This is a genomic window from Pseudomonas cremoris, assembly GCF_014230465.1.
The window spans coordinates 170,407-283,243 of sequence record NZ_JAAXCY010000004.1; the positions used below are offsets into that span (position 1 = coordinate 170,407).

Annotated in this window: 109 protein-coding genes and 2 pseudogenes (2 of these 111 running past the window's edge); 68 read left to right on the plus strand and 43 right to left on the minus strand. The window is 59.4% G+C overall.

Annotated elements, in window-relative coordinates; genetic code table 11:
• Positions 1-469, plus strand: partial view of an iron-sulfur cluster carrier protein ApbC gene (gene apbC, locus HF257_RS10680; protein ID WP_185707574.1) — the end only. Its footprint begins 626 nt before the window's first position; 469 of the gene's 1,095 nt are visible here — the last part of the coding sequence; its start codon lies off the left edge, out of view; the stop codon is at positions 467-469.
• Positions 470-911: 442 nt separating this feature from the next.
• On the opposite strand, the gene fdxA is transcribed toward apbC, so the two are convergent.
• From fdxA to HF257_RS10695, 3 genes are all read right to left on the minus strand, one after another.
• Positions 912-1,235, minus strand: coding sequence for a ferredoxin FdxA (fdxA, locus tag HF257_RS10685; protein WP_185707572.1), 324 nt, complete (start codon positions 1,233-1,235; stop codon positions 912-914).
• A gap of 142 nt (positions 1,236-1,377) precedes the next feature.
• Positions 1,378-3,969 carry a DNA mismatch repair protein MutS gene (mutS, locus tag HF257_RS10690; protein WP_185707570.1) on the minus strand — a complete coding sequence of 864 codons (2,592 nt, stop codon included), beginning with the start codon at positions 3,967-3,969 and terminating at the stop codon, positions 1,378-1,380.
• A gap of 213 nt (positions 3,970-4,182) precedes the next feature.
• Entirely contained in the window at positions 4,183-5,349 is a 1,167-nt protein-coding gene (locus HF257_RS10695) for an MFS transporter (RefSeq protein WP_185707568.1), read from the minus strand.
• Between the two features lie 94 nt (positions 5,350-5,443).
• On the opposite strand from HF257_RS10695, the gene HF257_RS10700 reads away from it, so the two are divergent.
• The 22 genes and pseudogenes from HF257_RS10700 (at position 5,444) to recX (ending at position 21,366) form a co-directional block, all read left to right on the plus strand.
• Complete coding sequence (locus HF257_RS10700) at positions 5,444-6,337, plus strand: LysR substrate-binding domain-containing protein (protein WP_185707566.1); 894 nt, start codon at positions 5,444-5,446, stop codon at positions 6,335-6,337.
• Positions 6,338-6,482: 145 nt separating this feature from the next.
• Positions 6,483-7,217, plus strand: coding sequence for a LexA family transcriptional regulator (locus HF257_RS10705; RefSeq protein WP_185707564.1), 735 nt, complete (start codon positions 6,483-6,485; stop codon positions 7,215-7,217).
• Between the two features lie 594 nt (positions 7,218-7,811).
• Positions 7,812-8,141, plus strand: a complete 330-nt coding sequence (locus HF257_RS10710; protein ID WP_135287710.1) for a phage holin family protein — start codon at positions 7,812-7,814, stop codon at positions 8,139-8,141.
• A 21-nt stretch (positions 8,142-8,162) separates the two neighbouring features.
• Positions 8,163-8,678, plus strand: coding sequence for a hypothetical protein (locus HF257_RS10715; RefSeq protein WP_185707562.1), 516 nt, complete (start codon positions 8,163-8,165; stop codon positions 8,676-8,678).
• Positions 8,679-8,681: 3 nt separating this feature from the next.
• Positions 8,682-9,293 carry a phage baseplate assembly protein V gene (locus HF257_RS10720; protein ID WP_185707560.1) on the plus strand — a complete coding sequence of 204 codons (612 nt, stop codon included), beginning with the start codon at positions 8,682-8,684 and terminating at the stop codon, positions 9,291-9,293.
• 9 nt (positions 9,294-9,302) lie between these two features.
• On the plus strand, positions 9,303-9,635 hold the full coding sequence (locus HF257_RS10725; RefSeq protein WP_185707558.1) for a phage baseplate protein: 333 nt from the start codon (positions 9,303-9,305) through the stop codon (positions 9,633-9,635).
• Positions 9,632-10,627: a baseplate J/gp47 family protein gene (locus tag HF257_RS10730; protein WP_185707556.1), complete on the plus strand. Its 996-nt coding sequence runs from the start codon at positions 9,632-9,634 to the stop codon at positions 10,625-10,627. The genes HF257_RS10725 and HF257_RS10730 overlap by 4 nt, the downstream gene beginning before the upstream one ends.
• Positions 10,624-11,253 (plus strand): phage tail protein I, encoded by a 630-nt coding sequence (locus tag HF257_RS10735; RefSeq protein ID WP_185707554.1) that lies wholly within the window; start codon positions 10,624-10,626, stop codon positions 11,251-11,253. The genes HF257_RS10730 and HF257_RS10735 overlap by 4 nt, the downstream gene beginning before the upstream one ends.
• Positions 11,254-12,711, plus strand: a complete 1,458-nt coding sequence (locus tag HF257_RS10740; protein ID WP_185707552.1) for a phage tail-collar fiber domain-containing protein — start codon at positions 11,254-11,256, stop codon at positions 12,709-12,711.
• 2 nt (positions 12,712-12,713) lie between these two features.
• Positions 12,714-13,142 (plus strand): phage tail assembly chaperone, encoded by a 429-nt coding sequence (locus HF257_RS10745; protein WP_185707550.1) that lies wholly within the window; start codon positions 12,714-12,716, stop codon positions 13,140-13,142.
• Positions 13,143-13,201: 59 nt separating this feature from the next.
• Entirely contained in the window at positions 13,202-13,393 is a 192-nt protein-coding gene (locus HF257_RS10750) for a hypothetical protein (protein WP_185707548.1), read from the plus strand.
• A gap of 2 nt (positions 13,394-13,395) precedes the next feature.
• Positions 13,396-14,562, plus strand: a complete 1,167-nt coding sequence (locus HF257_RS10755) for a phage tail sheath protein (RefSeq protein ID WP_185707546.1) — start codon at positions 13,396-13,398, stop codon at positions 14,560-14,562.
• On the plus strand, positions 14,562-15,068 hold the full coding sequence (locus HF257_RS10760; RefSeq protein ID WP_185707544.1) for a phage major tail tube protein: 507 nt from the start codon (positions 14,562-14,564) through the stop codon (positions 15,066-15,068). The genes HF257_RS10755 and HF257_RS10760 overlap by 1 nt, the downstream gene beginning before the upstream one ends.
• A 55-nt stretch (positions 15,069-15,123) precedes the next feature.
• Positions 15,124-15,696, plus strand: a complete 573-nt coding sequence (locus HF257_RS10765) for a phage tail assembly protein (RefSeq protein WP_185707542.1) — start codon at positions 15,124-15,126, stop codon at positions 15,694-15,696.
• 128 nt (positions 15,697-15,824) lie between these two features.
• Complete coding sequence (locus HF257_RS10770; RefSeq protein ID WP_185707540.1) at positions 15,825-16,970, plus strand: glycine zipper domain-containing protein; 1,146 nt, start codon at positions 15,825-15,827, stop codon at positions 16,968-16,970.
• Positions 16,970-17,353, plus strand: coding sequence for a phage tail protein (locus HF257_RS10775; protein ID WP_185707538.1), 384 nt, complete (start codon positions 16,970-16,972; stop codon positions 17,351-17,353). Before HF257_RS10770 ends, HF257_RS10775 begins: the two co-directional genes overlap by 1 nt.
• The gene (locus HF257_RS10780) at positions 17,346-17,558 is read left to right on the plus strand and encodes a tail protein X (protein ID WP_185707536.1); all 213 of its coding nucleotides are present in this window, start codon (positions 17,346-17,348) and stop codon (positions 17,556-17,558) included. Before HF257_RS10775 ends, HF257_RS10780 begins: the two co-directional genes overlap by 8 nt.
• Positions 17,559-17,567: 9 nt before the next feature.
• Positions 17,568-18,578 carry a contractile injection system protein, VgrG/Pvc8 family gene (locus tag HF257_RS10785; protein WP_185707534.1) on the plus strand — a complete coding sequence of 337 codons (1,011 nt, stop codon included), beginning with the start codon at positions 17,568-17,570 and terminating at the stop codon, positions 18,576-18,578.
• A 54-nt stretch (positions 18,579-18,632) separates the two neighbouring features.
• Positions 18,633-19,165, plus strand: a pseudogene (locus HF257_RS10790) (glycoside hydrolase family 19 protein).
• Between the two features lie 82 nt (positions 19,166-19,247).
• Complete coding sequence (locus HF257_RS10795; protein WP_185707532.1) at positions 19,248-19,748, plus strand: CinA family protein; 501 nt, start codon at positions 19,248-19,250, stop codon at positions 19,746-19,748.
• 83 nt (positions 19,749-19,831) lie between these two features.
• Entirely contained in the window at positions 19,832-20,890 is a 1,059-nt protein-coding gene (gene recA, locus HF257_RS10800; RefSeq protein ID WP_003189042.1) for a recombinase RecA, read from the plus strand.
• Between the two features lie 8 nt (positions 20,891-20,898).
• Positions 20,899-21,366: a recombination regulator RecX gene (gene recX / locus HF257_RS10805; protein ID WP_185707530.1), complete on the plus strand. Its 468-nt coding sequence runs from the start codon at positions 20,899-20,901 to the stop codon at positions 21,364-21,366.
• 210 nt (positions 21,367-21,576) lie between these two features.
• Here recX and HF257_RS10810 read toward each other — a convergent pair whose 3' ends face one another.
• A complete protein-coding gene (locus tag HF257_RS10810; protein WP_185707528.1) occupies positions 21,577-22,689 on the minus strand; it encodes a TIGR00730 family Rossman fold protein in 1,113 nt (370 codons plus the stop codon).
• A 289-nt stretch (positions 22,690-22,978) separates the two neighbouring features.
• The gene (locus HF257_RS10815; RefSeq protein WP_185707526.1) at positions 22,979-23,419 is read right to left on the minus strand and encodes a PA3611 family quorum-sensing-regulated virulence factor; all 441 of its coding nucleotides are present in this window, start codon (positions 23,417-23,419) and stop codon (positions 22,979-22,981) included.
• 178 nt (positions 23,420-23,597) lie between these two features.
• On the opposite strand from HF257_RS10815, the gene HF257_RS10820 reads away from it, so the two are divergent.
• The 3 genes from HF257_RS10820 to HF257_RS10830 all read left to right on the plus strand — a co-directional run bounded on the left by HF257_RS10820 (position 23,598) and on the right by HF257_RS10830 (position 25,658).
• Positions 23,598-24,317, plus strand: a complete 720-nt coding sequence (locus HF257_RS10820) for a tRNA-uridine aminocarboxypropyltransferase (protein WP_185707524.1) — start codon at positions 23,598-23,600, stop codon at positions 24,315-24,317.
• A gap of 252 nt (positions 24,318-24,569) precedes the next feature.
• Complete coding sequence (gene erdR / locus HF257_RS10825; RefSeq protein WP_003189050.1) at positions 24,570-25,220, plus strand: response regulator transcription factor ErdR; 651 nt, start codon at positions 24,570-24,572, stop codon at positions 25,218-25,220.
• 75 nt (positions 25,221-25,295) lie between these two features.
• Complete coding sequence (locus HF257_RS10830) at positions 25,296-25,658, plus strand: diacylglycerol kinase (protein ID WP_110624367.1); 363 nt, start codon at positions 25,296-25,298, stop codon at positions 25,656-25,658.
• A gap of 3 nt (positions 25,659-25,661) precedes the next feature.
• Here the strand turns inward: HF257_RS10830 and HF257_RS10835 are convergent, their stop codons facing one another.
• Complete coding sequence (locus tag HF257_RS10835; RefSeq protein WP_010212678.1) at positions 25,662-26,588, minus strand: LysR family transcriptional regulator; 927 nt, start codon at positions 26,586-26,588, stop codon at positions 25,662-25,664.
• A 125-nt stretch (positions 26,589-26,713) separates the two neighbouring features.
• Here HF257_RS10835 and fpr point away from each other — a divergent pair, with 125 nt between their 5' ends.
• Complete coding sequence (fpr, locus tag HF257_RS10840) at positions 26,714-27,493, plus strand: ferredoxin-NADP reductase (protein WP_124526086.1); 780 nt, start codon at positions 26,714-26,716, stop codon at positions 27,491-27,493.
• A gap of 181 nt (positions 27,494-27,674) precedes the next feature.
• On the opposite strand, the gene tsaA is transcribed toward fpr, so the two are convergent.
• From tsaA to rimO, 5 genes are all read right to left on the minus strand, one after another.
• A complete protein-coding gene (gene tsaA / locus HF257_RS10845; protein ID WP_185707522.1) occupies positions 27,675-28,370 on the minus strand; it encodes a tRNA (N6-threonylcarbamoyladenosine(37)-N6)-methyltransferase TrmO in 696 nt (231 codons plus the stop codon).
• Between the two features lie 3 nt (positions 28,371-28,373).
• Positions 28,374-28,835 carry a YehS family protein gene (locus HF257_RS10850; RefSeq protein ID WP_185707520.1) on the minus strand — a complete coding sequence of 154 codons (462 nt, stop codon included), beginning with the start codon at positions 28,833-28,835 and terminating at the stop codon, positions 28,374-28,376.
• Between the two features lie 68 nt (positions 28,836-28,903).
• Positions 28,904-29,614: an rRNA pseudouridine synthase gene (locus tag HF257_RS10855; RefSeq protein WP_185707518.1), complete on the minus strand. Its 711-nt coding sequence runs from the start codon at positions 29,612-29,614 to the stop codon at positions 28,904-28,906.
• 71 nt (positions 29,615-29,685) lie between these two features.
• Positions 29,686-30,159, minus strand: a complete 474-nt coding sequence (locus HF257_RS10860) for a GNAT family N-acetyltransferase (RefSeq protein WP_185707516.1) — start codon at positions 30,157-30,159, stop codon at positions 29,686-29,688.
• Positions 30,160-30,262: 103 nt separating this feature from the next.
• Positions 30,263-31,588, minus strand: coding sequence for a 30S ribosomal protein S12 methylthiotransferase RimO (rimO, locus tag HF257_RS10865; RefSeq protein ID WP_038449095.1), 1,326 nt, complete (start codon positions 31,586-31,588; stop codon positions 30,263-30,265).
• 134 nt (positions 31,589-31,722) lie between these two features.
• Between rimO and HF257_RS10870 the strand changes: the two genes are divergently transcribed.
• Both HF257_RS10870 and HF257_RS10875 read left to right on the plus strand, forming a co-directional pair.
• Positions 31,723-32,790 carry a hypothetical protein gene (locus HF257_RS10870; RefSeq protein ID WP_185707514.1) on the plus strand — a complete coding sequence of 356 codons (1,068 nt, stop codon included), beginning with the start codon at positions 31,723-31,725 and terminating at the stop codon, positions 32,788-32,790.
• A 26-nt stretch (positions 32,791-32,816) separates the two neighbouring features.
• Positions 32,817-33,131, plus strand: a pseudogene (locus HF257_RS10875) (recombinase family protein); the annotation flags it as partial.
• A gap of 86 nt (positions 33,132-33,217) precedes the next feature.
• On the opposite strand, the gene HF257_RS10880 reads toward HF257_RS10875, so the two are convergent.
• The 4 genes from HF257_RS10880 to HF257_RS10895 form a co-directional block, all read right to left on the minus strand.
• A complete protein-coding gene (locus tag HF257_RS10880) occupies positions 33,218-34,270 on the minus strand; it encodes a hypothetical protein (protein WP_185707512.1) in 1,053 nt (350 codons plus the stop codon).
• 106 nt (positions 34,271-34,376) lie between these two features.
• Complete coding sequence (locus HF257_RS10885) at positions 34,377-34,814, minus strand: hypothetical protein (protein WP_185707510.1); 438 nt, start codon at positions 34,812-34,814, stop codon at positions 34,377-34,379.
• Positions 34,807-35,706: an endonuclease/exonuclease/phosphatase family protein gene (locus HF257_RS10890; RefSeq protein ID WP_185707508.1), complete on the minus strand. Its 900-nt coding sequence runs from the start codon at positions 35,704-35,706 to the stop codon at positions 34,807-34,809. Before HF257_RS10890 ends, HF257_RS10885 begins: the two co-directional genes overlap by 8 nt.
• Before the next feature lie 596 nt (positions 35,707-36,302).
• Positions 36,303-37,094, minus strand: a complete 792-nt coding sequence (locus HF257_RS10895; RefSeq protein ID WP_185707506.1) for a DUF3800 domain-containing protein — start codon at positions 37,092-37,094, stop codon at positions 36,303-36,305.
• A gap of 587 nt (positions 37,095-37,681) precedes the next feature.
• On the opposite strand from HF257_RS10895, the gene HF257_RS10900 reads away from it, so the two are divergent.
• From HF257_RS10900 to HF257_RS10910, 3 genes are all read left to right on the plus strand, one after another.
• Entirely contained in the window at positions 37,682-39,583 is a 1,902-nt protein-coding gene (locus HF257_RS10900) for a potassium transporter Kup (protein ID WP_185707504.1), read from the plus strand.
• A 126-nt stretch (positions 39,584-39,709) separates the two neighbouring features.
• Positions 39,710-40,816 (plus strand): NADH:flavin oxidoreductase/NADH oxidase, encoded by a 1,107-nt coding sequence (locus tag HF257_RS10905; RefSeq protein WP_185707502.1) that lies wholly within the window; start codon positions 39,710-39,712, stop codon positions 40,814-40,816.
• A 271-nt stretch (positions 40,817-41,087) separates the two neighbouring features.
• Positions 41,088-41,273: a hypothetical protein gene (locus HF257_RS10910; RefSeq protein ID WP_185707500.1), complete on the plus strand. Its 186-nt coding sequence runs from the start codon at positions 41,088-41,090 to the stop codon at positions 41,271-41,273.
• Positions 41,274-41,322: 49 nt separating this feature from the next.
• Here the strand turns inward: HF257_RS10910 and HF257_RS10915 are convergent, their stop codons facing one another.
• From HF257_RS10915 to HF257_RS10955, 9 genes are all read right to left on the minus strand, one after another.
• Positions 41,323-42,948 carry a glucan biosynthesis protein D gene (locus HF257_RS10915; protein ID WP_185707498.1) on the minus strand — a complete coding sequence of 542 codons (1,626 nt, stop codon included), beginning with the start codon at positions 42,946-42,948 and terminating at the stop codon, positions 41,323-41,325.
• 337 nt (positions 42,949-43,285) lie between these two features.
• Complete coding sequence (locus HF257_RS10920; protein WP_185707496.1) at positions 43,286-45,148, minus strand: NAD(P)/FAD-dependent oxidoreductase; 1,863 nt, start codon at positions 45,146-45,148, stop codon at positions 43,286-43,288.
• Positions 45,149-45,223: 75 nt separating this feature from the next.
• The gene (locus HF257_RS10925; RefSeq protein ID WP_185707494.1) at positions 45,224-46,648 is read right to left on the minus strand and encodes a gamma-aminobutyraldehyde dehydrogenase; all 1,425 of its coding nucleotides are present in this window, start codon (positions 46,646-46,648) and stop codon (positions 45,224-45,226) included.
• Between the two features lie 82 nt (positions 46,649-46,730).
• Positions 46,731-47,540: an ABC transporter permease gene (locus HF257_RS10930; protein WP_185707492.1), complete on the minus strand. Its 810-nt coding sequence runs from the start codon at positions 47,538-47,540 to the stop codon at positions 46,731-46,733.
• On the minus strand, positions 47,530-48,459 hold the full coding sequence (locus HF257_RS10935; protein ID WP_185707490.1) for an ABC transporter permease: 930 nt from the start codon (positions 48,457-48,459) through the stop codon (positions 47,530-47,532). Before HF257_RS10935 ends, HF257_RS10930 begins: the two co-directional genes overlap by 11 nt.
• A gap of 1 nt (position 48,460) precedes the next feature.
• A complete protein-coding gene (locus HF257_RS10940; RefSeq protein WP_185707488.1) occupies positions 48,461-49,495 on the minus strand; it encodes an ABC transporter ATP-binding protein in 1,035 nt (344 codons plus the stop codon).
• A gap of 206 nt (positions 49,496-49,701) precedes the next feature.
• A complete protein-coding gene (gene ydcS / locus HF257_RS10945; protein ID WP_185707486.1) occupies positions 49,702-50,853 on the minus strand; it encodes a putative ABC transporter substrate-binding protein YdcS in 1,152 nt (383 codons plus the stop codon).
• Positions 50,854-50,925: 72 nt separating this feature from the next.
• The gene (locus HF257_RS10950; RefSeq protein ID WP_185707484.1) at positions 50,926-52,383 is read right to left on the minus strand and encodes a gamma-aminobutyraldehyde dehydrogenase; all 1,458 of its coding nucleotides are present in this window, start codon (positions 52,381-52,383) and stop codon (positions 50,926-50,928) included.
• A 132-nt stretch (positions 52,384-52,515) separates the two neighbouring features.
• A complete protein-coding gene (locus tag HF257_RS10955; RefSeq protein WP_003209548.1) occupies positions 52,516-53,427 on the minus strand; it encodes a LysR family transcriptional regulator in 912 nt (303 codons plus the stop codon).
• Positions 53,428-53,595: 168 nt separating this feature from the next.
• Between HF257_RS10955 and HF257_RS10960 the strand changes: the two genes are divergently transcribed.
• The 16 genes from HF257_RS10960 to HF257_RS11035 all read left to right on the plus strand — a co-directional run bounded on the left by HF257_RS10960 (position 53,596) and on the right by HF257_RS11035 (position 70,704).
• Complete coding sequence (locus HF257_RS10960) at positions 53,596-54,306, plus strand: tellurite resistance TerB family protein (RefSeq protein WP_185707482.1); 711 nt, start codon at positions 53,596-53,598, stop codon at positions 54,304-54,306.
• Between the two features lie 335 nt (positions 54,307-54,641).
• Positions 54,642-56,264: a methyl-accepting chemotaxis protein gene (locus HF257_RS10965; protein WP_185707480.1), complete on the plus strand. Its 1,623-nt coding sequence runs from the start codon at positions 54,642-54,644 to the stop codon at positions 56,262-56,264.
• A complete protein-coding gene (locus tag HF257_RS10970) occupies positions 56,264-56,776 on the plus strand; it encodes a chemotaxis protein CheW (RefSeq protein ID WP_185707478.1) in 513 nt (170 codons plus the stop codon). Before HF257_RS10965 ends, HF257_RS10970 begins: the two co-directional genes overlap by 1 nt.
• Positions 56,773-58,032 carry a CheR family methyltransferase gene (locus HF257_RS10975; RefSeq protein WP_185707476.1) on the plus strand — a complete coding sequence of 420 codons (1,260 nt, stop codon included), beginning with the start codon at positions 56,773-56,775 and terminating at the stop codon, positions 58,030-58,032. Before HF257_RS10970 ends, HF257_RS10975 begins: the two co-directional genes overlap by 4 nt.
• Positions 58,029-58,730, plus strand: a complete 702-nt coding sequence (locus HF257_RS10980; protein WP_185707474.1) for a chemotaxis protein CheW — start codon at positions 58,029-58,031, stop codon at positions 58,728-58,730. The genes HF257_RS10975 and HF257_RS10980 overlap by 4 nt, the downstream gene beginning before the upstream one ends.
• Positions 58,727-61,018, plus strand: a complete 2,292-nt coding sequence (locus HF257_RS10985; protein ID WP_185707472.1) for a hybrid sensor histidine kinase/response regulator — start codon at positions 58,727-58,729, stop codon at positions 61,016-61,018. The genes HF257_RS10980 and HF257_RS10985 overlap by 4 nt, the downstream gene beginning before the upstream one ends.
• Positions 61,015-62,025: a chemotaxis response regulator protein-glutamate methylesterase gene (gene cheB, locus HF257_RS10990; protein ID WP_185707470.1), complete on the plus strand. Its 1,011-nt coding sequence runs from the start codon at positions 61,015-61,017 to the stop codon at positions 62,023-62,025. Before HF257_RS10985 ends, cheB begins: the two co-directional genes overlap by 4 nt.
• Before the next feature lie 51 nt (positions 62,026-62,076).
• Entirely contained in the window at positions 62,077-63,078 is a 1,002-nt protein-coding gene (locus HF257_RS10995; RefSeq protein ID WP_185707468.1) for a response regulator, read from the plus strand.
• Between the two features lie 235 nt (positions 63,079-63,313).
• Positions 63,314-64,409 (plus strand): peptide chain release factor 2 gene (gene prfB, locus HF257_RS11000; RefSeq protein WP_095943132.1). Its coding sequence is split into 2 segments (ribosomal slippage): positions 63,314-63,385 and positions 63,387-64,409, totalling 1,095 coding nucleotides; the frame shifts between segments, so codons are not numbered across the junction.
• Between the two features lie 70 nt (positions 64,410-64,479).
• Positions 64,480-65,982 carry a lysine--tRNA ligase gene (gene lysS, locus HF257_RS11005; protein WP_124526062.1) on the plus strand — a complete coding sequence of 501 codons (1,503 nt, stop codon included), beginning with the start codon at positions 64,480-64,482 and terminating at the stop codon, positions 65,980-65,982.
• A gap of 106 nt (positions 65,983-66,088) precedes the next feature.
• Positions 66,089-66,805 carry a TetR/AcrR family transcriptional regulator gene (locus tag HF257_RS11010; protein ID WP_185707466.1) on the plus strand — a complete coding sequence of 239 codons (717 nt, stop codon included), beginning with the start codon at positions 66,089-66,091 and terminating at the stop codon, positions 66,803-66,805.
• 147 nt (positions 66,806-66,952) lie between these two features.
• Positions 66,953-67,501 (plus strand): hypothetical protein, encoded by a 549-nt coding sequence (locus HF257_RS11015; protein ID WP_185707464.1) that lies wholly within the window; start codon positions 66,953-66,955, stop codon positions 67,499-67,501.
• A gap of 21 nt (positions 67,502-67,522) precedes the next feature.
• Positions 67,523-68,800, plus strand: coding sequence for a flavohemoglobin expression-modulating QEGLA motif protein (locus HF257_RS11020; protein ID WP_185707462.1), 1,278 nt, complete (start codon positions 67,523-67,525; stop codon positions 68,798-68,800).
• A gap of 156 nt (positions 68,801-68,956) precedes the next feature.
• Entirely contained in the window at positions 68,957-69,862 is a 906-nt protein-coding gene (locus tag HF257_RS11025) for an alpha/beta hydrolase (protein ID WP_185707459.1), read from the plus strand.
• The gene (locus HF257_RS11030; RefSeq protein ID WP_048720026.1) at positions 69,859-70,185 is read left to right on the plus strand and encodes a hypothetical protein; all 327 of its coding nucleotides are present in this window, start codon (positions 69,859-69,861) and stop codon (positions 70,183-70,185) included. The genes HF257_RS11025 and HF257_RS11030 overlap by 4 nt, the downstream gene beginning before the upstream one ends.
• 183 nt (positions 70,186-70,368) lie before the next feature.
• A complete protein-coding gene (locus tag HF257_RS11035) occupies positions 70,369-70,704 on the plus strand; it encodes a FlxA-like family protein (protein ID WP_185707457.1) in 336 nt (111 codons plus the stop codon).
• A gap of 58 nt (positions 70,705-70,762) precedes the next feature.
• Here HF257_RS11035 and HF257_RS11040 read toward each other — a convergent pair whose 3' ends face one another.
• The 3 genes from HF257_RS11040 to HF257_RS11050 form a co-directional block, all read right to left on the minus strand.
• Complete coding sequence (locus HF257_RS11040; RefSeq protein ID WP_185707455.1) at positions 70,763-71,548, minus strand: OmpA family protein; 786 nt, start codon at positions 71,546-71,548, stop codon at positions 70,763-70,765.
• 55 nt (positions 71,549-71,603) lie between these two features.
• Positions 71,604-72,014 (minus strand): DUF4398 domain-containing protein, encoded by a 411-nt coding sequence (locus HF257_RS11045; RefSeq protein ID WP_185707453.1) that lies wholly within the window; start codon positions 72,012-72,014, stop codon positions 71,604-71,606.
• 289 nt (positions 72,015-72,303) lie between these two features.
• On the minus strand, positions 72,304-72,648 hold the full coding sequence (locus tag HF257_RS11050) for a pilin assembly protein (RefSeq protein ID WP_185707451.1): 345 nt from the start codon (positions 72,646-72,648) through the stop codon (positions 72,304-72,306).
• A 184-nt stretch (positions 72,649-72,832) separates the two neighbouring features.
• Here HF257_RS11050 and ppc point away from each other — a divergent pair, with 184 nt between their 5' ends.
• The 6 genes from ppc to HF257_RS11080 all read left to right on the plus strand — a co-directional run bounded on the left by ppc (position 72,833) and on the right by HF257_RS11080 (position 79,347).
• Entirely contained in the window at positions 72,833-75,460 is a 2,628-nt protein-coding gene (gene ppc / locus HF257_RS11055) for a phosphoenolpyruvate carboxylase (RefSeq protein WP_185707449.1), read from the plus strand.
• A gap of 296 nt (positions 75,461-75,756) precedes the next feature.
• Positions 75,757-76,404, plus strand: coding sequence for an adenylate kinase (gene adk / locus HF257_RS11060; protein ID WP_185707447.1), 648 nt, complete (start codon positions 75,757-75,759; stop codon positions 76,402-76,404).
• A gap of 90 nt (positions 76,405-76,494) precedes the next feature.
• The gene (tsaB, locus tag HF257_RS11065; RefSeq protein WP_185712078.1) at positions 76,495-77,181 is read left to right on the plus strand and encodes a tRNA (adenosine(37)-N6)-threonylcarbamoyltransferase complex dimerization subunit type 1 TsaB; all 687 of its coding nucleotides are present in this window, start codon (positions 76,495-76,497) and stop codon (positions 77,179-77,181) included.
• Between the two features lie 160 nt (positions 77,182-77,341).
• On the plus strand, positions 77,342-77,632 hold the full coding sequence (locus HF257_RS11070) for a hypothetical protein (protein ID WP_185707443.1): 291 nt from the start codon (positions 77,342-77,344) through the stop codon (positions 77,630-77,632).
• Entirely contained in the window at positions 77,632-78,492 is an 861-nt protein-coding gene (locus tag HF257_RS11075) for a DUF72 domain-containing protein (RefSeq protein WP_185707441.1), read from the plus strand. Before HF257_RS11070 ends, HF257_RS11075 begins: the two co-directional genes overlap by 1 nt.
• 27 nt (positions 78,493-78,519) lie before the next feature.
• Positions 78,520-79,347 (plus strand): isocitrate lyase/PEP mutase family protein, encoded by an 828-nt coding sequence (locus HF257_RS11080; RefSeq protein ID WP_185707439.1) that lies wholly within the window; start codon positions 78,520-78,522, stop codon positions 79,345-79,347.
• Between the two features lies 1 nt (position 79,348).
• Here HF257_RS11080 and HF257_RS11085 read toward each other — a convergent pair whose 3' ends face one another.
• Positions 79,349-79,963, minus strand: a complete 615-nt coding sequence (locus HF257_RS11085; RefSeq protein ID WP_185707437.1) for an energy transducer TonB — start codon at positions 79,961-79,963, stop codon at positions 79,349-79,351.
• Between the two features lie 96 nt (positions 79,964-80,059).
• On the opposite strand from HF257_RS11085, the gene HF257_RS11090 reads away from it, so the two are divergent.
• Positions 80,060-80,842 carry a class I SAM-dependent methyltransferase gene (locus tag HF257_RS11090; protein ID WP_185707435.1) on the plus strand — a complete coding sequence of 261 codons (783 nt, stop codon included), beginning with the start codon at positions 80,060-80,062 and terminating at the stop codon, positions 80,840-80,842.
• A 113-nt stretch (positions 80,843-80,955) separates the two neighbouring features.
• Here HF257_RS11090 and HF257_RS11095 read toward each other — a convergent pair whose 3' ends face one another.
• A complete protein-coding gene (locus tag HF257_RS11095) occupies positions 80,956-81,591 on the minus strand; it encodes a TetR/AcrR family transcriptional regulator (RefSeq protein WP_185707433.1) in 636 nt (211 codons plus the stop codon).
• A 92-nt stretch (positions 81,592-81,683) separates the two neighbouring features.
• Here HF257_RS11095 and HF257_RS11100 point away from each other — a divergent pair, with 92 nt between their 5' ends.
• Genes HF257_RS11100 through HF257_RS11110 form a run of 3 tightly spaced genes read left to right on the plus strand, consistent with a single transcriptional unit; the run spans position 81,684 to position 86,455 of the window.
• Entirely contained in the window at positions 81,684-82,787 is a 1,104-nt protein-coding gene (locus tag HF257_RS11100) for an efflux RND transporter periplasmic adaptor subunit (protein WP_185707431.1), read from the plus strand.
• 6 nt (positions 82,788-82,793) lie between these two features.
• Positions 82,794-85,859 carry an efflux RND transporter permease subunit gene (locus tag HF257_RS11105; protein WP_185707429.1) on the plus strand — a complete coding sequence of 1,022 codons (3,066 nt, stop codon included), beginning with the start codon at positions 82,794-82,796 and terminating at the stop codon, positions 85,857-85,859.
• A 2-nt stretch (positions 85,860-85,861) separates the two neighbouring features.
• Positions 85,862-86,455 (plus strand): LysE family translocator, encoded by a 594-nt coding sequence (locus HF257_RS11110; RefSeq protein ID WP_185707427.1) that lies wholly within the window; start codon positions 85,862-85,864, stop codon positions 86,453-86,455.
• A gap of 445 nt (positions 86,456-86,900) precedes the next feature.
• Here the strand turns inward: HF257_RS11110 and HF257_RS11115 are convergent, their stop codons facing one another.
• Genes HF257_RS11115 through plsB form a run of 3 tightly spaced genes read right to left on the minus strand, consistent with a single transcriptional unit; the run spans position 86,901 to position 90,576 of the window.
• A complete protein-coding gene (locus HF257_RS11115; protein WP_185707425.1) occupies positions 86,901-87,590 on the minus strand; it encodes a DUF4197 domain-containing protein in 690 nt (229 codons plus the stop codon).
• Between the two features lie 22 nt (positions 87,591-87,612).
• Positions 87,613-88,014 carry a YbaY family lipoprotein gene (locus HF257_RS11120; protein WP_185707423.1) on the minus strand — a complete coding sequence of 134 codons (402 nt, stop codon included), beginning with the start codon at positions 88,012-88,014 and terminating at the stop codon, positions 87,613-87,615.
• 51 nt (positions 88,015-88,065) lie between these two features.
• Positions 88,066-90,576 carry a glycerol-3-phosphate 1-O-acyltransferase PlsB gene (plsB, locus tag HF257_RS11125; protein WP_185707422.1) on the minus strand — a complete coding sequence of 837 codons (2,511 nt, stop codon included), beginning with the start codon at positions 90,574-90,576 and terminating at the stop codon, positions 88,066-88,068.
• Positions 90,577-90,756: 180 nt separating this feature from the next.
• Here plsB and HF257_RS11130 point away from each other — a divergent pair, with 180 nt between their 5' ends.
• Positions 90,757-90,966, plus strand: coding sequence for a cold-shock protein (locus HF257_RS11130; protein ID WP_003219353.1), 210 nt, complete (start codon positions 90,757-90,759; stop codon positions 90,964-90,966).
• A gap of 133 nt (positions 90,967-91,099) precedes the next feature.
• Here the strand turns inward: HF257_RS11130 and HF257_RS11135 are convergent, their stop codons facing one another.
• From HF257_RS11135 to HF257_RS11150, 4 genes are all read right to left on the minus strand, one after another.
• Positions 91,100-91,477, minus strand: a complete 378-nt coding sequence (locus tag HF257_RS11135) for a hypothetical protein (protein ID WP_185707420.1) — start codon at positions 91,475-91,477, stop codon at positions 91,100-91,102.
• 49 nt (positions 91,478-91,526) lie between these two features.
• A complete protein-coding gene (locus HF257_RS11140) occupies positions 91,527-92,336 on the minus strand; it encodes a putative RNA methyltransferase (protein WP_185707419.1) in 810 nt (269 codons plus the stop codon).
• A complete protein-coding gene (gene dapE, locus HF257_RS11145; RefSeq protein ID WP_185707418.1) occupies positions 92,336-93,487 on the minus strand; it encodes a succinyl-diaminopimelate desuccinylase in 1,152 nt (383 codons plus the stop codon). Before dapE ends, HF257_RS11140 begins: the two co-directional genes overlap by 1 nt.
• A gap of 110 nt (positions 93,488-93,597) precedes the next feature.
• Positions 93,598-96,189, minus strand: coding sequence for a glycosyltransferase (locus tag HF257_RS11150; protein WP_185707416.1), 2,592 nt, complete (start codon positions 96,187-96,189; stop codon positions 93,598-93,600).
• A 217-nt stretch (positions 96,190-96,406) separates the two neighbouring features.
• On the opposite strand from HF257_RS11150, the gene tcdA reads away from it, so the two are divergent.
• Positions 96,407-97,216: a tRNA cyclic N6-threonylcarbamoyladenosine(37) synthase TcdA gene (gene tcdA, locus HF257_RS11155; protein WP_065877359.1), complete on the plus strand. Its 810-nt coding sequence runs from the start codon at positions 96,407-96,409 to the stop codon at positions 97,214-97,216.
• Positions 97,217-97,332: 116 nt separating this feature from the next.
• Here the strand turns inward: tcdA and HF257_RS11160 are convergent, their stop codons facing one another.
• The 4 genes from HF257_RS11160 to HF257_RS11175 form a co-directional block, all read right to left on the minus strand.
• Positions 97,333-97,746 carry a SufE family protein gene (locus HF257_RS11160; protein WP_185707414.1) on the minus strand — a complete coding sequence of 138 codons (414 nt, stop codon included), beginning with the start codon at positions 97,744-97,746 and terminating at the stop codon, positions 97,333-97,335.
• Entirely contained in the window at positions 97,743-98,948 is a 1,206-nt protein-coding gene (locus HF257_RS11165) for an aminotransferase class V-fold PLP-dependent enzyme (protein WP_185707412.1), read from the minus strand. The genes HF257_RS11160 and HF257_RS11165 overlap by 4 nt, the downstream gene beginning before the upstream one ends.
• A 63-nt stretch (positions 98,949-99,011) precedes the next feature.
• Complete coding sequence (gene dapD, locus HF257_RS11170; RefSeq protein WP_185707410.1) at positions 99,012-100,046, minus strand: 2,3,4,5-tetrahydropyridine-2,6-dicarboxylate N-succinyltransferase; 1,035 nt, start codon at positions 100,044-100,046, stop codon at positions 99,012-99,014.
• Positions 100,047-100,079: 33 nt separating this feature from the next.
• Positions 100,080-100,388: an arsenate reductase gene (locus tag HF257_RS11175; RefSeq protein WP_233081382.1), complete on the minus strand. Its 309-nt coding sequence runs from the start codon at positions 100,386-100,388 to the stop codon at positions 100,080-100,082.
• Positions 100,389-100,656: 268 nt separating this feature from the next.
• On the opposite strand from HF257_RS11175, the gene HF257_RS11180 reads away from it, so the two are divergent.
• A complete protein-coding gene (locus tag HF257_RS11180) occupies positions 100,657-102,300 on the plus strand; it encodes a Na+/H+ antiporter (RefSeq protein WP_185707406.1) in 1,644 nt (547 codons plus the stop codon).
• 12 nt (positions 102,301-102,312) lie between these two features.
• Here HF257_RS11180 and dapC read toward each other — a convergent pair whose 3' ends face one another.
• The 3 genes from dapC to map all read right to left on the minus strand — a co-directional run bounded on the left by dapC (position 102,313) and on the right by map (position 107,255).
• Positions 102,313-103,512, minus strand: a complete 1,200-nt coding sequence (gene dapC, locus HF257_RS11185; protein ID WP_185707404.1) for a succinyldiaminopimelate transaminase — start codon at positions 103,510-103,512, stop codon at positions 102,313-102,315.
• A 177-nt stretch (positions 103,513-103,689) separates the two neighbouring features.
• Complete coding sequence (locus HF257_RS11190; RefSeq protein WP_185707402.1) at positions 103,690-106,392, minus strand: [protein-PII] uridylyltransferase; 2,703 nt, start codon at positions 106,390-106,392, stop codon at positions 103,690-103,692.
• Between the two features lie 74 nt (positions 106,393-106,466).
• The gene (map, locus tag HF257_RS11195) at positions 106,467-107,255 is read right to left on the minus strand and encodes a type I methionyl aminopeptidase (protein WP_185707400.1); all 789 of its coding nucleotides are present in this window, start codon (positions 107,253-107,255) and stop codon (positions 106,467-106,469) included.
• 387 nt (positions 107,256-107,642) lie between these two features.
• Here map and rpsB point away from each other — a divergent pair, with 387 nt between their 5' ends.
• From rpsB to ispC, 7 genes are all read left to right on the plus strand, one after another.
• Positions 107,643-108,380, plus strand: coding sequence for a 30S ribosomal protein S2 (rpsB, locus tag HF257_RS11200; protein ID WP_003189158.1), 738 nt, complete (start codon positions 107,643-107,645; stop codon positions 108,378-108,380).
• Positions 108,381-108,584: 204 nt separating this feature from the next.
• Positions 108,585-109,448: a translation elongation factor Ts gene (gene tsf / locus HF257_RS11205; RefSeq protein ID WP_099583358.1), complete on the plus strand. Its 864-nt coding sequence runs from the start codon at positions 108,585-108,587 to the stop codon at positions 109,446-109,448.
• 211 nt (positions 109,449-109,659) lie between these two features.
• The gene (pyrH, locus tag HF257_RS11210; protein ID WP_003172271.1) at positions 109,660-110,403 is read left to right on the plus strand and encodes a UMP kinase; all 744 of its coding nucleotides are present in this window, start codon (positions 109,660-109,662) and stop codon (positions 110,401-110,403) included.
• Positions 110,400-110,957, plus strand: coding sequence for a ribosome recycling factor (gene frr / locus HF257_RS11215; RefSeq protein ID WP_012722596.1), 558 nt, complete (start codon positions 110,400-110,402; stop codon positions 110,955-110,957). The genes pyrH and frr overlap by 4 nt, the downstream gene beginning before the upstream one ends.
• Before the next feature lie 17 nt (positions 110,958-110,974).
• Positions 110,975-111,730, plus strand: a complete 756-nt coding sequence (gene uppS / locus HF257_RS11220) for a polyprenyl diphosphate synthase (protein WP_185707398.1) — start codon at positions 110,975-110,977, stop codon at positions 111,728-111,730.
• Positions 111,731-112,540, plus strand: coding sequence for a phosphatidate cytidylyltransferase (locus HF257_RS11225; RefSeq protein WP_185707396.1), 810 nt, complete (start codon positions 111,731-111,733; stop codon positions 112,538-112,540). It abuts the gene before it with no gap.
• On the plus strand, positions 112,537-112,837 hold the 5' portion of the coding sequence (ispC, locus tag HF257_RS11230; RefSeq protein WP_185707394.1) for a 1-deoxy-D-xylulose-5-phosphate reductoisomerase. The gene runs 890 nt beyond the window's last position; 301 of the gene's 1,191 nt are visible here — the first part of the coding sequence; its start codon is at positions 112,537-112,539; its stop codon lies off the right edge, out of view. Before HF257_RS11225 ends, ispC begins: the two co-directional genes overlap by 4 nt.

The following is a 112,837-nucleotide window of genomic DNA, read 5'->3' on the forward strand; positions in this document are numbered from 1 at the left end:
GGACTACCTGGTGATCGACATGCCACCCGGCACCGGCGATATCCAATTGACCTTGGCGCAGAAAGTCCCGGTGGCCGGTTCGGTGATCGTCACAACGCCCCAGGACCTGGCGCTGCTCGACGCCAAGAAAGGCGTCGAGATGTTCCGCAAGGTCAATATTCCGGTACTGGGCGTCGTGGAAAACATGGCGGTGCACATCTGCTCCAACTGCGGCCACGCCGAGCATCTGTTCGGAGAAGGCGGCGGTGAGAAGCTCGCGACCCAATACGGTGTTGAACTGCTGGCCTCGCTGCCGCTGTCGATGCTGATCCGCGAGCAGGCTGACGGCGGCAAACCTACCGTGGTCGCCGAGCCGGACAGCCAGATCGCTATGATCTACCAGGAACTGGCCCGTCATGTGGGGGCGCGTATTGTCCTGCAGGAAGCCTCGGCGCCAGCCATGCCGACGATTACTGTCAGCGACGACTGAGTGAGAAAAGGTGCTTGTTACGCTTTTACGCAATTGCTGGTGTAAGCATTCGCTTACTTTTTCGTAAGTGAATGGTTTTTTCGGCTTACAAGAGCGGCTTGAAAGAATGAGAGTGTTTTCTATCTACTTGAAACATAACAAATATTTATCGTTGGTCTGATCCCTTAGGGTGTCAGTCCTAAAGTTGCATCCCGTTGAACTTCTTTTGGAACTCTCTAAGATCAGCCCTGTGTCCACGGATTGACACAGCCATCAAGGAACGATGGTTTGAAGGAACGTCGCAGGATGCGATTCATCAGGATGATGAAAAGGAATACAGGGACTAGGGAAAAAATGTGGGCGGGTCAAACCGCCCCTTTTTTTGCCCGCAGGAAAGTGAATACGCGTTCCCTGAACGTAAAAAAGGCCCCGAAGGGCCTTCTTTTGTTTGGCGGCGGCGCTGTTAGCGCTCCAGGTCTTTGATCTTGCCATTGACGCCATCCCACTCTGCTGCATCCGGCAGAGAGTCTTTCTTCTCAGTGATGTTCGGCCAGATTTCCGCCAGCTCGACGTTCAACTGAATAAATTCCTGCATCTCTGCCGGGACTTCGTCCTCGGAGAAAATGGCGACGGCCGGGCATTCTGGCTCACACAGGGCGCAGTCGATGCACTCATCCGGGTGGATTACCAAGAAGTTCGGGCCTTCGTAGAAGCAGTCCACCGGACATACTTCCACGCAGTCGGTGTACTTGCACTTGATGCAGTTGTCGGTGACGACGAAGGTCATTTCTAATTTTCTCCTCAGGCGGCGGCAGCGAAACCCTTTGTGGCAGGGCTCGCGAGGTTCAGGAGCGATAGTCTGCAGGCCAGGCTAAGAGCCTGCAGCATCCCAAACCGCGCGAGAGTCTACCAGCTTGCAAGCGTCAGCGTTATATCCGAACCTTCAGTGCATATAACATTTCTAGCGCTTTGCGCGGCGTCAAGTCGTCCAAGTCAAGCTTAGCCAACTCTTCCAGCACCGGATGGGGCAGGCTGGCAAACATATCGCTCTGGTGCGGTGCGGCGGGTTTGCTTGAGGCTTTGGCGGGACTTGCGACCACGGTTTCATGCGGCAATGCCGTGGTTTCCAGGCGGCTGAGGTGTTCGCGGGCGCGGGTAATCACCTCGCTCGGCACGCCCGCCAATTGCGCCACAGCCAAGCCGTAGCTCTGGCTGGCGGGGCCTGGCAACACGTGGTGCAGGAATACGATGCGCTCGTTGTGCTCTGTGGCATTCAGATGCACGTTGGCCACGAGTGGCTCGCTTTCCGGCAGTACGGTCAGTTCGAAGTAGTGAGTGGCGAACAGCGTGTAGGCACGCAAGTGCGCCAAACGCTCGGCCGCCGCCCATGCCAGGGACAGGCCGTCGAAGGTGCTGGTGCCGCGACCCACTTCGTCCATCAGGACAAGGCTGCGTTCGGTGGCGTTGTGCAGGATGTTGGCGGTTTCGCTCATTTCCACCATAAAGGTCGAACGGCCACCGGCGAGGTCATCGCTGGAACCGATCCGGGTGAAAATACGGTCCACCAGGGACAACTCGCAACTGGCCGCTGGCACAAAGCTGCCGATATGCGCCAGCAACACAATCAAGGCGGTCTGACGCATATAGGTGGATTTACCACCCATGTTCGGGCCAGTGATGACCAACATGCGTGTATCGTCATCCAGCGACAGGTCATTGGCGACGAACGGTGTGGTCAATACCTGCTCCACCACCGGGTGGCGCCCTTGCACGATGCGCATGCACGGCTCGCTCACAAAACGCGGGCAGTTCAGGTCCAGGTTCAGCGCTCGCTCGGCGAGGTTGCTCAGAACATCCAGCTCGGCCAAGGCGGCGGCAGTGTCCTGCAGCGGCGCCAGTTGGCTGATCAGGTCCTCAAGCAAGGCCTCGTAGAGCATCTTTTCCCGAGCTAGCGCGCGGCTTTTGGCCGACAATGCTTTGTCTTCGAACGCTTTGAGCTCCGGCGTGATAAAGCGCTCGGCACCCTTGAGGGTCTGGCGACGTTGATAGTCGATAGGGGCGGACTCGGCCTGCTTGCTTGGCAACTCGATAAAGTAGCCGTGCACGCGGTTGTAGCCGACTTTCAGGTTGGCCAGGCCCGTGCGGGCTTTTTCGCGAGCTTCCAGGTCGATCAGGAACTGGCCGGCGTTTTCGCTCAGGGCTTGCAGTTCGTCCAGTTCGCTGTCGTAACCGGTCTTCAACACGCCGCCGTCACGGATGATCGCCGGCGGGTTGTCGATGATGGCTTTTTCCAGCAGCGCTGCCAGTTCCGGGTAGGTGCTGGCGATCACGGCGAGTTGTTGCAGGTGCGGTGTATCCAACTCGGTCATCGCGGCTTGCAACTGCGGCAGCGCGCCGAGGGCATCGCGCAGGCGCGCCAGGTCACGAGGCCGCGCATTGCGCAGGCCGATCCGCGCCAAGATGCGTTCGATATCGCCGATTTCCTTCAACTGCGGCTGCAGTTTCTCGAAGCGATAACCGTCCAACAGGCAGGTAATAGAGGTCTGACGCGCTTGCAACACGCTCAAATCCCGCAGTGGACGGTTCAACCAGCGAGTCAGCAAGCGGCTGCCCATGGCGGTTTGGCAACGGTCGACCACCGATTGCAGGGTGTTGTCGCGCCCGCCGGCCAGGTTGGTGTCCAGTTCCAGGTTGCGACGGCTGGCACCGTCGAGCACCACGGTGTCGTCCAGGCGTTCATGACGCAGGCTGCGCAAGTGCGGCAGGGCGGTGCGCTGGGTTTCCTTGGCGTAGCTGAGCAGGCAACCGGCGGCGCCGATGGCCAGGGTCAGGGTTTCACAACCGAAGCCTTTAAGGTCCTGCACAGAGAATTGCTGGCACAGGCTTTTCAGCGCCGAATCTCTCTCAAAATCCCACGGCGCACGACGCTTGGTCCCACGGCGTTTTTCCGCCGGTAGATCCTTGGGCCAGTCATCTGGGATCAACAACTCCACCGGATTGATGCGCTCAAGCTCCGCCAGCAGGTTCTCCCAGCCCTTGATCTCCAACACACTGAAATTGCCGCTGGTGATATCCAGCACCGACAGCCCAAACAGGCGTTCATCCCCCAGCACCGCCGCGATCAGGTTGTCGCGACGCTCATCCAGCAGCGCCTCATCACTCACCGTCCCCGGCGTAATAATGCGCACCACCTGACGTTCCACCGGCCCCTTGCTGGTGGCCGGGTCGCCGATCTGCTCACAGATCACCACCGACTCGCCCAGCTTCACCAGCTTGACCAGGTAACCTTCCAGCGAGTGGTAAGGAATGCCACACATCGGAATCGACTGCCCCGCCGACTGCCCGCGCGCGGTCAGGGTGATGTCCAGCAACTTGGCGGCTTTCTTCGCATCTTCGTAGAAGATCTCGTAGAAGTCGCCCATGCGATAGAACATCAACTGATCAGGGTGCTGGTTTTTCAGGCGCCAGTACTGCTGCATCATCGGGGTGTGGGAGGACAGATCGGAAGTGTTTTTACTCATCAGATAGTTAGCAAATTTGTTGGAAGGAGTGGGGCAAAGGTGGGGCATTCGGCCCTGCGATTTTGCGATGGCGGCAAGGTTAACACGCGAAGTCGGCCCTTCGCAGGTCGCAAACGGGTAGGTAAAACGCAAAAGCGTTCGTGCCCCTTATCCCCATCACTCAAGCAAGAGCAACTGCCATCAAGTGGACTGGCAGCCCTGCTCCTATCGTGGTCACACCACCGCAGCTACAACAGTCTTGGAACGCCACACGAAAGCCAGCACCATCAACAGTCCCAGACCCGCCATTGCCGCTCCGGCCAAGGAAATCGCCGGATAACCCAGCCCGGCATTGATCACCGCGCCGCCCAGCGCTGCACCGATCGCGTTGCCGAAGTTGAACGCGCCGATGTTCATCGCCGAAGCCAAATTAGGTGCGTCCTTGGCGGCTTCCATGACGCGCATTTGCAGCGGTGGCACCAAGGCGAAACTGGCGATACCCCAAATCAGGATGGCGACGGCGGCCGGCAGCGGCCAACGCATCAGTACGGTAAACGCCAGCAAGACGAGAATCAGCACGCTCAGCGAAACGATCAGGGTGCGATCTATCGAGCGGTCGGCGGCCTTGCCACCCCACATGTTGCCCAGCGTCAGTCCCACACCAAACAGCACCAACATGGCAGTGATGTAGGCGGTGGACGCGTGGGTCTCGCTGCTGAGGATGGGCGCGATGTAGGTGAAGACGGTAAACATTGCACCCGAGCCGACTACAGTGAGGGCCAGCGCGCCCAGCACCGGGCCACGGCCGAGTACTCGGATTTCGGCCATTATTCCAGCGCTCGGCGGCGCTTTCAGGTCTGGCAGGGCGAACCACAATGCGGTCATGGCCACCACGCCGAGGCCGGTAATTCCCCAGAATGCGGTGCGCCAACCGAACATTTCGCCAAACCAGGCGGCCAACGGCACACCGCCGATGGTTGCCAAGGTCAACCCCATGAACATTGCGGCAACCGCCCCGGCACGTTTATCAGGGGCGACCACGCTGGCGGCGACGATGGAGCCAACGCCAAAGAATGCACCGTGGTTGAGTGAGGTCACCACCCTGGCGATCATGAGGCTGTAGTAATCGGTAGCCAGGGCTGACATCAAGTTACCGAGGGTGAAAATCGCCATGAGTCCGACCAGCAGATACCGCCGGGGTATCTTGCCGGTGGTCAGGCTCATCAGCGGCGCACCTAGCAGTACGCCCATGGCGTAAGCACTGACCAATAGGCCAGCAGCAGGAATGGAAACGCCGAGGTCCGCAGCGATGCCGGGCAACATGCCCATGGGGGCGAACTCGGTAACACCGATGCCAAAGGCACCCATGGCGAGTGCGATAAGTGGTGGGTTGATACGCATGAAAGGCTCCTTATCTATGCCGCTAATGCTACGATCCAGCGTTTTAACGCGGTAGATAGCATTTTTGGCAATCACCTATGCGTAAGAGGCACAAATGGACTTCAACGGCCGATCCGGTGACATGCTTGTTTTCGTCACTGTGGCGCAGGAAGGCAGCCTGTCAGCTGCGGCGCGAGCATTGGGACTCACGCCTTCGGCGGTCAGTCGGATCATCGCGCGAACCGAACAACGTCTTGGCACCCGGCTGCTGCTGCGCACCACCCGAACGATCAGCTTCACTGCCGAAGGCGAGGCTTTTCTGCGTGGCGCACGGCGTATCCTGGCCGACATGGCCGAGGTCGAAGACGCCATCGCCGACCAAGGCGTACCAAGGGGTCGATTGCGCGTCAGCGCCGCCCTTGGCCATGGGCGGCTGGCCATTGTTCCCCTAGTGGCTGCGTTTAGTGCCCGCTACCCCAACATCGTCGTTGACCTCACCCTTGGCGATGAAGTGGTCGACATTCTCGGTGGCCAAGCCGACGTGGCGATACGTTTTGGCCATCTGCCCGACAGCCCGTTGACCGCGCGCAGGATCGGCGCCACCGGCCAGGTCGTGGTGGCATCTCCCGAATACCTCAAGCGCCACGGCAGTCTCCAGGAACCTGAAGACCTCTTGCGGCACAACTGCCTACGCTTCAACTTCCGGCGTGCCGAGCCCAATTGGCCGTTCATCCGCGAGGGACGGGAATTTTCCCTCAAGGTCAGCGGCAACATCGAATGCAGCAGCGGTGAAGCGCTGGCGCAGCTCGCGCGAGTCGGCGCCGGCATTGCGCGTATCGGCAGGTTCAGCGTGAACGAGGACCTGCAGCGAGGGGACCTCATCCCGCTGCTGGAAGCTTGGAACCCGGGCGATGAGGAACCGATACACGCGCTGTTTGTAGGTGGCTCGACAATGCCGGCGCGGGTGCGGTTATTCGTGGACTTTTTGTTGGAGCATCACCGGATGTAGAAAGCCGCAAAATCGGCCGAAAGCTTCCGTCGCAGAGTTAATTGCATCCCGCTCTGCAGTTTGGCCGGCTAAACCTTTCCGATATTGCATAAAATATGCAAATTAGCATTTGCCAACCCTCAAAACCCCCGTCACTATCCGCGTTATGCAAAAACGCAACGTTTCTATCGTCTTAAGAGAGCTGCTGGACCGCGACCGGATCTCCCCCACGGAGCTTCACCGGCGTACCGGCGTGCCTCAATCCACACTGTCCAGGATTCTCAGCGGCAAGATCGTTGACCCGTCGGACAAGCATATTTCGCGCATCGCCGAATACTTTCGCGTCAGCACCGACCAACTGCGCGGGCGCGTGGCACTGAGTGTTTCGCGAGAGGATGCTCGCGACCCGATGCATTCGGAACTCAAGGACATAAGCCTGTGGGATGACGACACCCCCGTGAATGACGACGAGGTGTCGATCCCCTTTCTGCGCGAGGTTGAATTGGCTGCTGGATCAGGAAGATTCGTCATCGAGGAAAGCGAGAAGGCCAGCCTGCGATTCGGCAAGCGCAGCCTGCGGCATAACGGTGTGCAGTTTGACCAAGCCAAGTGTGTGACCGTACGTGGCAATAGTATGTTGCCGGTACTGCGTGATGGCGCGACGGTTGGGGTGAATGCCGGCAAGAGCGGCATTGGCGATATCGTCGATGGCGACTTGTACGCAATCAATCACAACGGCCAGTTGCGGGTGAAACAGCTCTATCGCTTGCCTTCCGGGATTCGCCTGCGCAGTTTCAATCGCGACGAGCACCCGGACGAAGACTACAGCTTCCAGGAAATCCAGGATGAGCAGATCAGCATCCTCGGCCATGTATTCTGGTGGGGCATGTACGCCCGTTAACCTCATGACGTAAGACAAAGCCCGCCGATGTGCGGGCTTTTTTTCGCCTGTCAAAAACCGCCAATCCCCCTGCCAGCAAGGCTGTGAATGCATCAGTGCATTTACTGGCTGAAAATAAATGCATTTGTGCATTGACTGTATATGCATACATGCATATTCTTCATCTCAAGCCAGCCAACAAGGCCTGGTGGAGGCGGCAAGGATGCTGCCAAGGAAGACAAGGACGGCACGTAACACCGGCAAGGACGCCATCAGAGCGATGGCAAGGACGCCAGGCAACACCGGCAAGGATGCCAACGCTCTTTAGTTTCACAGCAGTGCAAAACAGGCAGCGATGAACCGGCCTCAACGGTTCAGAGGGTTGGCAACTGACCCGGGTGTGCAGCGTAAAACACCAGAAGCAGTTATCCGGCAGACAGGGATCGTGGTCGGAAAAACATCGAGGAAAGGTCCGTACCGCGCCAGTAGCGCCGAAAGATCGAGGAAATCATTACTGAAAAGCCCGGACAACCGGGCTTTTTGGAATGCCTACCCACACACGGAAGTACCCAAGCCCCGGCACCTTGCCGGTATTGCTCAGCCAGGAGGCGTGACATGACAAACGAGCAGCAAGCGTTAGCGGAAATGCCTATCTGGCTGGTGATCGTACTGGCCTTGATCGGCGGGGTCAGTGGCGAAATGTGGCGCGCCGACAAGGAGGGCGCCCGCGGCTGGTCGCTGATACGGCGACTGGCCTTGCGGTCCGGGGCGTGCATGGTCTGCGGGGTCTCGGCATTGATGCTGTGCTACGCCGCGGGCATGTCGATCTGGACCGCAGGCGCCATTGGTTGCCTTACGGCCATGGCCGGCGCGGACGTCGCCATCGGCCTTTATGAACGTTGGGCGGCAAAGCGCATCGGCGTCAACCGCCCGGATCAGCAGTAACCGCTGCAAGGACGCAACAACATGACACCTATCGAAAAACCCTCCCAATTGCCCGTGGCGATTGGGGAGGCGCTGAAGAGCGCTTTCCCACAATTGCGTGTAGGCAATCATCAGGACTTCAACGGCGCCGACGATAAAGCCGGCGTACTGATCAGCGTGGAGCGCAACGGCCCCGGCGTGCGCTCCCTTGAAGGGCGCAAGGCGCATGCTTTGTCGGTTTCACTCAAGGCCACGGTCGCCGGCGGGTCGGCCGCGTTTGACGCCTGCGACCTGGCCAGCCAACTGATGGACCTGGCCCTGGACAACCGCTGGGGCCTGCCGCCGGATCAATGCGACCTGCCTACCAGCATTGTCGCTGCGCCATCCGCGCTGACCAGTGCAGAAACGGACTACGACACCTGGACCGTTTCCTTCATCCAAAACCTCTACCTCGGCCCGTCGCTACTCGAAGATCCCACAGGCAAACCGCTGTTTGCCCGCACCTGGGAAGTCGCCGACATCAACGATCCCGACCAATATCGCCCTCTGCAGGAGTAGTCCATGTTCGATGCATTGCTACGCATGCAATTGGGGCCGATTGTCGAACGCCTGGCCGAAATGGAGGCCCAGCTTGAAGACCTGTATCGGCGCGCAGAAAATTTCTGCCGGATTGGCGTGTGCCAGGAGGTCGACCCTGCCAGCAATACCTGCAAGGTCAGTCATGGCGATTTACTCAGCCCGGCCATTCGGTTTTTTAATCCCAGCGCCGGTACGCAAAGTGAAACCCGCATTCCGTCCGTCGGCGAACAATGCCTGCTGCTCAACTACGGCGGCGGGGAAGGGGGCGCCCAGTCTGTGGCCTTGTTCGGGCTCAACAGTAGCCTGTTTCCACCAGTCTCCAGCGAGCCTTCGTTGACCCGACGCCGATACAAGGACGGCACTCAGAGCGACTATGACGACGCCAGTCACCTGTTCAATTGGAGCAATGGGCCTACCAGCGTCACCGCTTCTCGTGAACAGATCAACGCCAGCGTCGGTGCTGCGACGTTGGTAATGACCCAGGACAGCATCACCCTGCAACTCGGCGCAACAGGTTTGCTATTGGATACCGCCGGCGTGCATTTGAGCGGCCCGTTGGTGGATCACCAAGGCCGCGTGATCAGCAGCGCATAAGGATTTGCCATGATCGGAATCGATAGGAACACCGGGGCAGCGGTCGATGACTGGCTGCAATTCGTACAGCGTGCCACCCGAGCGCTGACCACCCCCGTGGGGACTCGTCAAAAACGCCCGTTGTACGGCTCGCTGGTCCCGCAACTGCTCGGCCAGAACCTGGGCGACGACGTGTTGATCCTCGCCCAAAGCCACGCCGCCCAAGCGTTTTACAACACGCAAAACGGCATCACCGACTTCCAACCCCAAGTCATCGTCGCCACCCGTCAGGGTGCAGGCGTGTTGCTGCGTTTTGCCGGCACCTGGAAAAACCGCCAACAATCGTTCGAGGTCGTCACATGAGCATGCTGATCCCTGGCCAGAACCAACTGGCGGAACCGGCGATTATCGCGGTCGAGGAGTTCGAGCCGTTGCTGGCAGAGTTCAAGTCGTTTGTCGTGGATTACGTCGCCACGCGAGCACCGCAAAGCGCGGCAAAACTCAAGGTGAGTCTCGACAATGAAAGCGAGCTGCTGACCCTGGCCCTTGAGGCGTTTTGCGTACGCCTGCAAACCCACGAACGCAAGTACAACGCCCGCATCAAGCAGATGCTGGCGTGGTGGGCGAGCGGCAGCAACCTGGATGCGCGCCTGGCGGATATGGGCCTGGAGCGGCAGGTGCTCGACCCCGGCGATCCCGCTGCATTCCCACCTGTGCCGCCGGTTCTGGAAAGCGACGACGACGCTCGCCTACGTTATTACCTGGCACCCCACGCCCCGGCGGCGGGGTCGCGAATGCAGTATCGCCGCGAAGTGTTCACCCTGGGCGAGCGCCCGTCGGTCAAGGTGCAAAGCGCTACGCCGGGCGTAGTCACCGTCAGCTACACCTTTGATCCGGACGGCTACGCGGCCCAGGTCAAGGACGGTAATGGTCGACGCACTGCCCCCGGCGAGGTGATGGTTACCGTGCTTTCCAGGGACGGCGATGGCAGCGCCTCCGCCGATTTGCTTGACGGTGTGCGCCGACATTTCGCACGGCCCGATGTGCGACCGGAGACTGACCTAGTCACTGTCCAGGGCGCACAGATCCAGCGCTATAAAATCCGCGTGGTGGCCAAGATCAACGCCGGCCCGGATTCCGGCCTGACCCAAGTGGCGGCGCAGCAACTTTTGCAAACCTACGCAGACTCCTGCCATCGCCTGGAAGGGCGGGTCGACCCCAGCTGGATCGACTACGCCATCCACAGCGCCGGCGCCGCGCAACTGCAAATCCTTGAACCACTGGAACCGATCATCAGCTCGGCGTTCCAGGCGCCGTACTGCACGGGCGTCGAGGTGGAGGTGCGCACGCTATGAGTGAACCCAAGACGAGTCTGTTGCCCACCAACAGCTCACCGCTGGAGAAGGCCCTGGACTTGGGCTTCGGCCATTTACTGGAACGGGTCATGCCGCCGTTTCCCGAATTGATGGACCCGGACCGCACACCGGCGGCGTTCTTGCCCTACCTGGCGGCAGATCGCGCCGTCAGCGAATGGAGCACCACCGCCCCTGAGTCCGAGAAACGCCTGACCGTCAAACTTGCCTGGCCCACCGCCCGCCAGGCCGGCACCCGCCAAGCCCTGGAAAACGCCGCCAAGGGTTTGCAACTGAGCCCCGAAGTGCGCGCCTGGTACGAGCAAAAGCCACCCGGTGCGCCCTACAGCTTTGCTGTACGGGCCTGGACCGAATTGCCCTACAGCGAAACCATCGATGCCCGACTCGACCGCCGCCTGGCCGACGCCAAAAGCGAGCGCGACATCCTGTCGATCTCCGTAGGCCTGAGCGCCTCCGGCCGCCACAGCATCGGCGCCGCCACGCTATGCGGCGAACTCACCACGATCTACCCCAACGTGCTGGCCGGCGTCGAAGCCACGGGCGGCGCCTTTCTGGCGGCCGGGCTCTACAGCGTCGAAACCACCACCCTTTATCCACAGGAGCACTAAATGGCTGACTATTACACCCTGCTCACCAACGCGGGGATCGCCTACGAAACCGCCTGCAAGGCCGCCGGCGTACCGATCAAACTGGCGCAAATCTCCGTCGGTGACGGCAACGGCGCTGTGTACAACCCAGATGCCAACGCCAAGGCGCTCAAACGCGAAGTGTGGCGCGGACCGCTGAATGCGCTTTTTCAAGATGAAAAGAACGCCAATTGGCTGATGGCCGAAGTCACCATTCCATCGGATGTTGGTGGGTGGTATGTGCGAGAGGCCGGGCTGTGGACGGATACCGGGATCTTGTATGCCGTTGTGAAGTATCCGGAGTCGTATAAACCGGTATTGGCGACGTCGGGGTCGGGGAAAGAGTTTTATATCCGCTCGATTTTCGAGACGAGTAACGCGTCGATTGTCACGTTGTTGATTGATGACACGGTGGTGAAAGCGACCCGGGCTTGGGTGATGGATTATCTGAAGCAGGGGACGTATTCGAAGGCGGAGGTTGAGGCGATGATTGCCAAGGCTTCGGCGTTGCCGGTGGGTTCTATCACAGCCTTTCCCGTAAACAAGATACCACCTGGATTTTTGGAGATTGATGGCAGCGTTAAAAGCGCTACAGCTTATCCAGATTTAGCTACGTTTCTTGGTGGGGTTTTTAACAAGGGCGATGAAGGGGCTGGGAACTTTCGACTACCCGAGACTCGTGGCGAGTTTTTGCGTGGATGGGATCATGGACGAGGGGTGGATGTTGGCCGTGGCATCGGTGGTTACCAACTCGACCAGATGCAGGGGCATTTTCACGCTCCGCCAAAAGGTGCTACGGCTTACTCTGCTTTCGGTCCAGGAGGATCAGCTCTAGCGACAGGCAGCGGAATCATAAATCCCGGTACTACTGGTTCTCCAACCACTGACGGTTTAAATGGTGAACCCCGAATTGGTGCAGAAACACGCCCGCGCAATCTCGCGGTGATGTGGTGCATCAAAGCCTGGAATGCTCCAGTCAACCAGGGGAACATTGACATTGCTGCTCTGGGGCTGCTTGCGGTGCAGGCAAGCGAAGCGTCTCGGGGCACCGCAAAAGTCGCAACACAAGTTCAGGTAGATTCGGGGCTTGACGATGCAACGATTGTAACTCCCCTAAAAATGCGCTTCGGCTTCGCATTGAACTTCACCGCAGCCAGTGGCTACGTTCTGTTTCCTACCTGGCTTGGAGGTCTACTTTTTCAATACGGCCGCGCTTCCCTAGCGGCAGACCAGTTCACCACACTGACTTGGCCACTTGCCTGGCCTGATGCGTGCTATGCCATCTCAGGCGCGGTGCACTCGTCATATGCCCGTGTTGACGACGGTATCTCCGCCCAATATCGAAGCCTCACCAAAACCACGGTTATCTTGGATCGGCAAGACATCGGCGCGGTAGTCGCCAATAACCGGGATATGTTTGTCATTGGAATCGGAAAATAACCATGAGCATTTTTTATTGCGCGGAAACGGGTGGTTTTTATCTGCCCGGTATGCAGCCATCTGCTATGGCATGCCAGGAAATTACCAAAGCGCGTCATGCTGAACTTCGGGCCGAAAACGCTGCCGGGAAGATCCTCGCGGCGGATGAGCAAGGCTTTCCAGTTGCTATAGATCAACCTGGACTGAGTCGTGAGCAAATAGCGGCTAAGGAGCGTACATGGCGGGACCGGCAACTGCTGACCGCGAGTGGAGTCCGAGATAGGCATCGCGATCAACTGGAACTGGGCATTCCGAGCACGTTGGTCTCATCGCAATTCGCTGCGTTGTTGACCTATATACAGATACTGCGCGATTGGCCGCAGTCCACAGATTTTCCCTCTCAGGAAATGCGCCCGGAGCCGCCTGACTGGCTTTCAGAGCAAGCCGAATAAATTTCAACCGATCACCCAAACCGCTCCCCGCGGTTTTTTTTCGCCTGGAGATTTCCCCCATGCCCCACCGCCAAACCTACACCGTCCTAACCCCATTCCCGACTGGCAAAGGCCACTGGTCCGTCGTCGGTCAGGAACTGGAGTTGCTGGACGTCGAAGCATCCGCGCTGCGCACCGCCGGACGCCTGGAACTGTCCAGCGTCCTTAACACCGCCCCGGCCAAAAAGGCCGCTACTAAGAAGGCTGACTAACCATGGCTGAGGTTTTGAACTTCGAGCATAACGGCATCACCGTCTATGCGACTGAATCCCCCGAGGCCATGGGTGGCCTGGGCGATAACGTGATCGGGCTGGTCGGCACTGCACCGAATGCCCATGCGTCGATCCCTAAAAACGCGCCGTTTCGTATTAACAGCTTCACCACCCAGGCGCTGCTGGACCCTACCGGCGCTGAAACCGGGACGCTCTTCCACGCCGTCTACCAGATCCTCAAAGTGGTGAAGGTGCCGGTCTATGTGGTGATCGTGGACGAAGGCGCCACCCCGGCGGATACGCTCAACAACGTGATCGGTGGCGACGAGCCGATCACCGGTCGCAAACTCGGCCTGGCAGCACTGGCCAGCGTGCCGGAAGACCTGACCATCATCGGTGCCCCTGGCTTTACCGGCACCAAAGCTGTCGCCGGCGAGTTCGCCGCGTTCGGCAAGCGCATCAAGGCCCGTGTGGTGTTGGACGGTAAAGACGCCAGCGTCGCCGACCAAGTGACTTACAGCGGTGAACTGGGCGGTGCCGACCTGGGTTTCGACCGCTGCCTGCTGGTGCACAACATGCCGTCTGTGTATTCCAAGGCAGCCAAGAAGAACGTGTTCCTGTCGCCGTCGTCCCTGGCCATCGCCGCGCTGGCCAAGGTCAAGCAGTGGGAAAGCCCAGGTAACCAGGTGACGTTCGCCGAGGACGTTTCCCGCGTGGTCGAGTACAACATCCTCGATACGTCCACCGAAGGCGACCTGCTCAACCGCTTCGGCGTGAGCTACTACGCGCGCACCATCCTCGGCGGTTTCTCGTTGCTGGGTAACCGTTCCATCACCGGCAAGTTCATCAGCTACGTCGGCCTGGAAGATGCCATCAGCCGCAAGCTGGTCAAGGCTGGCCAGAAAGCCATGGCCAAAAACCTCACCAAGTCCTTCATGGACCAGGAGGTCAAGCGCATCAACGACTGGCTGCAAACCCTGGTGGCCGACGAAACCATTCCCGGCGGCAGCGTGTACCTGCACCCGGAGTTGAACAGTGTCGAGAAGTACAAAAACGGCACCTGGTACATCGTCATCGACTACGGCCGCTACGCGCCGAACGAACACATGATTTATCAACTCAATGCCCGCGATGAAATCATCGAGCAGTTCCTGGAGGACGTTCTCTAATGTTTACCAACCGAGTCAGACAGGCCATTGCGGCCACCCTGCAAGGCCTGCCGTTGTCCGCGACGGTGGAGGAGTTCACCCCGCCGAAGATCGAGTTCGAGATGGAAGCCATGTCCGGCGGGCGGTTCATTGCCGAGGAAATGGCCAAGAGTGGCAAGGTGCTGGGCGCCAAGCTGATCCTGCAAGGTGCCGGACCGCAGATCATGCTGGCCCTGGGGGTACGCCTGGGCGATGACATCCTGCTGAACGTGCGCGAGGCGGGCCAGGACCAGGACGGCAAGACCTACTTCACGTACCACACCGTCGGCGGCAAGCTCAAAATCCTGGAGGAAGCCAAGCTGAAAATGGGTGAGAAGGCCACCACTACGTTGGAGCTCGCTTGCCGGACTTACAGCCGTCTGGAAAACGGCGTCACGGTGATCGACATCGACGTGCGCACCCAGAAGTTTGTGCTCAATGGCGTCGACATCCTTGGCGATGCGCGTCGCGCTGTGCTGATGCCTTGACCACCCGGGGGCGGGCTTGCTCGCTCCCTCCCTTACTTGCAAAAGGAATTGCCCCATGGCCTGGATGCCACCGCTGCACCGCCTGCTCTCGCCGATCACCGCCGACACTGGCGCGACGATCGATCAGGTTCAACTCAAACCGCTGTACTACGCCGCGCAAAAAGCTGCGCTGGCCCGGGCCGGTGAAGACGAGGACGACCAGTTCTTCGAACTGGCGAAACTCGCCACCGGCCTGTCGGAAAAAGAACTCGACCAACTTATGCGCCCGGACTACGTCACCATCGCCCAGTACGTGCATGAAATGTCGACTCGTCCCACCTCGTTCTTCCTCAGCGAACAAGAAGAATCGACCCACGAGCAGCCCGTCCAATTGTTGCTGCCATTCGACGCCGCCGGCCGTACCCACACCGCTCTCCCTCTGGAAATGCCTGCCTTGCGCGCCACCAAGGTGATGAAAAAACTCGCCACCGCCAAAGAGCGCGCCGAATTCATCACTGCGCATTGCGCCGGCCTGATGATCCCGGACCTTGCCGGCCTGACTGTGCCCGACTGGACCGAGCTACAGGAGCGCATCGACGATTTTTTAAATCAACCGGCGGCCTTCTTTCGCAACGCGACATCGACGTAATCCTTGATGTGGTGCCGCTGGTTTACTCGGTAACGGAAGCGGAGATCCTGGAGTGGGACGCCGCAAAAGCATTGCGCCGCTACGACATCGCGATCACTCGCCTTGGCGTCAAACAGGAGTAGAGCGGGATGCAGGACAATCAATTTTCACTCAAGCTGACGGATGAGGATAAGCGTTGGCTGACTTATCCTGGCTTGGGCAACGGTGCAGGTGCGGATTTGGAGAGCACGCTTTCACCGTTAGTGCCGTCATCATTTCTGGATGCGATGCCAGAGCCTCCCTCGGAGCTAACCCTGGCGCTGGCGAACGCAAGCCTTGAAATTAGCAGTTTGACCCTTGAGCAGATGCGTTTGCGTGAAAGCGTGGAGACGCTGACAAGTACATTGTTCATCAACGGAAATTCCCTGGCGCCCAACGAGGTTGATATCGCCCCGAGCGCCTTGAAAAGTGAGCAAAAGGAAGAGAAGCAACCCACTGGTTTTTGGGCGGGTGTTGGTGATTCGGTCAAGGACAAGGTCGTGGATAAGCTGCTTGATCTTGCGGTCGATGCGGCCGGCAAGCAGATCAAAAAAGGAAGCAAAAAGATTGGAGGAGGGGGTGCATCTCTCGGCAGCTTCGTCGAAAGAATCATCAAGGCTTTGGGTGACTCACAAAGGGGCTTTCATTCGGGAGCACCCTCCCAGGGCTTTCAATCGTTTGCCAGTGTGAGCAACCCAGTATCGGCACATATTTTTCCAGGTGCCCCTAGCAGCGTCCCTAGCGGGGTGTTCGCTAAATTCGAATCCGCCACCGTTCGGCGGCTTGCGCCAATCAGAACCGCCGAAGCTGCCCTGGACGTCATCCAAGGCGTACGCAACGGCGACGCCAATGCCATCGGCGCCGGCCTCAGCACCAGCGGCGGTGCCTGGGCCGGCGCCTCCGCCGGTGCGGCCATTGGCACAATGATTTTGCCGGGCGTCGGCACCGCTGTCGGTGGTGTCATCGGCGGTTTGCTGGGCAGCGAGGTCGGTACCTGGCTCGGTGACAAATTCTTCGCTCCAAGTGATCGCCTGTCGTCGCCCGACGCGATGAGCAAGGAGCTCAACAGTGCTCGTACAGACAACGTGCAAGTGTCGATTGCCCCAAGCATCCAGATCACCGGCGTAAACCCTGCCGACGCACAACAGGTGGTCAACCAGGTGATCCAGGCCCTGCAATTTCAATGCATGCCGATGGTCACCGATTCCCTGGGTATCCGGCGTAACGCGGCACTGGCCGATCCAGGAGGTGATTGATGCGACAACAGATGGTGCTGGGTGATTTTATTTTTGGCCTGTCTCGGGGTTTTGCTTATTCCTCGTTGGCCCGTAACAGCGACGGCGGCTGGTTGGACCTGGCGATTATTGCCAGTAAGCCCCAATCGCGGCAGAACGGGCAGAAGCTGGAAAAACTGACCTTCGGCGGCACCGCCATGTACGCCGTGGGCATGCAGCGGCTCGATGAACTGCGTGCCCTGCAGAACCAGCGAGTGCCGTTGCCACTGGTCGATGGCATTGGCCGCAATTGGGGCCTGTGGCGGATCAATTCGGTGGCGGAAAAACAGAGCGGCGTCATCGATGACGGCACCGCCATGGTCATCGGCTGGACCCTGGAACTGGAGGAATTCACCAATGCGTAAAGTGCGAAGTATTGCCGGTGATTCGGTCAACCTGCTGCTCTACCGCGAGTTGGGCCGTTGCGATGATGCGGCGGAAGAAACCCTCTGGCGCTTGAACCCCGGGCTTGCCGAGTTTGGCCCGGTGCTGCCGGCTGGTGTGTGGGTGATCGTGCCGGAACTGGACGCGCGACCGAGTGCCGCGCTCCCCGTTTTGGCTTGGGATTAAGGAGGCTGTATGGCACAGGGATTTACGCCAATCGTGGAGTTTTACGGTGCCAACGCGGCACTGCTCAATCAACGCATCATGCATTGGAAACACACCGACGCCGCCGGCATCGAGTCGGACCGGTTGGAGCTGACGCTCAACATCGAGGGGCTAGAAGGCCTGCCGAGCATGAGCGGCAAGATCGGCTTGCGCGTTGGTTATAAAGAGTCGGGGCTGGTGGAGAAGGGGCAGTTCGTCATTACGCAGCGAACCCCCGTGCTGTTCCCCATGCGCTTGATGATCGTTGCCACGGCGGCGCCTTTCAGCATGGAGGACCCGAGTGGCTACCGCCAGCGCCGTTCTGCCAGTTATGGGCCGACGACCCTGGGTGCGCTGTTTCGGCAACTGGTCGGACGGCATGGTTTTTCACCGCGTGTGGCGGCGTCCCTGGAAGGCATTGCAATTGCTCATGTCGACCAGTCCAACGAAAGCGACATGGCCTTCATCACCCGTCTTGCCAAGCGCTATTGCGCGGTGACCAAGCCGTTTAACGAGTTGTATGTGTTGGCGGAAGCCGGGCAGGTCAAGTCGATTTCCCTTCAACAATTGCCGGAGGTGAAGTTGTCCGTGACCCAGGATAACCGTCCCGGCGACCAGGCCTTCATCACAGCGGTACTCAATGAGAAAACCCGCTCGAACTACCAAGGCAGTCGCGTCACCTGGTGGGACAGCGCCGCAGGCAAACAGCGCGTGGTTCAGGTCGGAATTGCACCGTTCAAGACCTTGCGCCAACGCTGCCAGAACGAAGACGAGGCACGTGCCGTGGCCGAAGGTGAGTTGCGCCGGGTCGGACGTGAGGGTCTGGAACTGGTGATCGATTGCCCCGGCAACCCGTTGCTGGCCGCCGAAGGATTATTGCGGCTGGATGAAACCTGGCCTTCTTATATGCAGGGACGGTGGTCAATCACCAAGGTGGTCAATGAGGGCGACCCGGAGAAAGGCTATCGCAGTGCAATCACGGCAGGTGGATTGTCGATATAGCGCGTTTTCAGGAGGGAGTTCAGGGTGGTAACACTGCCGCAATTGATTCAAATCATGCCTGGAGCCCGCTTGAGAGCGGGCATTTTTTGCCCGCGCTCAATGCGGCGTTTGCGCGATACGGGCTCAACAGCGCCCAGCGCATTGCAGCTTTTCTCGCACAAATCGCCCATGAGTCCGGTGAGTTGCGTTACGTGCGTGAACTGGGCAGTGATCAGTATCTGAATCGGTATGACACCGGTGCTTTGGCCGCACGCTTGGGCAATACCCCCGAGGCGGATGGAGATGGCCAGAAGTATCGGGGGAGGGGACTGATCCAGGTGACGGGGCGACGCAATTACCTGGCGTGCAGCCGGGCGTTGTTTGGCGATGAGCGGCTGCTGCAGCGACCAGAATTATTGGAGGTGCCGCAATGGGCGTGCGAGTCCGCCGCCTGGTTCTGGCAGAGCAACGGCCTCAACGAACTGGCCGACAAGGATCAGTTCACCACCATTACCCGGCGTATCAATGGCGGGCTCAATGGCTTGGAGGACCGTTTGCGGCTGTGGGCACGGGCGCGAGCGGTGTTATGCGTTCCACCTGCGCATTAGTCTCCTGATGCAATCTGTAACTTGCATGGTCGATGGGCTGCTGTAGGGTAGGCAAATTCCCCGCCTACTTCTGGAGACGACCGTGAAGGAAATCACTCAACTGGCTGCCGAACTGGGGCGCCGCCTGCAGGTGCTCAACGCCCACGTCACCACGGCCGAGTCATGCACCGGCGGCGGCATCGCGGAAGCTATCACGCGGATTCCGGGGAGTTCGGCCTGGTTTGAAGCGGGCTATGTCACCTATTCCAATCGACAGAAGACCCGGCAATTGAATGTGCCGGAAACCTTGTTTCCAAAAGTCGGCGCCGTCAGCCAGGAAGTGGTGGAGGCGATGGTCCGTGGCGCCCAGGAGAAAAGCCTGGCGCGGTTTGCCGTCGCGGTCAGCGGTGTGGCGGGCCCGGACGGCGGCTCGCCGGACAAACCGGTGGGCACCGTTTGGCTGGCCTTTGGTGTGGGCGAGGAGGTGACAGCCGAGCTGCAGCACTTCACGGGTAACCGCGATGAGGTCCGCCGACAAACGGTAAAGGCCGCGCTAGAGGGCTTGTTACGACGAGCTGCAGCAGAAATAGAAAATCAGGGGTAGGCGATTTCTGATCTTTGTGGAACAATACTGTCTACTTATACAGGTGTTGGCCGTCAGGCCTTATTGATTACGTGAGGACTTTAATGGACGACAACAAGAAGAAAGCCTTGGCTGCGGCCCTGGGTCAGATCGAACGTCAATTCGGCAAGGGTGCCGTAATGCGTATGGGCGATCACGACCGTCAGGCGATCCCGGCTATTTCCACTGGCTCTCTGGGTCTGGACATCGCGCTCGGCATTGGCGGCCTGCCAAAAGGCCGTATCGTTGAAATCTACGGTCCTGAATCTTCCGGTAAAACCACCCTGACCCTGTCGGTGATTGCCCAGGCGCAAAAAATGGGCGCCACCTGCGCGTTCGTCGACGCCGAGCACGCCCTGGACCCAGAATACGCCGGCAAGCTGGGCGTCAACGTTGACGACCTGCTCGTGTCCCAACCGGACACCGGCGAGCAAGCCCTGGAAATCACCGACATGCTGGTGCGCTCCAACGCCATCGACGTGATCGTGGTCGACTCCGTGGCAGCCCTGGTACCGAAGGCTGAAATCGAAGGCGAAATGGGCGACATGCACGTGGGCCTGCAGGCCCGTCTGATGTCCCAGGCGCTGCGTAAAATTACCGGTAACATCAAGAACGCCAACTGCCTTGTTATCTTCATCAACCAGATCCGTATGAAGATCGGCGTGATGTTCGGTAGCCCGGAAACCACCACCGGTGGTAACGCGCTGAAGTTCTACGCTTCGGTCCGTCTGGATATCCGTCGTACTGGCGCGGTGAAGGAAGGTGACGAGGTTGTCGGTAGCGAAACCCGCGTTAAAGTCGTGAAGAACAAAGTAGCCCCGCCTTTCCGTCAGGCCGAATTCCAGATTCTCTACGGCAAGGGTATCTACCTGAACGGCGAGATGATCGACTTGGGTGTACTGCACGGTTTCGTCGAAAAATCCGGTGCTTGGTACGCCTACAACGGCAGCAAGATCGGCCAGGGCAAGGCCAACTCGGCCAAGTTCCTTGCGGACAACCCGGATATCGCCGCAACGCTTGAGAAGCAAATTCGCGACAAGCTGCTGACCGCAGCACCAGACGTGAAAGCTGCTGCCAACCGTGAGCCGGTTGAAGAAGTCGAAGAAGCTGACACCGACATCTGATCTCAACGATGACAGTTGTACTGGATACACTCGTCGCCGTCCGGCGCACTGCAATGGACCTGCTCGCTCGCCGCGAGCATGGTCGAGTCGAGCTGACACGCAAACTGCGTCAGCGCGGCGCAGAACCCGAAATGATCGAAACTGCCCTCGACCGGTTGACGGAAGAAGGGCTGCTGTCGGAATCCCGTTACCTCGAAAGCTTTGTCTCCTACCGGGCACGTTCCGGCTACGGCCCCGCGCGGATTCGCGAAGAACTGAGCCAACGCGGCCTGCAACGCGCTGATATCGACCTCGCCCTGCGTGAGTGCGGGATCAGTTGGCAGTCGCAGTTGGAAGACACTTGGCGTCGCAAGTTCTCTGGCCATCTGCCTATCGATGCCAAAGAGCGTGCGAAACAGGGACGCTTCCTGAGTTATCGCGGATTCTCGATGGAGATGATCAGCCGCCTATTGAGCGGTCGCGACATGGACGACTGAATACCAGCCGCTGGGGGTTGTAGTGAGCGGGCTTGTCCCGCGCTGGGTGGCGAAGCCGCCCAAATTGGGCCGCTGCGGAGTAACAAGTATAACGCGGAGGCTGGTTTTGGGGCGGCACCGCTACCCAGCGCGGGACAAGCCCGCTCACTACAAAAAAGCCCCGCCTGCATCTCTGCAGGCGGGGCTTTTTTATTCGCAAAACTCAAAAAATCACGCCGTCTCCGGCGCCACCCGCTGCTGCGCCTTCCCCTGAGCCTGCGCCCAGTTCTCCGGCAAGTTGATGTAATCCACCAACTCCCGCAACCGGCCTTGATCTCGCCCGTTGAAGTTGAACACCAACCGCGTCAAATGGCTGAACTTCGGCTCATCATGCTCCTCACCGGTATAGGCCAATTGCTGGAACTCCCCGCTCAATCGCAGGCTGGCGAACTCGCTTTGCAGATGGGCCAACGCCCGATCGCTAAGCGCATGATGCATACGCACTACAAACTCACGTTTCAACCAGCGCGTGGAATGGAAGTTGGCATAGAACCGGTTGATCTCTTCCACTGCCTCTTCTGCGCTGTACACCAGCCTTACCAGCTTAAGGTCGGTGGGCAGGATGTAGCGGTTGGCTTCCAGTTGGCTGCGGATAAAGTCCAGGGCGCCTTGCCAAAATCCGCCGCCGGGTGCATCCAGCAACACCACGGGCACCAGAGGACTCTTGCCGGTCTGGATCAGGGTCAGCACTTCCAGCGCCTCATCCAGTGTGCCGAAGCCGCCTGGGCACAACACCAATGCATCGGCCTCTTTGACGAAGAACAGCTTGCGGGTGAAGAAGAAGTGGAACGACAGCAGGTTCTCGGTGCCATCGATGGTCGGGTTGGCATGTTGCTCGAACGGCAGGGTGATATTGAACCCCAGGCTATGCTCCAGGCCCGCGCCTTCGTGGGCGGCCGCCATGATCCCGCCGCCGCCGCCGGTGATCACCATCAGGTCGGATTGCGCAAGCAACGCGCCAACTTCTCGGGCCAAGGCATACAGCGGGCTTTCGACGGGTGTGCGCGCCGAGCCAAACACCGTGACTTTACGGCGTCCTTTGAATTGCTCCAGTACGCGGAAGGCGTTATCCAGTTCTCGGACAGCCTGCAACGTGATTTTGGCGTTCCAGCGGCTGCGGTCATCCTTGGCCATGCGCAGCACGGTGAGGATCATGTCGCGATACAGGGGGATATTCGGGCTGTTGGGAGCGATCAGCTGGAGTTGCGTTTCGACCTGCTGCGTGAGGTCGGCCCCGTATTCTTCAAAAAGCTGGAGCAGGCGGTCATTCGGTTCGTAAGGCATTCAACGTCTCCTTCTTACAGGGCCCGGGTGGCCGACGAGCCATTCGCCGGAGCTACAACACTGCATGTGTCGCTGCTTGCCGCAGGGGGGCAACCTTCTTTTGCCCTGAAATTGTTACAGAACAGCATGAAAAGCGCTGTGAATGAATGGTTGGGATGACTTGATCATGGGCCGGAAAACCCTTGGCTGGCAACCGCTTATTGGTCGCCTGATACGCAGTCTAGCCTGCTGGGAGGAGTTGATGCGGGGCGTGCGCGCCACCGGACGGTAGCGCGCGAAGGTTCAGTCTTTACTTTTTCTTTTTGGCTGCAGCCGGGGCGGGGCAATCAGCTTCAACAAACTTGACCGACGCTACGGGGCGGTTGGTCTTGTTCTCGGTGATTTCATAGCGCATCACTGCGCCCTTGGCCATTAATTCGCGGTAGCCCTTGTTCAAGCACACGCTTTGGCCCAGTTGGAAATACACCGCCTTGGGATTGGCGCGCATCTGCTCGGCGCGATCTGGCTGCACACTGAGGTGGTCGATCAGTTGCATGCCTTCGACGGTGTAGGCGACTTCCAGGGTTTTTTCGTCAATTTCCCGTGGCAGGTCCTTGTTGCTTTCAGCCGCGACGCTTTGCAGCTTGCGGTTCATTTGGGCCTCCAGCAGCGAGGCCGCCTGGGCGCCCACGGGCAATACCAGCGCAAGGGCGATGGATGGGGCGGCAAGACGCAGCATGGAACGCAGCATGAAACTCTCCTGATTCGGTTACTGGTGCATAGACCAGCCACTGCGCTGTGCGTTCAGTGGCGCGCAATTATAGGTGACCCCTTGCCACTACAGCCAGGCGTATCGCTGGTAAACTGCGGCCCTTAAACCCTCCACGAGTTTTCACCGTGTCGATTTACCCTTCCCAGCGGCGCACCCGATGAGCCACGCTGTCTCCCGCCTGCGCACCCAACGCCTGGCCCGTGCCGTCAGGCCGTTCCTTAACCGTGGTTCGCGTGCCGAACGTTGCCCCGGTTGCCGAGTGATCCCCGAGTATTGCCTGTGTGCCTGGCGACCCAAGGTCGAGGCCAAGTCCGCCATGTGCCTGTTGATGCACGATGTCGAGCCGATGAAACCGAGCAATACCGGCTGGCTGATCGCTGACGTGGTCGACGACACCACCGCATTCGCTTGGTCCCGCACCGAGGTTGACCCCGATTTGCTGACCTTGCTGGCCGACCCGCAATGGCAGCCCTATATCGTATTTCCCGGTGAGTTCGTCGCCCCCGAACGTGTGGTCAGCGAAGTGCAGGTGGTGGAGGGCAAGCGCCCGTTGTTTATCCTGCTTGATGGCACTTGGAGCGAAGCGCGCAAGATGTTCCGCAAAAGCCCGTATCTGGAACACTTGCCGGTACTGAGCCTGGCCCCGGAGCAACTGTCGCGCTACAAATTACGGCGCTCCAAGCGCGATGACCATTTCTGTACCGCCGAAGTCGCCGCCCTGTGCCTGGAACTGGCCGCCGACGAGACAGCCAGCGAAGTCCTGGATGCCTACCTCGACGTCTTCAGCACCCATTACCTGGCGGCCAAGTTCCAGTTGCCGCTGGACGTGGAGGACGTTGTGCATCGGCGTCTTGCGCCCTATATACCGGCGCTATAACCAGACGACGTTTGCATGATGGCACCGCATGCCCGTAACCCGCTAAAATGCCCACGGGCGTAGTGCTTGACCCTCCAGGCTACGCTGGGCATGCTGGGCGCCGATTGGGGCGTAACCGTAAATTTTCGACGTCGTTTCAACTGCTTTTGACGTCGGACTTGCCCTGTGGCAATGGCTGCCTGGCCATCGCCTTGTGTACTGGTGAACGCTGAACCCATCAGCGTTCCCATAAAAAACAGGATCATTTAATCAATGGCCACATACGAAATCCTGATAGCCGATGACCACCCGCTGTTTCGCAGCGCTCTGCATCAAGCAGTGACCCTGGGCCTCGGCCCGGACGTGCGCCTGGTCGAAGTCGCCAGCATTGCCGAGCTGGAAGCCCGCCTTACCGAAAAATCCGATTGGGACCTGGTGCTGCTCGACCTGAACATGCCCGGTGCCTATGGTTTCTCCGGGCTGGTCTTGTTGCGCGGGCAATACCCGCAAATTCCCGTCGTGATGGTCTCGGCTCAGGAAGAAGCTGACGTGGTGGTGCGTTCCAAAGAGTTTGGCGCCAGTGGGTTCATTCCCAAGTCCAGCGCCATGGAAGATATCCAGAAAGCCGTGCGTACCGTGCTCGACGGTGATGTCTCCTGGCCACCTCAGGCGTTTGAAGAAATCAACGTCTCCGACGAAGCCAAGGCCGCCCGTGATGGCCTGGCGAGCCTGACGCCCCAGCAGTTCCGCGTGCTGACCATGGTCTGCGAAGGGTTGCTGAATAAGCAGATTGCCTACGAGTTGAGCGTGTCGGAAGCGACCATCAAGGCTCATGTCACGGCGATTTTTCGCAAGCTGGGCGTCCGTACCCGCACTCAGGCTGCGCTGCTCTTGCAACAACTTGAGTCAATTTCGCAGCATTAAGATGTAACCGATTCACGCTTTTTTGACTTTGCGTGATCTAGCTTCCCCACTCCTTTAGTTCAGTTGCCTACGTCTATGTCGCCTTTCAAGGGTCAAACCGGTATCAAACGTATCTTCAATGCAGGGGGCTACTCCCTGGATGGCCTGCGTGCAGCTTTTACCGGCGAGGCGGCATTCCGTCAGTTGGTGTTGCTCAACGTCATCCTGATCCCGGTGAGCTTTTTCCTGCACGTCAGCCGGGTCGAGCGTGCGTTGCTGATCGCGGTCTGCCTGTTGGCCCTGATCGTCGAGTTGCTTAATTCGGCGGTGGAAGCGGCGATTGACCGGATTTCCCTGGACCGTCACCCGCTGTCCAAAAACGCCAAGGACATGGGCAGCGCCGCACAGTTCGTGGCATTGACCATGATTACCCTGGTGTGGGCCGTGATCCTGATCTAGCCCTCAGGCAATGCTCGGCAGCACGATCTCGTCGCTGCGCTGAACCCCGGCGGTGAAAGCGCGGCACAGTTCCAGGAACTCGCGCATTGCCGAGGTCTGGTACTTCTGTTTATGCCAGATGAAGTAGAACTGCCGGGCCAGGTCCAGGTCCGGGGTTTCCACTGGCACCAGGCTGCCACGGCGGAATGCATCGCGCAGTGCCAGCCGTGAAATGCAGCCAATCCCCAACCCTGACTCCACTGCCCGCTTAATCGCCTCGGTATGCTCCAGCTCCAGCCGGATATTCAGCGCGCTACGGTGATGGCGCATGGCTTGGTCGAATGTCAGGCGTGTGCCAGAGCCCTGTTCCCGCAGGATCCACGCCTCATGGGTCAACTCGTCCATGCTCGCCACACCACGCTTGGCCAGGTGATGTTGCGGGGCGCAAAACACCACCAGCTCATCTTCCACCCAGGTTTGCACCTCGATATCGGGGTGGCTGCAGTCGCCTTCGATTAGACCCAGGTCAATTTCGTAGTGCGCAACCTGGTGCACGATATGAGCAGTGTTCTGCACATGCAGCTTCACCTGGCTCTCGGGGTGCTGCTGCATAAAGCTGCCGATCAGCAGGGTGGCCAGGTAGTTGCCGATGGTCAGGGTGGCGCCGACCGCCAGGGAACCAAAGCCGGACTTGCCGTTGAGCAGGTCCTCGATCTCCTTGGCCTGGTCCAGCAGCGCCACCGCTTGAGGCAATAGCTGATGACCGAGGGCGTTGAGGCTTAGACGCTTGCCTGCGCGGTCGAATAATTGGCAGCTGGATTGACGCTCCAGCTCGGTGATCGAGGTGCTGGCGGCGGATTGAGATAGGGCCAGAAGGCCAGCAGCGCGCGAGACGCTTTCCTGCTGGGCGACGGCGACGAAGACTTGCAGTTGACGGAGAGTAAATCGCATATCGATATAACCGATAACCCTTATCTTAATAATCCAGTTAACAGATATTGTCGCCGCCATTAGAATGCTGTGCAATTGCGCATCTATCTTTGTGGCGCAGACCCATTTCCAGGAGTCCCCCGTACATGAGCAACATGAACCACGAGCGTGTCCTCAGTGTTCATCACTGGAACGACACTCTGTTCAGCTTCAAGTGCACCCGCGATCCGGGCCTGCGCTTCGAGAACGGTCAGTTCGTGATGATCGGCCTGCAACAGCCCAACGGCCGCCCGCTCATGCGCGCTTACTCCATTGCCAGCCCGAACTGGGAAGAGCATTTGGAGTTCTTCAGCATCAAGGTTCCAGATGGCCCGCTGACTTCCCAATTGCAGCACTTGAAGGAAGGCGACGAGATCATCATCAGCAAAAAACCGACAGGCACCCTGGTGCTTGACGATTTGAAGCCGGGCAAACACCTGTACCTGCTCAGCACCGGTACTGGCCTCGCACCCTTCATGAGTGTGATCCAGGACCCGGAAACCTACGAGCGCTTTGAAAAAGTGATCCTGTGCCACGGCGTGCGTTACGTCAACGAAGTCGCCTACCGCGAATTCATCACCGAGCACCTGCCGCAGAACGAGTTCTTCGGTGAAGCCCTGCGTGAAAAGTTGATCTACTACCCGACCGTGACCCGCGAGCCGTTCGAAAACGAAGGCCGCCTGACCGATCTGATGCGCAGCGGCAAGCTGTTCACCGACATCGGCCTGCCACCGATCAACCCAGAGGACGACCGCGCCATGCTGTGCGGCAGCCCAAGCATGTTGGATGAAACCAGCGAAGTGCTGAACAGCTTCGGCCTGAAGGTTTCGCCACGCATGCGTGAGCCGGGTGACTATTTGATCGAGCGTGCGTTCGTCGAGAAGTGACTTCTGGTCACTTGTAGGAGCGAGCTTGCTCGCGAAGGTCGTCAACGATAACGCTGGCGTCCTGGATTAACGCGGCGAGTTTGCGTTTTTCGCGAGCAAGCTCGCTCCTACAGAGAACGCGTTCGCAAAAAAAAGCCCGCGCTGCCTTCACAGGCAGCGCGGGCTTTTTCGTTTGTGCGAGTTACTGGGCTGGAAGCACTTCCAGCACACAAATCAGCCCCGCCTCGGGATAGTGCCACCGCACATCCACATCCCAAAACTGCGCGCCATACTCACGCTCAGGCCCAGGCGCTTGATACGCCGGCCGCGGGTCTTGCGCCAAGCACTGCTCAATCAACGCCACCAACGGCTCATCCAGCCGCTGGGCATGGCTTTGTGCCTGATGCAGCGCGGTCTTCAGCCACTGCACAGGAATCAACGTAGGGGCGCCACTGGCCATGTCATTGGTCGCGGTGTCGATGATGTCTGCGTACGGCACATATGGCTTGATATCCAGCACCGGCGTGCCATCGAGCAAATCGATCCCGGAAATCCACAGCTTGCCGGGCTCCATCTTGTCGAGCTTCACCACCGACTGGCCGATGCCGTTGGGCCGGTGGGTCGCACGGGTGGCAAACACGCCCATGGACGTGTTGCCGCCCAGGCGCGGCGGGCGCACCTTCAGGCGTGGCTTGTCTTCCAGGGCTTGGTGGAACAGAAACAGCAGCCACACATGGCTGACTTGCTCCAAGCCCTGCACTGCCTCGCCGCCGTCAAACGGCGCCACCAACTCCAGCACGCCACGGGCGGCGGGCGCCAATTGCGGCTGACGCGGGATGGCGAACTTCTCCTTGAAACAGGAACGTACGAAACCGACGGGCGAGACGTTGTAATGCATGGCTTAGGTGCGAACCCGCAAGGTCAGGCCCTTGAGGAAATTACGCAGCAACTGATCGCCACACGTGCGGTAGTTGGTGTGGCCGAACTTGCGGAACAGCGCGCTCAGCTCTGGCTTGGACACCGGGAACTCGGCGGCCTTGAGGATGGCATGCATGTCGTCTTCTTTCAGTTCGAAGGCTACGCGCAGCTTCTTGAGGATGATGTTGTTGGTCACTGGGGTTTCGATCGGCTGTGGCGGACGGCTTTCGTCCTTGCCGCGCTTGAAGATCACCAGGCCGTCGAGGAAGTGCGCCATGACGTCATCCGGGCAGAACACAAAGCCTTCTTCCTCATCTTTCTTGAGGTAGGTGAGCAGGTCTTCCTTGGTTACGTCCATGCCGCCGAGCTTGATGATCTCGACCATCTTGTTGTCGCTGATGTCGAGCATGTAGCGCACGCTGCGCAGTACGTCGTTGTGAATCATGGTGGGCAATCCTGGTATTCAACTGGGGACACCGCCGAATCAGGCGGTGTCGAAAAAAGGGGAGCGGCTTAGAACTTCTCTTTGCCGGACAGGTAACGCCATTGGCCGACCGGCACTTTGCCGATGGACACGCCGCCGATGCGGATGCGGCGAATGGCGATGACCTTGAGGCCAACCGCTTCGCAGAACAGTGCGATGACGCCCGGCTGCGGGTTTTTCAGCGCAAAACGCAGGCGGTTTTCGTTCTGCCAGCTGGCTTTGACCGCCGGCAGTTCCTTGCCTTTGTACGTCAGGCCGTGGTTGAGGCGGTTGAGGCCGTGGGCAACCATGTCGCCTTCGACTTCCACCACGTATTCCTGCTCGATCTTGGCGGCATCGGCGGTTAACTTGCGCAGGATCTTCCAGTCCTGGGTAAATACCAACAGGCCGCTGGCCTTGGCTTGCAGGTCGGCGCTGGCGGTCAGGCGCAGGAAGTGGCCCTTGAGCGGGCGCTTGCCGAAGCGGTGTTCTTCGGACAAGGTCTCGGCGCTGATGGTGGCCAGCGCGGTCTCGGCATCCACGCCGGCAGGGGCGTGCAGCAGGATGGTCACTGGCTCTGGCGCGGTGGCCTTGGCTTCTGGGTCGAGTTCGACCTTCTGGGTGGTGACCTTGAACTGCGGCTCGTCGATCACTTCACCGTCCACCGAGACCCAGCCGCCTTCGATAAACAGCTCAGCCTCCCGACGGGAGCAACCGACCAGTTCGATAAGGCGTTTGGAGAGGCGTATGGGGTCAGTCATGACAAGGGCCGTAACAAAAGGGGGCAGCTATTGTACCTGTGTGGGGCCGGTTAATCCCGGCTCCATTTCAATTAGCCCTGGCGAGCTTGTTGCTGCACTTGGCGCAAACGCATATGCAGCAACGGATACGGCTGCCCCAGGCCGTCATGCTCCGTACGTCCGACCACCTCGAACCCTTGCTTGAAGTAAAAGCCCAGCGCCTGGGGGTTCTGCTCGTTGACGTCCAGTTCATCGGCATTCATGTGCTCAATCGCGTATCGCAGCAATTGCCGGCCCAAGCCTTCGCCCCTGTGCTGTGGGTCGATAAACAGCATCTCCACCTTACCCGCCGCCACCCCGGCAAAACCGGTGATGCGCTGGCGCAGGTCCTTGGTGCAGATCAACATCACCGAATCCAGATAGCGTGTCAGCACCAGGTTCTTCAGCAACACGATGTAGCTGTCTGGCAGGAAGTCATGGGTCGCCCGTACCGAGTCTTCCCAGATTCGCGCCAAGTGCGTGTAGTCGCTGGTTTTAGGTGTGTGGATAACCGAATGCTGACGCATGCCCGCTGCCCCTTGCCTTGATGTGCGCTGATGGGCAAAACGATAGACCTAAAAAAGCCCCGCATCTTGTCCAGAGGCGGGGCTTTTTTAAATCTTTACAGATTTAGTCGCGCTTTTCGGCCCACAAGTCGTACTCGTCGGCATCCGTCACGGTGCACCAAACTTTGTCGCCCGGCTTCAAACCGCTGGCATCGTCGATAAACACGTTACCGTCGATCTCCGGCGCATCGAAGAAGCAACGGCCCACTGCGCCTTGCTCGTCGACTTCGTCGATCAGCACTTCGATTTCCTTGCCGATGCGCAGTTGCAAACGTGCCGAGCTGATCGCCTGTTGATGCGCCATGAAGCGCTCCCAACGGTCTTGCTTGACGTCGTCTGGCACTACGGCCAGGTCCAGCAGGTTGGCTGGTGCGCCTTCAACCGGCGAATACTGGAAGCAACCGACGCGATCCAACTGTGCTTCAGTCAACCAATCCAGCAGGTACTGGAAGTCTTCTTCGGTTTCGCCGGGGAAGCCGACGATGAAGGTGGAGCGGATGATCAGCTCTGGGCAGATCTCGCGCCAGTTCTTGATACGCGCCAGGGTCTTGTCTTCAAAGGCCGGGCGTTTCATCGCCTTGAGCACTTTGGGGCTGGCGTGCTGGAACGGGATGTCCAGGTACGGCAGGATCTTGCCGGCAGCCATCAACGGGATCAGTTCGTCCACGTGCGGGTACGGGTAAACGTAGTGCAGGCGCACCCACACACCCAGGCTGCTCAAGGCTTCGCAGAGTTCGGTCATGCGGGTTTTCACCGGCGCGCCGTTCCAGAAACCCGTGCGGTATTTCACGTCGACGCCGTAGGCGCTGGTGTCCTGAGAGATCACCAGCAGCTCTTTCACGCCGGATTTGACCAGGCGCTGCGCCTCGTCCAGTACATCACCGACCGGGCGGCTGACCAGCTTGCCGCGCATCGACGGGATGATGCAGAAGCTGCAGCTGTGGTTGCAGCCTTCGGAAATCTTCAGGTACGCGTAGTGACGCGGGGTCAGCTTGATGCCCTGTGGCGGCACCAGGTCGATCAGCGGGTTGTGGTCCTGACGCGGCGGCACCACTTCGTGCACGGCGTTGACTACCTGCTCGTACTGCTGTGGACCGGTCACGGCCAGCACGCTCGGGTGTACGTTGCGGATATTGCCTTCTTCCACACCCATGCAGCCGGTCACGATGACCTTGCCGTTTTCCTTGATGGCTTCGCCGATCACTTCCAGGGACTCCGCCTTGGCCGAGTCGATGAAGCCGCAGGTGTTGACCACCACCACGTCGGCGTCCTGGTAGGTGGACACAACGTCATAGCCTTCCATACGCAGCTGCGTGAGGATGCGCTCGGAGTCGACCAGAGCCTTCGGGCACCCTAGCGATATAAACCCTACACGTGGATTATTGCTCATATACTTCCAGCCTGCAGGGCACGCCCTGTTGAAATTTAAGGCGCGCGATTCTAGTCGGTGTTCAAAAAATGCGCAAAAGGAATAGTTGCATATAATAATCATTCGTATTATTGCGAATTAGGAGTATTTATCAAATGAGTAAAGTTGCTAGTAATGGAGGGGGGCAAAGTTCTGGAGGTAATGCTGACGGTGCTTCAGCATTTGATAGTCTACTTTTGAGTGAAACTGAGGAGCTTTCTAATAAGGCGGTCCCCGATTCACGTAATAGCAGAGCAGACTTTGTTCGCAAATCCCAACTTATAATTGCGTCTGCCGTAGCGGCTTGCTTGACTCTGTTTTTACTGCTCTTTCCCAGCGATATTGAGTCGGATGTTTTGAGGCGGCTGTTGTCGGGAATTGATTTTAAAGCGATTGTGGTTATATCAATTCTTGCTGTTGGCTTTGTTTTGTTTGTTGTTTCGCAGTTTCAAGAGTATCTGTTTAAATCGGAGGTAACCTCCACTTTCGTAGATATCGACGAAAGAGCGAGTTTAAGTAAGGTGGAGGCACAAATTTCAGAGCTGAGGTTTGAAATTTTGCAAGTTAAAGCTGGTCAGGATAGCGGAGCTGAGAATCAACGCGAAGATGCAGATAGTAAGGTGGAGCTGCATGAGTTTAGCGCTATTGAGTACTATATTCATCGGTCGATAAAATCCCTTGATAAGCATATTGAAACTTCGGAGAAGAAGGCCTCAAAATTGTTGGATACAGGGACAATGTACCTGCGTCGTGGTATATATTTTTACGTCTCATCAATTTTGGTATGGCAAGTGGTAGCTCATGTTTGGGGGGTTGATAAGCCTCTGATCTATGGCGTAGTTTCCTGCTCCTTAACTTTCCTTGTGGTTGAATTTTTGGCTGCATGGTTTCTGAAGCAGTATAGAAGTTTTATTGATTCGTCTATTCAGTTTATGAGAGTTAGATCCGTCTTCGATCGTTATCTTCTATCGTATTATGCTGTAAAAGAGTTTTCTGTTGGAGGGGTGGAAGGAAATGTTGAATCGAAAGCTCAAGTGCTAAAGGTTTTGGCGGAAGAAATTAAGTGGCCGGAAGCTATTAATTCTAAAGCGGGAGATGTGAATCACATGGTTCAAATGTTTGAATCGTTAGCTGGAATATTGGAAAAAGTGAAGAAAGCGCCCACAAAAAATGAACAGGCCTGATCCTAATGGATGCATCTAGGCAACGAATGATGGCAAAGGTATATAGCTACCTACGTTTCTCTGATCCTAGGCAGGCGATTGGCAGCAGCGCGGACCGTCAGCTTCAGTATGCTCAGCGTTGGGCAAGCGAGAAAGGACTGGTTTTGGATGAGTCATTGTCTTTAAGAGATGAGGGGTTATCCGCTTATCACCAACATCACGTCAAGCAAGGGGCGCTGGGTGTATTTCTTCAAGCAGTAGAAGATGGAAGGATAGCTGATGGTTCTGTTTTAGTCGTCGAGGGACTTGATCGACTAAGTCGGGCTGAACCGATTCAAGCGCAGGCACAATTGGCTCAGATCTGGTCCAATGTCCTCTCCGGCAAACGCTGCTTCATTCACCAGTAATGCCGCTCAAGCTCTCGCTTCAAGTAAAATACTTAAAGGTATTACCGGTTAGCGGAGTTTTGTTTTTCCATTAGTCTGGAAAAGTTGTAATTATCTATGTTTTTCCTTATGTCCTCAGCATGCAATCTTTCAATTACTGGAGGGATCGTTATATTGTGAAAGGCTCCCCCTTCAAATATGTATCTATAGGCTGGATCCTTTCGTGAGTCAAGTGGGGTGATGCCCGCGAAATCACATAGGTTGTGGAAAAAGCTATATATGTAGCGGAATGCTGCAATTAGCTCTGTTGTGGTAGTACCTACCGTGCGCAACATTTTTGGTTCTTCGTCAATGATCGCAGGAACTAATGTGCTTTTTTCCGCTAGGACTATATATATTTCTGTGAGTCCTAGTGTAAGTGCGAGTCGATAGATTTCGCTGCATAAGTTTGCAACATACAAACTGTAGGTCATCTCCGGATTGAAATCTGTAAGCACACCGTGAATTTTCCAGAGTGCATTTTCAATGTCGGATTCGACTGTCTTAAATTCCGCCTCGTTCGCCATTGGTGTGCCATCGGCAAGTTTGCCGGTGAAGAATCTCTTGTGTATCCGAGGGTGTAATTTGAATTTTGCAATAATGCAATCCAAAAACACCACTTCGCCGATTTGCGCGAAATAGCTAAACAATTCTTTTCGGTGTGAATAAAAAGAGTCAATGTTGTTTTTGTGTCTGGTGAGTGTTATTTGGTTTGCTGTTTGGGAGGTGGCATGTAAGCGAGATACTAAAATTGTTAACGGTAGTGATAGTGAAAATAAAGCAAGCGGGATTGCGCTTATTTTAACGAAGGTTTCGAGACCTTCTTGTGTGAGCGATATTTGGTAGTCTGCCCATATAATAATGCCCGCCCCCAGACCATAAAATAGAGGTACTAAAATACTTAGCCATAAGAGCCCTTGCCTCACTAGCCCTTGGTCAGGGTGCATTGTAAATGCAGATATCCATCTGGCCATTGTCCACCAGCGCCCTTTTCCGCGGGTAGCCGCTGTAACAATGCCGGCTAGTAATAAAGGCAGAAGAAGTAATGCAATATTTGAAGCATGGTGCATAGTCAATTGTAATGCTCATTCTGTAGCGCAAAGTGATTTTATTGCCTACCTAATAATCTCACCCATTAGCAGAGTGAGGCCCTATTTTTCGCTAATTGATTAAATTCAATCACTAAGCATCTGACTCAGTAGGCTTTTGCTCCATTACAGATTTCATTTTTTTTCCTGCTTCTGGTGTCGCAATCATCTTGGCAAGCGCGTTTTCCAGAGCTGTTTTATCTTCACAATATATTTCTGCGTCTGTGAGTATGATTTTGCACGGATAACCGTTTTCACTAAATGTCCATTGTGCCAATTCTTTAGGTTGAAAAGAGCTAAGCGGGTTGGAGGCGGCGATAGCCCAGTATGTTTTCCTATTCATAATGTCTGCAATAGCAAGTCCGGAAAGAGGTATCTGTTTTTGAATGATACTTATCTTAAGCCTGCCATTGGTTGCTTGCTGCAATTGCTCGCTCAGCTGTTCGATAACCGAATCTATCTCGTCTTTATTTGCAATGGCTCTTTCCGCCGCCGAAATTCCCTTGTTAAAAGAATCAATAAAGTTAACCATGGTTTATTACCTTTTCTATTTTTCCATATACGGGTAAATGATCAAATACAGATTCGGGGTTTTTGACCATATCTATGAGTTCAGGCATTTCATGCACTAAGTTATATCCGTGATCATACGTCCATTCACGTGAGGTTAGAAATGCCTGAGAATAAATTAGCTGATCGAATGTGTGCCATTTCGTGATTCTACCACCTTTGTAATAATAACTTCCCGCTCCTTGGTGGGTTTCTGACTGCTTGCACAGATGTCTCCAAAAAGGATTGTAAAGTAAGTGTTTCGTACGGCGAACCATGTCAATGTCGCGACTGGCCATGACTTGCTCGCTGAGAGACTGATCAAACGGATCATCATTATAGTCGCCGAGCATTATCACGAAAGGGTACTTATCAGACTCTTGTACAAGGTTGTCAAAAGAGTCTCGCAAACGCATGCCGAAAGTGTGCCTATCAGCATGATTCTGCTCGCACCAGAGACGACTGGGCCAGTGTGATATAAATAAGTGGAAAGCCGTGCCGTCTAGGAGAGACATTAAGTCGACGCGTTTAGCGATCTTTAGTGTTGAGTCACCTTTCTTTGAGATTATATCTTTAAAATTGGTTATTGAGAGTTTTAGGTCGTTGCATGCGTAACAAATATCGAATTTCGATCTGCCGGCTTTAGTGATTCCCGAATGAACGCTATATCCATATTGTTTGCAAATTTTAGAAATGTCGATGAGGTCTAGATCTGACATTTCTCCTAGAGCAATGAAGTCAGCACCAATTTCTGTAATTAAACTGACAATGACCTGAGATGCCATAAACCTTTCATCTACGGTCGACCTGCTGTTGCCTGAAGGGGCAAGGCTCGTATTCCACCACGCAAATACCAGATTTTTTTCCGAAAACACCAGCCGACGCTCCCGATTAGCTTGTGTAATATCTATGTGTGTAACTTAATCTATTGAACATTTAATTTAAAGATCTGAGCTTTTCTTAACCCGAATACGCAGGCATCAAGCGTGTTGAGACTGACACAGTGTGCCTAACTGGCGAATCAATTTCGATACCTGGTGGAAAATGCTTGAGTGAAAAAAAATGGACAAGAAAAGCACTTATCCCCCTCCCGCCGACGGGCTTCTCGTCGCAAAAAAGTGCAAAGGTGGAATGTAGTGCAATGGGGGGCTCAGCCCAGGCCAGCTGTGGGCTTTAGCGGGAGAATGGTCATTGCACTGACTGCAAAGTCTGGAAGAGGAATGCAATGCCTTTACATCTCGTGGCAGCACAGCAGGGCAGGGGGAAAGCTCTGCAGACCCCCTGCCCGCTTGGGTGAGCGGTTGGAAAACTTCCGAAGCGAGCGATTTTCAAAACCTGCAGCGCTCCTCGTAATGCTCACTAGGTCGCGATGGGTAGTTTCGATTCGAATGCTGGACGCCAAGTGGCGGCGCGTTTTGCGAGTCTTCCAGCGCTCGTTTAACTTTGCACATTCTTACCCTACCGTGCGGGGTCAACCGTTGTTGATTGCTATCTCTTCGACCGCCAGCACTGCCTCGGGTGTCACGATCGTCGTGGTCGCGATCTGTACCGCGACACCTACATTTTGGGACGCTCTACGGACATGAAGGCCATGTATGGTGCCGCCCACGCTGTCGAAGCTATTTTTGATGATGTCGAAGTATTGCGAATCGTCAGCTTGATAGTGTCGAAAAATCGCAAATGCAACCAGGTCGACCAACTGGATCATCCTTGACGCTTTGGAGTCCAGAAACAGTGGTACCTCAGCAAAGTTTCTGAGCTTACCGAATGAGTGCCCATCGTACTTGAATGTTCTCGCAAGGTTCTGGATGCTTTTTTCTGTGTGGGAGGTGTCAAAAATTGCGATCCCTCTCTCAGGTTTGCCCTGCGTATTGAATCGTTGGAGGTATTTGTCAAACCTCGATGCTACCTGTTCAAAACAAGATTTGATCGGATCGTCTGCCCCATGCGCTCCACGTTCTACTACCGAAGCGAACAGGCGATATTTGCCTTTAGAGTTGGCGATGATGCTGAGGCAGTCTTTGATAGCTTGAATCCGGTCGGCCATCGGAAAAGGCCGCCATTCGCTCTTGCCAGATCTCATCGGCGAACCGTGGAGCTCAATCGCGTAGGGGTCTTCAGGGAAGAACCTTGCGGCGATCTCGTTCATCTGGGTTTCAACCCAGTGTGTTTGACGTTCAAAGATGGACACGCCCGCGAGAATGAAAAAGCTCTGGCTCGGGTCGCTTGGCGTGCCTGATTCGTCAACATATAGAAGGTGCATCCAGTCATCCTCATCCAAAAAGAGCCAAAAAAAAAGTCGAGCATCTGCTCGACTTTTGTCTGATGACCTATGCATGTAGGCATAGGTTTTACGAATTAGGTAAGCCAGCGAAGGAGCTCCTTCACGCACCGCTAAGGCAGGGCTGCCGACTTGGGAGAAAAATAGTCATATTCTCGCCCTATGTCAACCAAAACGTTCCCTTTAACGGAACAACAATTTGTATATTTTGGCTAGCGTGCGGGCAACCCAGGGAAACAAAGCCAACCTTGGGGTTGGCTTTTGCGATGGTGGTGGACATGTCTAACCTCGGTATTGAATGACGCCGCCAGTCGGGCACGACAAGGCGGTAGACGGGCACTTGGTGTGCCTCTGATCAAAAAGTGCGCAATTCTAGCGACGGGCAACGCACTTGACCAGCTTTATGCAGGGAAATGCGACGAGTGCTGCGCTATGCTTCGCGCCGTTGCGCACGGGGAAATCCCCGGGGTCAATAAAACGTCTGTTACGAGAAGTAAAACAGCGCATGCTAGTGTCAGCTTAGACGCGCTGTTTATAAAAGACCTCAGGTCAAAGGGCAGGAGTGGTTGATGGGTCAGGCAAGTAGTCCGGCGGCAGGTGCCGAGCATTCCACCGCAAAGCCGATTGGCATGTTGGTGGCAGCGGTCGGGGTGGTTTACGGCGATATCGGGACCAGCCCGCTCTACACCCTTAAAGAGGTGTTCAACGGCGGTTATGGAGTGCAAGTCAACCATGACGGCGTCTTGGGGATTTTGGCGCTGATCTTCTGGTCGCTGATCTGGGTGGTCTCGATCAAGTACATGCTGTTTGTACTGCGCGCCGACAACCAAGGCGAAGGCGGCATCATGGCCCTTACTGCACTGGCGCGACGAGCGGCGGGGGAGCGCAAGAAGCTGCGTAGCTTCCTCGTGGTGTGTGGCCTATGCGGGGCGGCGCTGTTCTACGGTGACAGCATGATCACCCCGGCGATTTCCGTATTGTCCGCCGTTGAGGGGCTGGAGTTGGCCTTCGACGGACTGGAAAAGTGGGTCGTGCCTATCGCCCTGGTGGTGCTGGTGGCGTTGTTCCTGATCCAGAAGCACGGTACCGACCACATCGGCAAGCTATTCGGGCCGGTCATGGTGACGTGGTTCCTGGTGCTGGGTGGCCTCGGCGTGTATGGCATCACACTGCATCCTGAAGTGCTCAGCGCCATCAATCCGATGTGGGCCGTGCGTTTCTTCGAGGCTCATCCGGGCATTGGCGTGGCCATCCTCGGCGCGGTCGTACTGGCTCTGACTGGCGCCGAAGCGTTGTACGCCGACATGGGGCACTTCGGTCGCAAACCCATCGCACGCGCCTGGTTCATGCTGGTGCTCCCCGCGCTGGTGCTTAACTATTTTGGCCAGGGCGCGATGCTGCTCGGCGACCCGGAAGCCGCACGTAACCCCTTCTACCTGCTGGCGCCGAGCTGGGCGCTGATTCCGCTGGTGGTGTTGTCCACCCTGGCAACGGTTATCGCCTCCCAGGCAGTCATCTCCGGTGCGTTTTCCCTGACCCGTCAGGCGATCCAGTTGGGTTACATCCCGCGCATGCATATCCAGCACACCTCCAGCGCCGAGCAGGGCCAGATCTATATCGGCGCGGTGAACTGGTCGCTGATGGTCGGGGTAATTTTGCTGGTGCTGGGCTTCGAGTCCTCCAACGCGTTGGCGTCGGCCTACGGTGTGGCGGTGACCGGTACCATGTTGATGACGACTATCCTGGTGTCGGCGGTCATGCTGCTGCTGTGGAAATGGCCGCCGATACTGGCGGTGCCGGTCCTGGTCTGCTGCCTGTTGGTGGATGGCCTGTACTTTGCCGCCAACGTGCCGAAGATCATCCAGGGCGGTGCCTTCCCGGTACTGGCGGGGATTGTGCTGTTTGTGCTGATGACCACCTGGAAACGCGGCAAGCAATTGCTGGTGGACCGCCTCGACGAAGGCGGCCTGCCACTGCCGATCTTTATCAGCAGTATCCGCGTGCAACCGCCCCATCGCGTGCAGGGTACGGCGGTGTTTCTCACGGCGCGCCCGGACGCGGTGCCCCACGCGCTGTTGCACAACCTGCTGCATAACCAGGTGCTGCATGAGCAAGTGGTGTTGCTGACGGTGGTCTACGAGGATATTCCGCGTGTACCTGCCGCACGGCGTTTCGAGGTGGATTCCTACGGTGAAGGCTTCTTCCGTGTGATCCTGCACTTCGGTTTCACCGACGAGCCGGACGTGCCCGAAGCGCTGAAACTGTGTCACCTCGATGACCTGGATTTCAGCCCGATGCGCACCACCTACTTCCTCAGTCGCGAGACGGTGATTGCGTCGCGCATCAAGGGCATGGCGCGTTGGCGCGAAGGTTTGTTCGCGTTCATGTTGAAGAACGCAAACGGTAACCTGCGTTTCTTCAAACTCCCGGTAAACCGGGTGATCGAGCTGGGCACCCAGGTCGAAATGTAAGCGGTTGCTGCACGGGAGCCGGCAATCGGCTCCCGCTTTCTGATCTGAACCCTGTGCAATCCACCGTTGTCGACTAGGCTCTAAGCACTGTTGAACAGTGCCCACAGAACCCAGAAGAGGTGCGCCATGAGTCAGCTGCTCGAACCCTATACCCTGCGCCAATTGACCCTGCTCAATCGCATAGCGGTGTCGCCGATGTGCCAATACTCCGCTGAAGAAGGCCTGGCCAATGACTGGCACCTGGTGCACCTTGGCAGCCGTGCCGTGGGCGGTGCCGGGCTGATTTTTACCGAAGCCACCGCGGTGACCGCCGATGGCCGCATCACTGCCCAGGACCTGGGACTGTGGAACGACGCCCAGATCGAGCCGCTGCAACGCATCACTCGGTTTATCGCGGCCCAAGGTGCAGTGGCTGGGATTCAACTGGCCCACGCCGGGCGCAAGGCCAGCACTCATCGACCTTGGATCGGCAAGCACGGCAGCGTCAAGCCGGGCGATGGCGGTTGGGTGCCGGTGGGACCTTCGACGATTGCCTTCGACCCCAACCACACGCAGCCCAAGCAATTGGATGAAGGGCAGATCCAGCAAGTGATCGCCGACTTTGTCGCGGCTGCCAAGCGCGCATTGACCGCCGGTTTCGAGGTGGTCGAAATCCACGCCGCCCATGGGTACCTGCTGCATCAGTTCCTCTCGCCCATCAGCAACCAGCGTCAGGATCAGTACGGTGGTTCGTTTGAAAACCGCATCCGTCTGGTGCTGCAAGTGACCCAGGCCGTGCGTGCGGCCTGGCCGCAGGAGCTGCCGTTGTTTGTGCGGGTGTCGGCGACCGACTGGGTGGAAGATGGCTGGAACCCTGATGAAACTGTGGAGTTGGCGCGCCGCCTGAAGGAACTTGGCGTGGACTTGATCGACGTGTCCTCGGGTGGCACCGCCGCCAATGCCGAGATCCCCACCGGCCCTGGCTACCAGACCCGCTTCGCCGAACGTGTGCGTAAAGAGTCGGGCATTGCCACGGGCACCGTTGGCATGATCACCGAGCCGGCCCAGGCCGAGCACATCTTGCGTACCTGCCAGGCCGATATCATCTTCCTGGCCCGGGAACTGTTGCGTGATCCGTACTGGCCATTGCATGCCGATGATGACCTGGGCGGACGCAAGGCAATCTGGCCGGCGCAGTATCAGCGGGCGACTCATCGCGACCAGCCGATTCACGAGTCTGACCTGAGGGATTGAGCCTACAGAAGCTGCACCAGAACCCACCCTGATCCGGTGGGTTTTTTCTGGCCAGCGCAGTGAGATTACGCTGTAGGTATTTATAACCGATGAAATTATTTAAGTGATTACTCTAAAAAAAACGCACGCTTGGCGAGATCGTTTCTACGCTTAGGGTAAGTCTGATTTCTGGCCCAGGGAGTCAGTCTGTTTGTTCACGGAGGCATTGCGCTTCACGGGATGCAGGTGGTGGGCACCAGGAGTGTTTGATTGATATCAGGAGTAGCAGTCCATGGCCAAGTCCTTTGGTGTGGCGGGTGCAGTGGCGTCATTTATTACCCGCAGGTTGTCCTTGCGTGGCCGCAGGTTGAGTCTGGAAGAAGCTGAGTTGGTGGAGCAGTACCGTGCGCTGACCGAGAGTGACCAGGTGGCGATGCGGTATCTGATTGGGGCGATGAAGAGTGTGTCGCGGTTCTGAGCCACCCTTAAAAATGTGGGAGCAGATCTGCTCCCACATTTATTTGGCATCAGGTGTACTTGCGCTGCTCCGGTGCCGGCGGGAAGTACTGGTACAACCAGGTCTCACTCAGGGTGCGATCCTGGGTGCGGATAAACAGGCGCAGTTCTACTGGCTCCACGCTGTCGCTGGTCGGGTACCAGTCAAACAGGATGCGGTAACCCTTGATGTTGTCGAGCACCAGCACGCTGAAATCCTTCACCTGGCCGTGGGAGCAGGTCACCACCGGCTCGATCCCGGTGCCAGTCGGCAGGCGGTCCAGGCCACCGCCCTTGAAGTCCACGGCAAAACGACGGGCCCAAACTTCGGGGTAATGTTCGCCCGGTGCCCAGCCTTCGGTGAAGCCGCCCATGCCGGAACGGGTCGCATCGACCTGTGCCAACGGTGTGCTCACCGGCGGCAGGGCGCTCCAGTACAGCTTGTAGCCATAGTTGAGCGAGTCGCCGGCGGCCACAGGCGTCTTCGGGGTCCAGAAGGCCACGATGTTGTCCAGGGTTTCGCCGGTGGTAGGAATTTCCAGCAGGTCGATGGAGCCTTCGCCCCAGGCAGTGGTCGGTTCGACCCACAGGCTTGGGCGCTTGCTGTACCAGTCCACGGTGTCCTGGTAGCTGGCGAACTCATGGTCGGTCTGCACCAGGCCAAAACCTTTCGGGTCTTTGTCGGCAAACGCGTTGAACTGCAGCTTGGCCGGGTTGTTCAGCGGACGGCAGATCCACTCGCCGTTGCCGCGCCACATCGCCAGACGGTCCGAGTCGTGGATTTGCGGGTGGATGGTGTCGCACATGCGGCGTTCGTGGGTGCCGCAGCTGAACATGCTGGTCATTGGTGCGATGCCCAGTTGTTCGATGGCGGTACGCGCATTGATATGGGCGTCGATGGCCATCACCACCTGGTTGGCCTGGCAGTCGATATCGAAGCGATAGGCACCTGTGGCGCTCGGCGAGTCGAGCAAGGCGTACACCACGAACCGGGTGGCGTCCTTGTCCGGGGTTTCGAACCAGAACTGCGTGAAGTCGGGGAATTCCTCGCGTTTTTTCGCGTAGGTATCGATGGCCAGGCCACGGGCCGACAGGCCGTACTGGCCCGTGGAGTCCACCGCTCGGAAATAACTGGCGCCCAGAAACGACAGCACGTCATGGCGATCCAGTTCCGGCGCCTTGAACAGCTTGAAGCCGGAGAAACCCAGGTCACCGGTCAGCTGTTTGGTGTCTACCGTGGTTTTTTCATAGTTGAACAGCGAAGGGCGGAAATGCACCTCGCGCGCTTCACGGGTCTTGGGGTCGACACTGTGCATGCGCACGGGCGTCTTGAAACCCATGCCGACGTGGAAGAACTGCACGTCCAGTTGACCGTTCAGTTCTTTCCACAACGAATGGTTGCCGTCATAGCCGATAGCGTTGAAATTCTGTGGCGTCATGGTCGCCAGGGTCGGCGGCAGCACCTGTTTGGTGTCTTTATACGCGGTCCCGGCGAGTCTCTTGGCCTGGGTCTTCAACGTTTCAAAATCGAACGACACGGCCTTGCCATCGGCGGCGCGGTTGCCTGCCCAAGCCTGCGCAGCGAGCAGGCCGCTGGCCGATAAACCGGTGTAAGCCGCAATGGCCATGGACGCTTTGAGCAAATTCCTGCGGTGCATAGAGACAACCTGTCGTGAGCAAATCCTGCGCCGTTCCTGGCACGTACTGGATCAGAAATTACGGTTCGGACATGCCTTCGACCAAACGCTACGGACAATAAACAGACGCCGGATAGCTTAAGCGGTTCGATGACGTAGGAAAAATGATTGATAGCGGGGTGATGGCTTTGCATGTGAAACAAGGTGTTTCCGGCTATGCGTCTGGGCACGGCACTCAAACACCATGAGGATCTAATGTGGGAGCGGGCTTGCTCGCGAAAGCAATGCATCAAACACAGATGTGTCGACTGACACACCGTATTCGCGAGCAAGCCCGCTCCCACATTTAAACTGTATTTCAGGCAACTTCCCCCACGGCCCTGAACGCCTCATCAATCGCCGCGTGCGCATAGGCGCTCCACGCCGCATCCGAGTTGGCAATGCTCACATGCCCCAGTGGTTTTTTCGCCAGGGTCATCCACGCTTCGCTTTCATCGGCGTCATCGAACAGGCTGTTGGAGAAGCTCGCATAACCATGTGACCAGCGGTTGACAGTGATCGCCAGAATGTCGCGTTCATGATTGAACCCACCCGGGCCCAGCATGCGTTGCAACTGGTCACGCAATTGCGCTTCAAGCTGCTCAAAGGTCTGCCCGTACAGCTTGCCCCGTCCGGCGCGTGCCTGGTCGCGTGCGTTCATGCCACTGTTGGGGCTGGTGGGCACGTAGACCATGTGCAGGCCAATCGGCTGCGTCGGGTCGCGTGGGTGGTCGTAGCCGCCCATGCTGACCGGGTAATCCAGTTTGATCCGGCTGTACGGTTGGGTCGCCGCGTAAATCTCGTGTACCCCAAGTTTCTGGAACGACTGCCAATTACGAATGACCACCTTGGTGTACACCAACGGGTATTTCACGTTTTGGCTCAAGGCGTGGGCCTGTGGCGCGGGCAGGTCTTTGAGCAGGTAAGGAATCATCATGTTGTAGCAGGCCAGGATGCAGCGCTTGCCGCGCACCTGGGCGAGTTGTCCGCCACGGCTGTAGCCGACATGCACGCTATCGCCGACGTTACGCACACTCACCGCCGTACTGTTCAGTCTCACTCGCACCGATGCTTTGGGTTGATCGAGCTTGGCGTAATCAAAGGGCGCCAGCACGATATCGTCCATCGTATGCCCCGGCGCAACCCCAGGGATCAGGCTGCGCACCAGCAGGCGTGCCACCGACGCGTTGCCATCCGGGAAGTGGTAGATGTAGGGCTCTTCCATTTCCGCCGCGGCTTCTTCGCTGATCGGTGCCAGGTTCATCCCGGCAAAGCCTGGGAAACCCACGCTGTAGGCATCGGACGATGCAACGGCATCGATGCTCAACGCCATGAAATCATTGGTGCGACTCTGGAAGTACTTCACTGCACCTTCCGACAAGCCTACGTTCTTGAGCAGGAAATCGCGGTAACTGGTGACTGCCAGGTAGTCAGCCTTTTCTTCGGCTGATTTGCCCGGCAGGTAGTCCTTGGGCGCCGTGTGCAGTTCGATCAGTGCCTGGCGGTCTGCGGCCGGCAAGGGAAAATCATTGATGAAGTCTTGCAGGGAGCGCGCATTCAACTGGTCCGGCGCAATGTCATCGGCCACCATGGGGGTTGGATCGCCGGTTACCAGTTTGTCCTCGCCGAAGTTTTCCTTGTCGAAAAACACCCCGCGCGACAGCCCCAGGCCCGGGTAGAACTGGCGATCGAAGGCGGTTTCGAAGCGCTTGATATTGACCCCCAGTTTCTTCAGCAGCCCGTTCACTTCCTTGCTGTAGAGGTGGTTGGGCGACTGGAACGCTTCGCTGCCGCCGTAGCCGATGATCATGCGGCCACCGGCCTGGAATTCATTGCGCTTGGCGTGGCCACCGAAGTCGTCGTGGTTTTCCAGGATCAGGATCTTCGCCTTCGGGTGCTTCTCGCGGTAGAACCACGCCGCCGACAAACCGCTTAACCCGCCGCCAACCACCACCAGGTCATAGTCCTCGGTGATCGGCAGTTTCTCGGTGTCGAACACCTTCTTTTCCCAGCCCATCTGGTGCGCCACTTCAAACGAACCCACATGGCTGCCGCGCAGGCCGGTGAGGGCAGGAGGGTAGTAGCGGCCATCGGGAGCGGCTTGCAGGAGTTGCAGCGGCGTCATGCCGGCGGCAATGGTAATGGCGACGCCGTTGAGGAAGTCGCGGCGGGTGATGTCCATGGATACCTACGAAATTTTATTGTTATAAGGAGATCCCTTGTGGGAGCGGGCTTGCTCCCACAGGAGGAGTCAGCGTCAGTGCTTGAACATCACATGCCGAACAGTGGTGTAGTCCTCAAGCCCGTACATGGACATGTCCTTGCCATACCCCGACAGTTTCTGACCGCCGTGAGGCATTTCGCTGACCAACATGAAGTGGGTATTCACCCACGTGCAGCCGTACTGCAAGCGCGCAGCCAAACGATGGGCGCGGCCCACATCGGCCGTCCACACGGACGACGCCAGCCCGTAGTCCGAATCGTTGGCCCAACCCAGCACCTGCGCTTCATCGTTGAACTTGGTCACGGAAACCACCGGCCCGAACACTTCACGACGCACGATTTCATCGTCCTGCTGCGCGTCGGCCAACACCGTCGGCTCAAAGAAGAAGCCATTGCCTTCCACCGCCTTGCCGCCGGTTACCAGGCGAATATGCGGCTGCGCCACTGCACGCTCGACAAACCCGGCCACGCGGTCGCGATGTTGCGCCGTGATCAACGGGCCCAGCTCGGTGGCAGGGTCATCTTGCAAACCGTATTTGATGCTGGCGACGGCGGCGCCGAGTTTCTCGACGAATGCATCGTAGATATCGGCTTGGGCATAAATGCGGCAGGCGGCCGTGCAATCCTGCCCGGCGTTGTAGAAGCCAAAGGTGCGAATGCCTTCCACGGCAGCATCGATGTCCGCGTCATTGAAAATGATCACCGGCGCCTTGCCGCCCAGTTCCATGTGCATGCGTTTAACACTGTCGGCGGTGCTGGAGATGATATTCGCGCCGGTCGCGATGGAGCCGGTCAGCGACACCATGCGCACTTTCGGGTGGTTCACCAGCGGGCTGCCTACCGTAGGCCCACGACCAAACACCAGGTTGAGTACACCCGCCGGGAAAATCTCGGCGGCCAGTTCAACCATGCGCAACGCGGTCAGTGGGGTTTGTTCCGACGGCTTGAGCACCACGGTATTACCTGCGGCCAGCGCCGGGGCGATTTTCCAGGCGACCATCATCAGTGGGTAGTTCCACGGTGCGATAGAGGCAATCACGCCCACTGGGTCGCGGCGGATCATCGACGTATGGCCCGGCAGGTACTCGCCGCCAGCCGAGCCGCTCATGCAGCGACTGGCGCCGGCAAAGAAGCGGAACACGTCGGCAATCGCCGGGATCTCATCGTTCAGCGCGGCGCTGTAGGGTTTGCCGCAGTTGTCCGACTCCAGCTTGGCCAGTTCTTCGCCATGGGCCTCGATCACGTCCGCCAGTTTCAGCAGCAACAGGGAGCGATCCTTCGGTGCGGTTTGCGACCAGCTTTCAAAGGCCGCATCGGCGGCACGCACGGCGGCGTCGACCTGGGCTTCGCTGGCTTCGTTGATTTCCACCAGCACGCGGCCGAGGGCCGGGTTGAACACCGCTTGGGCCGGGCCTTCGCCTTCGACCAGTTGGCCGTTGATCAGTAATTTGGTTTGCATGGTTCAACTCTCCTCAAACAATTGTTAGTCCTCTGAAGGAACCGGATCCAAATGTGGGAACGGCGTTCCTCCAGTCGCAACGTTATTTACCGCCACTCCCCGCCACGCTTTCACCGCCACGCGTGAGGTAATAGGCACCCAGAATCGGGAACATCGTCACCAGCATCACCAGCATCGCCACCACGTTGGTCACCGGCACATCGCGCGGGCGGCTCAACTGGTTGAGCAGCCACAGCGGCAAGGTGCGCTCGTGGCCGGCGGTGAAGGTAGTGACGATGATTTCGTCGAACGACAGCGCAAAGGCGAGCATGCCGCCGGCCAGCAGCGCCGAGCCCAGGTTGGGCATGATGATGTAGCGGAAGGTCTGCCAGCCGTCGGCGCCCAGGTCCATTGAGGCTTCGATCAGGCTGTGGGAGGTACGGCGCAAGCGCGCGATCACGTTGTTGTAAACGATCACCACGCAGAAGGTCGCGTGGCCGACGATGATGGTGAACATCCCGGGCTCGATGCCCAGCGTCTTGAACGTTGCCAGCAACGCGATACCGGTGATGATCCCCGGCAGTGCAATCGGCAGGATCAGCATCAGCGACACGCCTTGCTTGCCGAAGAACTCACGGCGATACAGCGCGGCCGAGGCCAATGTGCCGAGCACAATGGCGATCAACGTGGCAATGGCCGCGATCTGCAGCGACAGCTTGATGGCTTCCAGCACATCCGGCCGGGCGAATGCCACGCTGAACCACTTCAAGGTGAACCCTTGGGGTGGAAAGCTGAACGCAGCTTCTTCGGTATTGAAGGCGTACAGGAAGATGATCAGGATCGGGAAGTGCAAGAACACCAACCCGCCCCAGGCTGCGATCTTCAGGCCCAACGAGGATTTTTCAGAGTGCATCGAAGGCCCCCAGGCGTTTGACGATGGACAGGTAAACCGCGATCAGCACGATCGGCACCAGGGTGAACGCCGCGGCCATGGGCATGTTGCCGATGGCGCCTTGCTGCGCGTAGACCATGCCGCCAACGAAGTAACCCGGCGGCCCGACAAGCTGCGGCACGATGAAATCGCCCAGGGTCAGTGAGAACGTGAAGATCGAACCGGCAGCAATCCCCGGCACCGACAGCGGCAGGATCACCTGCATGAACGTCTGGCGCGGCTTGGCTCCAAGGTCGGCCGAGGCTTGCAGCAACGACGGCGGCAGACGTTCCAGCGAGGCCTGGATCGGCAGGATCATGAACGGTAGCCAGATATAGACGAACACCATGAACCGCCCCAGGTGCGAAGTGCTCAAGGTGCTACCGCCCACGCCGGGAATGCCCAGCACGAACTGCAGCAACGGCTCCAGCCCCAGGTGCTGCACAAACCACTGCGCCACGCCGCCCTTGGCCAGCAGCAAGGTCCAGGCATAGGCCTTGACGATGTAGCTGGCCCACATCGGCATCATCACCGCGATGTAGAAAAACGCCTTGGTCTTGCCCGTGGTGTAGCGCGCCATGTAATAGGCGATGGGGAAGGCCACGATGGCGCTGGCGATGGACACCACGATCGCCATGCTCAAGGTGCGCACGATGATGTCGAAGTTCGACGGCTGGAACAGCGCCGCAAAGTTGGCCAGGGTCAGGTCCGGCGTGACCGCCATGGTGAAGTCGTCGAAGGTGTAGAAACCTTGCCAGAGCAGGGTCAGCAACGACCCCAGGTAGATCGCGCCGAACCAGATCAGTGGCGGTATCAACAACATCGCCAGGTACAGGTTGGGCTTGCGGTACAGCAGGTTGGAAAACCTGCGCATCGGCGGTTGGGAAAGGGCCAGGCTCATGTCACACCTCGCCTGCGGTTTCGGTCAGCGGTGTCATGGCTTCCCGCGCCCAACGGGCGGTTATCGACTGACCGACCTGATGACCGCTGCTGATATCCAGCCATTGGTTGTTGGCCTGGCTGATATTCAGCGCCTGGCCGTTTTCCAGTTTCAGCTCATAGCGGGTGGCGCTGCCCTGGTACTGGATGTCGTGCAGCAGGCCGCTGACTTCCACTTCACCGGCGCCCAATGGGCCTTCGGCAAAACGTACGTGTTCCGGACGGATCGAGAACGGCTGGGCACTGCCGCTGAGGCGTTGGGCCAACTCGCCGCGAATCACGTTGGAGGTACCGACGAACTCGGCCACGAAGGCGGTGGCCGGTTTCATATACAGGTTGCGTGGGGTGTCGACTTGCTCGATGCGGCCCTTGTTGAACACCGCCACACGGTCCGACATCGACAGCGCTTCAGTCTGGTCGTGGGTCACGAAAATAAAGGTGATGCCCAGTTGGCGTTGCAGCTTTTTCAGCTCGCTTTGCATCTGCTCGCGCAGCTTGAGGTCGAGGGCGCCCAGCGGTTCATCCAGCAGCAACACGCGCGGGCGGTTGACCAGCGCACGGGCCAGGGCTACCCGTTGGCGTTGGCCACCGGAGAGCTGCACTGGCTTGCGGTCGCCGTAGCCGCCGAGGGCGACCATACCCAAGGCTTCCTCTGCACGGTTCAGGCGCTCGGTCTTGGCGACGCCTTTGACCTTGAGGCCGTACGCCACGTTGTCGCGCACATTCATATGGGGGAACAGCGCGTAATCCTGGAACACGGTGTTCACATCGCGCTGGTACGGCGGCAAGCCTGCGGCTTCCTCGCCATGAATACGGATCGAGCCTGCGCTCGGCTGCTCGAACCCGGCGATCAGGCGCAGGCACGTGGTCTTGCCGGAGCCGGAGGGGCCGAGCATGGAAAAGAACTCGCCGTCCTGGATATCGATGGAAACCCGGTCAACGGCTTTCACTTCGCCGAACTGACGGGAAACGTGGGTGAATTGGACTGCAAGCGTCATGGTGCGGTGCTCCGAAAAGGCGCGGGTCGTCGCAGCGGCCCGGCCTGGACTTCTGAAAAATAAACGCGGTACTGAATCTGACTCGGTCCAACTGTGGGAGCGGGCTTGCTCGCGAATGCGGTGGATCAGTTACAGATGTGTTGACTGACACACCGCATTCGCGAGCAAGCCCGCTCCCACATTTTGTCCTGCGTTGTCAGGAAGGTTTAGCGCCCGCCCATGATCGCGATGTAATCCTGGGTCCAGCGGCTATACGGCACGAACTTGCCGCCCTCAGCCTGCGGGGTTTTCCAGAAGGCGATCTTGTCGAACTGGTCGAACCCATTGGTTTTGCAGCCTTCGGCGCCCAGCAGTTCGCTCTCTTTACAGGCGGCAGGCACTGCCGGCAGCGAGCCGAACCAGGCGGCAACATCGCCCTGGACTTTGGGTTGCAGCGACCAGTCCATCCACTTGTATGCGCAGTTGGGGTGCTTGGCTTCGCTGTGCAACATGGTGGTGTCGGCCCAGCCGGTGGCGCCTTCCTTTGGAATGGTCGAGGCAATTGGCTGCTTCTCGTTGACCAGTCCGTTGACCTGATACGGCCAGGCGCTGGAGGCCACCACGCCTTCGTTTTTGAAGTCGCTCATCTGTACCGTGGTGTCGTGCCAGTAGCGGTGGATCAGCGGTTGCTGGGCGCGCAACAACTCAAGCACGGCCTTGTACTGGGTTTCGGTCAGCTCATACGGGTTCTGGATGCCCAGTTCCGGCTTGGTCGACTTGAGGTACAGCGCCGCATCGGCGATGTAGATCGGGCCGTCATACGCTTGCACGCGACCTTTGTTCGGCTTGCCGTCCGGCAGGTTTTGCGCGTCAAACACCACGTTCCAGCTGGTGGGCGCAGTCTTGAATACGTTGGTGTTGTACATCAACACGTTCGGGCCCCATTGGTACGGGGTGCCGTAGGTTTGCTGGCCGACCACATACCACGGCGCGTCTTTGAGGCGCGGGTCGATGTTCTTCCAGTTCGGGATCAATGCCGTGTTGATCGGCTGCACACGCTTGCCGCCGATCAGGCGCAACGAGGCATCACCCGATGCGGTCACCAGGTCATAACCACCCTTGGCCATCAGGCTGACCATTTCGTCAGACGTGGCGGCGGTTTTCACATTGACCTTGCAGCCGGTTTCCTTCTCGAAACCGGTGACCCAGTCGTAGGCCTTGTCGCTTTCGCCACGTTCGATGTAGCCGGGCCAGGCGACGATATCCAACTGGCCTTCACCGGCACCGACCGCCTTGAGCGGTTCGGCGGCCTGGATGCTGGCGCTGGCCAGCAGCGCGGTGGTCAGGGCACTGAGCAGTGCGGTCTTGTGCGCGGACATAGGGGTTCCCTCTTCTTTAATTATGGTCGGGGCAGTGTGTGAAGCCGGTACCGCAAGAGCTTAGTTGTTGTTTTAGAGATGCTGGCCGTGGCGCGCCATGATGTGTCTCACCACGCTGTAGTCCTGTAGCGAATCGCTGGACAGATCTTTCCCGTACCCCGAGCGCTTCAAGCCGCCGTGGGGCATTTCACTCACGAGCATGAAATGGCTGTTGATCCAGGTGCAGCCGTATTGCAGGCGCGCGGCCACTTGCATGGCCTTGTCCAGGTTCTGGGTCCAGACCGATGAGGCCAGGCCATATTCCGAGTCGTTGGCCCAGTCCACCGCCTGCTCCAGTTCGTCGAAGCGGGTCACGGTGACCACCGGGCCGAACACTTCGCGCTGCACGATTTCATCGCTTTGCTTGCAGCCGGCGAGCAGCGTGGGTTGGTAATAGAAGCCTGCACCGGAATGCACGGCGGCGCCGGTGATGCGTTCGATATGCGGCTGGCCGAGGGCGCGTTCGACGAAACTGGCAACACGGTCGCGCTGGCGCGTACTGATCAGCGGGCCGAGTTCGTTGTCGGCATCGCGTTTTCCGGCAAAGCGCAAGCTGCTGACCGCCGCGCCCAACTCGGCGACCAATTTGTCGTGAATCCCTGCCTGGGCGTAGATACGGCACGCGGCGGTACAGTCTTGGCCGGCATTGTAGTAACCATAGGCACGCACGCCTTCGACCACGGCTTGCAGGTCGGCGTCGTTGCACACGATCACCGGGGCTTTGCCGCCCAGCTCCAGGTGCGTGCGTTTAAGTGTTTTGGATGCGGCTTGCAGAATTTTTTGCCCGGTGACGATATCGCCGGTCAGCGAAACCATGCGCACTTTTGCGTGGCTGACCAAATGGCTGCCGACGCCTTCGCCGCCGCCACACAGAATGTTGATCACTCCACGCGGCAGCAATTGGCTGAGGGCAGGAGCGAGGGCCAGGATCGACAGGGGCGTATGTTCCGAGGGTTTGAACACCAGGGTATTGCCGGCGGCGAGGGCCGGGGCGATTTTCCACGCGGCCATCATCAGAGGGTAGTTCCATGGCGCAATCGACGCCACGACACCGATAGGGTCACGGCGCACCATGCTGGTGTAGCCCGGCAGGTACTCACCGCTCAGTTGCCCGGTCTGGCAACGCACAGCACCGGCGAAGAATCGGAACACATCCACCGTGGCGCTCAAATCGTCCTGGCGCGCCAAGTGCAATGGCTTGCCGCAGTTCAGCGATTCCAGGCGAGCGAGGTAGTCGGCTTGTGTTTCGATGGCATCGGCGATGCCCAGCAGGATGTTCGAGCGTTGTTGCGGCGTGGTGCGCGACCACGTGGCAAAGGCACGATGGGCGGCGAGGATCGCGGTTTCGACCTGCTCGGTACTGGCCTCGGCGATTTGAGTCAGCACTTCACCCGTGGCAGGGTTGAGGATCGGCTCGACAAAACCCTGGCCCTGGACCAGTTCGCCGTCGATCAGCAACGCGGTGAGCAGCGGGGTGGGTGCGCCGGACATTTTTCGCGATCTCTTTTGTTGTATGGCCATGGGCGTTCTCTTACAGGGCGCCTGACCTTCTCTTATGGATGAAGTGAGAGTAGAGGTCGGGCGCGAGGTCAACAAATACTAAATACTGAATGCAGCATTCGATTAAATAGATGGCTTGCGCGGGTGGGGCTGTTCGCGAGCGACCGTCAGGAACGGGTCCACCAACGCCGGCCGCGCCGTGCCACGACGCCAGGCCAGGCCCACGTCGAGGGTTTGGCTGAGGTCGGCGATAGGGCGTGCCTCGATAATGTCGCCCTCAAGCGACCAGGGGCGGTAGGTCATGTCGGGCTGGATCGACACGCCAAGGCCCGCCGCCACCAGGCTTCGCACCGCCTCGGTGGAGGCAGTGCGCAAGGTCACCCGTGGTTGCAGGCCCGCGCCGGTCCACATGCGCTGGGCGTTGTGGCCCATTTCATCGACGTTCAGCTGGATCAGCGGCTCACGCGCCACGTCGGCAAGGTTGATGCTGTCGTGCTCCAGCAGCGGGTGTTGTGCCGGCAGCCACAGGCGGTGAGGGGAGTGGGTGAGCACTTCGGTCTGCAGGGCGTGCCGGTCTTCAAGGTTAGAGAGGATCAGCACGCCTACATCGATTTCACCGCTGACAAGCAAATGCTCGATGTATGGGCGCTCATCCTCCATCACGCGGATTTCCACGTTGGGGTAGGCGCGCTGGAAACGGGTGAGCAGGTCGGCGAGGTAGTAGCCGGCCACCAGGCTGGTCACGCCGATGATCAACTGTCCGGCCACTTGGTCGGTGCTCTGTTGCAGGCTTCGCTTGGCGTTATCGACGGTGGCGAGGATCAAGTGCGCCTGGCGCAGGAACTGGTGGCCCTGGTGAGTCAGGGTCATGCCCTTGGCGTGGCGATTGAACAGGTTTACGCCGATTTCCTGTTCCAGTTGCTGGATCGCCAGGGTCAGGGTGGACTGGGAAATAAACGCAGTCTGTGCGGCGGCGGAGATCGAGCCGGTCTCGGCCACGGCGATGAAATGCCGGATTTGACGCAGGGTCATCATGCTGGAATTACCAGTGGGGTGTTTTTATAGATTTGTTCGAGTGTATATCGGTTTTAACGAAGGGCGGCGGCGTTACATCTGGAAGCACTCTAGATCGGGGCTTTTTGGCACTTAGTTTTACGCTGGGGGCCTATTGGTCCTATGAACCCTAGTGTCTGGAGGCTACGAATGAATACCCGTGGATTGCTCGATCAATTGCTCAAGTCTGGCCAGGACATGCTGCAGAACAAGAGTGGCGGCCAACGTAAACAGGAGGACAAAGGCGCCCTGGGCGGATTGCTCGGCGGTAGCGGACTGGGCAGCCTGCTGGGCGGCGCGGGCGGCGGCGCCTTGGCAGCGGGTGCGATGGGCTTGCTGCTCGGTAACAAGAAAGCCCGAAAATTCGGCGGCAAGGCCCTGACCTACGGCGGTTTGGCAGCGTTGGGCGTCATTGCCTACAAGGCCTACGGCAATTGGCAGGCACAACAGGCGAATGCGCCAAAAGGTGAGCCGCAAACCATCGACCGTCTGCCGGCGGCACAGGTTGAGCAACACAGCCAAGCCATCCTCAAGGCGCTGGTCGCCGCCGCCAAGGCTGATGGCCACGTAGACGAGCGCGAGCGCACGCTGATCGAAGGCGAATTCACCAAGCTGGACAACGATCGTGAGCTGCAAAGCTGGCTGCACGCGGAACTGAACAAGCCCCTGGACCCGGCCGACGTGGCGCGGGCGGCGAGCACTCCGGAAATGGCGGCCGAAATGTACATCGCCAGTGTGATGCTGGTGGATGAGGAGAACTTCATGGAGAAAGCCTACCTCGACGAACTGGCGCGCCAGCTCAAGCTTGAACCTGGTTTAAAGGTCGAGTTGGAAAAACAGGTGCGCCTGAATACCCACTAAATGCATGCGCAATCTTGTAGTGAGTGGGCTTGCCCGCGCTGGGGGGCAAAGCCGCCCCAAAACCAGGCACCTCGGTTTTCCTGAAACACTGCAGCGTTTCGTCTAGGGCGGCTTCGCCCCCCAGCGCGGGACAAGCCCGCTCACTACAATTGAGCTGTGATCATGTCTCAATCGCGGTGTTTCAGCCCTTTTACAGGTGGCCGAATCACCGCCATCTGCCGCAACCCCCTTCCTACATTTGCATTCTGTGATCCCTACATCAAAACCCATTGATTAATGAGGGCTTCTGCTCAGCTATACTCCCCGGCATTTGATCGGCCCTTCGAGGAATTACTGTGAAGAACTGGACCTTGCGCCAACGGATCTTGGCAAGCTTTGCGGTCATTATCGCCATCATGCTGTTAATGGTTGTGGTCTCCTATTCACGGTTGCTGAAGATCGAAAACAGCGAGGAAGCCGTCCGCGACGATGCCGTGCCAGGTGTTTACCTCAGTTCGATGATCCGCAGCGCGTGGGTCGACAGCTACCTGCAAACCCTCGAAATGCTTGGCCTGCGCGACGACAAGGGCTTGAGCGATACCGACAAGGCCGACTTCAAATCCTATGAAGCGCGGATCCAGACGCAGATGGCCAGCTATCAGAAAACCATCAACGGTCGGGAAGATCAGGCCGAGTTCGATAAATTCGAAACCCTGCACCAGGCCTACAACAAGAGCCTGGCCGTTGTGCTTGATAGCCTGCAGCGCAATGACTTGGACGCCGCCCGCAAAGAGTTCAATACCAACCTGACGCCCGCCTGGACGGCTGGGCGCATGAAGCTCAATGACATCATCACCGAAAACAAGAGCGTTGCCGACCAAGCGACCAATGCCATTGATAACGCGGTGTCTGCCGCGAAAGTCAGCATGTTCGTGTCGTTAGTACTGGCCATTCTGGCCGCCGGCCTGTGCGGTTTGCTGTTGATGCGCGCGATCATGGCGCCGATGCAACGCATCGTCGACATCCTTGAAACCATGCGCGACGGCGACTTGAGCAAGCGCCTGAACCTGGAGCGCAAGGACGAATTCAACGCGGTGGAAACCGGCTTCAACGACATGATGACCGAGCTCACGGCCCTGGTGTCCCAGGCCCAGCGTTCGTCGGTGCAGGTCACCACCTCGGTCACCGAGATCGCCGCCACCTCCAAGCAACAACAGGCCACCGCCACCGAAACGGCGGCGACGACCACCGAAATCGGTGCCACTTCCCGCGAGATCGCCGCCACGTCCAAGGACCTGGTCCGCACCATGACCGAAGTGTCGACTGCTGCCGACCAGGCATCGGTGGCCGCCGGTTCCGGACAGCAAGGCCTGGCGCGCATGGAAGAAACCATGCACTCGGTCATGGGTGCCGCCGACCTGGTGAACGCCAAGCTGGCGATCCTCAATGAGAAAGCCGGCAACATCAACCAGGTGGTGGTGACCATCGTCAAGGTCGCCGACCAGACCAACCTGCTGTCGCTCAACGCGGCCATCGAGGCCGAGAAAGCCGGCGAATACGGGCGCGGTTTTGCTGTGGTCGCCACCGAAGTGCGCCGCTTGGCTGACCAGACTGCCGTGGCCACCTATGACATCGAGCAGATGGTGCGCGAGATTCAGTCGGCGGTGTCCGCTGGCGTGATGGGCATGGACAAGTTCTCCGAGGAAGTGCGCCGGGGCATGTCCGAAGTGCAGCAAGTGGGCGAGCAGCTGTCGCAGATCATCCACCAGGTACAGGCCCTGGCACCGCGCGTGTTGATGGTCAACGAAGGCATGCAGGCCCAGGCCACCGGTGCCGAGCAGATCAACCATGCACTGGTGCAACTGGGCGACGCCAGCAGCCAGACCGTCGAGTCACTGCGCCAGGCCAGCTTTGCCATTGATGAGCTGAGCCAGGTTGCGGTCGGTCTGCGCAGCGGCGTGTCGCGTTTCAAAGTCTGATGAGCGACCTCGCGGCTAAACGCGGCGCCGTCCCGGCAGCGAAAAAGGCGTTGTTCCTGGTGTTTTGCATCGGCAGCGAACGCTATGCCCTCAAGGCCACCGAAGTGGCTGAGGTGCTACCGCGCCTGCCGCTCAAGCCGATCGCCCATGCGCCGTTGTGGGTGGCCGGTATCTTTGCCCATCGCGGGGCGCTGGTGCCGGTCATCGACCTGAGCGCCCTGACCTTCGGTGTGCCGGCCCAGGCCCGTACCAGTACGCGGCTGGTGCTGGTCAATTACCAACCAGAGCCGTGGCACGAAGCACGTTGGCTGGGACTGATCCTTGAACAAGCCACCGATACCCTGCGTTGCGACCCGGCCGAGTTTCAGCCCTACGGCCTGGACAACCGCCAGGCGCCGTACCTGGGGCCGGTGCGTGAGGATGCCCAAGGCCTGATGCAATGGATCGGCGTGAACGACCTGCTGACCGATGACGTGCGTGCCGTGTTGTTTTCAGCCGAGTTGAGCGTATGAGCAACGATCCTCGTTTCTTCGCCTTCTTGAAGGAGCGCATCGGCCTGGACGTGGCCTCGGTGGGCGAGGCGATCATCGAACGCGCGGTGCGCCAACGCACCCAGGCGACGCACGCGCAGACAGCGGGCGAATACTGGCAGCACCTGCAAAGCTCCCAGGATGAGCAGCAAGCGCTGATCGAAGCGGTGATCGTCCCCGAGACCTGGTTTTTTCGATACCCCGAATCCTTTGCAACGCTGGCGCGCCTGGCCAAGGCACGCCTGGCCGAGATCAAGCAGATGCGTGCGCTGCGCATCCTCAGCCTGCCGTGTTCCACCGGCGAAGAACCCTATTCGATAGCGATGGCCTTGCTGGATGCTGGCCTGGCGCCGCATCAATTCAAGGTGTTGGGCCTGGATGTCAGCCCGCTGTCGGTGGAGCGCGCGCGGCGCGGGGTGTACGGCAAGAACTCGTTCCGGGGTGGCGATATCGGCTTTCGGGACCGGCACTTCACCGAATACGGCGACGGTTACCACATCGCTGACCGCGTGCGCGAGCAGGTGCGGCTGCAAGTCGGCAACCTGCTTGATCCGACGCTGCTGGCCAATGAGCCGAGCTACGACTTTGTGTTTTGCCGCAACCTGCTGATCTACTTCGACCAGCCGACCCAGAAGCAAGTGTTCGATGTGCTCAAGGGCCTGACCCACGTCGACGGCGTGCTGTTTATCGGCCCGGCCGAAGGCAGCCTGTTGGGGCGTCATGGCATGCGCTCGATTGGCGTACCGCAGTCCTTTGCGTTCAGCCGGCATGCCGAGCCGGTCAAGCCCGAGCCGGTGTTCGCGCCGATTCCCGCGCCCCCGCCACCTCGCACTGCGGCGACGCTGCCCGTGCGGCCGCGACCGTTCAGTACGGCTAACACTCAGGTGGTACCGATCAAGACGCCGCCATCCGATGCGAATACCTTGCTCAGCCGCATCGCCACACTCGCCAATGAGGGCAAAAGCGCTGAAGCGCGTGCTGCCTGTGAACAATATTTGAATAACCACCCGCCAGCCGCGCAGGTCTTCTACTGGCTGGGGCTGCTCAGCGATGTGTCCGGCAGCGCCCTGGAGGCCCAGGGTTTCTACCGCAAAGCCCTGTATCTGGAACCGCAGCACCCGCAGGCCTTGATGCACCTGGCCGCGTTGCTCGAATCCCAAGGTGACACGGCGGGGGCGCGCCGTTTGCAGGCCCGTGCCGCACGTAGCGAGCGAGCTGACAGTGAGTCCAAACGATGAGTAGCCCACACGTGCTCGACACCGCAGGCCTGGACCTGACCCTGGCCGACACCCAAGCCATCGACGACTGCTGGAACCGGATCGGTATCCACGGCGACAAATCCTGCCCGCTGTTGGCAGACCATATCCACTGCCGCAACTGCTCGGTGTATTCCGCCGCCGCCACGCGCCTGCTGGACCGCTATGCCTTGCAGCAGGACGACCACCGTCCGCAGGCCACCGTTGAAGTCGGTGAAGACGTGGTCACCCGTTCGTTGCTGATGTTCCGCCTCGGCGAAGAATGGCTGGGCATTGCCACCCGTTGCCTGGTGGAAGTGGCGCCGCTGCAACCGATCCACTCCCTGCCGCACCAACGTTCTCGCGCCTTGCTTGGCGTGGCCAATGTGCGCGGCGCGCTGGTGGCGTGCCTGTCGCTGGTGGAGCTGCTGGGCCTGGACGCTACCAACAATGGCGCCACGGGCGGGCGCATCATGCCGCGCATGCTGATCATTGCCGCCCAGGATGGCCCGGTGGTGGTGCCGGTGGATGAAGTCGACGGGATCCACGCCATCGATGAGCGTACCTTGAAGGCCGCATCGGCCTCCGGCACCCAGGCCAGCGCGCGCTACACCCAGGGTGTATTGCAGTGGAAAGGCCGCAGCCTGCGTTGGTTGGACGAGGCGCAATTGTTGTCCGCCGTGACCCGGAGCCTCACATGACCCCCGACCAGATGCGCGATGCCTCGCTGCTGGAACTGTTCAGCCTGGAAGCCGATGCGCAAACCCAGGTACTGAGCGCAGGCTTGCTGGCGCTGGAGCGCAACCCGACCCAAGCCGATCAGCTTGAAGCCTGCATGCGCGCCGCGCATTCCTTGAAGGGCGCGGCACGTATCGTAGGGGTGGACGCTGGGGTCAGCGTGTCCCATGTGATGGAAGATTGCCTGGTCAGCGCCCAGGAAAGCCGGCTGTACCTGCAACCTGAACATATTGATGCACTGCTGCAAGGCACCGACCTGCTGATGCGCATTGCCACCCCCGGCAATGACGTGGGGCCGGCAGATATCGAAGCCTATGTGGCGTTGATGGAACGCTTGCTCGATCCGTCTCAGGCACCGGTCGTTAACATGACACCGCCGCCTCCAGTGCCTGAGCCGGCACCTGCACCTGCACTCATCGTTGAAGAACTGCCGCCTGAGCCCGAGCCCGCGCCGCCCGTTGCCGCCGAGCCAGTGCGCCAAAACAAGCGCATGACCGAAGGTGGTGAGCGCGTGCTGCGGGTTACCGCCGAGCGCTTGAACAGCCTGTTGGACCTGTCCAGTAAATCCCTGGTGGAAACCCAGCGGCTCAAGCCCTACCTGGCCAGCCTGCAGCGCTTGAAACGCATGCAAAGCCAGAGCGTGCGTGCCCTGGACGCCCTGGACGGTCAGCTCAAGACCCTGGACTTGAACCTCGAAGCCCAGGAAGCCCTGGCCGATACCCGTCGCCTGCTCAGTGAAGCACAGGCTCTGTTGGCGGAAAAAACCGCCGAGCTGGACGAATTCGGCTGGCAAGCCGGGCAGCGCGCCCAAGTGCTCTACGACACGGCGCTAGCCTGCCGCATGCGCCCGTTTGCCGATGTGTTGGCCGGGCAGGTGCGCATGGTGCGTGACTTGGGTCGTAGCCTGGGTAAACAAGTGCGCCTGGAGATCGAGGGCGAAAAGACCCAGGTTGACCGCGACGTGCTGGAGAAGCTCGAAGCGCCGCTCACCCACTTACTGCGCAACGCCGTCGACCACGGCATTGAAATGCCCGAGCAACGCGTATTGGCGGGCAAGCCTGCCGAGGGCTTGATCCGCCTGCGCGCCTCCCATCAAGCCGGTTTGCTGGTGCTGGAGCTGAGTGACGATGGTAACGGCGTCGACCTCGAGCGCCTGCGCGGCACCATTGTCGATCGACACCTGTCGCCGCTGGAAACCGCGCTGCGGTTGAGTGAAGAAGAACTGCTGACGTTCTTGTTTTTGCCGGGTTTCAGCCTGCGGGACAAGGTCACCGAAGTGTCCGGGCGCGGCGTCGGCCTGGATGCAGTGCAACATATGGTGCGCCAACTGCGCGGTGCGGTGGTGCTGGAGCAAACGGCGGGGCAGGGCAGTCGCTTCCACTTGGAAGTGCCATTGACCCTGTCGGTAGTACGCAGCCTGGTGGTGGAGGTCGGCGAAGAGGCCTATGCGTTCCCACTGGCCCACATCGAACGCATGTGCGATTTGGCGCCGGACGATATCGTGCAACTGGAAGGCCGTCAGCATTTCTGGCACGAGGGCCGGCATGTCGGCCTGGTCGCCGCCAGCCAATTGTTGCAGCGCCCGCCGGGGCAGAGTAATGAAGAGACCTTGAAGGTCGTGGTGATCCGCGAGCGCGATGCGGTGTATGGGATTGCCGTGGAGCGCTTTATCGGCGAACGCACCCTGGTCGTCTTGCCGCTGGATGATCGGCTGGGCAAGGTCCAGGACATATCCGCCGGTGCCTTGCTCGATGATGGCTCGGTAGTATTGATCGTTGATGTGGAAGACATGCTGCGTTCGGTGGACAAGCTGCTCAACACCGGCCGCCTGGAACGCATCGCCCGGCGTAGCCAGCAGGCCACCGAAGCACCGCGTAAACGGGTGCTGGTGGTGGATGACTCGCTCACCGTGCGTGAGCTGCAACGCAAATTGTTACTTAATCGTGGTTATGAAGTGGCGGTCGCGGTCGATGGCATGGACGGCTGGAACGCATTGCGTTCCGAGGACTTCGACCTGTTGATCACAGACATTGATATGCCCCGCATGGACGGTATTGAATTGGTCACACTTTTGCGTCGAGACAGTCGCCTGCAATCGCTGCCGGTGATGGTGGTGTCCTACAAGGATCGTGAAGAGGACCGACGCCGTGGACTGGACGCCGGCGCCGACTATTATTTAGCCAAAGCCAGTTTCCACGACGATGCCCTGCTGGACGCCGTGGTGGAGCTGATTGGAGGCGCGCGGGCATGAGGATTGCGATCGTCAATGATATGCCTTTGGCGGTAGAGGCCTTGCGCCGCGCCTTGAGTTTCGAGCCTGCGCATCAAGTGGTCTGGGTGGCCAGCAATGGTCTGGAAGCGGTGCAGCGGTGTGCTGAACTGACCCCGGACCTGATCCTGATGGACTTGATCATGCCGGTGATGGATGGGGTGGAGGCCACTCGCCAGATCATGGCCGAGACGCCGTGTGCCATCGTCATTGTGACCGTCGATCGCCAGGCCAACGTCAGCCGTGTGTTCGAAGCCATGGGCCATGGTGCCCTGGATGTGGTCGACACCCCGCCCCTGGGCGTGGGCAACCCCAAGGACGCGGCGGCGCCGTTGTTGCGCAAGATCCTCAATATTGGCTGGCTGATCGGCCAGCGTGGCAGCCGCGTACGCGCCGAAACCGCGCTTCCGCGCATCACCGGCAAGCGCGAGAGCCTGGTGGCCATTGGCTCTTCGGCGGGTGGTCCGGCCGCGCTGGAAATCCTGCTCAAGGGCTTGCCCCGAGACTTTCCCGCCGCCATTGTGCTGGTGCAGCATGTGGACCAGGTGTTCGCCGCTGGCATGGCCGAGTGGCTGAGCAGCGCCTCGGGCCTGCCGGTGCGCCTGGCCCGCGAAGGCGAACCGCCGCGAAGTGGCGTGGTGCTATTGGCCGGCACCAATCACCACATTCGGTTATTGAAAAATGGCACGCTCGCCTATACCGCAGAGCCAGTGAACGAGATTTACCGGCCCTCGATCGATGTGTTTTTTGAAAGCGTGGCCAGCCACTGGAATGGCGACGCCGTTGGCGTACTGCTGACCGGCATGGGCCGCGACGGGGCCCAGGGCCTTAAATTGCTACGTGAACAAGGTTATTTGACCATCGCCCAGGATCAGCAGAGCTCGGCGGTATATGGCATGCCCAAAGCGGCGGCGGCGATTGACGCTGCTGTTGAAATTCGCCCACTGGATAGAATTGCGCCCCGATTGCTGGAGGTCTTTGCAAAATGATGTTTACCCTCCGCGGTGCTGGCTTGCAGGTAGTAATTCAGGTGACTGCACATGAATGATTTACAGATCGACGACATCAAGACCGACGAAAACGCCGCCATGGTGTTGCTGGTCGACGACCAGGCCATGATTGGCGAAGCCGTGCGACGCGGCCTGGCCCATGAAGAAAATATCGACTTCCATTTTTGCGCCGACCCGCACCAGGCGATCGCCCAGGCCATCCGCATCAAGCCCACGGTGATCCTGCAGGACTTGGTAATGCCCGGCCTTGACGGCCTGACCCTGGTGCGCGAATACCGCAACCACCCGGCCACGCAGAACATCCCGATCATCGTGCTTTCCACCAAGGAAGACCCGCTGATCAAGAGCGCGGCGTTCTCGGCCGGGGCCAACGACTACCTGGTCAAGTTGCCGGACAACATCGAGTTGGTGGCGCGTATCCGCTACCACTCGCGCTCCTACATGACCCTGTTGCAGCGCGATGCCGCCTACCGTGCGCTGCGTGTGAGCCAGCAACAGCTGCTGGACACCAACCTGGTGCTGCAACGGCTGATGAACTCCGATGGCCTTACTGGGCTGTCCAATCGCCGCCACTTCGACGAATACCTGGAACTGGAATGGCGCCGCGCCATGCGTGACCAAACCCAGCTGTCGTTGCTGATGATCGACGTGGACTTCTTCAAGACCTACAACGACAGCTTCGGCCACGTCGAGGGCGACGAAGCCCTGCGCAAAGTCGCCGCCAGCATTCGCGAAGCCAGCAGCCGCCCTTCGGACCTGCCGGCGCGCTACGGCGGTGAAGAGTTTGCGTTGGTGCTGCCCAATACGTCGCCAGGGGGGGCACGCCTGGTGGCCGAGAAGCTGCGCATGGCCGTCGCGGGCCTTAAAATCCCGCACATCGCCCCGGCCGAAGGCGCCAGCCTGACCATCAGCATCGGGTTGTCGACCATGACGCCGCAGCAGGGTACGGATTGTCGGCAACTGATATTGGCGGCGGATAAGGGGTTGTATACGGCCAAGCATAATGGGCGCAATCAGGTGGGTATCGAGTAACCACACGTTAACGCAGAGCAAAATGTGGGAGCGGGCTTGCTCGCGAAGGCGATGTGTCAGATACATATGAATTGACTGACTCACCGCTTTCGCGAGCAAGCCCGCTCCCACATTGTTCTTTACTGATCATTCGATAGTGTACAAACCCGCCTTTTCGCCAAGCGGGCTGCCGTTCCCCCCCGTTTGCCGTTATACTCGCCGGCTTTCAAAAGTTCGCCAACGAGTGCTGCCCGCCATGGAAATCAACCCGATCCTTAACACCATCAAGGACCTGTCCGAGCGCTCCGAAACTATTCGGGGGTATCTTTGACTACGATCAAAAGCATGAGCGTCTGACCGAAGTCAATCGCGAGCTTGAAGATCCTGCGGTCTGGAACAAACCTGAATACGCCCAGGAACTGGGCCGCGAGCGCGCTGCGCTGGCGCAGATCGTCGATACCCTCGACGAACTGAACACCGGTCTGGCCGATTGCCGCGACCTGCTGGACATGGCCGTCGAAGAGAACGACGAAGGCGCAGTGGGCGATGTCGTCGCCGAGCTGGCCCGTCTCGAGGAAAACCTCGCCAAACTCGAATTCCGTCGCATGTTCAGCCACGAGATGGACCCGAACAACGCCTACCTGGACATCCAGGCTGGTTCCGGCGGCACCGAAGCCCAGGACTGGGCCAACATTCTGCTGCGCATGTACCTGCGCTGGGCGGATAAACGCGGTTTCGACGCGACCATCATGGAGCTGTCGGCCGGTGAAGTCGCTGGTATCAAGGGTGCAACCGTGCACATCAAGGGTGAATACGCGTTTGGTTGGCTGCGTACCGAGATCGGTGTGCACCGTCTGGTGCGTAAAAGCCCGTTCGACTCCGGCAACCGTCGCCACACCTCGTTTTCTGCTGTGTTCGTCTCGCCCGAGATCGACGACAAGGTGGAAATCGAGATCAACCCGGCCGACCTGCGTATCGACACCTACCGCTCCTCCGGTGCCGGTGGTCAGCACGTAAACACCACCGACTCGGCCGTACGTATCACCCACGTACCAACCAACACCGTGGTCAGCTGCCAGAACGAACGTTCCCAGCACGCCAACAAAGACACCGCCATGAAAATGCTGCGGGCCAAGTTGTACGAGCAGGAAATGCAGAAGCGCAACGCCGCTTCCCAGGCGCTGGAAGACACCAAGTCGGATATCGGCTGGGGTCACCAGATCCGTTCTTATGTGCTGGATGCGTCGCGGATCAAGGATCTGCGCACTAACATCGAACGCAGCGACTGCGACAAGGTGCTCGACGGCGATATCGACGAATACCTGGAAGCCAGCCTGAAATCGGGCCTGTAAACCGCCTGCCCGACCCCAAGTCCCCCGCCAATGGCGGGGGCAACAGACCTGTGATGGAAGATTTAAAGACATGAGCGACCAACAACTCGACCCGCAAGCCCTGCAACAGGAAGAAAACTCCCTGATCGCCCTGCGCAAGGAAAAGCTTGCTGCCGAGCGCGCCAAGGGCAATGCCTTCCCCAACGACTTCCGTCGCGAAAACTACTGCGATGCCTTGCAGAAGCAATACGCGGACAAGACCAAGGAAGAACTGGCAGAGGCTGCGATCCCGGTCAAGGTGGCAGGTCGCATCATGCTCAACCGTGGCTCGTTCATGGTGATCCAGGACATGACTGGTCGCATCCAGGTCTACGTCAACCGCAAGACCTTGTCGGAAGAAACCCTGGCCGCGGTAAAAACCTGGGACATGGGCGACATCATTGCCGCCGAAGGTACGCTGGCCCGTTCCGGCAAGGGCGACCTGTACGTTGAAATGACCAACGTACGCCTGCTGACCAAATCCCTGCGCCCGCTGCCGGATAAGCACCACGGCCTGACCGACACCGAGCAGCGCTACCGCCAGCGCTACGTTGACCTGATCGTCAACGAAGACGTGCGCCACACCTTCCGTGTGCGCTCGCAAGTCATCGCCCACATCCGTAGCTTCCTGATGCAGCGTGACTTCCTCGAAGTCGAAACCCCAATGTTGCAGACCATCCCGGGTGGTGCTGCAGCCAAGCCGTTCGAAACCCACCACAACGCGCTGGACATGGAAATGTTCCTGCGTATCGCGCCGGAGTTGTACCTCAAGCGCCTGGTAGTGGGTGGTTTCGAAAAAGTGTTCGAGATCAACCGCAACTTCCGTAACGAAGGCGTTTCGACGCGTCACAACCCAGAATTCACCATGTTGGAGTTCTACCAGGCCTACGCCGACTATGAAGACAACATGGACCTGACCGAAGAACTGTTCCGCGAGCTGGCGCAGCTGGTCCTGGGCAGCACTGACGTGCCGTACGGCGACAAAGTGTTCCACTTCGGCGAGCCGTTCGTGCGTCTGTCGGTGTTCGATTCGATCCTCAAGTACAACCCTGAGTTGACTGCGGACGACCTGACCGACATCGACAAGGCCCGCGCCATCGCCAAGAAAGCCGGCGCCAAGGTGCTGGGCTTCGAAGGCCTGGGCAAATTGCAGGTGATGATTTTCGAAGAGCTGGTGGAGCACAAGCTGGAACAGCCGCACTTCATTACCCAGTACCCGTTCGAAGTGTCTCCGCTGGCCCGTCGCAACGATGACAACCCGAACGTCACCGACCGTTTCGAGCTGTTCATCGGCGGCCGCGAAATCGCCAACGCCTACTCCGAGTTGAACGATGCGGAAGACCAGGCCGAGCGCTTCATGGCCCAGGTGGCCGACAAGGATGCGGGCGACGACGAAGCCATGCACTACGACGCCGACTTCGTCCGTGCCCTGGAATACGGCATGCCGCCAACCGCCGGTGAAGGTATTGGTATCGACCGTCTGGTGATGCTGCTGACCAACTCACCGTCGATTCGCGACGTGATCTTGTTCCCGCACATGCGGCCACAAGCGTAAATCCAGCGAAATCCGAAGCCGCCTTTTATAAGGCGGCTTTTTTATGCGGCGTCTTTAAGCGTCAAGCAAACAGCGCCAGGTTTTGATCTATTCAAGGATGTATGTCGTGAACCGCGTAATCGCTCAGGAAGGCGCCGCCGGCATTGCCGCTGCCGTGGCTGAAAGCGTCCAGTACCAGGGCCGTAAGGCCAGTCGTCGGGGCAGCGAGCAGCGCAGGCAAGACATTCTCGATGCGGCCATGCGCATCGTGGTACGCGAAGGGGTTCGCGCCGTGCGCCACCGGGCGGTGGCCGCCGAAGCCGGGGTGCCGTTGTCGGCCACCACCTACTACTTCAAGGACATCGATGACCTGCTGACCGATACCTTCGCCCAGTACGTCGAACGCAGCGCTGCGTTCATGGGCAAGTTGTGGGTGCGCAACGAAGGCCTGCTGCGCGAGATGGTTGCCTATGGGGATGGCAGCCCGCAGTCACGTTCCCAACTGGCCGATGACATTGCCCGGCTGACCGCCGATTACGTCTTGCGCCAACTGACCAACCGCCGCGAACACCTGATGGCTGAACAGGCCTTCCGCCAGGAAGCCCTGTTGAACCCGCGCCTGGCAGCGCTGGTGCGCTCGCACCAACAGATCCTGTTGCAGGGCACCGGGCAGTTTTTCCAGGTATTGGGCTCTCGCGAGCCGCAACAGGATGCCAAAGTGTTGACGGCGATAATCGGTCGGATGGAATATCAGGGCCTGCTGGGCGGCGCAGAGCCTCTGACCGGTGAAGAGATGCTTGAGATTCTCAAGCGTTACATGCATTTGGTGTTGGCCTCGGTGTAGACGAAGACGGGATTTGCTTTGTGTGGGAGCGGGCTTGCTCGCGAATGTGCAGTGTCAGTCGACACATGTTTGGCTGAACCGCCGCTTTCGCGAGCAAGCCCGCTCCCACATAAAGCGGCTCACCCTATACCATTTGTGGAGTACTTGATGAAAACCTGGCGTGTTCTGGCAATCGTCTTGTCGTTCCTGCTACTGAGCGGTTGCCTGGTAACCTTCAAGGACCCGCTGCCCGCTCATGACGCCGCGCCGCAGGCTTTGCTGGGCCAGTGGTCGAGTAAAAACGCTTGGGGCGAGCCGCTCAACCTGCACATCAGCGCCGCGGGTAATCACCGCTACAAAGCCGTGAGCTACCCTACAGCCAAGCCCGGTCAGCGTGATGAGTACCTGTTTAGCGTGTCGCGCCATGGCAGTCGTTGGTACCTGTCGGCGCCACTGCCGGCCAAACTGGGCGGGCATTACATCCTGGCGGGCTTCGAATTCGACGAAAAACATGAATTGGTGGTCTACACCCTGGACCTGGATCAGATTCACCAGGCCATCGGCCAAAAGGTGTTGAGCGGCAGCAACGTGGAGACCGTCGAAGGCGCGGGTGTGGTGGTCGACAGCCCCATGGACCAGGTATTGGCCTACCTGGATGACCCGGCCAATGCCGATGTGTTCGTTGAAGCCGTGCGCTACCAGCGCACGGGCAAATAACGTTTAAAGAGGAAGCTCCAGGTGGACGATTACCAGCAGACGATACGCACCTTGTCTGATCGCATTGTGCTGGCGCAAACACCGATTCGCGTCCTCGACGCCGTGAAGTGGGATGAGAACATTCGCCAGGGATTCCTCAAGGCCAAGGGCAAGGCAATGCCCGCCGTGAGCCGCGACTATTACCTCAGCCGGCCACTGTCGTTCGACTCCAGCGCAGTGAAGCTGGAGTTCCAGAACATTGAGCGCGACATCACCCGTCGTCTTGGCCAGTTCAGCCCGGTGGGGCAGATCATGCGCCGCATGTGCCGGGAATACCGCATGGTGGTGCGCATGCTCGAAGCACGCGGCACCGAGGACTTCGGCCTGATTTCCCAAGAGCTGTACGGCGCCGCCTCGGACGCGTTCCACGCGGGCGACCCGACCCTGGCTGACCTGGGCCTGATGCTTTCCGACTACCTGAATAACATCGACGGCCGTGGCGACTTGAAAGACGAGGCCAAGACCCTCACTGCCAAGGACGCCGTCGCCCTGCTGCAAACCCGCTTGAACAAGGTGTTTGGCGAAGCCGAAGAAACCATCCGCGTGTTCGAGTCCGACGGTATCGTCGCCGACGCGGCGGCGGGGGCCGACTACATCAAGATCCGCGCCGACGCGATGTTCAACGACCGCGATGTACGTGCCCTGGAAGTGCATGAAGGCCTGGTGCACGTCGGCACCACGCTCAACGGCCAGAACCAGCCGATCTGCACCTTCCTCTCCAAGGGCCCGCCGTCGTCCACCGTGACCCAGGAAGGTTTGGCGATCCTGATGGAGATCATCACGTTCGCCTCCTACCCGAGTCGCCTGCGTAAATTGACCAACCGCACCCGCGCCATCCACATGGTGGAAGAGGGCGCGGACTTCCTGCAGGTGTTCGAGTTCTTCCGCGAGCAAGGTTTTGAAATGGCCGAAAGCTACGGCAACGCCAGCCGCGTATTCCGTGGCTCGGTGCCGACTGGCCTGCCGTTTACCAAGGACCTGTCCTACCTCAAGGGCTTTATCATGGTCTACAACTACATCCAGCTGGCCGTGCGCAAAGGCAAGCTGGAACAAGTGCCGCTGCTGTTCTGCGGCAAGACCACCCTGGAGGACATGCGCACCCTGCGCCAACTGGTGGACGAGGGCCTGGTGGTGCCGCCCAAGTACCTGCCGGAGCAGTTTCGCGACATGAACGCGCTGGCGGCGTGGATGTGTTTCTCCAACTTCCTCAACCACTTGAGCCTGGATCGGATCGAGGCGGATTACTCGAATATCCTCTGACGAAACCGGATCAAAATGTGGGAGCGGGCTTGCTCGCGAATGGTGCCTTTCAGTTAATGCATCAGGTGAATGACACCACGCATTCGCGAGCAAGCCCGCTCCCACATTTGAATCTCTGTGAGTCTAAAAACTCGAACAATAGCGAGGCTTCAACGGATGAGAATCCTCGGCATTCTGTGCCTGCTACTCACTTTGAACGGTTGCAGCTCCCTGCTGTTTTACCCAGAACCTGGCCTGCCGTTCACGCCGCAAAAGGCCCACCTGGCCTACCGTGACGTCACCCTCACTACCGCCGATGGCGTGAAGCTTCACGCCTGGTGGCTGCCGGCCAAGCCCGGCGTGCCGCTCAAAGGCACCGTGCTGCACCTGCATGGCAATGGCGGCAACCTGGCCTGGCACTTGGGCGGCAGTTGGTGGTTGCCGGAGCAAGGCTATCAAGTGCTGCTGCTGGACTATCGCGGTTATGGCCTGTCCGAAGGCAAGCCGTCTTTGCCGGCGGTGTATCAGGATATCGATGCGGCGTTCAACTGGATCGACAAGGCCCCCGAAACCCAGCACCAACCCTTGATCGTCCTTGGCCAAAGCCTCGGCGGCGCACTGGCAGTGCATTACCTGGCGGCGCACCCGGAGCGCCAAGCCCAGCTCAAGGCCTTGGTGCTGGACGGCGTGCCCGCCAGTTATCGTGACGTAGGACAATTCGCCCTGAGCACCTCTTGGTTAACATGGCCGCTCCAGGTGCCCCTGTCGTGGCTGGTGCCGGACGCCGACAGTGCGATCCACGCCATGCCTCAATTAACTGGCGTACCGAAACTGCTGTTCCACAGCCTGGATGACCCGATTGTGCCTGTGGCCAACGCCATCCGCCTGTACCAGGCCGCACCGCCGCCGCGCGTTTTGCAGTTGACCCGTGGTGGGCATGTACAGACGTTTGCCGATAAAACCTGGCAAACCGTGATGCTGCGCTACCTGGACGACCCGCAGCACTTCAATGGCCTGCGCCGCCTGGGCGAAATTCCGAACTACCCCCTTCCTAAAGTTGATTCATCAGAGAGCCCGCAATGAGCGAAGAACGCAACATGATCCCGCTGATCCTCACCGGCATCGGCACCATCATCGGCACCGTCGGCTGCCTGTGGTTCTACGGCTACCTTCACTTTGCCAAGCCTGAAGATGCGTTGCTGCTCAGTGACTTCACCATGCTCAAGACGGTGCCAGGGGAGGATTACAAGATCTCCCTGACCCCGGCCGCGCAAGTGGCGCAGTGTGTCGACGGTGTGTTGGTCATGTTCGATACCGAGCAGAAAGGCCTCAGTGGTGTATTGGTCAACAACAAGAAACAGGCAGTGCGGTGCATGGGGCAGGAAACACCGCAGCTTGAGCAGTAGCGATTTGGCGTACGAAAACATGCTTTGTCCTTGCCGTAATGCGCTGATCCTTTGTCGAATTCTGGTTCAAGTCATGTCAGGGGAGCGTCGCACCGGAACCATCTCGGGTTGAACGCCACAGATTTTGGACTGATCAGCAGCGCTGATCGGACCACGGTGTTTTCCAATTTGGAGTCAACAAGCATGAATATGAGCATTAACCCCCAATTTTCCCAGGGAAGTATCGGCGGCGCCGGTGAGTCTGGTGGCAACCAGAAAGAGATTGAGGCCCTTAAGAAGCAGATCAAAGGCCTGGAAGACCAGATCGCCGCCAAAGGGCAACAAGCTTCGGGCGGCGCTCAAGGTGGCGGTGGCGAAGAAGATCCATTGCAACAACTGCTGAAGATGCTGCAAGAGCAATTGCAGAAGTTAATGGGTGGCCAGGGGGCCGGCGGTGGAGGTGACTCCGCCGGTGGGCAGGGCGGTGGCGGCCAGGTCCAGGCGATCGTGGAGCAATCCAAGATGTCTGTCGGTTTCTGATAAGCGCCGCATAAAAAACCCCGCCATATGGCGGGGTTTCTTTTAGAACAACAGTTGATCAGTTAGCCACGGAAGAGCGTGGTTTGACCGGCTGATTATCGTTGGAAATGGTCACTTCAACACGACGGTTCATGGCACGGCCCGATACGCTGCCATTGTCCGCAACCGGGTATTCCTTGCCGTAACCCTGGGTCACGATGCGCGAAATATCCACACCCTGTTGAGCCAACGCGCGCTGCACGGATGCCGCACGGCGCTCGGACAGGCTCTGGTTGTACGCGTCGGAACCGGTGCTGTCGGTGTAGCCTTCGACGATCACTTTACGATCTGGGTTGTCGCGCAGGAACTGCGCCAGCTTGGTGATGTTCACCAGGCCGCTGGATTTCAGGTCGGACTTGTTGGTGGCAAACAGCACGTCACCAAAGGTCACCAGCGTACCGCGATCAGTCTGCTTGGCATTCAGGCTGTCTTGCAGTTGTTTGATTTGCGCATCGCGTGCTTCGAGCAGAGCGCGGGCGCGTTCGTCACCAGCGTTTTTCAGCTTGGCTTCGGATTCGCGCAGCACGATGGTGTCTTTGGCCACTTCAACGCGCTGGTTGGTCAGGTAGGCCAGTTGGTCGACCTTCTTCTGGTCTTCACGGTCACGGTAGGCCTTGTCTGCCTTGTCCAGCCACTCGCTGGCGTCTTTGGTTTCCAGGGCTGCAACCTTGGTGGCTTGCGGGTTGGCTTGCAGGGCCGAGTAGTTGGTCCGTGCGTTTTCCAGGTTCGCGTTTGGCGGGGTGGAGCAGGCCGCCAGGGCAACGCTCATCGCCAGCAGGGCAGGGATCATCAATTGTTTACGCATAGTCGTGTCGTCCTTTCAATTCGATATCGGGTGCAATGCAATCAGTGGCGGCGGTTTACGGCTGTTTGATAACAGCGGGGCGCATGCCTTCCTGACGCAGCTCCTGAACAGCTTTCTGGGAGTCCTTCACAGCCTGTTCAGCCTTGGCTGCCTGGGATTTGCGCTCTGCAACGCGAGCGTCCCATTCAGCTTGTTCGGCCAGGCGACGGGCCTCGTCGTAGTTCTTGTCGTGCATGGCGATTTCGGCTTGTTTGAGCTTGTCCTGGGCCGACTTCATTTCCACGGCTGCGTACTCGGTACCGCCGGCGCTGACAGCGCTGTTCACCGCAGATTGGGTGACCGCGTACTGCTCGGTCGGAGGGTTGCCGGCGCAACCGGCCAGAACGAAGCTGGTACCGATTGCCAGCGCGGCCAATTTGAGCCCGCGCAGGTGGTTAAACGAGGATTTGGCAGTGCTGGTCTTCATCGTCTTCAACTCCATTGGATAACTCCTGAAATACTTCAAAATCCACCTCAGGATGGCAGCGGCGGCGGGCCTGGCGTTTAAGCGCATGGCACCTATTCAAACGGCTGTTCCACGTGATGGCTTACTCGGTGTGACCGGAGGCTTTTTTGAATAGTTCAGAGAAGATGGCGATTTGCCTAAAAAAATATCTGACTGATTGGTCAGCGTAAAAAAGTTGGAACTTCTGCGTTGCACAGAGGTACGCCGGGCCTTTGGAAGGCCCGGAATACAAGGGGGTAACGGGGAGGTGTCAGTGTTTTTGATCGTCGGCACTCGCCGACAAATCATGCAGATAACGACGCGACAAGGTCAGGAAACGAGGGGTGGGGCCGACGTCTTCATACAGCGGGTCACCTTCCTCATCGGTGGCAACGACGTGCTGGCCCCTGATATAGGGGAAGCTGGTTTCCAGCTCTTCCAAGGCGGCGCCGATCAGTTCGCCGAGCAGCTCTTCGGTGTTGCGTTTGGGGTACATCTCGGCGATGGCGGCCAGCCTTGCGGCGGACTCGACGTCCAGATGGATGGCGTACTCGGTCTTGGTCAAGCGACCCTTGGCGTTCTCTTCCCAATGCTGGGCCAATTCTCGAATTTTCATGGCAACCTCAATAAAGCCCGCGATAGCAGGCGGTGATGAGTGACCCGCCGTCCGCGTGGATAAACGCGGCGACTTACCTTTGAGACTAGCTGCAAGCCACAAGGTTTAAAGTCTTGTCAGAAACGAGCACTGGCGGCACTCTGGAACACCTGCGCGTCCCGGATTTCTGGCTGGAGATTGGCTGATGAGTGATATCGATGCACGCTTGCGTGAGGATGTTCACCTGCTGGGTGAACTGTTGGGCAATACCATTCGAGAGCAGTACGGCGATGATTTTCTCGACAAGATCGAGCAGATCCGCAAAGGCGCCAAGGCCGACCGCCATGGCGCTGGCGATGAACTGAGCACCCGTCTCAACCAGTTGCAGGAAAATGAACTGCTGCCTGTGGCTCGTGCCTTCAACCAGTTCCTCAACCTGGCCAACATTGCCGAGCAGTACCAACTGATTCATCGGCGTGATGAGTCGCAACCGGCACCGTTCGAGTCCCGTGTGTTGCCCGAGTTGCTCGCCCGCTTGCAAAGCGAAGGTCACAGCAATGAGTCCCTGGCACGCCAGTTGGGGCGCTTGGAGATCGAGCTGGTCCTTACCGCTCACCCCACCGAAGTGGCGCGCCGTACCCTGATCCAGAAATACGATGCCATCGCCGCCCAATTGGCGCTGCAGGACCACCGCGACCTCACGACCGCCGAGCGCGATCAAATCCGTGAGCGCTTGCAACGCTTGATCGCCGAAGCCTGGCACACTGAAGAAATCCGCCGTGTCCGGCCCACTCCGGTGGACGAAGCCAAATGGGGCTTCGCGGTGATCGAACATTCGCTGTGGCACGCCATTCCCAATTACCTTCGCAAGGCCGACCGGGCCTTGCATGCCGCCACCGGCCTGCGTCTGCCCTTGGAGGCAGCACCGATTCGCTTCGCCTCGTGGATGGGCGGCGACCGTGACGGCAACCCGAATGTCACCGCGCCGGTCACTCGCGAAGTGCTGTTGCTGGCACGCTGGATGGCGGCTGATCTGTACTTGCGCGACATCGACCACTTGGCCTCCGAGCTGTCGATGCAACAGGCCAGCCCGGCATTGCAGGCGAAGGTCGGCGACAGCGTCGAACCCTACCGCGCCTTGCTCAAGCAACTGCGCGAACGCCTGCGCGCCACACGCCAATGGGCGCACACCGCGTTGAGCAGCAGCACCCCGGCGCCTGCCGAAGTGCTGCAGAACAACCGCGACCTGCTGGACCCGCTGGAGCTGTGTTATCAGTCGTTGCATGAGTGCGGCATGGGCGTGATCGCTGATGGCCCGTTGCTCGACTGCCTGCGCCGTGCCGTGACCTTTGGCCTGTTCCTTGTGCGCCTGGATGTGCGCCAGGACTCCAGCCGGCATTCGGCGGCGATGACGGAAATCACCGACTACCTTGGCCTCGGTCGTTATGAGGACTGGGACGAAGACGCGCGCATCAGTTTTCTGACCAAAGAGCTGGCGAATCGTCGGCCATTGCTGCCGGGGTATTTCAAACCCTCGGCGGACACGGCCGAGGTGTTGAACACCTGCAAGGAAATCGCTGCTGCGCCGGCGGCTTCACTGGGCTCGTATGTCATCTCCATGGCGGGCGCGGCCTCCGACGTGCTGGCGGTGCAATTACTGCTGAAAGAGTCGGGCGTGCAACGGCCGATGCGCGTGGTGCCGTTGTTTGAAACCCTGGCCGACCTGGACAACGCCGGACCGGTGATGGAGCGCCTGCTGCAACTGCCGGGCTATCGCGCGCGCTTACAGGGCCCGCAGGAAGTGATGATCGGCTATTCGGACTCCGCCAAGGACGCCGGCACGACTGCCGCCGCCTGGGCGCAATATCGGGCGCAGGAGCGCTTGGTGGATATCTGCCGCGAGCAGCAGGTGGAACTGCTGTTGTTCCATGGTCGCGGCGGCACCGTGGGCCGTGGCGGCGGCCCGGCCCACGCGGCGATTCTGTCGCAGCCGCCGGGCTCGGTGGCGGGGCGTTTCCGCACTACCGAACAGGGCGAAATGATCCGCTTCAAGTTCGGCTTGCCGGATATTGCCGAGCAGAACCTCAACCTCTACCTGGCTGCAGTGCTGGAAGCCACCTTGCTGCCACCGCCACCACCGGAGCCGGCCTGGCGTCATTTGATGGATGAATTGGCCGCAGATGGTGTCAGTGCCTACCGCGCAGTGGTGCGGGAAAATCCGCAGTTCGTCGAATACTTCCGTCAATCCACCCCAGAACAGGAGTTGGGCCGGTTGCCCTTGGGCAGTCGCCCAGCCAAGCGCCGTGCGGGTGGGATCGAAAGCCTGCGCGCCATCCCGTGGATTTTCGGCTGGACCCAGACCCGCCTGATGCTACCGGCCTGGCTGGGTTGGGAAGCGGCGCTGAGCAAGGCGCTGGAGCGCGGCGAAGGTGAGTTGCTGGGGCAGATGCGCGAGCAGTGGCCGTTCTTCCGCACGCGTATCGACATGTTGGAAATGGTGCTGGCCAAGGCCGATGCTGATATCGCCCGCCTGTATGACGAGCGCCTGGTGCAACCGGACCTGTTGCCATTGGGTGTGCATTTGCGCGACCTATTGTCGCAGGCCTGCAGTGTGGTGCTTGGCCTGACCGGCCAGTCCCAGCTGCTAGCCCATAGCCCGGACACCCTGGAGTTTATCCGCCTGCGCAACACCTACCTCGACCCGCTGCACTTGTTGCAGGCTGAGTTGCTGGCACGTTCGCGCCAGCAGGAGGCCGCGCAAGACAGCCCTCTGGAACAGGCGCTGCTGGTGTCCGTGGCCGGTATTGCGGCGGGTTTGCGCAATACGGGTTGAGGTTTTTTCGCGTGTTCTCAAAGGCTTGCAGATAAACCACGACGGCCGCCCCGAATAGGGCGGTCGGCGTACACACGGGCGGGTTGCACTCGGGCATACCCTACCTATGAAGCATATACAGCGCGGTTCCTGCGACTTTTGGCGGCTTGTATGGATAGGGCCTGCTGTGTATCTTGATCAGCCTTTGGCCGTTTGGGCGGCCTGGACCCAGAATTTTACAAGCCATATTTCTACGAGATTTGCCCCCTCGCGGCGGATCCGAGCGTCATCTCTATAAAAAATTGAGGAGCACATCAATGCGCGTCATTCTGCTGGGAGCTCCCGGGGCCGGTAAAGGTACTCAGGCAAAGTTCATCACTGAAAAATTCGGCATTCCACAAATCTCCACCGGCGACATGCTGCGTGCAGCGGTCAAGGCCGGCACCGAGCTGGGCCTGATCGCCAAAAGCGTGATGGACAGCGGTGGCCTGGTTTCCGATGACCTGATCATCAACCTGGTCAAAGAACGCATCAGCCAGGAAGACTGCAAGAACGGTTTCCTGTTCGACGGCTTCCCACGCACCATTCCCCAGGCTGAAGCCCTGGTGAAGGCCGGCGTCGAGCTGGACGCAGTGGTTGAAATCGCGGTTGAAGATGAAGAGATCGTGCAGCGTATTGCCGGTCGTCGCGTTCACGAAGCCTCGGGCCGCGTGTACCACACCATCTACAACCCGCCAAAAGTCGAAGGCAAGGACGATGTTACCGGCGAAGACCTGGTACAGCGTAAAGACGACACCGAAGAAACCGTGCGTCACCGCCTGTCGGTCTACCATTCGCAGACCAAGCCTTTGGTGGATTTCTACCAGAAGCTGTCCGCTGCCGAAGGCAAGCCCAAGTACAGCCACATTCCGGGCGTTGGCTCGGTAGAAGCGATCACTGCCAAGGTGCTGCAAGCACTGAGCTGATCCTTCGACTGGCTACACGTATAACGGCCCGCTTGCGGGCCGTTGTTGTTTATACTGGCGCACTTTTTTTCGACTTGGACACCCACACCGATGAGCACCCTGCTGGCCCTGGACACCGCGACTGAAGCTTGCTCCGTTGCCCTGCTGCACGATGGCAAGGTTACGAGCCACTACGAGGTGATCCCGCGCCTGCATGCGCAGAAGCTGTTGCCGATGATCAAGCAACTACTCGAAGACGCCGGCACCACCCTGGCGGCGGTGGACGCCATCGCCTTCGGTCGTGGGCCGGGTGCCTTTACCGGTGTGCGCATCGCCATCGGCGTGGTGCAAGGCCTGGCGTTTGCGTTGGAGCGTCCGGTATTGCCGGTGTCCAATCTGGCGGTGCTGGCCCAGCGCGCCTTGCGTGAGCACGGTGCTCATCAGGTTGCAGCGGCCATCGATGCACGCATGGATGAAGTCTATTGGGGCTGCTACCGCGAAACCGATGGCGAAATGCGTTTGGTGGGTGTGGAAGCGGTACAGCCTCCGGAGTCTTCTGTGCTGCCCGATGACGCCAGCGGTGACTGGTTCGGTGCTGGCACCGGCTGGGGTTATGGCGAGCGAATCAATGTGCAACTGGTTGGCCAGGACGCCGCAATGCTGCCCCATGCCGAAGACTTGCTAAACCTGGCACGCTTCGCGTTTGCGCGTGGCGAGGCGATCCCGGCTGACCAGGCCGCCCCTGTTTACTTGCGCGATAAAGTCGCCCAGACAAAGGCGGAACGCGGGATTATTTGACGCCAAAAATGCGGGCAAATTGAGGCGAAATTCACCAATCGTCAGAATTTGCCCGCGCTTTTAAACCTTTTTCAAATTATGTGTTCTAGTTATCACCAGAGCATTTGCGCACCATGGATGATGCTGCCAAAATGCCATTACTGATAGCGAGTTCGCGCCCATGCGTATTGATGGCTTTTCCTCACAGTCGTACCCGATCAAGCGTAAGCCGCGTAAGGCAAACGCCACGGTGGACGAGTCTGTCGAGGATTCGCCAGACTTCATCGAAGTCCAGTCCGATGCGCAGGCCAATGCTCAAGCACGCATCAGCGGTCTTCCCGCCCGTCAGCAAGACATGGTCTTCCCGCGCTCCATGAGCAAAAGCGTCGCCACCGCCTTGGCCAGCTACCTGACCACTGCCGGCTTTGTCGAATGGGATATGGAAGTGCTGGGCCTCGACATCCACATCTGATGCGCCTGCCTTACTTCATCGGTTGCCCGTCCTGGAGTGAAAACGCCTGGCGCGATTACCTGTATCCCGCCGACGCGCGTTCCAGCGACTACCTCGCCCTCTATTCCCAGGTTTTCAACGCCGTTGAAGGCAACACCACGTTCTACGCCCGACCCTCGGCCGCCACGGTGCAGCGCTGGGCCGAGATCATGCCCGACGATTTTCGTTTCACCGCCAAGTTTCCCGGCGACATCAGCCATGGTGGCGACCTGCGCGACCAGCTGCCGGCGGCAGAGAGTTTTGTTGGCCTGATGAGCCCGTTGGCTGAGCGTGTTTCGCCGTTGTGGCTGCAACTGTCGGCGAGTTTTTCGCCGCAGCGTCTGAGCGAACTGGCGGGTTTTATCGATGGCCTGGAGCGCCCGATGGCAGTGGAAGTGCGTCATCCGGAGTTCTTCGCCAAGGGCGACGCCGAGCGCACACTCAACCGTTTGCTGCGTGACCGGGGTGTTGAGCGGATCTGCCTGGATTCGCGTCCGCTGTTCAGTTGCACCTCTACCACGGCGGCGGTGTTGCATGCTCAATCGAAGAAACCCAAGGTGCCCCCACGTCCAGCGGCGCTGACGCTGTTTCCCCAAGTGCGCTTTATTGGTCACCCGGAACTGGAACCCAACGACCCCTTCCTGATCCCGTGGGTGGAAAAAGTCGCCGGCTGGATCGAAGAAGGTCGTACGCCCTATGTCTTCCTGCACACCTCGGATAATCGCCTGGCCGCTCAATTGGCCCTGCGTTTTCACGACAAGTTGATGGCGCGCCTGCCGGGCCTTGCGCCGCTACCGACCCTGAATCGGCAACCCGCAGCGGAGCAACTGGGGTTACTCTAAGGCTCCTCTTTTTGCCAGGAGCCCGCCATGGATGCCCAAACCCTTCGCGCCGAAACCTTCAAGGCCCTGCATGAGCGCAATCGCGCATTCGTGATGCCCAACCCGTGGGATGCAGGTTCTGCCATCATGCTGGCCAGCCTCGGTTTTGAAGCATTGGCCACCACCAGCGCGGGTTATGCGTTCAGTCTCGGACGGCCTGATGCGGAAGGGGCGCTGTCCCTGGAAGACACGCTGGCCAATGCCGGTGCCATCGCTCGGGCGACCTCGTTGCCGGTGGCGGCGGACCTGGAAAATTGTTTCAGCGACACCCCCCAAGGTTGTGCCCAGACCATCCTGCGCGCCGCGGCTACGGGCATCGTCGGCGGCTCCATCGAAGATGCCACGGGCATCGCTGCCGACCCTATCTACCCTTTTGATTTGTCCGTTGAGCGCGTGGAAGCGGCGGTTGCTGCCGCGCGCAGCCTGCCTTTTCCCTTCACCCTGACAGCCCGCGCGGAAAATCTCCTGCACGGTTGCCTGGATTTGCCCGACACCATCCGCCGCCTGCAAGCCTACGCCGAGGCCGGTGCCGACGTGCTGTATGCGCCGGCCTTGCGCAGTGCCGAGGAAGTGCTGGCGGTGGTCAAGGCGGTCGCGCCTAAACCGGTGAATGTGTTGATGTCCGGCGGCTTGAACCTCAGCGTGGCGCAACTGAGCGAGATGGGCGTGCGGCGTATCAGCGTCGGCTCGGCCATGGCATTGGCGGCGTATGGCGAGTTCTATCGGGCGGCGCAAGAGGTGTACGAGTTGGGCACCTTTACCTTCACCGAGCGCAAGATGCCGTTCAGCCAGGCGAACGCGTTCTTCAAGGATTGAATCAGGCGGCCAGGCGTAGGTTCTGGGTGACCAGCGGGCGCACCCAGTAGTAGTCGAAGTCCAGGGCCTTTTGTTGCGCCACCAGTTCCTCGGTAGGGTACGGCGTGGCGGGCGGTGGTAGCAGGTCCAGTTCGAACTCGGCGATCGGCAAGTGCAAGGGGCGAGGCTGCGGCGCAGGGCCTGGCTCTGGCAGTGGCTCGCCGGCGGTCAGCACGATGGGACGGACCCAGCCGCTTTCGAAATTCTGCTGGCGCTGTTGGGCGATGATTTCTTCGTCCGGGAACGGCGTGGCAGCCGGTGGCAGCAATTCGGTTTCGAGCTCGGCAATCGGCAGGAACAGCGGCTCTGGCGGGGCGATTTCGGTGTCTTTCACGTCGCACTCACGCTGGGTGAGAATCTGCGACAGTAAATCCGCACCGGCACTCGGTTCTATCGCAGGGTCCGCTGGTGCTGGCGCGCTGAGCGCTTGCGGTGTATCGCCGAGCTGTTCGGCCAACGCTCGGGCGAAGAAGTCCTGCCACACATGACTCACCCCGGCCAGCGCTTGAGTATTGCGCAGGCCGTAGTGGTTGTGGGTCGGCAGTACACCGATGGTTAGGGGAAGAATGTCTGACATTTTTCTCGGTCGACGCTCAGCTCTGGCAAAATACCTGACTGTTGTTTTTATCGGCCGATGTTTGCCGATCCTTAATATTTTTGAGCGTAGCGATTGATGAGCGAACAACCAGCGGCCAGCCGCATCCAGGTCGAGGCCTTGGCCGAAGGTTTTCAGGCCCTTGCCGAGCAATGGGCGTCGCGGCTTGGCTTACCGTTAACGCTGGCCGATGCGGACTTTTCCCTGCAAGTCGGTGAGCAGGGCCTACAGCTGCAACAACTCGGGCCTGATGCACCGGGGCCGGTGCGGGTGGACTTTGTCGAGGGTGGCGCGGCGCATCGGCGTTTGTATGGCGGTGGCAGCGGACAGATGATCGCCAAGGCCGTCGGCATCGCCCAAGGCGTACGCCCACGGGTGCTGGACGCTACGGCAGGCTTGGGCAAGGACGCCTTCGTGCTGGCCAGCCTGGGGTGCGAGATGAGCCTGATCGAACGCCAGCCGCTGATCGGCGCCTTGCTCGAAGACGGCCTGGCGCGTGGCGCGGATGACTTTGACGTGGCGCCGATTGTGGCGCGCATGAAGTTGCTCAAGGGCAACTCCATTGACGTGATGCGCAACTGGGAAGGCGAGCCGCCCCAAGTGATCTACCTCGACCCGATGTTCCCGCACCGCGAGAAAACCGCCCTGGTGAAGAAGGAAATGCGCCTGTTCAGGCCACTGGTGGGGGATGATCCGGACGCGCCGGCGCTGCTGGCGGCGGCATTGGCCCTGGCCAGTCATCGGGTGGTGGTGAAGCGGCCGCGCAAGGCGCCGTGTATTGAAGGGCCCAAGCCGAGCCATGCGTTGGATGGCAAATCCAGTCGGTATGACATCTATCCCAAGAAGGCGCTCAAGCCTTAAATCTTCGTTGGCCTTGCGGGCCTCTTTGCGGGCAAGCCCGCTCCCACATTTGGAACGCATTCCAAGGTGGGAGCGGGCTTGCTCGCGAAAGCGTCCGCTCAGGCACCACAGCCTCAGGCCCGATAAGCCCGCATAAACAACCCCACCACATCCTGCACATGCGCCTCGGCAGCTTCCTCGCTCAACTGCCCGCCACACCCATATAACAAGCAGAAATTCGCCGTGCCCTTGAGCAGGCAAAAGAAGTGCTCGGCGGCGGTAAAGGGTTTGTCGATGCTCAACGCACCGCTTTGGTCGATCTTGCTGAGCAAGCGCTCCATGCCTTGCAGCATGCGCATCGGGCCGGCTTCGAAGAAGATTTGTGAGAGTTTCACGTCCTGATTGCCGGTGGTCATCATCAGGCGATGCAGGTTCACCGACTCCTCGCTGTTGATCAGCCGATGGAACCCCCGGGCAATGTTCAGCAGTACCGTCTCCACGGGCATGCCGGCCGGCAGCTCGAAATACATCACCGGCAATTGTTCCTCGCACGTCGCCACCACGGCAGCCGTGAACAAGGTCTCTTTGTCGGTGAAGTGGCTGTAGACGGTCAGTTTCGACACGCCAGCTTCCAGTGCCACCGCGTCCATGCTGGTGCTGGCGTAGCCATTACTCAAAAACAGGATTTTCGCTGCTTCGAGGATTGCCTGGCGTTTTGCCATGTCCTTGGGACGCCCAGGGCTATTGGTGTTTACAGGATTGTCGGACATTTTCACTTTAATACTGGACTGGTGAGTTTGGTATTAATAACATACTGGCCAGTATAATTATTCCTAGCTCCATTTGCGAAAGGTCCTTCAGCATGCGCAGCACTTTCCTGCCCTTTGCGTTGCCTGTCAGCCTGTTGTTCCTCCTGGCCGCCTGTGGCCATGAAGAAGCAGCCCAGACCACCGTCCGCCCGGCCATGGTGGTACAGCCGCAACCTTCGGCACAATCGAGCGACAGTTATCCCGGCGAAGTTCGCGCCCGTTATGAGCCGGACCTGGCCTTTCGCATTGGCGGCAAAGTCAGCAAGCGTCTGGTAGAGGAGGGGGAGCGGGTCAAGGCCAACCAGCCACTCGCTGAACTCGACCCCCAGGATGTGCGCCTGCAATTGGAGGCCACCCGTGCCCAAGTGGCTGCCGCCGAGGCCAACCTGAGCCTGGTGCGCGCTGAGCGCGACCGCTACAAAACCCTGCTGGACCGGCAGATGGTCAGCCGCTCCCAGTACGATAATTCCGAAAATCTCTACCGATCCGGTGAAGCACGCCTTAAGCAAATCAAGGCTGAATTCGACGTGGCCAGCAACCAGGCTGGCTATGCAGTGCTACGTGCGCCCCAGGACGGCGTAGTGGCCAAGCGTGCGGTGGAAGTCGGCCAAGTGGTGTCCGCCGGCCAAACCGTATTCACGTTGGCCACCGATGGCGAGCGCGAAGTGCTGATCAGCTTGCCGGAACAAGGTTTTGGCCGTTTCAAGATCGGCCAGCCGGTGACGGTGGAGCTGTGGAGCCAGCCGGACCAGCGCTTTACCGGGCGTATTCGTGAGCTGTCTCCGGCGGCTGATCCGAAGTCGCGCACCTTTGCTGCCCGTGTCGCGTTCACGGGCGGCAAAGTCCCCGCCGAGCTGGGCCAGAGCGCCCGGGTTTTCATACAAGCAGACGGCGTAATTGCGCTGTCGGTGCCGCTGTCTGCCCTCAGTGCGGAGAACGGTGTGTCCTACGTCTGGTTGGTACAGCCGGACGACACGCTCAAGCGCACGCCGGTGCGCATCGGCGCCTTCGGTGAAAAAACCGTCCCGGTGCTGGAAGGTCTTAGTCCCACTGACTGGGTCATTGCCGCAGGCGTGCATGTACTCCATGAGGGCCAGCAAGTGCGTCCGGTGGACCGCTCCAACCGAGTTGTGAATCTGGCGGCCAACAAGGAGTAGTCCCCGATGGGTTTCAATCTTTCCGAATGGGCGTTGCGCAATCGCCAGATCGTACTGTTCCTGATGATCCTGCTGGCCGTGGTCGGCACCTTGTCCTACACCAAATTGGGACAGAGCGAAGACCCTCCATTCACCTTCAAAGCCATGGTGATCAAAACCAATTGGCCAGGCGCCACGGCCCAAGAAGTCTCGCGCCAGGTCACCGAGCGCATCGAGAAAAAACTCATGGAGACCGGCGAGTACGAGCGCATCGTTTCGTTCTCGCGCCCCGGCGAATCCCAAGTCACTTTCATGGCTCGCGACTCCATGCACTCGGCGCAGATTCCCGAGCTGTGGTACCAGGTGCGCAAGAAAATCAGCGACATCCGCCAGACCTTGCCACCGGATATCCAGGGGCCGTTTTTCAACGATGAATTCGGCACCACCTTCGGCAACATTTATGCCCTGACCGGCGACGGCTTCGACTACGCGGTGCTCAAGGACTACGCCGACCGCATCCAGATTCAACTGCAACGTGTCGCAGATGTGGGCAAGGTTGAGCTACTTGGCCTACAAGACGAGAAGATCTGGATCGAACTGTCCAACCTCAAGCTGGCGACCCTCGGCCTGCCGCTGGCCGCCGTGCAACAGGCGTTGCAGGAGCAGAACGCGGTGTCCACGGCGGGCTTCTTCGAAACCCCGACCGAGCGCGTGCAACTGCGGGTGTCGGGCAACTTCAAGACAGTGGAGGAGATCCGCAACTTCCCGATTCGCGTGGGTGATCGCACCTTCCGTATCGGCGACGTGGCCGAGATTCATCGTGGCTTCAACGACCCGCCCGCGCCACGCATGCGCTACATGGGCGCGGACGCCATCGGCCTGGCCGTCGCGATGCGTGACGGCGGTGACATTCTGGTACTGGGTAAAGCCTTGGAAGGCGAGTTCGCACGCTTGCAGAAGAATCTTCCGGCAGGCATGGAGCTGCGCAAGGTGTCGGACCAGCCAGCGGCGGTGAAAACCAGTGTCGGTGAGTTCGTCCAGGTATTGGCCGAGGCATTGGCCATCGTGTTGCTGGTGAGCTTTTTCTCCCTTGGTGTGCGCACCGGCATGGTGGTTGCCCTGGCGATTCCACTGGTGCTGGCGATGACGTTTGCCACCATGTATTACCTGGGCATCGGCCTGCACAAGATCTCCCTCGGGGCCTTGGTCCTGGCGCTTGGCCTACTGGTGGATGACGCGATCATTGCCGTGGAAATGATGGCGATCAAGATGGAGCAGGGCTACAACCGGCTCAAGGCCGCCAGCTTTGCCTGGACCAGTACCGCGTTCCCGATGCTCACCGGTACGCTGATCACCGCCGCCGGCTTCCTGCCGATTGCCACCGCGCAATCGAGTACCGGCGAATACACCCGTTCGATCTTCCAGGTGGTCACCATCGCGCTGTTGGCCTCGTGGGTCGCAGCGGTGGTGTTTGTGCCGTACCTGGGGGAAAAACTCCTGCCGGACCTGGCGAAAATTCACGCGGCCAAGCACGGCACCGACGGGCCAGATCCCTACGGTACGCCGTTCTACCAGCGTGTAAGACGTCTGGTGGAATGGTGCGTGAACCGCCGCAAAACCGTGATCGTGCTGACCCTGCTGCTGTTTATCGGTTCGGTCGCCTTGTTCCGCTTTGTGCCGCAGCAGTTCTTCCCGGCTTCGGGCCGCCTGGAGCTGATGGTCGACCTGAAACTCGCCGAAGGCGCCTCCCTGAGCAACACCGCCGACCAGGTCAAACGCCTGGAAGGCTTGCTCAAGGAACATGCCGGTATCGACAACTACGTCGCCTATGTGGGCACCGGCTCGCCGCGTTTCTACCTGCCATTGGACCAGCAATTGCCCGCCGCCAGCTTCGCCCAGTTTGTGGTGTTGGCCAAAACCATTGAAGAGCGCGAAAGCCTGCGCACCTGGTTGATCGAAACCCTCAACGAACAATTCCCGGACCTGCGCTCGCGGGTCACGCGCCTGGAAAACGGCCCGCCTGTGGGTTATCCGGTGCAGTTCCGGGTGACCGGCGAGCACATCGAAGAAGTCCGCGCCCTGGCGCGGAAAGTGGCAGCCAAGGTTCGCGAAAACACCCACGTGGTCAACGTGCACCTAGACTGGGAAGAACCGAGCAAGATCGTCTACCTCAACATCGACCAGGACCGCGCTCGCGCCCTCGGCGTGAGCACCGCCAACCTGTCGAAATTCCTGCAGAGTTCGTTGACCGGTTCCAGCGTCAGCCAATTCCGCGAGGACAACGAGTTGATCGAAATCCTGCTGCGCGGCACCGTGCATGAGCGCACCGAACTGTCGTTGTTGCCAAGCCTGGCGGTGCCGACCGATAACGGCAGAAGCGTTGCGCTGTCACAGATCGCCACCCTCGAATACGGTTTCGAAGAAGGCATCATTTGGCACCGCAACCGCCTGCCTACGGTCACCGTGCGTGCCGACATCTATGGCAAGGAGCAACCGGCAACCCTGGTCCAGCAAATCCTGCCGACCCTTGAAGGTGTACGTGCAGAATTGCCCGACGGTTATCTGCTGGAAGTCGGCGGTACGGTAGAAGACTCCGCCCGTGGCCAGAACTCGGTAAAAGCCGGCGTGCCGCTGTTTATTGTGGTGGTGCTGACGTTGCTGATGCTGCAACTGCGCAGCTTCTCACGCACTGCCATGGTGTTTCTGACGGCGCCGCTGGGGCTGATCGGTGTGACGTTGTTCCTGCTGGTGTTCCGCCAGCCGTTCGGCTTTGTGGCCATGCTCGGCACCATCGCCCTGTCGGGGATGATCATGCGTAACTCGGTGATCCTGGTGGACCAGATCGAGCAGGACATCAAGGCTGGCCTCGCGCCATGGCAAGCAATCATCGAAGCCACCGTCCGACGCTTCCGTCCGATTGTGCTGACCGCGCTGGCGGCCGTATTGGCGATGATCCCGCTGTCACGCAGCGTGTTCTTCGGGCCGATGGCCGTGGCGATCATGGGCGGGTTGATTGTGGCGACGGCGTTGACCCTATTGTTCCTGCCGGCCCTGTATGCTGCGTGGTTCCGAGTGAGGAAGGACGTCGCGTAATCATGTTGGCTACTGTTTCAGCCTTGATGTTGTTGTTGCTTGCCCCAGGCCCGACCAACACCCTGCTGTTTCGCGCGGGGCTGTTGTTTGGCTTTCGGGCCTCCTGGACGCTGGCGTTGACCGAGTGCCTGGCTTATCTACTGCAGGTCTCGCTATGGGGGGTGGCGTTGTTGTATCTGGCGGCGTATTCGCCGTGGGCGCTGAAGTCCGCGCAATTGGCGGCGGCCTGCTACCTGCTGTATGTCTCCTACAAGCTTTGGCAGCGTAAGAACAGCGTCATCAACCCCGGTTCCGACCGTTTCTCCGGGCTGTACTTCTTCTGGCTGACGGTGATGAATCCCAAGGGATTGCTGATCGTGTCGTTCATTGCACCGGTCGGCACCTTTGCCACGCTACCCGGCTATGCCGGGTTCATGGCCACGCTGGCGCTGGTAGTTATTCCAGTAGGGGCGGCGTGGATCGTGCTGGGCAGCCGCTTTGAAGGGATTCAAAAGGCCTGGCTCACGCCATTGAAGATCAACCGTGCGACCTCGATTGCGATTGGCTGCTTTGCCACGCTGATGGTAGGGCGGTTGGCGGAGTCGGTACTGCACTAGGATCGCTCCCTGTTGCACCGATTATTGAAATAGATGACGGGTTCCGGGAACGCTTTCGGGGCACCTTCCACTCAGGGACTACCTGTTTACAGGTATCAGTTTTCGCTGCCGATCATTGTTGGCATCGGTCATTGGACTCATCTTTTTTGATAGAAGGGTTTCCCTATGTGCCTTGTTTCCTTAATAAGCAAGATGGTCAATGTTGTGCCAAAACCACAAGAACCAGACTGTCCCCCTAGCTCAGAAAAACCGCCGAAGCCTACCTGCCCAGCGAAGCCCTGTTCAGAGGAATCGCGCCAACAAGCCAAGAGGATTGAGTTCAGTACGATCACGATACGCACTATCAGTCTGGACACTGCCCAAGGATAGGGGAGGGGGCGTTCGCTCTCGAGGGAGGGTACGGCATGAGATCGCTCCCCATTGCAGGGAGCGATCCGTCCAAGGCTTACAACGCCCCAAACACCTTCTTCGCCAAACTGGTGGCCGCAGCCGCCGGGTTCTTGCGAATGGTTTCTTCTTGCTGCGCGATCATCTTGAACAGGCCGTCCAGCGCTTGTTCGGTCACGTAGTTCTCGACGTTGGCGCTTTTGGCGTCCACCGCGCCAAAGGCCGCAGCCTTGCCGGCCAAGGCGTTGTATTGCTGGGCCACGCCGACTTTGTCGGTGGCGGCTTTGACGATAGGTAGGAACTTGGCGCGGATCTCTTCGCGGCTGCTTTTGTTCAAGTACTGGGTGGCTGAATCCTGGCCGCCAGTGAGGATGCCCTTGGCGTCGGTCACGCTCATGTTTTTCACGGCGTTCACCAGGATCGGTTGGGCCTGGGTCACGGCGGTTTCAGCGGCTTTGTTCATGCTGGTTTCCAGCTGCGTGACCTGGTCACCCATGCCGAACATTTTCAGCTTGTCGGCGACTTTGCCCAGCTTGCCGGGCAGGCCGATCTTAACTTCGGGGTTGTTGCTGAAACCGCCGGGTACGCCCAGTTGTTTCACGGCGATCTGAGCGCCTTGGGTCAGTGCGTCCTTGAGGCCGCCACTGGCGTCGCCCTGGGACAAGCTGCCGAGGTCCAGGGCCATGGCGTTGGCACCGAACAGCAGGCCGGCACACAGGGCGGTAAGGCGAAGGGAGTTACGGAGCATGGGCGCTTCCTTATGATCGAGTTCAGTGGGCCACAGCATCAACGCGCAGGCGCAGCGGCTGCGGGTCCTGGCCGTTGAGCTGCACAGAGTGCCGTTCGGTGGTGATAAACAGTAGCTTGCCATCCAGTTCGATGCGAGCGCTCACCGAGTAGCTGTGGCCAGGCTTGACCTGGGCCGGGTCGTAGCTCAAGTGGAAGGGCAGCGGCACTTGGCCTTTGACCGGGCCTTTCTGTTCAGCCAGGGTCACCGCCGGTGCGTCGGCCAAGGAGACATCTTGCAGGCTGACGCTCAAGGTGGCGGTCGGCGGCAAGGCGATGCGTTGCAGGTAAAACACTTCGCCGTCGAGGCTGGCCTTGGGTGCGGGCGTCATGGATTGGCAGGCTCCGAGCAGGGCGGTGAGGCCCAGGAGGATGATCTTTTTCATGGTCTAGCTCCTTGTAAACGGCGCCGGAAACCGCCCGGCGCCTTATTCAATCTAGCGGCTTTCTTCAGGTTTGACGGCTTCAGATTCGACCGGGGTGTCATCCACACGGTGCAGCGCCACCTGGCGGATCGACAAACGAATCTCCGCCGGCAACACGCGTTTGGCGGCGCCTTCGGCCAGCTCACCGAGCATGTCGTGGTAACTCAATTTGCCGGCTTCATCGCGGCGCAGCACATCTTGCTCCAGCAGGGTCTGGATGAAATGTCGGAAAAGACTCTTGTCGAAAAACTCCGGGGCATTGAGGCCATGCAGGATCGACAGGCGCTGGGCCATGATCGTGCACAGGTCCTCCAGTTCTTCGGCGCTGATGCTGTTCTGGCCGCTGTTGAGCAGCAGCGAGATCGCCATGTAGAAGCGTTGCAGGGTCTGGGCAATGCTCTTGGACAGCAGGGTCAGCAGCACAAAATGCCGTGAACTCGGCGCCGGGCGCAGGAACACGTCATTTTCAAAGCGCAGCAGGCCCTGTTCGACAAAGGCTTCGAGCCATTGGTCGACGACCGTGTCCAACTCCTCCAGTGACCAGCGAATAAAAAGTTCCGATTGCAGGTACGGATACAGGGCGTGGGTGTAGCGCAGGATCTGTTCGCGGCTCATCCGCGAGCTGCTCTGGAAGAAGCTCGCCAGCAACGCAGGCAACGCGAAGATGTGCAGTACGTTGTTGCGGTAGTAGGTCATCAGGACGGCGTTCTGCTCGTCCAGGTACAGAATTTTACCGAGGGCGTCGCTCTGTTCCGACAGCAGGTCCATATCTTTGACATGCTTGATCAGCGCCATGCCATCGCCTTCGGGCAAGGTGGTGTGGGGCGAGTAAGGCACGCGGCGTAGCAGCGCCAGGTACAGGTCCAACTGGCGTGCCATGGCCTGTTCATCCAGGGCCAGGCGCGTGGTGGACAGCAGTGCCAGGGCCACCAGGTTCACCGGGTTCACGGCAGCGGCTTCGTTCAAGTGGCGGGCTACCTGCTCGCCGAGACGGTTAGTGGTTTCGTTGAGCCACGCCGGTTTGTAGTTCGGGCCGAGTTCCTGGGCACGCCAGTCCGGTTGTTCGGCATCGAGGAACTCGGCCAGCTTGATCGGTTCGCCGAAGTTGACCGCCACCTGGCCAAAACGCTGCTTGAGCGCGCCGACCACTTTGAAAATATCGAAGATCGACTCTTTCTTCTTGCTCGCGCCACGCAACTCGCCGAGGTAGGTGCGGCCTTCGAGCACACGTTCATAGCCGATGTACACCGGCACAAACACGATGGGCATGCGCGATGAGCGCAAAAAGCTGCGCAGGGTGATCGCCAGCATCCCGGTCTTGGGTTGCAGCATGCGCCCGGTGCGCGAGCGCCCGCCCTCGACGAAGTACTCCACCGGGAAACCCTTGGTGAACAGGGTGTGCAGGTATTCGTTGAACACCGAGGTGTACAGCGGGTTGCCCTTGAAGGTACGGCGCATGAAAAACGCACCGCCACGGCGCAACAGGCTGCCGATCACCGGCATGTTCAGGTTGATGCCGGCGGCGATGTGAGGCGGGGTCAGACCGTTCTTGAACAGCAGATAGGACAACAACAGGTAGTCGATGTGGCTGCGGTGGCAGGGGACGTAGATCACCTCGTAGCCCTGGGCAACCTTCTGCACGCCTTCGATGTTATTGACCTTGATGCCGTCGTAGATCTTGTTCCAGAACCAGCTCAATACCACTTCGAGGAAGCGGATCGCGGTGTAGGTGTAGTCCGAGGCGATCTCGTTGCCATAGCGCAGGGCCTGGGCCTTGGCCTTTTCCGGGCTGATTTTTCCCCGTTCGGCTTCATCGGCGATGGCCTGGCGCACCAGCGGCATGTTGACCAGGCCCTTCACCAGGTTGCGGCGGTGAGACAGGTCGGGGCCGATCACGGCGGTTTTCAGGTTACGGAAATGCACCCGCAGGATGCGTTGAGCCATACGCACCGTGCGTTCGTGACCTTTATTGTGCTCGATCAATTCACGCAGGTTGATGGGCGCAGAGAATTGCACACGGGTCTTGCGACCGAGGATCAGGATACTCAGCAGTCGGCGCAGACGGCCGGTAACGGCCCAGCTGTCGGCAAACAGCAGCTTCCACGGGCTGGACTCGCTCTCGGGCGATTGCCCCCAGAACACGCTGACCGGAATGATTTGTGCATTCTCTTCGGCGTGTTCGGTCAGGGTGTTGACCAGACGCGTCAAGGTGGGCGGCGCGCCGCGCTTGTCCTGACGGCCAAGCCAGTCCGGCTCCGGCGTGAGGTAGAAGAACGCCGCCGGTTCCATCAGCGGGCCCACCGATACCGGTAGCACCGGGCGTGGCAGGCCCGCCTTGGTGCACTCGGCATCGACCACGGCCAATTCGGTAAGGGAGGGTGATTGCAGGACGTAGAACACCGGCCGGCTGCGGTCCAGGTTAAGAGTAAGGGACGACTGGTTGATCGTCTCCGAGCGAACCCAGAGGTACAACAGTCGGCGCAAGGTGCCAAACACCAGACGGCGGAACGGGGAGCGGGTCATAGGCGTGCTGCTTCAAGTGGTTAAAACCGAGCAGGTGCTCGGGTCGGTAGTGTGCCGTATTCGCCGAAAATCGGCAAAAAAGCAGCGATGTAAACTTGAGTTGATCGTTTTTGAGCCTGTCTTATACTCGGCAGTTCAATGCGGCACTCAACAATAAAAATGCAAGTGGGAGTGAGACAAATGGCAACGCGCGAAACAGGCAATGTGAAGTGGTTCAACGATGCAAAGGGTTATGGGTTCATTCAGCGCGAAGACGGCAAGGATGTGTTTGTGCACTACCGCGCCATTCGTGGTGAAGGCCACCGCTCGCTGGCCGAGGGCCAGCAGGTGGAATACGCCGTGGTGACCGGCGAGAAGGGGTTGCAGGCGGAGGATGTGGTGGGGCTGTAAGTCCAGCGCAAAAACCAATGTGGGAGCGGGCTTGCTCGCGGAGGCGGTGCTTCAGTCAACATCTTCAGTGACTGATACACCGCCTTCGCGAGCAAGCCCGCTCCCACATTTGATTGGGTTCACAATTCAGGTTTTATGCAGTTTTCCAGGTGATTTCTTCTTCACCATCCGCGCTGATGCGCATCCAGCGATCCGCGCTCTCTTCACCTTCCTCTTCCACCCACGTGCCCGGCGCGCAACGCACTTCAACGTTCAGCGCGGCAAACGCAGCGCGGGCGCAGGCGATGTCGTCGTCCCACGGGGTCTGGTCGCTTTCCAGGTACAGGCTGTTCCATTTGCCTACGGCTTTCGGCAGCCAGGTCACGGGCACGTTGCCGGCCTTGCACTTGTAGGTCTGGCCCTTCTGGACCCAGTCGGTGCACGGGCCCAGGGCAGCGCCCAGCCAGGCGGCGATGGCTCGGTGGTCGACGTCGGCGTCCTTCAGGTAAATCTCGATATCGGGTTGGCGCATGGATGTTCCTCGTTGCGGGATTTTAAAAATCCATTCGCGGAAAAGTCGGTTATTGAAGCACGAAATAGTCGTAGCGCATCGACACAGTGACCAGCAGCGGCTCGGCCGCCTCGATCACTTGGGTGCGACGCTCGGCGCTGGCACGCCAGCCGTGGGGCGTCATGGCCAGCAGGTTGGCGCGGTCCTGGGGCTCGGCCAGGCTCAGCGTGAACTCCAGGGTTTCGCTGTGCGCAAGGCTCATGCCTTCTGGCACCAGGGCCAGGTGCTTGTCGTCAGTGTACTCACGCACTTCGTCGTAGAGGCGTTCGCGCAATTCCATCAGGTGGCCGCTGGTGGGGCCGACCTTCATCAAACCGCCGCCAGGGCTGAGCAGGCGTTTGGCCTCTTCCCAGTCCAAAGGGCTGAAGACACTGGCCAGGAATTGGCAACTGGCGTCGGCCAACGGCACGCGGGCCATACTGGCGATCAACCAGGTCAGGTTAGGGTTGCGCTTGCACGCGCGCTTGACCGCTTCCTTGGATATATCCAGTGCGTAGCCGTCTGCGTGGGGCAGGGCATCGGCGATTTGCGCGGTGTAGTAGCCCTCGCCACAACCGATGTCCACCCAGCGCTGTGGAGCGCGTTCAGCGGCCAATTCGGCCAGGCGCTTGGCCACCGGCGCGTAATGCCCGGCGTTGAGGAAGTCGCGGCGTGCCTCGACCATGGCGAGGTTGTCGCCCGGGTCGCGGCTGTTCTTGTGCTGCACCGGCAACAGGTTCAGGTAACCCTGGCGCGCGCGGTCGAAACGGTGCCCGGCCGGGCACGCCACGCCATTGTCCACCGCGTTGAGCGGGGCGCTGCAAATGGGGCAAGCGAGCATCAGGCGAGCAACTTGATCAGGGTTTGGTAGTAGATTTCGGTCAGCACATCGAGGTCGCTGGCCAGGATGCGCTCATTCACTTGGTGAATCGTCGCGTTGACCGGGCCCAATTCGACCACCTGGGTACCGAGGGTGGCGATGAAACGCCCATCCGACGTACCGCCGCTGGTGGACGCCTTGGTTTCACGCCCCGTGATTGCCTTGATGCTCGCGGATACCGCATCCAGCAGCGCGCCCGGCTCGGTGAGGAACGGCAGGCCCGACAGCGCCCACTCCACGTGCCAGTCCAGGCCGTGCTTGTCGAGGATTGCCGCTACACGTTGCTGCAGGCCTTCGACAGTGGACTCGGTGGAGAAGCGGAAGTTGAACACCGCCGTCAGGTCACCGGGAATCACGTTGGTGGCGCCGGTGCCGGAGTTCAGGTTGGAGATCTGGAAGCTCGTTGGCGGGAAGAAGGCGTTGCCATCATCCCAATGCTCGGCAGCCAGTTCCGCCAGGGCCGGTGCGGCCAGGTGGATCGGGTTCTTCGCCAAGTGCGGGTAGGCAACGTGGCCCTGCACACCGCGTACGGTCAAGGTGGCGCCGAGGGAGCCACGACGACCATTCTTGACCACATCGCCTACCAATGTCGTGCTCGACGGTTCGCCGACGATGCACCAGTCCAGGCGCTCCTTGCGGGCGGCCAGGCGTTCGATCACAGCTTTGGTGCCGTGGTGCGCCGGGCCTTCTTCATCGCTGGTGATCAGGAAGGCCACCGAGCCCTTGTGGTCCGGGTAGTCGGCGACGAAACGCTCCGACGCCACCAGCATCGCGGCCAGGCTGCCTTTCATGTCGGCCGCGCCACGCCCACAGAGCATGCCGTTTTCGTCGATCAGCGCGTCGAACGGGTCGTTCTGCCAGGCCTGCACCGGGCCGGTCGGTACCACATCGGTGTGGCCGGCAAAACACAATACCGGGCCGTCGTGCTTGCCGTGGGTGGCCCAGAAGTTATCCACGTCCTCGATGCGCATCGGCTCAAGTGCAAAACCGGCGTCGCCCAGGCGCTGCATCATCAGCTTCTGGCAATCGGCGTCGATCGGCGTCACGGAGGGGCGACGGATCAGGTCGATGGCAAGTTGAAGGGTCGGCGAAAGGTCGGCATGGGCCGTCATGGGGGAAACTCCACAGCTTTATAAGATGAGCAGGCAAGGCGCACAAAACGGCCGTTATCTTATAGCAAAACGGCGGCCAGAGGCCGCCGTTTAGTGCATTGCGCAAGTTTTTACGCCGCGGGTGCGGGCTCAGGCTCAGCCGCAGGTTTAGGCAGCGACGACAGGAACGCCATGATCAATGCCGCCACATACGGCAGCGACTGCACCAGCAGCATCACCACCCAGAAGCGGATGTCATTGCTCGGCAGGCCCTGCACCAGGTAGATCCCCAGCGCAGCGCCCCACAACAGCAGCATGATGAACATTTCTTCGCGGGCTTCGGAGATGGCTACCCAGAAGCCGTGGTTATCCGCGTTTTTCGGTGTACGAAAGAACGGAATACTGGTGGTGAAGAAGCCATACAGCACTGCTTTGGCGATGGTGTGGGACAACGCCAAACCGGCCAAGGCCGCGCAGAACGCATCCTTGAGGTTCACGCCAACCGCGCGGCGGTACAGGAAGATGATCTTGCCCACCTTGAACACGAACAACGCCAACGGCGGGATCGCGAAAATCAGCAGCGGCGGGTCGACCCGCGTTGGCACGATGATCATCGCCGCCGACCACAACAGGGCGCCCACGGTGAAGAAGATGTTCATGCCGTCCGCCACCCACGGCAACCAGCCCGCGAGGAAGTGGTAGCGCTGGCCACGGGTCAGCTCGGTGTCCTTGCCGCGCAGCAAGCTGGCGGTGTGACGCTTGATGATCTGGATCGCGCCGTACGCCCAGCGGAAACGCTGTTTCTTGAAGTCGATAAAGGTATCCGGCATCAAGCCCTTGCCGTAACTGTCGTGGTAATACGCCGCTGACAGACCTTTCTCAAATACGCGTAGGCCCAGCTCGGCGTCTTCACAGATACACCAATCGGCCCAGCCCAGCTCTTCGAGCACCGAGCGACGGGTCATGGTCATGGTGCCGTGCTGGATGATCGCGTCACGGTCGTTGCGGGTGACCATGCCGATATGGAAGAAACCCTTGTATTCCGCGTAGCAGAGCTTCTTGAAGGTACTTTCGTTCTGGTCGCGGTAGTCCTGCGGCGACTGCACCACGGCGATTTTCGGGTCGGCGAAGTGCGGCACCATGTGCTTGAGCCAGTTCGGCGACACGCAGTAATCCGAGTCGATTACCGCGATCACTTCGGCGTCCTTGGCGGTGTGCGGGATCAGGTAGTTCAGGGCACCGCCCTTGAAACCGGCCAGGGGCGCGACGTGGAAGAACTTGAAGCGCGGGCCCAGGGTCTCGCAGTAGTCACGCACCGGTTCCCATACAGCAGGGTCCTTGGTGTTGTTGTCGATGATCAGGACTTCGTAGTCCGGATAATCCAGCGCGGCCAGGGCGTCGAGGGTCTGTTTGACCATCTCCGGCGGCTCGTTGTAGCACGGCACGTGGATCGACACTTTCGGGCGGTAGTCCGAATCACCTTCGACCGGCAGGAATTCACGCCGACGCTTGTGGGTCCATACCGCTTCTGCCAGTTCATGGGCTTCGGTCAGCAGCACGATAAACACGCCGAGTGCGCCGAGGGCCAGAAGAATGCCCACGGTGACACTGAACCAGGTGCTGTATTGCTGGCTGTAGTCGTAGCCAATCCACACCAGCACCGACCCGCACAGGAACGCGATAAACGTCAGGAACGTGCGGCCACGCTGGCGCAGGGCCGAGCCGTCGATCATCAGCAGGGTCAGGGACAGCAGCGCAAGCACCACCGAGCCGATAGCCAGCACGCGCCATTGCGGGATCGCGACCACTGGGCCTTCAAAGTTGAATTTCTGCTGGCGCGCCGCGTTGTACACGCCCCAGTAAGCGCCGGCGGAGCCTTCGTCGCTGACTTTCCACGGCTGATCGAAGGCCTCGATCACGAAATAGTTGTAGCCCTGGCGGTTCAGCTTGTTCACCAGCGTGCGTAGGTAAATCGCTTGGTCGGCCGGGGATGTTTCATTACCACCGCGCATGCGGCCGTTGCTCGGCCAGCCAACTTCCGACAGCAACAGTGGCTTTTTCGGGAACAGTTTCTTCAGGTCTTTCGCGCGGTCGAGTACGTACTGGCCGGCCTTGTCCATCGGAATGTATTCCCAGAACGGCAGGATGTGCGCGGCGATCAGGTCGACGTGCTTGGCCAGTTGCGGGTTCTTTTCCCAGATGTGCCATTGCTCGGACGTTGTCACCGGCACTTTCACGGCGGCGCGTACGCGGTCCAGCAGCACGATCAGTGCTTCTGGGGTGATTTCCTCACGGAACAAGGCTTCGTTGCCGACCACTACCCGTACTACGCTGCGCGAGCTGTTGGCGATCTCGATGGCGCGCTGGATTTCACGCTCGTTGCGTTCCAGGTCAGGGCTGATCCAGATACCCAGGGTTACCCGCAGGCCGAACTCTTCCGCCAGCTTGGGGATGTCTCCCAGTGTGCCGTCGACCGAGTAGGTACGGATGTTGTCCGTCAGCTTGCTCATGATCTCAAGATCACGGCGCATCTGATCGTCGGTGGGGTATTGGTCTTTCTGTGGGAACTGGCCTTGTTGGAACGGCGAGTAGGAAAAACCGGAGATCTGCTCAGGCCAGTTGGGAGCAGTGACGGGGCGGTTGATCAGCGCCCAGAAGCCGGTAAACAGTGCGGCGATTGCCAACACGATCACCAGGTTGAGTCCAAATTTACGCGATGCCATGGTTATTTCGGGTTCCAAAGGGTGTGGAACGAAAAGAGGTGTCGGCCAGCGCCGAACGGCGCGCATCCTACACCGACGCTTCCCTGAGCGTATAGCAGACAGAGAAAAGCCGGACGTTAGTCAGCGAAAGGCCATCTAAGTTCTTTACTTGTAGCTTGTCGCTTCGAACTTGTCGCTCTGTAGTCCATAATGCGCGCCGGTTTTTGGGGTAATGGTCATGAGTACAGAAGATCCGCGGTTTGCAGGCGTCGCCCGCTTGTATGGCATTGAAGGCCTGGAACGCTTGAAAGCGGCCCATGTGGCGATCGTCGGCGTCGGCGGCGTGGGCTCCTGGGCGGCAGAAGCCATGGCCCGGTGCGGTGTGGGCGAGATTTCGCTGTTTGACCTGGACGACGTCTGTGTGAGCAACAGCAACCGCCAGTTGCATGCGCTGGACAGCACCGTTGGCAAGCCCAAGGTCGAGGTGATGGCCGAACGCCTGCGTGGTATTAACCCGGATTGCACTGTGCATGCGGTTGCGGATTTCGTGACCCGTGACACCATGGCCGAATACATCACCCCCAACATTGATTGCGTGATCGACTGCATCGACGCCGTCAACGCCAAGGCTGCGCTGATCGCCTGGTGCAAGCGCCGCAAGATCCAGATCATCACCACCGGCGGTGCGGGCGGGCAGATCGACCCGACGCTGATCCAGGTGTGCGACCTGAACCGCACCTTCAATGACCCGTTGGCGTCGAAAGTGCGCTCCACGCTGCGCCGCGATTACGGCTTCTCGCGCACCGTTACACGTCATTACAGCGTGCCGTGTGTGTTTTCCACCGAGCAACTGCGCTATCCCAAGCCGGACGGCAGCATTTGCTTGCAGAAGAGTTTCGTGGGTGACGGGGTGAAGCTGGACTGCGCCGGAGGGTTTGGCGCGGTGATGATGGTCACGGCCACGTTCGGCATGGTCGCGGCGACGAAAGCGGTGGACAAGATTGTGGCCGGGGTGCGCAGGCCTTCGGAGCGGGTCAAACCTGCTTAGATTGCAGCTCCATACACTATTTAAAATGTGGGAGCGGGCTTGCTCGCGAATGCGGTGGTTCAGGCAGTGATGTACCGACTGACACTCTGCTTTCGCGAGCAAGCCCGCTCCCACATTTAGTTTTGTGTAAGGCTCAACGCCCGCATGCGCTGCAACACTGCATTCAAGCCATTGCTGCGGGATGGTGACAGTTGGCGGGAAAGGCCCAATTGATTGAACCAGTCGGGCAAGTCCACCGCCTGCAACTCGACGGCAGAAAGCCCATTCACTCGCGCCAGCAGCAACGCCACCAGCCCGCGAATCAACCGCGCATCGCTGCTCGCAGCAAACTGCCAATGCCCATCCTGTAAACGCCCCACCAACCACACCAGGCTTTCGCAACCCTGCACCAGGTTGGCGTCGACTTTGTCTTCAGCGGCCAGGGCCGGCATGCGTTCGCCCCATTGCATCAGCATGCGGGCGCGCTGTTCCCAGCTACGGACGGCTTGGAACGCTTCAAGCGCGTTCGTCGCATCAACGGGCAAGCTCATCGCAACATATCCAGCGCTTGGTCCAGCGCTTCAAAGAAGCGCTCCAGGTCATCGGAGTCGTTGTACAGCGCAAGCGACACACGGATCGCCCCCGACAAGTGCATCGCCTTGAGCAGCGGCATCGCACAATGATGGCCAGCGCGCACGGCAATGCCTTGTTCGGTCAGCAGGTGGGCAAGGTCGGCGTTGTGTACGCCTTCGACCACGAAGCTGACCAGTGCCACCTGGGGTGATCCCAGTACCTGCACGCCATTGCGTGCTTTGAGCCCGCGCAACAGGTAGTCATGCAAGGCTGCTTCATGAGCGATGACGGCTGGCTGGTCCAGCGAACTCAGGTAGTCCAGGCTGGCGCCCAGGCCGATCACGCTGGCAATCGGCGGTGTACCGGCTTCGAAACCCAGCGGCGCCGGGCGGAAAGTGGCGCTGTGGTAATCGGCCTGCTGCACCATCTCACCGCCAAACTGCCAGTGACGCAGGTGATGCAGGGCTTCATTGCGGCCAAACAGCACGCCAACGCCATCCGGGCCGTAGAGCTTGTGGCTGGAGAATACGTAGAAGTCGCAACCCAGTGCCTGCACGTCATGACGACCATGGACGATACCTTGGGCGCCGTCGACCACGGTCAAAGCGCCATAGGGGCGGGCCAGTGCAAGCAAGGCTTCCAGCGGTTGCCAGGCGCCCAACACGTTAGATAACTGGCTCACGGCCAGCAGGCGTGTGCGTGGGCCGATCAGCTCAGCGGCAGCGGTGAGGTCAATCACGCCATCATCACCCAGGGGTAGCACCACCAGTTCCAAGGCGCGACGCTTAGCCAATTGCTGCCACGGCAGCAGGTTGGCGTGGTGTTCCAGGGCGCTGATAACAATCTCATCGCCCGCATTGAATAGATGCTCCAGGCCATAGGCCAAGAGGTTCAGCGCAGAGGTTGCGCCGTGGGTAAACACGATTTGCCCGCTGTCACCTGCGTTCAACCACTGCGCGACCTTGCTGCGGCTGTCTTCGAAAGCCTGGGTCGCATGGGCGCCTGGCAAATGCTGGGCACGGTGCACATTGGCTGCGCCATTGGCGTAGTAATGGCTGATGGCATCCAACAGGGCCTGGGGTTTTTGTGTGGTAGCGGCATTGTCCAGATAGGTCTGGTCTTGCCGTTGCAGGGTGGCGATGGCCGGGAAATCGGCGCGCCAGAGGGAGGGCACAAGCATGGTGTTCAAACTCGTATAAACGAGCCCCAGGATCGGGGCCCGCTAGTGGCATCGAGTGGCTGCTTAGTTGTGAGCGTGCAGCGCTTCGTTCAGTTCGATGGCCGATTTGTGGGTTTTGCACTCCACGGCACCGGTCTCGGAGTTGCGGCGGAACAGCAGGTCCGGCTGGCCGGCCAGTTCACGCGCCTTGACCACTTTTACCAGTTGGTTCTGCTCGTCCAGCAGCGCAACCTTGGTGCCGGCGGTAACGTACAGGCCCGACTCCACGGTGTTGCGATCGCCCAACGGGATACCGATACCGGCGTTGGCGCCGATCAGGCAGCCTTCGCCAACCTTGATCACGATGTTGCCGCCGCCCGACAGGGTGCCCATGGTGGAGCAACCGCCGCCCAGGTCCGAGCCCTTGCCGACGAACACGCCCGCCGATACACGGCCTTCGATCATGCCCGGGCCTTCGGTGCCGGCGTTGAAGTTGACGAAACCTTCGTGCATCACGGTGGTGCCTTCGCCCACGTACGCGCCCAGGCGGATACGTGCGGCGTCAGCGATACGCACGCCAGCCGGCACCACGTAGTCGGTCATTTTCGGGAACTTGTCCACCGAGAACACTTCCAGCAACTCGCCACGCAGGCGCGCTTCCAGCTGACGTTCGGCCAGTTCGTTGATGTCGATTGCGCCCTGGCTGGTCCAGGCTACGTTCGGCAGTTGCGGGAACACACCGGCCAGGCTCAGGCCGTGTGGCTTGACCAGACGATGGGACAGCAGGTGCAGCTTGAGGTAGGCCTCAGGCGTGGAGGTCAGTGCTGCGTCTTCGGCCAGCAGGGTGGCGACCAGCGGGGTATGGCTTTCAGCCAGGCGATTGAGCAGCGCCGCTTGGGTCGCGTCGACGTTCTTGAGGGCATCAGCCAGTTGCAGCGCTTGGCTGATGGTGAAGGAGATCGCCTGGTTGCCTTCGGTGTAACCCAGGATCGGGGCGATAGCGGCGACGATTTCAGCCGATGGGTTGAGCAGCGGTTGTGCGTAAAACACTTCCAGCCAAGCACCTTGGCGGTTCTGAGTGCCGACGCCGAAGCCCAGGCTGAACAGGGAATTGGACATGCTGTTACCTCTACAAAAATGGAAAGGGCTGGCCTACTTGAGGGCCGCCGAATAACTATCTGGCTTGAAGCCAATCAGGGTTCTGTCACCGAGATCAAGCACCGGGCGCTTGATCATCGAGGGTTGTGCGAGCATCAATTCAATGGCTTTCGACTGATCGAGATCGGCTTTGCGTTCGTCTTCGAGTTTGCGAAAGGTGGTGCCCGCACGGTTCAAAACCACCTGCCAACCGTGCTCGTTGCACCATTGGGTCAAGTGTTCGCGGTCGATACCGGCCGTTTTGTAGTCGTGGAACTCATAGCTCAGCCCGTGCTCATCGAGCCAGGTGCGCGCCTTTTTCATGGTGTCGCAGGCTTTGATGCCGAAAAGGTGCAAGGTTTTGCTTGAAACGGTCAAGGAATTGCCCCCCTTTGGACCAATGGAAACGAAAGGTCACGGATTATGCCACGACCGGCGGCCTGTGGTGCCGGTCGTCATGCCGGCGTGCGACTTATGTGCAAATGCCAGGCGCCAGCCAGGCCAGTAATATAGCCGGGGAATATGGCACTTCAACGGCCAGTCGTTGCCTCAAGTGTGTCTTCGCAAGTCGATTGTCCGGGAACCCCGCGTTATGCAAACCGCCTACACCGTTCTTATCCTGCTGATGCTGGTCAGCGTTTCGCGTCTGGTCGGGCGTATCATTCCTTTGCCGTTGCCCTTGGTGCAGATTGCTGCGGGCGCGTTGCTGGCATGGCCCACGCTGGGGCTGCATGTGGCGCTGGACCCGGAGTTGTTCCTGTTTCTGTTCCTGCCGCCGCTATTGTTTTCGGACGGTTGGCGCATGCCCAAGCGTGAGTTTTGGCGGCTGCGCGGGCCGATCCTGACGCTGGCGGTGGGGCTCGTGCTGTTTACCGTAGTCGGTGCCGGCTACTTCATACATTGGATTTTGCCTACGATCCCGCTGCCAGTGGCTTTCGCCCTGGCAGCAGTTTTATCGCCGACGGACGCCGTGGCGGTGTCGGCCATTTCTCAGAACCGCCTGCCTACGCCGTTGATGCACATGCTGCAGGGCGAGGCCTTGATGAATGATGCGTCGGGCCTGGTGACCTTCAAGTTCGCCCTGGCGGCGGCGTTGACCGGGGTGTTCTCCCTGGCGGATGCCAGTCTGACGTTTGTGCTAGTGGCGGTGGGTGGCTTGGCCGTTGGCGTGGCGCTGAGCTGGCTGGTCGGCCGCCTGCGCGCATGGATGATCGCTCGTGGTTGGGATGATCCGGCGACTCACGTGGTGTTTATGTTGTTGCTGCCGTTTGCCGCATATGTGCTGGCTGAGCGCCTGGGTGCATCGGGCATCTTGTCGGCAGTCGCGGCGGGCATGATGCAAAGCTGGCTCGACCTGTTGCCACGCCAGACCAGTACACGGTTGCTCAACCGCAGTGTGTGGTCGTTGCTGGAGTTTGCCTTCAACGGCCTGATCTTCTTGCTGTTGGGCCTGCAACTGCCGGACATCATCAAAGCTGTGGTCAGCCATGAGCCCACGTTATGGCCAGCGTTGTTCTATCGCTGCCTCGACGTGATCGGGATTTTCCTGGTGCTGGTAGTACTGCGGTTTGTCTGGGTTCAGAGCATCTGGCGGCTGTCGGGGTTGTTGCGCAGGGTGCGTGGGAAAAGCGAACTGACGCTGGTGCCCACCGCCCGGTCTTGCTGGCTGCTGACTGTCGGTGGCGTGCGCGGTGCGGTGACCCTCGCCGGTGTGATGTCGGTGCCGTTGCTGCTGGCGCCGGGCCAGGACTTTCCTGAGCGCGATTTGCTGATCTTCATTGCGGCCGGGGTGATCCTGCTGTCACTGATTGCGGCGTGTATTGCGTTGCCACTGCTATTGCGCGGTATCGAGAAGAGTCCGGATGAAAAGCGCCATAACGAGGTACGCGAGGCTTGGAAGAAGACCGCCGTTGCCGCGATCCACGCCCTGGAAGCCGAAGAGCCCGCTGACTCCGAAACTCAGGACGCTGCCCAGGCGGCGCTCGCGACTGAGCTCAAGGCTCGCCTGATGTCTGAATACCGCCACCAGTTGGAAGTGTTCAACGACTCGGCCGAAGCCCAGGCGCTGGCGCAGCAGATGGACCTGCTTGAGCGCAAGTTAAGGCTCAAGGCCCTGCGGGCACAGCGTTTGGAATTGTATAGCTTGAGCCGTCATCACCAGATCGGTGATGACGTTTTGAGGGAGGTGTTGGCTGATTTGGATATGAGTGAGGCGAATCTGGGGCCGGTGAAATGACCCAGGTAACACTTAGCGGTGACGCTGGATAAAATCCCGGATCCGCTCCGCCGCTTCGACACACTCCGCCAACGGCGCAACCAGGGCCATGCGCACACGCCCGGCGCCGGGGTTAAAGCCATCTACTTCCCGCGACAGGTAAGAGCCCGGCACCACGGTCACGTGTTCCTCCACAAACAAGTCCCGGCAGAACGCCGCATCATCGCCATTCACATTCGGCCACAGGTAAAACCCACCGTCAGGGCTTTGCACATCCAGCACCGGCTTGAGGATGGTCAGCACGGCGTCGAATTTTTCCCGGTACAGGTCACGGTTGGCCTGTACGTGGGCTTCGTCCTGCCAGGCCGCGATGCTGGCCAGCTGGGTTTGTACCGGCATGGCGCAGCCGTGATAGGTACGGTACAGCAGGAAGGCCTTGAGAATATCCGCATCGCCCGCGACGAAACCGGAACGCAGGCCCGGCAGGTTGGAGCGCTTGGACAGGCTATGGAACACCACGCAACGCTTGAAGTCCTGGCGCCCCAGTTCGACGCAGGCGCTCAGCAGGCCAGGTGGCGGGGTTTGTTCGTCGAAGTACAGCTCGCTGTAGCACTCGTCGGCGGCGATCACGAAGTCGTATTCGTGGGCCAGGGCGATGAGCTTTTTCAGGGTGTCGACCGGGATCAACGCGCCGGTCGGGTTACCCGGGGAGCACAGGAACAGGATCTGGCAGCGTTTCCAGATATCCGGCGTCACGGCATCGAAGTCCGGGTTGAAGCCGTTGCTGTCCAGGCACGGCAGGTAATGCGGCTTGGCCCCGGCCAGGAACGCGGCGCCTTCGTAGATCTGGTAGAACGGGTTCGGGCTCACCACCAGCGCATCGTCACCGCGATTGACGACGGTTTGGGTGAAGGCGAACAGCGCTTCACGGGTGCCGTTGACCGGCAGGATATTGCGCGCCGGGTCGAGCCAGCCCGTGGGCACGTTGAAGCGACGTTCGCACCAGGCGCCGATGGCCTCGCGCAGGGCCGGGATGCCCAGGGTGGTCGGGTAAACCGCCATCTGGTCGAGGTTGTCGGCCAGGGCCTTGGCGACGAACTCCGGGGATTTGTGCTTCGGTTCGCCGATGGACAGCGCGATCGGGCGCTTGTCCGGGTTTGGCGTAACGCTGCCCAGCAGGGCGCGCAGTTTCTCGAACGGGTAGGGCTGGAGCTGGTTCAGGGCGTTGTTCATGTAAGCCTCGTTCAAAATCAGTTGAAAGCATGCGGTCTGCTGGGTAAAGAAAGTCCAGTGTGGGAGCGGGCTTGCTCGCGAAAGCGGTGGATCAGTCAGCTCATGTGTAGCCGACAGACTGCATTCGCGAGCAAGCCCGCTCCCACACAAGCCTGCTCCCACAGTGAAATTGGGTGTTCAAATGGTCAGCCGGGTGAGCTCGACCCCAGGCTCTTGAGTCACGCTCAACTGCTGCACGATGGCTTCCTGCAAGCGCCGGCACAGCTCGGGGTCGGACAGCGGCTGGTTGTCGGCGTCGGTGATGAAGAACACGTCTTCCACACGCTCGCCGAGGGTCGCAATCTTGGCGTTCTGCAACGACAGGTCGAATTCCAGGAAGATCCCGCCGATACGCGCCAGTAGGCCAGGGCGATCCGGCGCGCTGAGTTCCAGCACCGTCACCGGGCGCTGGGCGTCATTGGAGATGGTCACCTGTGGCGCAAATGCAAAGTGCTTGAGCTGGCGCGGTACCCGGCGCTGGATGATGGTCGGATAGTCGTCAGGGTTGCGCAGGGCCTCGGTAAGGCCTTCGCGAATCTTTTTCACACGTGCGGGGTTATCGCCAATCGACTCGCCTTCGGTGTCGAGCACGATATAGGTGTCGAGGGTGAACTGGCTGCTGGAGGTGATCACGCGTGCGTCATGAATGTTCAGGTTGAGTTGGTCCATGGCCGCCACGGTCACAGCGAAGAAGTCGTGCTGGTCCGGCGCATAGATGAAGATCTGCGTGCCGCCTTCGAATTCGCGCTGGGTGGTTTCCTTGATCAACACCAGCGGGCCGCCATCGGCCGGTTGCTGCAGGATCGCGTCGCTGTGCCAGGCGACATCGCCAGCCGTGTGGCGCAGGAAGTAATCGTCACCCAGTTGCGACCACAACTGCTCGACGTCGTCCGGGTCGTTGCCGCCGCGTACCAGAATGTCCAGGGCCGCGCTTTGGGTGCGGCGGATCTGTTCTTCGCGGTCTACCGGGTTTTCCAGGCCACGGCGCAGGGCGCGCTTGGTCTCGGTGTACAGCTGGCGCAGCAGGCTGGCGCGCCACGAGTTCCACAGCGTCGGGTTGGTGGCGTTGATATCGGAAACGGTGAGCACGTACAGGTAGTCGAGGCGGGTCTCGTCGCCGACGATCCCGGCGAAGTCGTGGATTACCTGCGGGTCGGACAAGTCTTTGCGCTGGGCGGTGGTCGACATCACCAGGTGGTTCTGCACCAGCCAGACGATCAGGCGGCTGTCCCACACGGGCAACTGATGGCGCTGGCAGAACGCTTCGGCGTCAACGGCACCGACTTCCGAGTGATCGCCATGCCGGCCCTTGCCGATGTCGTGGTACAGCCCGGCCAGGTAGATCAGTTCGGGCTTGGGCAGCTTGGCCATGAGTTTGCTGGCCAGTGGGAATTTCTCTGACACCTGGGTGTACTGCAACTTACGCAGGTGCTTGATCAGGTTCAGGGTGTGGGCGTCCACGGTATAGATGTGGAACAGGTCGTGCTGCATCTGCCCGACGATAAAGCCGAACTCTGGCAGGTAGCGCCCAAGGATGCCGTAACGGTTCATGCGCCGCAGGTTGCGATGGATGCCGATCTTGCATTTGAACAGCTCGATGAACAGGCTGGTGTTGCGGATATCGTTGCGGAAGTCGTCGTCGATCAGGTGACGGTTTTCGCGTAGCAGGCGGATGGTGTCGGCACGCACGCCTTTGATTTCCGGCTGCTGGGCCATCAGCACGAAGATCTCCAGCATCGCGAACGGCGTTCGGCGGAACACGTTGTCGTTGCGCGCCTCGATATAACCGTCGTGCAACTGGAAGCGCGCATTGATCGGCTGCGGTGGCGCTTCGTCTTCGGGGGCCAGGATCACCTCTTCGAAGTGCTGGATGATCAGGTCGCTGAGCTGGGCAATGCTCATGACGACCCGGTAATACTGCTGCATGAAACTTTCGATGCTGGTCTTCGCGTCTTCACCCTCAAACCCAAGCAGGGTGGCGATGGAGCGCTGGTGGTCGAACAGCAGGCGGTCCTCGGAGCGGCCGGCCAGCATGTGCAGGGCGTAGCGGACCTTCCACAAGAATTCCTGGGACGAGGCGAGCAGGGCGTTTTCGCTCTCAACCAGGAACCCCTCGCCCGCCAGGGCGCGCAGGTTCAGAGTGCCGTACTGGCGGCGGGCTACCCACAGGATCGTCTGGATATCCCGCAACCCGCCAGGCGAGCCTTTGACGTTGGGTTCCAGGTTGTATTCGGTGTCGTTGTATTTGTGGTGCCGGGCTTTCTGCTCGGCACGCTTGGCCAGGAAGAAATCCTTGCTCGGCCACATGTGCGCGGTGCTGGTGACTTCGAGCATGCGCTGGCGCAAACGCTCGGGGCCGGCGATGGTGCGGCTTTCCATCAAGTTGGTGATGACGGTGAGGTCGGCGCGGGCTTCTTCGGCGCATTCGTCCACTGAGCGAACGCTCTGGCCGACTTCCAGGCCGATGTCCCACAGCAACGTGAGAAAACGCTCGATGGAATCGCGAAAGATCTCGTGATCGGCGCTGTCCAGCAGGATCAGCAGGTCGATGTCGGAGTAGGGGTGCAACTCACCACGACCGTAGCCGCCAACCGCCACCAGGGCGATATCGGCGTCTTCGCTCCAGCTGAACTGCTCCCAGGCCTTTTGCAGGATGTTATCGACGAACCAGGCGCGGTCCTCGATCAGCCGGCGGATGTCGCGGCCACTGCGAAAGCGCTCGTCGAGTACCTCGCGGGCCTGGCGGATCGCCTTCTTGAAAGCGGCGATAGGGCTCGCCTTCAGGGCCAGCTCGGCCTGGAACTGGCCACGGTCGAAGAGTTCGGGATCCACCTGGGGCATCGATCGGCTTTCCTTTCTATCTATTCAGTCAGTCACTACACAATGTGGGAAAACCTGAAGCAACCTGCTTACACCTAAACGGCACCCGAAACGCGTGGGATCGTGTCGTCGGCGCGCAGGGTAAAGATCTCGTAGCCGGTCTCGGTCACCAGCAGGGTGTGTTCCCACTGGGCGGAGAGCTTGCGGTCCTTGGTGATGGCGGTCCAACCGTCGCCCAGCACTTTGGTGTCGGCCTTGCCCTGGTTGATCATCGGCTCGATGGTGAAGGTCATGCCGGCTTTCAGTTCCATGCCGGTGCCGGCACGGCCGTAGTGCAGGATTTGTGGTTCCTCGTGGAACACGGTGCCGATGCCATGGCCGCAGAATTCGCGCACGACCGAGAAGCCGTTCTTTTCGGCGTGCTTCTGGATAACTTCACCGATGTCGCCCAGGCGGCAGCCAGGTTTTACGATCTCGATGGCCTTGTACATGCATTCCTGGGTCACCTGGGACAGGCGCTCTGCCCAGACCGGCACGGTGCCGACGTGGAACATGCGGCTGGTATCGCCGAAATAACGGTCCTTGATCACGGTGACGTCGATGTTCAGAGTGTCGCCGTCCTTCAACGGTTTGTCGCCCGGAATACCGTGGCAAACCACGTGGTTGACCGAGGTGCAGATCGACTTGGGGAAACCCTTGTAGTTCAGTGGCGCAGGGATGGCACCTTGCACGTTGACTATATAGTCGTGGCAGATCTGGTTCAGGGTCTCGGTGGTGACGCCGGGCTTGACGTGTTCGGCAATCATTTCCAGCACGTCGGCAGCCAGTTTGCCGGCGATGCGCATGCCAGCAATGTCTTCGGCGGTTTTCAAACTAACGGTCATACAGGCTCTCTCTAGCGCGACGCGCTGAAATCAATACGGTTTACGGGCGCGCGACAAAAGGTTACAGAATTCGCACAAGCCACAGAAAACGCGATTCTAACAGACGATGGCGTCAAATCATGAGCCTCTGATGATCGCTTCTCTCTATAAGGTAGGGGGTTGTTGGCTCTATTCAAGGGCTTGCGTGAAAGCGGTCGACGGCAAATGTGATTGCGGGTTTCGTTTTTGTCGATGCTGTGGTATAAAATGCGCCGCTTTCCGGGGATACCCCGCAGAGCTTAAATCCACACACGTGTCGACACGATGACCTGGGTGCCGGAGGCCTTGATGCCGCTGGTTGGTCATTGGGATACGTGGAGGCCAAACCCGACTTATTAAGGAACTATCATGTCCCAAGTCAACATGCGCGATATGCTGAAGGCCGGTGTGCACTTCGGTCACCAGACCCGTTACTGGAACCCGAAAATGGGTAAATACATTTTCGGCGCGCGTAACAAGATTCACATTATCAACCTTGAAAAAACCCTGCCAATGTTCAACGAAGCTCTGACTTTCGTAGAGCGTCTGGCCCAGGGCAAAAACAAGATCCTGTTCGTCGGCACCAAGCGTTCCGCTGGCAAGATCGTTGCTGAAGAAGCAGCACGTTGCGGCTCGCCGTACGTCGATCACCGCTGGTTGGGCGGCATGCTGACCAACTTCAAAACCATCCGTGCTTCCATCAAGCGTCTGCGTGACCTTGAAGTGCAAGCCGAAGACGGTACTTTCGCCAAGCTGACCAAGAAAGAAGCGCTGATGCGCTCCCGTGACCTGGAAAAGCTCGATCGTTCCCTGGGTGGTATCAAGGACATGGGCGGTCTGCCTGACGCACTGTTCGTTATCGACGTTGATCACGAGCGCATCGCGATCACCGAAGCCAACAAGCTGGGCATCCCTGTTATCGGCGTAGTCGATACCAACAGCAGCCCGGAAGGCGTTGACTACATCATCCCAGGCAACGATGACGCAATCCGCGCTATCCAGCTGTACATGGGTTCGATGGCTGACGCTGTAATCCGTGGTCGCAACCACGTTGCTGGTGGTACCGAGCAGTTCGTTGAAGAAGCTCCGGTAGCTGCCGCTGAGTAATTGACGCCCTGGCGTTGACTCAGTAAGCAAAAAGGGGGCTTGGCCCCCTTTTTGCCACCTCGAAAACCATTTGTCGGCGCCCACTTGTGGCAGCGCAACCTAGCGACTGTAACGTGCAGCAGCCTACAAGGGTGATTCGGGAAGAATTGATCCCCCGTTCGATCGGGTGGAATGGTTGAAAACCTATCCAAGAGGAATTTGAAAATGGCAGCAATTACTGCAGCGTTGGTTAAAGAACTGCGTGAGCGTACCGGCGAAGGCATGATGGATTGCAAGAAAGCCCTGGAAAAGGCTGACGGCGACATCGAAAAAGCCATTGATGACATGCGTGCTTCCGGCGCCATCAAGGCTGCCAAGAAAGCAGGCAACGTAGCTGCTGAAGGCGCGATCGCTCTGAAAGAAGACGGCAAATCTGCTGTTCTGCTGGAAGTGAACTCGCAGACCGACTTCCTGGCCCTGCAAGACGACTTCAAGGCTTTCGTTGCTGCCAGCGTTGAAAAAGCGTTCGCCGACAAGCTGACTGACGTCGCTCCGCTGATCGAAGCTCAAGAAGCTGCTCGCCTGGTACTGGTCGGCAAGGTTGGCGAAAACGTCAACATCCGTCGCCTGGTTCGTGTTGAAGGTGATGTTGTTGGTGGCTACCTGCACGGCAACAAGATCGGTGTTGCAGTTGTCCTGAAAGGCGGTAACGTCGAGCTGGCCAAAGACATCGCCATGCACGTAGCGGCAAGCAACCCTGAGTTCCTGCTGCCTTCGGAAGTTTCTGCCGAAGCGATCGAGCGTGAAAAAGCTGTGTTCCTGCAGCTGAACGAAGAGAAAATCAAAGGCAAGCCAGAAAACATTGTTGAGAACATGGTCAAAGGCCGTATCAGCAAGTTCCTGGCCGAAGCAAGCCTGGTTGAGCAGGCGTTCGTCAAGAACCCTGAAATCAAGGTTGGCGAACTGGCTAAGAAAGCCGGTGCTGAAATCGTTTCCTTCACTTACTTCAAAGTAGGCGAAGGCATCGAGAAGCCGGTCGACAACTTCGCTGAAGAAGTTGCTGCCCAGCTGGCTGCCGCCAAGCAATAAGACAGTTTTCAACTGTCGCCCGAAAGAGGCTGCCCGCTCACGCGCGCAGCCTCTTTTCAAATGGGCAGGCCGATTTTATTTGGCTTACCCTCGGAACTGGCTTACAAAGCCGTGTTCCGATGGCGCTGTGATAGCGTCCAGCTAGAGTGAACGCAAGCCGTAAACGGCTCGCCAAGAATTTTTAAAAAATACGCCGCAGGAGAGATTCGCAATGGCTCAGCAGGGCAGTGGTTATCAGGCTCGCTATAAACGCATTCTACTCAAGCTCAGCGGCGAGGCCCTGATGGGCTCGGAAGAGTTCGGGATCGATCCCAAGGTGCTCGACCGTATGGCGCTGGAAGTCGGCCAGCTGGTTGGTATCGGCGTACAGGTCGGCCTGGTGATTGGCGGCGGCAACCTGTTCCGTGGTGCAGCGCTGAGTGCTGCCGGCATGGATCGGGTTACCGGCGACCACATGGGCATGCTGGCCACTGTGATGAATGCCTTGGCCATGCGCGACGCCCTGGAGCGTGCCAATATCTCGGCTATCGTGATGTCGGCTATTTCCATGGTTGGCGTGACCGATCACTATGATCGCCGCAAAGCCATGCGCCACCTGAACGCCAAAGAGGTGGTGATCTTCGCTGCTGGTACCGGCAACCCGTTCTTCACTACCGATTCGGCTGCGTGCCTGCGCGCTATCGAGATCGATGCTGACGTCGTGTTGAAGGCCACCAAGGTCGACGGCGTGTACACCGCAGACCCATTCAAAGACCCGCATGCCGAGAAGTTCGATCATCTGACCTACGATGAAGTACTGGATCGCAAGCTGGGCGTGATGGACCTGACGGCTATTTGCCTGTGCCGCGACCACAAGATGCCGCTGCGCGTATTTAACATGAACAAGCCCGGCGCCCTGCTGAATATCGTACACGGCGGCGCGGAAGGGACTCTGATCGAGGAAGGCCAACAATGATCAACGAAATCAAGAAAGACGCCCAAGCGCGTATGCAGAAATCCCTGGAGTCTCTGAGCCACGCATTCGGCCAGATTCGTACCGGCAAGGCGCACCCGAGCATCCTGGGCAGCGTGATGGTGCCTTACTACGGCTCCGATACGCCGATCAGCAGCGTCGCCAACATTACCGTTAAAGACTCGCGCACCCTGCAAGTCGTAGCGTTTGAGCGCAACATGCTCGGTGCTGTCGACAAGGCAATCCAGAGCGCCGGCCTGAACCTCAACCCGACCAACCTGGGTGAGTTGCTGCTGATCTCCATGCCTGCGCTGACTGAAGAAACCCGTAAGGGCTTCACCAAGCAAGCGCGTAGCGCAGCCGAAGACGCCCGTGTTGCCGTGCGCAACATTCGTCGCGATGCCTTGGGTGACCTGAAAAAACTGGTCAAGGACAAGGAAATCAGCGAAGACGAAGAGCGTCGTGCCACCGCCGATATCGACAAGCTGACCAAAGATGCCGAGGCCCAGATCACCAAGGCCACGGAAGAAAAAGAAAAGGACCTGATGGCCGTATAAGGGGTCAGGACGCCTTCATGGAAAAGACCAAGCAGACTGTACCCTCCGTGGTGCCGCGCCATGTCGCGATCATCATGGATGGGAATAATCGCTGGGCGAAGAAACGCTTTATGCCGGGTGTTGCCGGGCATAAAGCGGGTGTCGATGCGGTGCGGGCGGTGATTGAGGTGTGCGCCGAGGCCAAGGTTGAAGTGTTGACCTTGTTCGCCTTCTCCAGTGAGAACTGGCAGCGGCCTGCCGAAGAAGTCAGTGCCTTGATGGACCTGTTCTTCAAGGCGCTGCGCCGTGAGGCCAAGCGCCTTAATGAGAACAACATCAGCCTGCGTATCATCGGTGATCGCTCGCGCTTCCATCCGGAATTGCAGGCGGCCATGCGCGAGGCTGAGGCCATTACCGCGGGGACCAATCGCTTTGTGCTGCAGATCGCAGCCAATTACGGCGGCCAGTGGGATATCGCCCAGGCTGCGCAGCGGCTGGCTCGCGAGGTGCAGGCCGGTCATCTGCGTCCGGACGACATCACCCCCGAACTGTTGCAGACGTGCCTGGTGACCGGCGACCTGCCGTTGCCGGACCTGTGCATCCGTACCGGTGGCGAGCACCGTATCAGCAACTTCCTCCTGTGGCAGCTTGCCTACACCGAGCTGTACTTCTCCGACCTGTTCTGGCCGGACTTCAAACACGATGCCATGCGCAATGCGCTGGCCGATTTCGCTTCCCGTCAGCGTCGCTTCGGTAAAACGAGCGAGCAGATCGAAGCTGGAGCCCGGGTTTAAATGCTTAAACAACGAATCATCACTGCACTGATCCTGTTGCCAATCGCCCTGTGTGGGTTTTTCCTGCTCGATGGTTCCGGCTTTGCGCTGTTTATTGGCCTGGTCGTTACGTTGGGGGCTTGGGAGTGGGCGCGTCTGGCGGGCTTTAACGAGCAATTGCCGCGTGTAGCGTATGCCGCAGTGGTCGCCCTGTTGCTGTTTCTGATGCATACCCTGTCGAGCATTGTCGTGCCGTGGGTGTTGGGCGCGGCGGTGTTGTGGTGGGCGTTGGCGACCTTCCTGGTGCTGACCTTTCCGCGCACCAGCGGCCACTGGTCCAGCGTTGCCAGCAAGTTGGTGATTGGCTTGTTGATCCTGCTGCCTGCCTGGCAAGGGCTGGTGGAGATCAAGAATTCGCCGATGGGCAACTGGCTGATCATGGCGGTGATGGTGTTGGTGTGGGGTGCTGATATCGGTGCCTACTTCTCTGGCCGGGCTTTCGGCAAGCGCAAGCTGGCACCGGCGGTCAGCCCGGGCAAGAGTTGGGAGGGCGTCTACGGCGGCCTGGCATTGACGCTGCTGATCACGTTGGTGGTCGGTGTCGTGCGCGATTGGTCGGTGAAGGAAATCTTCCTGGCCTTGCTGGGTACTGCCATCGTTGTATTTATCTCGGTGGTCGGTGATCTTACCGAAAGCATGTTCAAGCGCCAGGCCGGGATCAAGGACAGTAGCAACCTGCTGCCGGGGCACGGTGGGGTGCTTGACCGTATCGACAGCCTGACGGCTGCCATCCCGGTCTTCGCCGTGCTGTTGTGGATGACTGCTTCGTGAGCCGCTTGCAACAGGTAACCGTGCTGGGTGCAACCGGTTCGGTAGGGTTGAGCACCCTGGATGTGATCGCTCGCCACCCGGATCGCTACCAGGTTTTTGCCTTGACCGGGTTCACCCGCCTGAGCGAGCTGCTGGCGCTGTGTGTGCGCTACGCGCCGCGTTTTGCCGTAGTGCCTGAAGTGACCGCGGCGCGTGGCTTGCAGGATGACTTGCGGGCTGCCGGGCTCTCGACTCAGGTGCTGGTGGGGGAGGAGGGCTTGTGCCAGGTCTCGGCTGATGCGGAAGTGGACACCGTGG

Bases quoted from the DNA above. Each gene is read 5' to 3' on its own strand.
- HF257_RS10700 (WP_185707566.1), top strand. From the start codon at position 5,444: ATGGACTTCAACGGCCGATCCGGTGACATGCTTGTTTTCGTCACTGTG.
- HF257_RS10955 (WP_003209548.1), bottom strand. From the start codon at position 53,427: ATGATGACCCTGCGTCAAATCCGGCATTTCATCGCCGTGGCCGAGACC.
- HF257_RS11105 (WP_185707429.1), top strand. From the start codon at position 82,794: ATGGGTTTCAATCTTTCCGAATGGGCGTTGCGCAATCGCCAGATCGTA.
- ydcS (WP_185707486.1), bottom strand. From the start codon at position 50,853: ATGTCCGCGCACAAGACCGCACTGCTCAGTGCCCTGACCACCGCGCTG.
- HF257_RS10810 (WP_185707528.1), bottom strand. From the start codon at position 22,689: ATGCCTTACGAACCGAATGACCGCCTGCTCCAGCTTTTTGAAGAATAC.
- HF257_RS10775 (WP_185707538.1), top strand. From the start codon at position 16,970: ATGCGACAACAGATGGTGCTGGGTGATTTTATTTTTGGCCTGTCTCGG.
- HF257_RS10960 (WP_185707482.1), top strand. From the start codon at position 53,596: ATGAATACCCGTGGATTGCTCGATCAATTGCTCAAGTCTGGCCAGGAC.
- cheB (WP_185707470.1), top strand. From the start codon at position 61,015: ATGAGGATTGCGATCGTCAATGATATGCCTTTGGCGGTAGAGGCCTTG.
- HF257_RS10750 (WP_185707548.1), top strand. From the start codon at position 13,202: ATGCCCCACCGCCAAACCTACACCGTCCTAACCCCATTCCCGACTGGC.
- HF257_RS10900 (WP_185707504.1), top strand. From the start codon at position 37,682: ATGGGTCAGGCAAGTAGTCCGGCGGCAGGTGCCGAGCATTCCACCGCA.
- HF257_RS10915 (WP_185707498.1), bottom strand. From the start codon at position 42,948: ATGCACCGCAGGAATTTGCTCAAAGCGTCCATGGCCATTGCGGCTTAC.
- HF257_RS11120 (WP_185707423.1), bottom strand. From the start codon at position 88,014: ATGAAAAAGATCATCCTCCTGGGCCTCACCGCCCTGCTCGGAGCCTGC.
- HF257_RS10905 (WP_185707502.1), top strand. From the start codon at position 39,710: ATGAGTCAGCTGCTCGAACCCTATACCCTGCGCCAATTGACCCTGCTC.
- tsaA (WP_185707522.1), bottom strand. From the start codon at position 28,370: ATGCATTACAACGTCTCGCCCGTCGGTTTCGTACGTTCCTGTTTCAAG.
- dapE (WP_185707418.1), bottom strand. From the start codon at position 93,487: ATGACGGCCCATGCCGACCTTTCGCCGACCCTTCAACTTGCCATCGAC.
- HF257_RS11150 (WP_185707416.1), bottom strand. From the start codon at position 96,189: ATGGCATCGCGTAAATTTGGACTCAACCTGGTGATCGTGTTGGCAATC.
- HF257_RS10835 (WP_010212678.1), bottom strand. From the start codon at position 26,588: ATGCGATTTACTCTCCGTCAACTGCAAGTCTTCGTCGCCGTCGCCCAG.
- HF257_RS10760 (WP_185707544.1), top strand. From the start codon at position 14,562: ATGTTTACCAACCGAGTCAGACAGGCCATTGCGGCCACCCTGCAAGGC.
- HF257_RS11175 (WP_233081382.1), bottom strand. From the start codon at position 100,388: ATGAAAAAGGCGCGCACCTGGCTCGATGAGCACGGGCTGAGCTATGAG.
- HF257_RS10985 (WP_185707472.1), top strand. From the start codon at position 58,727: ATGACCCCCGACCAGATGCGCGATGCCTCGCTGCTGGAACTGTTCAGC.
- erdR (WP_003189050.1), top strand. From the start codon at position 24,570: ATGGCCACATACGAAATCCTGATAGCCGATGACCACCCGCTGTTTCGC.
- HF257_RS11075 (WP_185707441.1), top strand. From the start codon at position 77,632: ATGCGCCTGCCTTACTTCATCGGTTGCCCGTCCTGGAGTGAAAACGCC.
- HF257_RS10975 (WP_185707476.1), top strand. From the start codon at position 56,773: ATGAGCAACGATCCTCGTTTCTTCGCCTTCTTGAAGGAGCGCATCGGC.
- uppS (WP_185707398.1), top strand. From the start codon at position 110,975: ATGGAAAAGACCAAGCAGACTGTACCCTCCGTGGTGCCGCGCCATGTC.
- HF257_RS11130 (WP_003219353.1), top strand. From the start codon at position 90,757: ATGGCAACGCGCGAAACAGGCAATGTGAAGTGGTTCAACGATGCAAAG.
- tsaB (WP_185712078.1), top strand. From the start codon at position 76,495: ATGAGCACCCTGCTGGCCCTGGACACCGCGACTGAAGCTTGCTCCGTT.
- HF257_RS11085 (WP_185707437.1), bottom strand. From the start codon at position 79,963: ATGTCAGACATTCTTCCCCTAACCATCGGTGTACTGCCGACCCACAAC.
- HF257_RS11025 (WP_185707459.1), top strand. From the start codon at position 68,957: ATGAGAATCCTCGGCATTCTGTGCCTGCTACTCACTTTGAACGGTTGC.
- HF257_RS10770 (WP_185707540.1), top strand. From the start codon at position 15,825: ATGCAGGACAATCAATTTTCACTCAAGCTGACGGATGAGGATAAGCGT.
- HF257_RS10705 (WP_185707564.1), top strand. From the start codon at position 6,483: ATGCAAAAACGCAACGTTTCTATCGTCTTAAGAGAGCTGCTGGACCGC.
- HF257_RS10870 (WP_185707514.1), top strand. From the start codon at position 31,723: ATGAGTAAAGTTGCTAGTAATGGAGGGGGGCAAAGTTCTGGAGGTAAT.
- rpsB (WP_003189158.1), top strand. From the start codon at position 107,643: ATGTCCCAAGTCAACATGCGCGATATGCTGAAGGCCGGTGTGCACTTC.
- HF257_RS11050 (WP_185707451.1), bottom strand. From the start codon at position 72,648: ATGAAAATTCGAGAATTGGCCCAGCATTGGGAAGAGAACGCCAAGGGT.
- HF257_RS11110 (WP_185707427.1), top strand. From the start codon at position 85,862: ATGTTGGCTACTGTTTCAGCCTTGATGTTGTTGTTGCTTGCCCCAGGC.
- HF257_RS11160 (WP_185707414.1), bottom strand. From the start codon at position 97,746: ATGAGCTTGCCCGTTGATGCGACGAACGCGCTTGAAGCGTTCCAAGCC.
- HF257_RS10755 (WP_185707546.1), top strand. From the start codon at position 13,396: ATGGCTGAGGTTTTGAACTTCGAGCATAACGGCATCACCGTCTATGCG.
- lysS (WP_124526062.1), top strand. From the start codon at position 64,480: ATGAGCGACCAACAACTCGACCCGCAAGCCCTGCAACAGGAAGAAAAC.
- fdxA (WP_185707572.1), bottom strand. From the start codon at position 1,235: ATGACCTTCGTCGTCACCGACAACTGCATCAAGTGCAAGTACACCGAC.
- HF257_RS11225 (WP_185707396.1), top strand. From the start codon at position 111,731: ATGCTTAAACAACGAATCATCACTGCACTGATCCTGTTGCCAATCGCC.
- HF257_RS11140 (WP_185707419.1), bottom strand. From the start codon at position 92,336: ATGCTCGCTTGCCCCATTTGCAGCGCCCCGCTCAACGCGGTGGACAAT.
- rimO (WP_038449095.1), bottom strand. From the start codon at position 31,588: ATGAGCAATAATCCACGTGTAGGGTTTATATCGCTAGGGTGCCCGAAG.
- HF257_RS11080 (WP_185707439.1), top strand. From the start codon at position 78,520: ATGGATGCCCAAACCCTTCGCGCCGAAACCTTCAAGGCCCTGCATGAG.
- HF257_RS10860 (WP_185707516.1), bottom strand. From the start codon at position 30,159: ATGCGTCAGCATTCGGTTATCCACACACCTAAAACCAGCGACTACACG.
- HF257_RS10715 (WP_185707562.1), top strand. From the start codon at position 8,163: ATGACACCTATCGAAAAACCCTCCCAATTGCCCGTGGCGATTGGGGAG.
- frr (WP_012722596.1), top strand. From the start codon at position 110,400: ATGATCAACGAAATCAAGAAAGACGCCCAAGCGCGTATGCAGAAATCC.
- HF257_RS10935 (WP_185707490.1), bottom strand. From the start codon at position 48,459: ATGAGCCTGGCCCTTTCCCAACCGCCGATGCGCAGGTTTTCCAACCTG.
- HF257_RS11090 (WP_185707435.1), top strand. From the start codon at position 80,060: ATGAGCGAACAACCAGCGGCCAGCCGCATCCAGGTCGAGGCCTTGGCC.
- HF257_RS10970 (WP_185707478.1), top strand. From the start codon at position 56,264: ATGAGCGACCTCGCGGCTAAACGCGGCGCCGTCCCGGCAGCGAAAAAG.
- HF257_RS11135 (WP_185707420.1), bottom strand. From the start codon at position 91,477: ATGCGCCAACCCGATATCGAGATTTACCTGAAGGACGCCGACGTCGAC.
- plsB (WP_185707422.1), bottom strand. From the start codon at position 90,576: ATGACCCGCTCCCCGTTCCGCCGTCTGGTGTTTGGCACCTTGCGCCGA.
- HF257_RS10725 (WP_185707558.1), top strand. From the start codon at position 9,303: ATGATCGGAATCGATAGGAACACCGGGGCAGCGGTCGATGACTGGCTG.
- HF257_RS11100 (WP_185707431.1), top strand. From the start codon at position 81,684: ATGCGCAGCACTTTCCTGCCCTTTGCGTTGCCTGTCAGCCTGTTGTTC.
- HF257_RS10730 (WP_185707556.1), top strand. From the start codon at position 9,632: ATGAGCATGCTGATCCCTGGCCAGAACCAACTGGCGGAACCGGCGATT.
- HF257_RS10785 (WP_185707534.1), top strand. From the start codon at position 17,568: ATGGCACAGGGATTTACGCCAATCGTGGAGTTTTACGGTGCCAACGCG.
- HF257_RS10745 (WP_185707550.1), top strand. From the start codon at position 12,714: ATGAGCATTTTTTATTGCGCGGAAACGGGTGGTTTTTATCTGCCCGGT.
- HF257_RS10710 (WP_135287710.1), top strand. From the start codon at position 7,812: ATGACAAACGAGCAGCAAGCGTTAGCGGAAATGCCTATCTGGCTGGTG.
- HF257_RS10850 (WP_185707520.1), bottom strand. From the start codon at position 28,835: ATGATTCACAACGACGTACTGCGCAGCGTGCGCTACATGCTCGACATC.
- HF257_RS10820 (WP_185707524.1), top strand. From the start codon at position 23,598: ATGAGCCACGCTGTCTCCCGCCTGCGCACCCAACGCCTGGCCCGTGCC.
- HF257_RS11035 (WP_185707457.1), top strand. From the start codon at position 70,369: ATGAATATGAGCATTAACCCCCAATTTTCCCAGGGAAGTATCGGCGGC.
- HF257_RS10695 (WP_185707568.1), bottom strand. From the start codon at position 5,349: ATGCGTATCAACCCACCACTTATCGCACTCGCCATGGGTGCCTTTGGC.
- HF257_RS10830 (WP_110624367.1), top strand. From the start codon at position 25,296: ATGTCGCCTTTCAAGGGTCAAACCGGTATCAAACGTATCTTCAATGCA.
- HF257_RS10855 (WP_185707518.1), bottom strand. From the start codon at position 29,614: ATGACTGACCCCATACGCCTCTCCAAACGCCTTATCGAACTGGTCGGT.
- recX (WP_185707530.1), top strand. From the start codon at position 20,899: ATGACAGTTGTACTGGATACACTCGTCGCCGTCCGGCGCACTGCAATG.
- HF257_RS10940 (WP_185707488.1), bottom strand. From the start codon at position 49,495: ATGACGCTTGCAGTCCAATTCACCCACGTTTCCCGTCAGTTCGGCGAA.
- dapC (WP_185707404.1), bottom strand. From the start codon at position 103,512: ATGAACAACGCCCTGAACCAGCTCCAGCCCTACCCGTTCGAGAAACTG.
- mutS (WP_185707570.1), bottom strand. From the start codon at position 3,969: ATGAGTAAAAACACTTCCGATCTGTCCTCCCACACCCCGATGATGCAG.
- HF257_RS11190 (WP_185707402.1), bottom strand. From the start codon at position 106,392: ATGCCCCAGGTGGATCCCGAACTCTTCGACCGTGGCCAGTTCCAGGCC.
- HF257_RS10720 (WP_185707560.1), top strand. From the start codon at position 8,682: ATGTTCGATGCATTGCTACGCATGCAATTGGGGCCGATTGTCGAACGC.
- fpr (WP_124526086.1), top strand. From the start codon at position 26,714: ATGAGCAACATGAACCACGAGCGTGTCCTCAGTGTTCATCACTGGAAC.
- HF257_RS11015 (WP_185707464.1), top strand. From the start codon at position 66,953: ATGAAAACCTGGCGTGTTCTGGCAATCGTCTTGTCGTTCCTGCTACTG.
- HF257_RS10925 (WP_185707494.1), bottom strand. From the start codon at position 46,648: ATGCAAACCAAATTACTGATCAACGGCCAACTGGTCGAAGGCGAAGGC.
- HF257_RS10885 (WP_185707510.1), bottom strand. From the start codon at position 34,814: ATGGTTAACTTTATTGATTCTTTTAACAAGGGAATTTCGGCGGCGGAA.
- HF257_RS11095 (WP_185707433.1), bottom strand. From the start codon at position 81,591: ATGTCCGACAATCCTGTAAACACCAATAGCCCTGGGCGTCCCAAGGAC.
- HF257_RS11045 (WP_185707453.1), bottom strand. From the start codon at position 72,014: ATGAAGACCAGCACTGCCAAATCCTCGTTTAACCACCTGCGCGGGCTC.
- HF257_RS11040 (WP_185707455.1), bottom strand. From the start codon at position 71,548: ATGCGTAAACAATTGATGATCCCTGCCCTGCTGGCGATGAGCGTTGCC.
- dapD (WP_185707410.1), bottom strand. From the start codon at position 100,046: ATGTCCAATTCCCTGTTCAGCCTGGGCTTCGGCGTCGGCACTCAGAAC.
- HF257_RS10950 (WP_185707484.1), bottom strand. From the start codon at position 52,383: ATGTCCGGCGCACCCACCCCGCTGCTCACCGCGTTGCTGATCGACGGC.
- HF257_RS10995 (WP_185707468.1), top strand. From the start codon at position 62,077: ATGAATGATTTACAGATCGACGACATCAAGACCGACGAAAACGCCGCC.
- pyrH (WP_003172271.1), top strand. From the start codon at position 109,660: ATGGCTCAGCAGGGCAGTGGTTATCAGGCTCGCTATAAACGCATTCTA.
- HF257_RS10930 (WP_185707492.1), bottom strand. From the start codon at position 47,540: ATGCACTCTGAAAAATCCTCGTTGGGCCTGAAGATCGCAGCCTGGGGC.
- ppc (WP_185707449.1), top strand. From the start codon at position 72,833: ATGAGTGATATCGATGCACGCTTGCGTGAGGATGTTCACCTGCTGGGT.
- adk (WP_185707447.1), top strand. From the start codon at position 75,757: ATGCGCGTCATTCTGCTGGGAGCTCCCGGGGCCGGTAAAGGTACTCAG.
- HF257_RS10895 (WP_185707506.1), bottom strand. From the start codon at position 37,094: ATGCACCTTCTATATGTTGACGAATCAGGCACGCCAAGCGACCCGAGC.
- HF257_RS10980 (WP_185707474.1), top strand. From the start codon at position 58,029: ATGAGTAGCCCACACGTGCTCGACACCGCAGGCCTGGACCTGACCCTG.
- HF257_RS10920 (WP_185707496.1), bottom strand. From the start codon at position 45,148: ATGGACATCACCCGCCGCGACTTCCTCAACGGCGTCGCCATTACCATT.
- HF257_RS11180 (WP_185707406.1), top strand. From the start codon at position 100,657: ATGCAAACCGCCTACACCGTTCTTATCCTGCTGATGCTGGTCAGCGTT.
- HF257_RS10740 (WP_185707552.1), top strand. From the start codon at position 11,254: ATGGCTGACTATTACACCCTGCTCACCAACGCGGGGATCGCCTACGAA.
- HF257_RS10815 (WP_185707526.1), bottom strand. From the start codon at position 23,419: ATGCTGCGTTCCATGCTGCGTCTTGCCGCCCCATCCATCGCCCTTGCG.
- map (WP_185707400.1), bottom strand. From the start codon at position 107,255: ATGACCGTTAGTTTGAAAACCGCCGAAGACATTGCTGGCATGCGCATC.
- HF257_RS10735 (WP_185707554.1), top strand. From the start codon at position 10,624: ATGAGTGAACCCAAGACGAGTCTGTTGCCCACCAACAGCTCACCGCTG.
- HF257_RS11115 (WP_185707425.1), bottom strand. From the start codon at position 87,590: ATGCTCCGTAACTCCCTTCGCCTTACCGCCCTGTGTGCCGGCCTGCTG.
- HF257_RS11070 (WP_185707443.1), top strand. From the start codon at position 77,342: ATGCGTATTGATGGCTTTTCCTCACAGTCGTACCCGATCAAGCGTAAG.
- recA (WP_003189042.1), top strand. From the start codon at position 19,832: ATGGACGACAACAAGAAGAAAGCCTTGGCTGCGGCCCTGGGTCAGATC.
- HF257_RS10765 (WP_185707542.1), top strand. From the start codon at position 15,124: ATGGCCTGGATGCCACCGCTGCACCGCCTGCTCTCGCCGATCACCGCC.
- HF257_RS11030 (WP_048720026.1), top strand. From the start codon at position 69,859: ATGAGCGAAGAACGCAACATGATCCCGCTGATCCTCACCGGCATCGGC.
- HF257_RS10910 (WP_185707500.1), top strand. From the start codon at position 41,088: ATGGCCAAGTCCTTTGGTGTGGCGGGTGCAGTGGCGTCATTTATTACC.
- HF257_RS11165 (WP_185707412.1), bottom strand. From the start codon at position 98,948: ATGCTTGTGCCCTCCCTCTGGCGCGCCGATTTCCCGGCCATCGCCACC.
- tcdA (WP_065877359.1), top strand. From the start codon at position 96,407: ATGAGTACAGAAGATCCGCGGTTTGCAGGCGTCGCCCGCTTGTATGGC.
- HF257_RS10780 (WP_185707536.1), top strand. From the start codon at position 17,346: ATGCGTAAAGTGCGAAGTATTGCCGGTGATTCGGTCAACCTGCTGCTC.
- tsf (WP_099583358.1), top strand. From the start codon at position 108,585: ATGGCAGCAATTACTGCAGCGTTGGTTAAAGAACTGCGTGAGCGTACC.